This is a genomic window from Bacillus sp. m3-13 (assembly GCF_000175075.1).
Lineage (GTDB): Bacteria > Bacillota > Bacilli > Bacillales > Bacillaceae_I > Sutcliffiella_A > Sutcliffiella_A horikoshii_C.
The window spans coordinates 1-115,343 of sequence record NZ_ACPC01000048.1; the positions used below are offsets into that span (position 1 = coordinate 1).

At 39.6% G+C, this 115,343-nt stretch carries 108 protein-coding genes, 2 pseudogenes and 1 riboswitch (1 of these 111 running past the window's edge); of the genes and pseudogenes, 84 read left to right on the forward strand and 26 right to left on the reverse strand.

The features are described 5' to 3' along the window. The 16 genes from M313_RS0119685 to M313_RS0119760 form a co-directional block, all read left to right on the forward strand. Positions 1–209: hypothetical protein (locus tag M313_RS0119685; protein ID WP_010199343.1), on the forward strand; the 209-nt coding region annotated here is incomplete at its 5' end. A gap of 88 nt (positions 210–297) precedes the next feature. Continuing rightward, entirely contained in the window at positions 298–450 is a 153-nt protein-coding gene (locus M313_RS25980; RefSeq protein WP_010199345.1) for a hypothetical protein, read from the forward strand. A gap of 146 nt (positions 451–596) precedes the next feature. Then, positions 597–1,139: a SurA N-terminal domain-containing protein gene (locus tag M313_RS0119695; RefSeq protein ID WP_010199346.1), complete on the forward strand. Its 543-nt coding sequence runs from the start codon at positions 597–599 to the stop codon at positions 1,137–1,139. A 281-nt stretch (positions 1,140–1,420) separates the two neighbouring features. After that, a riboswitch (cobalamin riboswitch) is annotated at positions 1,421–1,608 on the forward strand. A gap of 176 nt (positions 1,609–1,784) precedes the next feature. Continuing rightward, complete coding sequence (locus tag M313_RS0119700) at positions 1,785–2,333, forward strand: cob(I)yrinic acid a,c-diamide adenosyltransferase (RefSeq protein ID WP_010199347.1); 549 nt, start codon at positions 1,785–1,787, stop codon at positions 2,331–2,333. Between the two features lie 18 nt (positions 2,334–2,351). Then, a complete protein-coding gene (locus tag M313_RS0119705) occupies positions 2,352–3,734 on the forward strand; it encodes a cobyrinic acid a,c-diamide synthase CobB (protein ID WP_010199348.1) in 1,383 nt (460 codons plus the stop codon). After that, on the forward strand, positions 3,727–5,331 hold the full coding sequence (locus M313_RS0119710) for a cobyric acid synthase (RefSeq protein ID WP_010199350.1): 1,605 nt from the start codon (positions 3,727–3,729) through the stop codon (positions 5,329–5,331). Before M313_RS0119705 ends, M313_RS0119710 begins: the two co-directional genes overlap by 8 nt. Then, positions 5,252–6,292, forward strand: a complete 1,041-nt coding sequence (gene cobT / locus M313_RS0119715; RefSeq protein WP_010199352.1) for a nicotinate-nucleotide--dimethylbenzimidazole phosphoribosyltransferase — start codon at positions 5,252–5,254, stop codon at positions 6,290–6,292. The genes M313_RS0119710 and cobT overlap by 80 nt, the downstream gene beginning before the upstream one ends. Before the next feature lie 37 nt (positions 6,293–6,329). After that, positions 6,330–7,328 carry an ABC transporter substrate-binding protein gene (locus M313_RS0119720; protein WP_010199354.1) on the forward strand — a complete coding sequence of 333 codons (999 nt, stop codon included), beginning with the start codon at positions 6,330–6,332 and terminating at the stop codon, positions 7,326–7,328. Further along, entirely contained in the window at positions 7,294–8,367 is a 1,074-nt protein-coding gene (locus tag M313_RS0119725) for a FecCD family ABC transporter permease (RefSeq protein WP_010199356.1), read from the forward strand. The genes M313_RS0119720 and M313_RS0119725 overlap by 35 nt, the downstream gene beginning before the upstream one ends. Next, positions 8,360–9,835, forward strand: coding sequence for an adenosylcobinamide amidohydrolase (locus M313_RS0119730; RefSeq protein ID WP_010199358.1), 1,476 nt, complete (start codon positions 8,360–8,362; stop codon positions 9,833–9,835). Before M313_RS0119725 ends, M313_RS0119730 begins: the two co-directional genes overlap by 8 nt. Further along, entirely contained in the window at positions 9,832–10,800 is a 969-nt protein-coding gene (gene cbiB, locus M313_RS0119735; RefSeq protein ID WP_010199360.1) for an adenosylcobinamide-phosphate synthase CbiB, read from the forward strand. The genes M313_RS0119730 and cbiB overlap by 4 nt, the downstream gene beginning before the upstream one ends. Before the next feature lie 9 nt (positions 10,801–10,809). Further along, the gene (gene cobD, locus M313_RS0119740; RefSeq protein ID WP_010199362.1) at positions 10,810–11,886 is read left to right on the forward strand and encodes a threonine-phosphate decarboxylase CobD; all 1,077 of its coding nucleotides are present in this window, start codon (positions 10,810–10,812) and stop codon (positions 11,884–11,886) included. After that, the gene (locus tag M313_RS0119745) at positions 11,883–12,431 is read left to right on the forward strand and encodes a bifunctional adenosylcobinamide kinase/adenosylcobinamide-phosphate guanylyltransferase (RefSeq protein ID WP_010199364.1); all 549 of its coding nucleotides are present in this window, start codon (positions 11,883–11,885) and stop codon (positions 12,429–12,431) included. The genes cobD and M313_RS0119745 overlap by 4 nt, the downstream gene beginning before the upstream one ends. Then, positions 12,428–13,189: an adenosylcobinamide-GDP ribazoletransferase gene (gene cobS / locus M313_RS0119750; RefSeq protein WP_010199367.1), complete on the forward strand. Its 762-nt coding sequence runs from the start codon at positions 12,428–12,430 to the stop codon at positions 13,187–13,189. Before M313_RS0119745 ends, cobS begins: the two co-directional genes overlap by 4 nt. Further along, entirely contained in the window at positions 13,141–13,776 is a 636-nt protein-coding gene (locus tag M313_RS0119755; protein WP_029326610.1) for a histidine phosphatase family protein, read from the forward strand. The genes cobS and M313_RS0119755 overlap by 49 nt, the downstream gene beginning before the upstream one ends. Further along, a complete protein-coding gene (locus M313_RS0119760) occupies positions 13,728–14,159 on the forward strand; it encodes a bifunctional adenosylcobinamide kinase/adenosylcobinamide-phosphate guanylyltransferase (RefSeq protein WP_010199372.1) in 432 nt (143 codons plus the stop codon). Before M313_RS0119755 ends, M313_RS0119760 begins: the two co-directional genes overlap by 49 nt. A gap of 85 nt (positions 14,160–14,244) precedes the next feature. Here the strand turns inward: M313_RS0119760 and M313_RS0119765 are convergent, their stop codons facing one another. After that, complete coding sequence (locus M313_RS0119765) at positions 14,245–14,781, reverse strand: YhcN/YlaJ family sporulation lipoprotein (RefSeq protein ID WP_010199374.1); 537 nt, start codon at positions 14,779–14,781, stop codon at positions 14,245–14,247. Between the two features lie 131 nt (positions 14,782–14,912). On the opposite strand from M313_RS0119765, the gene M313_RS0119770 reads away from it, so the two are divergent. Together M313_RS0119770 and M313_RS0119775 are read left to right on the forward strand one after the other, a co-directional pair. Beyond that, positions 14,913–15,806, forward strand: a complete 894-nt coding sequence (locus M313_RS0119770) for an alpha/beta hydrolase (RefSeq protein WP_010199376.1) — start codon at positions 14,913–14,915, stop codon at positions 15,804–15,806. A 26-nt stretch (positions 15,807–15,832) separates the two neighbouring features. Next, complete coding sequence (locus M313_RS0119775; RefSeq protein ID WP_010199378.1) at positions 15,833–16,024, forward strand: DUF2187 family protein; 192 nt, start codon at positions 15,833–15,835, stop codon at positions 16,022–16,024. A 47-nt stretch (positions 16,025–16,071) separates the two neighbouring features. Here M313_RS0119775 and M313_RS0119780 read toward each other — a convergent pair whose 3' ends face one another. Continuing rightward, on the reverse strand, positions 16,072–16,659 hold the full coding sequence (locus M313_RS0119780) for a cell wall hydrolase (protein ID WP_010199380.1): 588 nt from the start codon (positions 16,657–16,659) through the stop codon (positions 16,072–16,074). Between the two features lie 229 nt (positions 16,660–16,888). Here M313_RS0119780 and M313_RS0119785 point away from each other — a divergent pair, with 229 nt between their 5' ends. Further along, positions 16,889–17,341: a hypothetical protein gene (locus M313_RS0119785; RefSeq protein WP_010199382.1), complete on the forward strand. Its 453-nt coding sequence runs from the start codon at positions 16,889–16,891 to the stop codon at positions 17,339–17,341. Positions 17,342–17,366: 25 nt separating this feature from the next. Here M313_RS0119785 and M313_RS24175 read toward each other — a convergent pair whose 3' ends face one another. Further along, positions 17,367–18,068, reverse strand: a complete 702-nt coding sequence (locus M313_RS24175; protein WP_010199384.1) for a class I SAM-dependent methyltransferase — start codon at positions 18,066–18,068, stop codon at positions 17,367–17,369. A gap of 102 nt (positions 18,069–18,170) precedes the next feature. Here M313_RS24175 and M313_RS0119795 point away from each other — a divergent pair, with 102 nt between their 5' ends. The 3 genes from M313_RS0119795 to M313_RS0119805 all read left to right on the forward strand — a co-directional run bounded on the left by M313_RS0119795 (position 18,171) and on the right by M313_RS0119805 (position 21,073). After that, on the forward strand, positions 18,171–18,374 hold the full coding sequence (locus tag M313_RS0119795) for a DUF6501 family protein (protein ID WP_010199386.1): 204 nt from the start codon (positions 18,171–18,173) through the stop codon (positions 18,372–18,374). 105 nt (positions 18,375–18,479) lie between these two features. After that, on the forward strand, positions 18,480–19,583 hold the full coding sequence (locus M313_RS0119800) for a PQQ-dependent sugar dehydrogenase (protein ID WP_010199393.1): 1,104 nt from the start codon (positions 18,480–18,482) through the stop codon (positions 19,581–19,583). A 62-nt stretch (positions 19,584–19,645) separates the two neighbouring features. After that, positions 19,646–21,073 (forward strand): phospholipase D family protein, encoded by a 1,428-nt coding sequence (locus M313_RS0119805; protein WP_010199395.1) that lies wholly within the window; start codon positions 19,646–19,648, stop codon positions 21,071–21,073. Between the two features lie 37 nt (positions 21,074–21,110). On the opposite strand, the gene trhA is transcribed toward M313_RS0119805, so the two are convergent. The 4 genes from trhA to M313_RS0119825 all read right to left on the reverse strand — a co-directional run bounded on the left by trhA (position 21,111) and on the right by M313_RS0119825 (position 25,347). Beyond that, positions 21,111–21,758 carry a PAQR family membrane homeostasis protein TrhA gene (trhA, locus tag M313_RS0119810; RefSeq protein ID WP_010199396.1) on the reverse strand — a complete coding sequence of 216 codons (648 nt, stop codon included), beginning with the start codon at positions 21,756–21,758 and terminating at the stop codon, positions 21,111–21,113. Positions 21,759–21,898: 140 nt separating this feature from the next. Next, complete coding sequence (locus M313_RS0119815) at positions 21,899–22,999, reverse strand: AI-2E family transporter (RefSeq protein WP_010199398.1); 1,101 nt, start codon at positions 22,997–22,999, stop codon at positions 21,899–21,901. 137 nt (positions 23,000–23,136) lie between these two features. Then, positions 23,137–24,756, reverse strand: coding sequence for an ABC-F family ATP-binding cassette domain-containing protein (locus M313_RS0119820; RefSeq protein ID WP_010199399.1), 1,620 nt, complete (start codon positions 24,754–24,756; stop codon positions 23,137–23,139). A 138-nt stretch (positions 24,757–24,894) separates the two neighbouring features. Further along, positions 24,895–25,347 (reverse strand): cupredoxin domain-containing protein, encoded by a 453-nt coding sequence (locus M313_RS0119825; protein WP_010199400.1) that lies wholly within the window; start codon positions 25,345–25,347, stop codon positions 24,895–24,897. A 150-nt stretch (positions 25,348–25,497) separates the two neighbouring features. Between M313_RS0119825 and M313_RS0119830 the strand changes: the two genes are divergently transcribed. Next, entirely contained in the window at positions 25,498–26,484 is a 987-nt protein-coding gene (locus M313_RS0119830; RefSeq protein WP_010199401.1) for a DUF3231 family protein, read from the forward strand. A gap of 386 nt (positions 26,485–26,870) precedes the next feature. Here M313_RS0119830 and M313_RS0119835 read toward each other — a convergent pair whose 3' ends face one another. After that, positions 26,871–27,200: a DUF779 domain-containing protein gene (locus tag M313_RS0119835; protein ID WP_010199403.1), complete on the reverse strand. Its 330-nt coding sequence runs from the start codon at positions 27,198–27,200 to the stop codon at positions 26,871–26,873. A gap of 1 nt (position 27,201) precedes the next feature. Beyond that, the gene (gene adh / locus M313_RS0119840) at positions 27,202–28,722 is read right to left on the reverse strand and encodes an aldehyde dehydrogenase (protein WP_010199405.1); all 1,521 of its coding nucleotides are present in this window, start codon (positions 28,720–28,722) and stop codon (positions 27,202–27,204) included. 304 nt (positions 28,723–29,026) lie between these two features. Here adh and recQ point away from each other — a divergent pair, with 304 nt between their 5' ends. Further along, positions 29,027–31,174 carry a DNA helicase RecQ gene (recQ, locus tag M313_RS0119845; protein WP_010199406.1) on the forward strand — a complete coding sequence of 716 codons (2,148 nt, stop codon included), beginning with the start codon at positions 29,027–29,029 and terminating at the stop codon, positions 31,172–31,174. A gap of 90 nt (positions 31,175–31,264) precedes the next feature. Next, positions 31,265–31,537, forward strand: coding sequence for a YbyB family protein (locus M313_RS0119850; RefSeq protein WP_148966218.1), 273 nt, complete (start codon positions 31,265–31,267; stop codon positions 31,535–31,537). A gap of 42 nt (positions 31,538–31,579) precedes the next feature. On the opposite strand, the gene M313_RS0119855 is transcribed toward M313_RS0119850, so the two are convergent. Further along, positions 31,580–33,109: a hypothetical protein gene (locus M313_RS0119855; protein ID WP_010199411.1), complete on the reverse strand. Its 1,530-nt coding sequence runs from the start codon at positions 33,107–33,109 to the stop codon at positions 31,580–31,582. 243 nt (positions 33,110–33,352) lie between these two features. On the opposite strand from M313_RS0119855, the gene msrA reads away from it, so the two are divergent. From msrA to M313_RS0119870, 3 genes are read left to right on the forward strand one after another with little or no spacing between them, the layout of a single operon-like run. After that, entirely contained in the window at positions 33,353–33,898 is a 546-nt protein-coding gene (gene msrA, locus M313_RS0119860) for a peptide-methionine (S)-S-oxide reductase MsrA (protein ID WP_010199413.1), read from the forward strand. A gap of 48 nt (positions 33,899–33,946) precedes the next feature. Further along, the gene (locus tag M313_RS0119865; RefSeq protein ID WP_029326612.1) at positions 33,947–35,137 is read left to right on the forward strand and encodes a DHH family phosphoesterase; all 1,191 of its coding nucleotides are present in this window, start codon (positions 33,947–33,949) and stop codon (positions 35,135–35,137) included. Positions 35,138–35,163: 26 nt separating this feature from the next. After that, the gene (locus tag M313_RS0119870) at positions 35,164–35,556 is read left to right on the forward strand and encodes a VOC family protein (RefSeq protein WP_010199420.1); all 393 of its coding nucleotides are present in this window, start codon (positions 35,164–35,166) and stop codon (positions 35,554–35,556) included. A gap of 651 nt (positions 35,557–36,207) precedes the next feature. On the opposite strand, the pseudogene M313_RS25985 reads toward M313_RS0119870, so the two are convergent. Beyond that, positions 36,208–37,276: pseudogene (locus M313_RS25985) on the reverse strand (DUF3900 domain-containing protein). A 90-nt stretch (positions 37,277–37,366) separates the two neighbouring features. Further along, on the reverse strand, positions 37,367–38,608 hold the full coding sequence (locus M313_RS0119890) for an MFS transporter (protein WP_010199425.1): 1,242 nt from the start codon (positions 38,606–38,608) through the stop codon (positions 37,367–37,369). A gap of 163 nt (positions 38,609–38,771) precedes the next feature. On the opposite strand from M313_RS0119890, the gene ltaE reads away from it, so the two are divergent. Next, positions 38,772–39,803, forward strand: coding sequence for a low-specificity L-threonine aldolase (ltaE, locus tag M313_RS0119895; protein ID WP_029326613.1), 1,032 nt, complete (start codon positions 38,772–38,774; stop codon positions 39,801–39,803). Between the two features lie 35 nt (positions 39,804–39,838). On the opposite strand, the gene M313_RS0119900 is transcribed toward ltaE, so the two are convergent. From M313_RS0119900 to M313_RS0119925, 6 genes are all read right to left on the reverse strand, one after another. Beyond that, positions 39,839–41,494, reverse strand: coding sequence for an AMP-binding protein (locus M313_RS0119900; RefSeq protein ID WP_083800986.1), 1,656 nt, complete (start codon positions 41,492–41,494; stop codon positions 39,839–39,841). Between the two features lie 78 nt (positions 41,495–41,572). Continuing rightward, complete coding sequence (locus tag M313_RS0119905; RefSeq protein WP_010199432.1) at positions 41,573–42,511, reverse strand: transcriptional regulator; 939 nt, start codon at positions 42,509–42,511, stop codon at positions 41,573–41,575. A 318-nt stretch (positions 42,512–42,829) separates the two neighbouring features. Then, positions 42,830–43,312, reverse strand: a complete 483-nt coding sequence (locus M313_RS0119910) for a spore coat protein (RefSeq protein ID WP_010199434.1) — start codon at positions 43,310–43,312, stop codon at positions 42,830–42,832. Between the two features lie 29 nt (positions 43,313–43,341). Beyond that, positions 43,342–43,554, reverse strand: coding sequence for a hypothetical protein (locus M313_RS0119915; RefSeq protein ID WP_010199436.1), 213 nt, complete (start codon positions 43,552–43,554; stop codon positions 43,342–43,344). A 491-nt stretch (positions 43,555–44,045) separates the two neighbouring features. Further along, positions 44,046–44,963, reverse strand: a complete 918-nt coding sequence (locus M313_RS0119920) for a nuclease-related domain-containing protein (RefSeq protein WP_010199438.1) — start codon at positions 44,961–44,963, stop codon at positions 44,046–44,048. 494 nt (positions 44,964–45,457) lie between these two features. Further along, on the reverse strand, positions 45,458–46,444 hold the full coding sequence (locus M313_RS0119925) for a Gfo/Idh/MocA family protein (protein WP_010199440.1): 987 nt from the start codon (positions 46,442–46,444) through the stop codon (positions 45,458–45,460). 394 nt (positions 46,445–46,838) lie between these two features. Here M313_RS0119925 and M313_RS0119930 point away from each other — a divergent pair, with 394 nt between their 5' ends. The 15 genes and pseudogenes from M313_RS0119930 (at position 46,839) to M313_RS0120000 (ending at position 65,429) form a co-directional block, all read left to right on the forward strand. Then, complete coding sequence (locus M313_RS0119930) at positions 46,839–47,972, forward strand: M20 family metallopeptidase (RefSeq protein WP_010199442.1); 1,134 nt, start codon at positions 46,839–46,841, stop codon at positions 47,970–47,972. A gap of 131 nt (positions 47,973–48,103) precedes the next feature. Beyond that, positions 48,104–49,141: an N-acetyl-gamma-glutamyl-phosphate reductase gene (argC, locus tag M313_RS0119935; RefSeq protein ID WP_029326614.1), complete on the forward strand. Its 1,038-nt coding sequence runs from the start codon at positions 48,104–48,106 to the stop codon at positions 49,139–49,141. A gap of 15 nt (positions 49,142–49,156) precedes the next feature. Beyond that, on the forward strand, positions 49,157–50,395 hold the full coding sequence (gene argJ, locus M313_RS0119940) for a bifunctional ornithine acetyltransferase/N-acetylglutamate synthase (RefSeq protein WP_010199445.1): 1,239 nt from the start codon (positions 49,157–49,159) through the stop codon (positions 50,393–50,395). Between the two features lie 14 nt (positions 50,396–50,409). Continuing rightward, positions 50,410–51,207 carry an acetylglutamate kinase gene (argB, locus tag M313_RS0119945; RefSeq protein ID WP_010199447.1) on the forward strand — a complete coding sequence of 266 codons (798 nt, stop codon included), beginning with the start codon at positions 50,410–50,412 and terminating at the stop codon, positions 51,205–51,207. Continuing rightward, positions 51,200–52,396: an aspartate aminotransferase family protein gene (locus tag M313_RS24185; RefSeq protein ID WP_010199449.1), complete on the forward strand. Its 1,197-nt coding sequence runs from the start codon at positions 51,200–51,202 to the stop codon at positions 52,394–52,396. Before argB ends, M313_RS24185 begins: the two co-directional genes overlap by 8 nt. Next, positions 52,389–53,462 (forward strand): carbamoyl phosphate synthase small subunit, encoded by a 1,074-nt coding sequence (locus tag M313_RS0119955; protein WP_010199453.1) that lies wholly within the window; start codon positions 52,389–52,391, stop codon positions 53,460–53,462. The genes M313_RS24185 and M313_RS0119955 overlap by 8 nt, the downstream gene beginning before the upstream one ends. Then, positions 53,452–56,676 (forward strand): carbamoyl-phosphate synthase (glutamine-hydrolyzing) large subunit, encoded by a 3,225-nt coding sequence (gene carB, locus M313_RS0119960; RefSeq protein WP_010199456.1) that lies wholly within the window; start codon positions 53,452–53,454, stop codon positions 56,674–56,676. The genes M313_RS0119955 and carB overlap by 11 nt, the downstream gene beginning before the upstream one ends. Beyond that, the gene (argF, locus tag M313_RS0119965) at positions 56,661–57,635 is read left to right on the forward strand and encodes an ornithine carbamoyltransferase (RefSeq protein ID WP_010199458.1); all 975 of its coding nucleotides are present in this window, start codon (positions 56,661–56,663) and stop codon (positions 57,633–57,635) included. The genes carB and argF overlap by 16 nt, the downstream gene beginning before the upstream one ends. 67 nt (positions 57,636–57,702) lie before the next feature. Then, positions 57,703–58,915, forward strand: a pseudogene (locus tag M313_RS24190) (argininosuccinate synthase). A 397-nt stretch (positions 58,916–59,312) separates the two neighbouring features. Next, positions 59,313–60,704: an argininosuccinate lyase gene (gene argH, locus M313_RS0119975; protein WP_010199461.1), complete on the forward strand. Its 1,392-nt coding sequence runs from the start codon at positions 59,313–59,315 to the stop codon at positions 60,702–60,704. Positions 60,705–60,766: 62 nt separating this feature from the next. Next, positions 60,767–61,288 (forward strand): type 1 glutamine amidotransferase domain-containing protein, encoded by a 522-nt coding sequence (locus tag M313_RS0119980; RefSeq protein WP_010199464.1) that lies wholly within the window; start codon positions 60,767–60,769, stop codon positions 61,286–61,288. A 97-nt stretch (positions 61,289–61,385) separates the two neighbouring features. Further along, entirely contained in the window at positions 61,386–62,342 is a 957-nt protein-coding gene (locus M313_RS0119985) for a Gfo/Idh/MocA family protein (RefSeq protein WP_010199467.1), read from the forward strand. A 103-nt stretch (positions 62,343–62,445) separates the two neighbouring features. Then, positions 62,446–63,297 carry a CAP domain-containing protein gene (locus tag M313_RS0119990; RefSeq protein WP_010199470.1) on the forward strand — a complete coding sequence of 284 codons (852 nt, stop codon included), beginning with the start codon at positions 62,446–62,448 and terminating at the stop codon, positions 63,295–63,297. Positions 63,298–63,682: 385 nt separating this feature from the next. Further along, positions 63,683–64,552, forward strand: a complete 870-nt coding sequence (locus tag M313_RS0119995; protein ID WP_010199476.1) for a dimethylarginine dimethylaminohydrolase family protein — start codon at positions 63,683–63,685, stop codon at positions 64,550–64,552. Positions 64,553–64,568: 16 nt separating this feature from the next. Then, entirely contained in the window at positions 64,569–65,429 is an 861-nt protein-coding gene (locus M313_RS0120000) for a YihY/virulence factor BrkB family protein (RefSeq protein WP_010199479.1), read from the forward strand. A 56-nt stretch (positions 65,430–65,485) separates the two neighbouring features. Here the strand turns inward: M313_RS0120000 and M313_RS0120005 are convergent, their stop codons facing one another. Further along, complete coding sequence (locus M313_RS0120005; protein ID WP_010199483.1) at positions 65,486–65,800, reverse strand: hypothetical protein; 315 nt, start codon at positions 65,798–65,800, stop codon at positions 65,486–65,488. 134 nt (positions 65,801–65,934) lie between these two features. After that, positions 65,935–66,105 (reverse strand): hypothetical protein, encoded by a 171-nt coding sequence (locus M313_RS26195; protein ID WP_010199486.1) that lies wholly within the window; start codon positions 66,103–66,105, stop codon positions 65,935–65,937. A 237-nt stretch (positions 66,106–66,342) separates the two neighbouring features. Between M313_RS26195 and M313_RS0120015 the strand changes: the two genes are divergently transcribed. The 3 genes from M313_RS0120015 to M313_RS0120025 all read left to right on the forward strand — a co-directional run bounded on the left by M313_RS0120015 (position 66,343) and on the right by M313_RS0120025 (position 69,823). Next, on the forward strand, positions 66,343–66,708 hold the full coding sequence (locus M313_RS0120015) for a hypothetical protein (RefSeq protein ID WP_010199489.1): 366 nt from the start codon (positions 66,343–66,345) through the stop codon (positions 66,706–66,708). 119 nt (positions 66,709–66,827) lie between these two features. Then, entirely contained in the window at positions 66,828–69,017 is a 2,190-nt protein-coding gene (locus M313_RS0120020; protein WP_010199492.1) for a DEAD/DEAH box helicase, read from the forward strand. 92 nt (positions 69,018–69,109) lie between these two features. Further along, entirely contained in the window at positions 69,110–69,823 is a 714-nt protein-coding gene (locus tag M313_RS0120025) for a DsbA family oxidoreductase (RefSeq protein WP_010199495.1), read from the forward strand. An 803-nt stretch (positions 69,824–70,626) separates the two neighbouring features. Here the strand turns inward: M313_RS0120025 and M313_RS0120030 are convergent. After that, positions 70,627–71,709 (reverse strand): citrate synthase/methylcitrate synthase, encoded by a 1,083-nt coding sequence (locus M313_RS0120030; RefSeq protein ID WP_010199498.1) that lies wholly within the window; start codon positions 71,707–71,709, stop codon positions 70,627–70,629. Positions 71,710–71,819: 110 nt separating this feature from the next. On the opposite strand from M313_RS0120030, the gene M313_RS0120035 reads away from it, so the two are divergent. From M313_RS0120035 to M313_RS0120055, 5 genes are all read left to right on the forward strand, one after another. Beyond that, positions 71,820–72,698: a LysR family transcriptional regulator gene (locus M313_RS0120035; protein ID WP_010199500.1), complete on the forward strand. Its 879-nt coding sequence runs from the start codon at positions 71,820–71,822 to the stop codon at positions 72,696–72,698. A 194-nt stretch (positions 72,699–72,892) separates the two neighbouring features. Next, on the forward strand, positions 72,893–73,723 hold the full coding sequence (locus M313_RS0120040; protein ID WP_010199501.1) for an electron transfer flavoprotein subunit beta/FixA family protein: 831 nt from the start codon (positions 72,893–72,895) through the stop codon (positions 73,721–73,723). Continuing rightward, the gene (locus tag M313_RS0120045) at positions 73,720–74,742 is read left to right on the forward strand and encodes an electron transfer flavoprotein subunit alpha/FixB family protein (protein WP_010199502.1); all 1,023 of its coding nucleotides are present in this window, start codon (positions 73,720–73,722) and stop codon (positions 74,740–74,742) included. The genes M313_RS0120040 and M313_RS0120045 overlap by 4 nt, the downstream gene beginning before the upstream one ends. Continuing rightward, positions 74,742–76,037 (forward strand): FAD-dependent oxidoreductase, encoded by a 1,296-nt coding sequence (locus M313_RS0120050; protein WP_010199503.1) that lies wholly within the window; start codon positions 74,742–74,744, stop codon positions 76,035–76,037. Before M313_RS0120045 ends, M313_RS0120050 begins: the two co-directional genes overlap by 1 nt. Next, complete coding sequence (locus M313_RS0120055) at positions 76,019–76,333, forward strand: ferredoxin family protein (protein WP_029326618.1); 315 nt, start codon at positions 76,019–76,021, stop codon at positions 76,331–76,333. Before M313_RS0120050 ends, M313_RS0120055 begins: the two co-directional genes overlap by 19 nt. Positions 76,334–76,944: 611 nt before the next feature. Here M313_RS0120055 and M313_RS0120075 read toward each other — a convergent pair. Further along, complete coding sequence (locus M313_RS0120075; RefSeq protein ID WP_010199510.1) at positions 76,945–77,283, reverse strand: hypothetical protein; 339 nt, start codon at positions 77,281–77,283, stop codon at positions 76,945–76,947. A 317-nt stretch (positions 77,284–77,600) separates the two neighbouring features. Next, complete coding sequence (locus tag M313_RS0120085) at positions 77,601–77,888, reverse strand: hypothetical protein (protein WP_010199514.1); 288 nt, start codon at positions 77,886–77,888, stop codon at positions 77,601–77,603. Between the two features lie 102 nt (positions 77,889–77,990). Here M313_RS0120085 and M313_RS0120090 point away from each other — a divergent pair, with 102 nt between their 5' ends. The 3 genes from M313_RS0120090 (at position 77,991) to dat (ending at position 80,649) form a co-directional block, all read left to right on the forward strand. Next, positions 77,991–78,905 carry a DUF899 family protein gene (locus M313_RS0120090; RefSeq protein WP_442778105.1) on the forward strand — a complete coding sequence of 305 codons (915 nt, stop codon included), beginning with the start codon at positions 77,991–77,993 and terminating at the stop codon, positions 78,903–78,905. A gap of 97 nt (positions 78,906–79,002) precedes the next feature. Next, positions 79,003–79,767 carry an exodeoxyribonuclease III gene (gene xth, locus M313_RS0120095; RefSeq protein WP_010199518.1) on the forward strand — a complete coding sequence of 255 codons (765 nt, stop codon included), beginning with the start codon at positions 79,003–79,005 and terminating at the stop codon, positions 79,765–79,767. 21 nt (positions 79,768–79,788) lie between these two features. After that, on the forward strand, positions 79,789–80,649 hold the full coding sequence (gene dat / locus M313_RS0120100) for a D-amino-acid transaminase (protein ID WP_010199521.1): 861 nt from the start codon (positions 79,789–79,791) through the stop codon (positions 80,647–80,649). A 165-nt stretch (positions 80,650–80,814) separates the two neighbouring features. Here the strand turns inward: dat and M313_RS0120110 are convergent, their stop codons facing one another. Further along, a complete protein-coding gene (locus M313_RS0120110; protein WP_083800987.1) occupies positions 80,815–81,573 on the reverse strand; it encodes an AraC family transcriptional regulator in 759 nt (252 codons plus the stop codon). A 184-nt stretch (positions 81,574–81,757) separates the two neighbouring features. On the opposite strand from M313_RS0120110, the gene M313_RS0120115 reads away from it, so the two are divergent. From M313_RS0120115 to M313_RS24200, 9 genes are all read left to right on the forward strand, one after another. Continuing rightward, a complete protein-coding gene (locus M313_RS0120115) occupies positions 81,758–83,035 on the forward strand; it encodes a hypothetical protein (RefSeq protein WP_010199528.1) in 1,278 nt (425 codons plus the stop codon). Positions 83,036–83,283: 248 nt separating this feature from the next. Beyond that, complete coding sequence (locus tag M313_RS25990; protein ID WP_157182526.1) at positions 83,284–83,427, forward strand: hypothetical protein; 144 nt, start codon at positions 83,284–83,286, stop codon at positions 83,425–83,427. A 106-nt stretch (positions 83,428–83,533) separates the two neighbouring features. Further along, positions 83,534–84,763 carry an aminopeptidase gene (locus M313_RS0120120; RefSeq protein ID WP_010199530.1) on the forward strand — a complete coding sequence of 410 codons (1,230 nt, stop codon included), beginning with the start codon at positions 83,534–83,536 and terminating at the stop codon, positions 84,761–84,763. 104 nt (positions 84,764–84,867) lie between these two features. Continuing rightward, on the forward strand, positions 84,868–84,960 hold the full coding sequence (locus M313_RS25470; protein ID WP_010199532.1) for a YjcZ family sporulation protein: 93 nt from the start codon (positions 84,868–84,870) through the stop codon (positions 84,958–84,960). A 76-nt stretch (positions 84,961–85,036) separates the two neighbouring features. Then, positions 85,037–86,260 carry an NADH:flavin oxidoreductase/NADH oxidase family protein gene (locus M313_RS0120130; protein WP_010199535.1) on the forward strand — a complete coding sequence of 408 codons (1,224 nt, stop codon included), beginning with the start codon at positions 85,037–85,039 and terminating at the stop codon, positions 86,258–86,260. A gap of 127 nt (positions 86,261–86,387) precedes the next feature. Further along, entirely contained in the window at positions 86,388–87,557 is a 1,170-nt protein-coding gene (locus tag M313_RS0120135) for a M20 family metallopeptidase (protein ID WP_010199542.1), read from the forward strand. 16 nt (positions 87,558–87,573) lie between these two features. Beyond that, the gene (locus M313_RS0120140) at positions 87,574–88,578 is read left to right on the forward strand and encodes an LLM class flavin-dependent oxidoreductase (RefSeq protein ID WP_010199545.1); all 1,005 of its coding nucleotides are present in this window, start codon (positions 87,574–87,576) and stop codon (positions 88,576–88,578) included. Between the two features lie 349 nt (positions 88,579–88,927). Then, positions 88,928–90,907 (forward strand): penicillin-binding transpeptidase domain-containing protein, encoded by a 1,980-nt coding sequence (locus tag M313_RS24195; RefSeq protein ID WP_010199547.1) that lies wholly within the window; start codon positions 88,928–88,930, stop codon positions 90,905–90,907. A gap of 18 nt (positions 90,908–90,925) precedes the next feature. Continuing rightward, the gene (locus M313_RS24200) at positions 90,926–91,204 is read left to right on the forward strand and encodes a DUF1871 family protein (RefSeq protein ID WP_010199550.1); all 279 of its coding nucleotides are present in this window, start codon (positions 90,926–90,928) and stop codon (positions 91,202–91,204) included. Positions 91,205–91,247: 43 nt separating this feature from the next. On the opposite strand, the gene M313_RS0120155 is transcribed toward M313_RS24200, so the two are convergent. Beyond that, complete coding sequence (locus M313_RS0120155) at positions 91,248–91,778, reverse strand: YceI family protein (RefSeq protein WP_010199551.1); 531 nt, start codon at positions 91,776–91,778, stop codon at positions 91,248–91,250. 312 nt (positions 91,779–92,090) lie between these two features. On the opposite strand from M313_RS0120155, the gene M313_RS0120160 reads away from it, so the two are divergent. From M313_RS0120160 to M313_RS27135, 3 genes are all read left to right on the forward strand, one after another. Continuing rightward, the gene (locus M313_RS0120160) at positions 92,091–94,679 is read left to right on the forward strand and encodes a DEAD/DEAH box helicase (protein ID WP_010199553.1); all 2,589 of its coding nucleotides are present in this window, start codon (positions 92,091–92,093) and stop codon (positions 94,677–94,679) included. 116 nt (positions 94,680–94,795) lie between these two features. Beyond that, positions 94,796–95,644, forward strand: coding sequence for a hypothetical protein (locus M313_RS0120165; protein ID WP_010199555.1), 849 nt, complete (start codon positions 94,796–94,798; stop codon positions 95,642–95,644). 237 nt (positions 95,645–95,881) lie between these two features. Next, complete coding sequence (locus tag M313_RS27135; RefSeq protein ID WP_010199559.1) at positions 95,882–96,280, forward strand: DUF8426 domain-containing protein; 399 nt, start codon at positions 95,882–95,884, stop codon at positions 96,278–96,280. Between the two features lie 37 nt (positions 96,281–96,317). On the opposite strand, the gene M313_RS0120180 is transcribed toward M313_RS27135, so the two are convergent. Further along, on the reverse strand, positions 96,318–97,925 hold the full coding sequence (locus tag M313_RS0120180) for a GDSL-type esterase/lipase family protein (RefSeq protein WP_010199563.1): 1,608 nt from the start codon (positions 97,923–97,925) through the stop codon (positions 96,318–96,320). A 266-nt stretch (positions 97,926–98,191) separates the two neighbouring features. Here M313_RS0120180 and M313_RS0120185 point away from each other — a divergent pair, with 266 nt between their 5' ends. The 17 genes from M313_RS0120185 to M313_RS0120265 form a co-directional block, all read left to right on the forward strand. After that, complete coding sequence (locus M313_RS0120185; RefSeq protein ID WP_010199566.1) at positions 98,192–99,934, forward strand: carbon starvation CstA family protein; 1,743 nt, start codon at positions 98,192–98,194, stop codon at positions 99,932–99,934. Between the two features lie 68 nt (positions 99,935–100,002). After that, complete coding sequence (locus M313_RS0120190) at positions 100,003–100,266, forward strand: cory-CC-star protein (RefSeq protein WP_010199567.1); 264 nt, start codon at positions 100,003–100,005, stop codon at positions 100,264–100,266. 11 nt (positions 100,267–100,277) lie between these two features. Next, positions 100,278–101,222, forward strand: coding sequence for an ArsA family ATPase (locus M313_RS0120195; protein WP_010199568.1), 945 nt, complete (start codon positions 100,278–100,280; stop codon positions 101,220–101,222). A gap of 96 nt (positions 101,223–101,318) precedes the next feature. Next, the gene (locus M313_RS0120200; RefSeq protein WP_010199569.1) at positions 101,319–102,230 is read left to right on the forward strand and encodes a CBASS cGAMP-activated phospholipase; all 912 of its coding nucleotides are present in this window, start codon (positions 101,319–101,321) and stop codon (positions 102,228–102,230) included. A 66-nt stretch (positions 102,231–102,296) separates the two neighbouring features. Further along, positions 102,297–103,115 carry an adenosylmethionine decarboxylase gene (gene speD / locus M313_RS0120205; protein ID WP_010199570.1) on the forward strand — a complete coding sequence of 273 codons (819 nt, stop codon included), beginning with the start codon at positions 102,297–102,299 and terminating at the stop codon, positions 103,113–103,115. Positions 103,116–103,233: 118 nt separating this feature from the next. Next, positions 103,234–103,668, forward strand: a complete 435-nt coding sequence (locus tag M313_RS0120210) for a YrvL family regulatory protein (RefSeq protein WP_010199571.1) — start codon at positions 103,234–103,236, stop codon at positions 103,666–103,668. Positions 103,669–103,777: 109 nt separating this feature from the next. After that, a complete protein-coding gene (locus M313_RS24205; RefSeq protein WP_010199573.1) occupies positions 103,778–105,280 on the forward strand; it encodes an AraC family transcriptional regulator in 1,503 nt (500 codons plus the stop codon). Between the two features lie 163 nt (positions 105,281–105,443). Next, complete coding sequence (locus tag M313_RS0120220) at positions 105,444–107,258, forward strand: IucA/IucC family protein (RefSeq protein ID WP_010199575.1); 1,815 nt, start codon at positions 105,444–105,446, stop codon at positions 107,256–107,258. Further along, complete coding sequence (locus M313_RS0120225) at positions 107,236–108,951, forward strand: IucA/IucC family protein (RefSeq protein ID WP_010199577.1); 1,716 nt, start codon at positions 107,236–107,238, stop codon at positions 108,949–108,951. Before M313_RS0120220 ends, M313_RS0120225 begins: the two co-directional genes overlap by 23 nt. Then, on the forward strand, positions 108,951–110,192 hold the full coding sequence (locus M313_RS0120230; protein ID WP_010199579.1) for an AMP-binding protein: 1,242 nt from the start codon (positions 108,951–108,953) through the stop codon (positions 110,190–110,192). The genes M313_RS0120225 and M313_RS0120230 overlap by 1 nt, the downstream gene beginning before the upstream one ends. Continuing rightward, positions 110,186–110,467 carry a petrobactin biosynthesis protein AsbD gene (asbD, locus tag M313_RS0120235; protein WP_010199581.1) on the forward strand — a complete coding sequence of 94 codons (282 nt, stop codon included), beginning with the start codon at positions 110,186–110,188 and terminating at the stop codon, positions 110,465–110,467. Before M313_RS0120230 ends, asbD begins: the two co-directional genes overlap by 7 nt. Continuing rightward, complete coding sequence (locus tag M313_RS0120240) at positions 110,464–111,435, forward strand: DUF6005 family protein (RefSeq protein WP_010199583.1); 972 nt, start codon at positions 110,464–110,466, stop codon at positions 111,433–111,435. Before asbD ends, M313_RS0120240 begins: the two co-directional genes overlap by 4 nt. A 14-nt stretch (positions 111,436–111,449) precedes the next feature. Beyond that, positions 111,450–112,286 carry a sugar phosphate isomerase/epimerase family protein gene (locus M313_RS0120245; RefSeq protein ID WP_010199584.1) on the forward strand — a complete coding sequence of 279 codons (837 nt, stop codon included), beginning with the start codon at positions 111,450–111,452 and terminating at the stop codon, positions 112,284–112,286. A gap of 112 nt (positions 112,287–112,398) precedes the next feature. Continuing rightward, positions 112,399–113,523 carry an NAD(P)/FAD-dependent oxidoreductase gene (locus M313_RS0120250; RefSeq protein WP_010199586.1) on the forward strand — a complete coding sequence of 375 codons (1,125 nt, stop codon included), beginning with the start codon at positions 112,399–112,401 and terminating at the stop codon, positions 113,521–113,523. A 71-nt stretch (positions 113,524–113,594) separates the two neighbouring features. After that, a complete protein-coding gene (locus M313_RS0120255; protein ID WP_010199589.1) occupies positions 113,595–113,969 on the forward strand; it encodes a nucleotide excision repair endonuclease in 375 nt (124 codons plus the stop codon). Positions 113,970–114,126: 157 nt separating this feature from the next. Continuing rightward, positions 114,127–115,041: a VIT1/CCC1 transporter family protein gene (locus M313_RS0120260; protein ID WP_010199591.1), complete on the forward strand. Its 915-nt coding sequence runs from the start codon at positions 114,127–114,129 to the stop codon at positions 115,039–115,041. Between the two features lie 34 nt (positions 115,042–115,075). Beyond that, positions 115,076–115,343, forward strand: partial view of a DUF4129 domain-containing protein gene (locus tag M313_RS0120265; RefSeq protein ID WP_010199593.1) — the 5' end (the start) only. 368 nt of this gene lie beyond the right edge of the window; only the first 268 of its 636 coding nucleotides appear in the window; its start codon is at positions 115,076–115,078; its stop codon lies beyond the right edge, outside the window.

Genomic DNA, 115,343 nt, shown 5'->3' on the forward strand with positions numbered 1-115,343 from the left:
CTAACTTTTTATCAGTACAACAGCATGATCAAGAGTTCTATATAGATAAAGAAATTCACCACGAGTTTTTCTATGTAAGCAATCATCCATTAAGTGATGTATTAGTAGGTCGTATATCAGTCACCGTTATGATGAGCGATGGAGAGGTTATAGGAGCGTTTTCCGTAAAAAATGGTAACGTGTATTCTTTACTCGGAGAAGAGAAATAAATGATTGTTCAACAATCTATGGCGATTGTTCAATAGCAAGAGTAACTGCACGATGATATAAAGTAAATTTGAAGAAGGAGGAGTTATATTGGTTGCCAGCATGATTATATTTGGAATAATAATATTGATTTTAGGGGTTTTAACACCTATTGGTTCGGGAACAACAATTCTCATTTCTGTAATTTTATTTGTTATGGCACTTGTATTATCGTTTAAAAAAAGAAAAGTTTTAAATACCTGATTGCTAAGCTATATAAGAGCGATTGCAGCACAATGGGTTGCTCCTTACATAGGAATTGGGCAGGATAAAGGAGGAACGAAACTTTGTTTAAGATTATTCGTAACTAATATTACTAAGTTGTGGTTTTGAAGAGAGGTGTAAAAATTATGTATAAAATCTTTTGTTCTATTATAGTTATATATTTAATTTTCTTATCAGGGTGCTCGAATTCACCCAAATATAATGATGAAGACGTTGCTGCGATAGTTAAAGGAGAAGATATAACAATTGGTGAATTACGGTTTTTGTATCCTGATGAAGAAATATTTAATATGTTGGACGGGACAATAAAAGCAAAATTAGTAATAGAAGAAGCGAAGAAAATGAATATCGATGTGTCAAAAGAAATAAATGAAACGATAAAGGCATTGGAGGATTATCCACCTGAAGATATAGATACAGAGGCTGCAAATTCAATTCGTAAGTTTGTTGAACCACAAGCTGCAAAACTTGGACTAGCACCAGAAGCGTATTACAAAAAGTACATGGAGATAACAACTGAAACGGTTGCTTATGTTAATGCCTATATACAAAAAGTATTAGGTGAACCAAGTGATGATTATGAAAAGTATGATGAACAAGCAAATAAGCACCTCAATGATTTAGTTGAAGAAAATAAAGATGAGATTAAAATACTAATTAGTAACTGATGGAATTGTTTCTTCAACAATCTAGGGGCAATTGGTGAAAAATACTTTCCCCTAAAAACATAAGCTGAGCCAGATGTAATAAGTTTTATCAAATGTAGAGGACACTGCATAATTGTTTATGCACCAGGTCGCAGTTGGTCTTATTTTATGGAGTTATTATACTTTTTCAAAAAGCCCAAAAATTTATTAAAGACATTTGAAAGAAAATAGGCTACAATAAATTCGTTGTTAATTTAAGCTCTTTTTATTAAAACAATAAATTACAATTTCATATTTTATTTGATACGATACAACATTTAGGTGCCTTTGTGAAGAAAGGTTAAAAGGGAAGCTGGTGAAAATCCAGCACGGACCCCGCCACTGTAAGCGTTGAATATTGCCGAAGATATCCACTGTGCAAAAGCATGGGAAGGGTCGGCAATGTGCTTGAAACGCAAGTCAGGAGACCTGCCTATTTGTTTTTAAGGATTCTGCGAGGAAAGAATGCTTAAAGTGACATTCATTTATTTTTATTCAGTTTTCACATTTATAAGCGATTCTTTGTAAGAGCTTTTAAGTGGCTGAATTGGATGGCCCTTTAAACGTCTTTTTGCTATTAGCAGAAAGGCGTTTTTTTATTGGAAAAAAAAACAGGAGGCATGTTCTATGAGTGGGAAAGCAAAACAAAAAGGATTGACACTGGTGTACACCGGAGATGGAAAAGGCAAAACAACTTCAGCGATTGGTCTGGCGGTTCGCGCGGTAGGCAGGGGGATGAAGGTGAAGATCTATCAGTTTATCAAATCACCTAATCGTACATACGGTGAACAGATTTCCCTGAGTAAATTAGGAGTCGAGATGGAGCAACTGGGGATTGGCTTCACGTGGACAAAGACTCCTGAAGAGCATCGTGAAGCACTTCGCATCGGTTGGCCAAAAGCGAAAGAAGCTGTCATGAGTGGGGATTATGACATAGTAGTGTTGGATGAACTGAATAACGCTTTATCGATTCAAGGTTTTCCGGTGGATGATGTTCTACCATTAACAGAGGTCTTGGAACTTATCAAGAACAAGCCTGATCACGTTCATCTTGTTATAACTGGAAGAAATGCATCCGAACAAGTTCAAGTTGCAGCAGATTTGGTCTCAGTCGTCCACGCGGAAAAGCATTATTACGATAAGGGGATCCCGGCAGTAAAAGGGGTGGAATTTTAAGAGGAAGGTGGGAAGGAAATGGGTAGAAGAAGAATTCTCATAGCAGGAACAGGGAGTGGGGTAGGTAAAACAACCATCACCATCGGCTTGATGGCTGCTATGAGGGAAAAAGGTCTTCATGTACAAGGATTTAAATGTGGTCCGGATTATATCGATACCTCTTACCACACGGCGGTGACAGGCAGGAAATCGAGGAATCTGGACAGTTGGATGCTTTCATCTGATTGTGTGAAAGAAGTATTGGTGCGGGGAAGTGAGGGTGCTGATATTTCCATCATAGAAGGGGTGATGGGCTTTTATGATGGGAAGGATCCCCTTTCAAATGAGGGAAGCAGTGCAGAAATTAGCATCCTCACCGGAAGTCCTGTCGTGCTTGTGGTGGATTGCTCCGGAATGGCTAGGAGTGCGGCTGCAATGGTCAAAGGGTATCAGATACTATCTGACCAAGTGAACATTGTTGGTGTAATCGCGAATAAAGTAGGAACCGAAGGACACTTTCACTTAGTAAAGGCTGCAGTTGAATCTGAGTGTCAGATTCCCGTACTCGGATATCTAACAAGAGAATCAGAAATTGAGATGCCTGAGAGACATTTAGGCCTTGTTCCATCTATTGAACGAGGAGAACTTGAAGGTTTTTTTCATGCTTTGGGTGAGCGTGTGGCAAACACGGTGGGTTTAGATCACTTATATGAGCTGGCGGAAGTAGCTTCAGAGCTTCCAATCATAAACAAACTATCCATTTTTTCTTCAAATCCAAATAAAAAAGTTCGAATAGCTGTGGCCTATGATGCTGCTTTCCATTTTTATTACGAAGAGAACTTGGAGCTTTTGCAAAACAGAGGGGCGGAGTTAGTCTATTTCTCTCCCTTGGAAAATGAAGTGGTCCCGAGTGATGTGGATGGTGTCTATCTTGGCGGAGGCTTCCCGGAGGAATTTGCACCAAGACTTTCAACTAATACCAAAAGCATGAATAGCATCTATCAGGCAGTTGTGAAAAGGGAAATTCCAACCTTTGCGGAATGTGGAGGCTATATGTATTTATGCAAGGAAATTGTGACTGCAGGAAGAGAGACTTATCCAATGGTAGGGATCATTCCTGGTATTGTGCATATGCAAACCAGGCTCGCTGCCCTTGGTTACAGGGAGATCAAAGGGCTAAACGGAAATTTTCTCTTGAAGGAGGGAGAGGTGGCAAGGGGGCATGAGTTTCACTATTCCACCTTTCATCAGGAATCAGAGCTACCCGCTGCCTTCGAAACAAAAGGAATGAGAGGAATAGGGACAGACGGCTATGTTACTAAAAACTTAATCGCTGGTTATACGCATATTCATTTTGGCTCCAATCCAAGGGTCGTGGAAAACTGGATTCAAAGATGTCTGGAGGTAAAACTGCATGTTTAAAGGGACGCCACTGATGATCCAAGGAACGCATTCCGATGCGGGAAAAAGCGCTGTCGTAACTGCATTGTGCCGGATATTTTCAAGAGAAGGTTATAAAACCGCACCGTTCAAATCGCAGAACATGGCGCTAAATTCCTATATTACGATGGATGGAAAGGAAATAGGCAGGGCACAGGGCGTTCAGGCGGAAGCAGCTGGTGTGGTGGCGACCACTGACATGAATCCTATTTTGATTAAGCCTACCGGCGACTATCAATCGCAAATTGTGGTGCATGGCAAACTATTTCAAAATATGAAGGCAGGTGAATATCGGCAAGAATTTTACGGAAAAGGTTTGCAACTCATAACAGAGAGCTATCTTCGCCTTCAAAGGGAATACGAGATTCTTGTGATAGAAGGTGCAGGGAGTCCTGCCGAAGTCAACCTCAATGATCGAGAGCTTGTGAATATGCGGATTGCCAGGTTGACCAATGCTCCAGTTATTCTGGTAGGTGATATAGAAAAGGGTGGCGTATTTGCAAGCCTTGTCGGTACTTTGCAACTCTTAGAAGAGGAGGACCGCAAAAGAGTCATAGGCGTTGTCATCAATAAATTCAGGGGAGATATAACCCTCCTCGAACCTGGGTTGGAATGGTTTGAAGCATACACCGGCATACCCGTATTAGGTGTGATTCCTTACGTAACTGGCTTACATATTGAAGCAGAGGACTCCGTAGTCCTTGATAGCTTTTCCAAAGATAAAGATGATACGAAAGACTTGGATATTGCAGTGATCCGCTTCCCGTATATCTCGAACTTTACTGATATGGACCCACTCTTTTCTGAGGAGGATTGCCATGTGAGGTATGTGCAAAAGGCGGAAGAACTCGGAAAACCGGACTTGGTCATTCTCCCAGGTAGCAAAAATACGTTAGGAGATCTGCAATTCTTACATGAAAGTGGTCTAGGGAACCTGATTCAGTCGCTGGCAGATCAAAGGACACAATTAATCGGGATTTGTGGGGGTTATCAAATGCTTGGTGAGGAAGTTGTGGATGAATATGAGGTGGAATCTTCGCTAAAAGTGATTTCCGGTCTTCATCTCATCCCCATGAAAACGCACCTGACAAAGGAGAAGAAAACGGTTCTTTCAGAGGGGATGGTGGAGGTTGAGGGAAAGCACTTGTCACTAAAAGGTTATGAAATCCACATGGGAGTAACTACCGTCCATGAAAGAGAAGATATCATGCATTTTGTTGTGTTAGCAGACCGAACAGATGGAGTTCAAATGGAAAATATAATCGGTACATACTTCCATGGTCTCTTTCATAATGACAGATTCAGAGAGGGACTGTTGAACACATTACGGCGGAAGAAAGGGCTGTCTCCGATTACAAACAGATCCTCTTTTGAGAGAAAAAGAGAAGAGTCTTTTGATAGATTGGCAGATGTTGTGAGCAGGCATCTTGCTATGGAAAAGATTAAGGAAAAGATGGTTGAATTTCAGAGGTTAAACAAAAAGAAAGTAGGGGAAGCGATTGGAGAAAGTGTTTGCAATAAATCCCATCAACCTGATGCAAGGTGCGAAGATGCAGGAATATGTAAACTCCTTGACTAAGCCTCAAGGAAGTTTAGGGGCTGTGGAGGAAATAGCCATCCAGCTTGCGCAGATTACAGGGAAGGATTTTCCAGAGGTGACACCTCCAGGAATCATTGTATTTGCTGCTGATCATGGAGTCGCTTCGGAGGGAGTGTCGGCATACCCTCAGGAAGTGACTGTGCAGATGGTTCACAATTTCCTTGATGGTGGAGCAGCCATAAATGTATTGGGGAAGCAAATCAAGGCAAAAGTTGAAATTGTCGACATAGGGGTGGCGGCAGATGTGGACAGGGTAGGACTTCATATGAAAAAAATCCGTCATGGGACCGCAAACTTCCTGAAGGGGGACGCCATGACTAGGGAGGAGACATGGCAGGCGATTGAAGTGGGAAGCGACATGGCAACAAGTGTCATCGAGAACGGGGCGAAATGTCTGATCATTGGGGAAATGGGAATTGGGAACACCACGAGCAGCAGTGCTATCCTTTCAGCCTTAAGCGGTTTGGGTGTAGAGGAGGTCATTGGGACTGGAACTGGAATAAGTGTTGACCAATTGAAAAGGAAACAACAAGTCATTCGTCAATCGCTCCAGGAACGGAATCCTGACCCAACCGATCCAATCGATACTCTATCAAAGGTAGGGGGACTTGAGATTGCCGGAATGGTTGGGGCCATTTTATCGGCAGCGGAACATAAAATCCCTGTACTTGTGGATGGTTTCATCAGCACCGTTGCTGCACTGATTGCGAAGAAACTATACCCTGAAGTAAATGGATACCTTTTCATCGGTCATCATTCCATGGAAGCAGGTCATAAGCATGCTATCATGCTACTAGATAAAAAGCCCATTTTGAATCTCGGTCTCCGGCTTGGGGAAGGATCTGGAGCGGCTCTTGCCTTTCCAATTCTAGAGGCAGCTACAAATATTGTTAAAGAGATGGCGACTTTTGAGTCGGCAGGGGTAGCAGAAAAAATCTAAAAATATCAACTAGAAAAAAGTAGAGGAAGAAAAAAAGATGGAACAAATAAAACAAAAATGGGGGATTATCGGTCTTGTTTTTATTTTAATCGTGGGAATTTTAACAGGATGTGGGTCAATCTCTAAGGAAACAAACGGAAATGTAAATGATGCAGCAATCGATGAAAATAAAAGCAGTGAGGAGCAATCACAGAACTCTGCCTTTCCTATCACCATAACGGACGATTCAGGTCAGGAAATCACCATTGAAAAAGAGCCTGAAAGCATCATCTCCATGCAACCTAGCAATACGGAAATTGCTTATGCGCTTGGTCTTGGAGACAAAATGATCGGTGTGTCCGATTATTGTAACTATCCAGCGGAAACCGCAGATGTGGAAAAGGTTGGCGGCCAGGACATGAATGCGGAAATGATTTTGACACTAATGCCTGATGTGATTTTTGTAACGGATTATCATCATCAGAACCATGATGCCATCCTCAAACAATATGAGGAAGCGGGAATAAGTGTCATAGTCATTGGCAGCGAGTCCTCGTTTGCGGATGTTTATGAAACGATCGAAATGATTGGAAAAGCAACGGGTACAACAGTAAAGGCGGAAGAATTGGTTGCCAATATGAAGGAACGACTACTCGCAGTGCAAGAAAAAGCCAAGCAAGTAACTGAAAAGAAAAAAGTCTGGGTGGAGGTTTCTCCTGCTCCGGATATTTTCACGACAGGTCAAGGGACATTCATGCATGAAATGCTGGAATCCATTCAAGCTGAAAATGCTGCCGGCAATCAGGAAGGCTGGGTAAAACTGACGGAAGAGGAAATTGTTCAGTTAAATCCAGATGTGATCATCACTACCTATGGCTATTATGTGGACAACCCAAAAGAGGGAGTCATGGCCCGGTCTGGGTGGGGGGAAGTTCCTGCGATCAAAGATGGAAATGTCCATGATGTGGACAGTGATACGGTAACAAGACCAGGACCTCGCTTGATTGAAGGGGTGGAGCACCTTGCGAAACTTATCTATCCGGAGATTTTTGAGTAATAGGCTATTTTGGTTATATCTTAGTAGCGGAGGGTTTGTAGTTGGTGCAGCCCTCCTTGGTTTATTGAACAGCAGTGTCTCCATCCCGATTCCAACCATCTTGCATATCTTGACGGAAAATACACTTGGGATGGGCTGGCTACCTGACATACCGAAGAATGAAGAAATGATCATTTGGAATATCCGCTTTCCTCGTGTGTTGCTTGCCATGTTTGTCGGCGCATCCCTTGCGCTTGCCGGCGCAGCTTTTCAGGGATTGTTAAGGAATCCCCTTGCTGATCCCTACACCATCGGGGTTTCCTCCGGAGCTGCATTGGGGGCAGTTGCCGTGCTTTTTTTCAATATTACCATCATCGGGCTGGGTAATTACACCCTTCCTGTTGTAGCTATTGTCAGTGGACTGCTATGCTTGCTCCTTGTGTTCGGACTAGTCAGGTTGAGCAGCCGGGGGCTGGCGATCGAAACCATCATCCTGGCGGGAATCATCATCAGCGCTTTTATCAGCTCCATCATTTCATTGATCATTGCCCTTGGTGATAAAGAAGCAATGACCCAAATCATTTATTGGCTATACGGAAGTGTGGGGATGAGAAGTTGGGGGCATGTACAACTTATTTTCCCGTTTATGTTGGCTGGTTCCATCCTTTTGTTTCTACATTATCGTGAATTGAATGCAATGGCGCTGGGGGAAGAAGCGGCAGACCATATCGGAGTAAATGTGAAACGAGGAAAAATACTCATCTTATTTGGTGCTTCTCTTCTGACAGGTTCCGCTGTTGCCGTGTCTGGGTCCATCGGGTTTGTGGGGCTTGTGATTCCTCATTTGGTGAGGCTATTGACTGGGCCGAATCATCGTCATGTGCTTCCTTTTTCTATGCTTATAGGCGGGGGGTTTCTGGTATTGGCAGATTTACTGGCAAGAACCATCATTGCACCAAAAGAACTGCCGATAGGTGTTATTACCGCTTTGATTGGTGCGCCAGTATTTGCTGGTCTTCTTATCAGAGAAAGGATTGGGAAGGGGAAAGGAAATGATTGAACTAAAGCTGCTTGTTGGTGGCTATCGACCGGAAAAGCCGATTATAAGAGGAGTGAATCTGACAATTAATAAAGGGGAATTCTTCGCGTTGCTTGGGCCGAACGGGAGTGGGAAGACCACCCTATTCAAACTTGTGACAGGACAGCTTCCGGTGGTAGATGGGGAACTGTTACTTTCAGGGAGGCAGCTCTCCTCCTTTACAAAGTTGGAAAAGGCTAAAAAAATCGCGGTGCTTACACAGGAACTACAGGTTTCATTTGATTATACTGTCGAAGAAATCATTAGTCTTGGACGGTACCCACACCAAAAAGGATTTCTTAAGAGCCTTACAAAAGAAGATAAGGAAATCATGCAGCAGGTGATGGATATTACCGGGGTGACCGTGCACAAAAATAAGCAGTTCCGCAAATTGAGCGGAGGAGAGAAGCAGCGGGTACTTCTTGCAAAATCCCTTGCTCAGGAACCGGAAATCCTCCTGTTGGATGAGCCGACCAACCATCTTGATATTAAGCACACCTTCCAGATGTTGGACCTTATCAAAGAATGGCAGCATACGAAAGGCTTAACTGTCTTTGCCATCCTGCATGATTTGAATGTGGCATCCTTGTATGCAGATCGTTTGGCACTTTTACATAATGGAAGGTTTCTGGAGGTGGGGGACTCCGACACACTCCGAAAAGAGGAACAACTTGAAAGAGTATATGATGTGCTAATCAAAGCAGGACCACATCCAGTTGTCCCTAAACCTCAACTTTTAATGACCCCAAACTTGGAAGTGAAGAATGAAGTTCATGGCTTGGCTAATCTCGTAGTTGACATGGATGAAAGATGCGTTCATGTCCAATCAAACAAGCCGTTACGAACCATCTCCAATGGAGTGATTGGCGAAGGGATCCAATGGCAGAAACATTTCTGCAACTTTCATGTAGATAAGGATTATTACTGTGATCATCCTCAAAAAGATATCCAAAAATGGTTGCGTCAAATGGAAATCCCGACTGAACAGTCAGTCGGGATGATGACGGCGGTCAATCTTTCGGATGTTGTGATAAGCAAGAAGGAAATCGAGGCAATGGAGTTCATGGCAGTGGTTACAGCAGGGGTTGGCAATGCGGTTGATATCACAAGTACGGAGCTGTGTCAGACGCCAGTGACTATTGGGACCATTAACATCATGCTTTTTGTTGAAGCACATTTAACGGATGGTGGGCTGGTCAATGCAATGATGTCAGCCACCGAGGCAAAAGTAAAGGCGCTCCATGATTTAAAGGTGCAAGATCCGAAGACCGGCACCATTGCAACAGGGACTTCCACCGATGCCATGGTTCTGGCTGTCACCCAACAAGGGGAAAAGACACCTTATGCTGGATCCGGAACCATTATAGGTAAAGGAATTGGACATCTTGTCTATGAAGGGGTAACAAAAGCCATACAGAAATACCAAAAAAGAATAGGTAAGAAAATATGATAGCTGATGTTTTCTATATAAGTATTTTTATTTTGGTTGCAGCCATAGTGTTGGATGTGCTCCTGGGCGATCCGCGCTGGTTGCCACATCCTGTGGTACAGATGGGGAAACTTATCTCCTTCTTGGAGAGGTCCTTGAACAAAGGGCGGAAGCGAAGATGGAAGGGCGTACTTCTAGCTTTAAGCGTGGTCCTCATTGTTTATTGCTTTGTATTCTTTATCGTAGCACTATCCTATAAGATGCATTTTTATGCAGGTGTGCTGATGGAGGTCTACTTTATATGGACAACCATCGCCATCAAGGGATTATCAGATGCAGGGAAAAGTGTCTTGATCCCGCTTCTATGTGGAAAGCTGAAAGAGGCTAGGATGGCCCTTAGCATGATTGTGGGGAGAGATACAGAGGACTTGTCAGAGAGTGAAGTTGTCAGGGGTACAGTGGAAACCATAGCAGAGAATACAGTAGACGGCATTACCGCCCCTTTGTTCTGGGCAATGCTTGGTGGAGCCCCTCTTGCCATGGCATACCGAGCCATCAATACCTTGGATTCAATGGTAGGGTATAAGAATGAAAGATTTCTGGATTTCGGGTGGGCCTCTGCCAGGCTGGATGATGTTGCTAACTTTATCCCGGCCAGATTGACAGCTTTGTCCATCTGGATATCTTCTATTTTTATCAAAGGATCTAATGGAAAAGCCGGTTGGACCATTACCATGCGGGATGCAAGGAAACACCCCAGCCCCAATAGCGGATGGCCGGAAGCGATGACGGCAGGGTTAATGGGGATCCAGCTAGGTGGTGTGAATTATTATAAAGGGATTAAATCTAACAGGAAAACGATGGGGGATTTTCATAGAAAGCTAGTGGCAGATGATATCCCAAAATCCATTTTATACATGCATGGTGGTTGGGGCGTATTTCTAGGACTAGAAATTCTATTACTATTTTTACTGGGACAGAAATGAGGGTTAAGGATGAATTGGCCAGAACACGGCGGTCAGCCAGATTTGATGAAGAAGCTTTTGCAAGCAGAAGAGCAAGAAGTCTTAGACTTTAGTGCGAATCTTAATCCATTGGGACCACCTGAATGGTTGCAGGGTGAGTTGGAAGAGCAGTGGAAGAAGTTGTTGTGTTATCCTGATCCGAACTATACGTTTAGCACTAGTGCATTGGCATGTATGGAAAGGATTCATAAGGAGGAAATGCTTCTTACCAATGGGGGGGCGGAAGCTATTTTTCTTGCGGCTAAATATTTTGAAAGGAAAAGGGCTGGGATCGTGCATCCTGCTTTTTCGGAATATGAACGGGCATGTAGGCATTATCATCTACAGGTGACAGACTTTTTAACATCGCCTATGGAGGATTTTCGGCTGCCGATGAATCAGCTGCTTGAAGCACTTCCAGAGTTGGATGTCTTCTTCCTATGTCGTCCTAACAATCCAACTGGAGTGGTTATTCCGAAAGCAGAGATAAAAATGTTACTGGAACAGGGGCTTCATAATCATACCTTCCTAGTTATAGATGAAGCGTTCGCTGATTTTGTTCCATCCGAGTCGTTGACTCCGTTGCTAAAAGAATATCCTAATCTGATTTTACTCCGGTCACTGACAAAAATGTACACGATACCAGGCCTTCGGTTAGGTTATATGATGGCTAGCGAAGCAGTTATAAATGAAATGAAAAGCTTCCAGGTACCTTGGAGTGTGAATGCTTTGGCAAGTGCTATTGCTCCGCTTTTATTAAGGGATCAAGACTTTGTGGAGCAGACTTTCAGTTGGCTTGACGGACAGACAAGGAAGTTGCGAACCTTTGCAGAAAGGTATGACTTCTATCTATCTAACACATCAGTCAATTTCTATCTACTTCAGGATAATAGGAGTCCGGAAAAAACGGAGACGCTTTTCACGTTCTTGTTCCAACACGGCATTTTGGCAAGGCATACACATAATTTTAAAGGGTTGGAAGGAAGCCACTTAAGGCTAGCCATACGTTCGGATGAAGAGAATGATAAATTGCTTTCGATTCTAAAAAAGTGGAGGGAGTTAGATTGATCATTTTTGTCTCCGGAGGGGCTCGATCAGGGAAGAGTAGCTTTGCGGAAAAGCTGGCTCTATCTCTTCATAATAAAAATCCCTCCACTCGTCTCGTTTATTTGGCTACCTCCCAAAAGAGTGATAAAGAAATGGAGTGGCGAATAGCGATGCATCAGGCACAGCGTGGTGAAGAGTGGATGGTGGAAGAGGTACCGGTTGAGGTGGGCAGAAGTATAACGCAAGCACGTAAAGGCGATGTGATCCTCTTGGATTGCCTGACAATCTGGCTTAGTAACATGCTATTTGATGGAATCGCCCGGAAAAAAGAAGAAGTAATTACAGCAGTGGAAGAGTGGGTGACTCTTGCAAGGAAGAAAGGGTTGACTCTAATAATTGTTTCCAATGATTTGAACGAAGAACCTTCATCCCGTAATAAAACGGTCCGCTCCTATGTATGTATGTTGGAGTTACTTCATCAACATATCGTTGAACAAGCTGAAGTGGCGGTACAGGTAAGGGCTGGTATTCCAAAGTATTGGAAAGGAAGAGGGGTGTCATTGTGAAAAATAGCTTGTTTGGTTTATGCTTATCTCTCCAATTCTTAACCAGGATTCCTGTGCCTGTGGAGTGCCCTTGGAACAAGGAAACTAGTAGGTGGGCACTTAGATGTTATCCGCTGACAGGTATGTTATTGGGGGGGATTTTAGTTTTAACTGTATCCCTTTTGCATGGTATTTTGCCAACTTGGATGCTGGCACTGCTTATTTTGACCATATGGATTTGGATCACAGGAGGCCTGCATCTGGATGGCTGGATGGATGTGGCGGATGCAATTGGTTCCAATGCAACACTTGAGAAAAAGTGGGAGATTATGAAAGACCCGATGGTTGGTAGCTTTGGAATCTTAAGTTTATTATTTCTGATAGTATGGAAAGCAGTCTTCATTTATTTGCTATTGAATGAATCCTTTCAATATATTATTTGTTTCTTGGTCATCCTTGCCTGTTCAAGAGGCATTGCGGTATGTCTAATGTATCTTTTACCAACTGCACAGCAACAAGGGCTGGCTTTTGAATGGAAAAAGAACCTGACTAGAGGAGATGTGGTCGTGGCATTTTTACCCATAGCCGCATTGTTTCTATTACTTCCGGAGTATCTTGTACTATTGCTTGGTTATTTCTTCTTCACATGGTTGTATGGCCATTGGATGATGAAACATTTTAAAGGAAGTAATGGTGATCTGTTGGGGACGGCCATTGAAGGAGGAGAACTATGCGGGTTGATCGTTATGTGGATCTATATCTCATTCGTCATTGGATAACCGATTGGAACAGGGACAAACGTTATCTTGGTCACACGGATCAGAATATTCTACTGGATGGAATAAATGAGTTGGGTTTACTAAAAAAAGAGCTTGAAAGTCTATCATTCGATGCCATCTATTCAAGCGACCTGATAAGATGTCAAAGGACGTTGGAGTACTTGCACCTGCGACATTCTCCAAACCTTGAGCCGAGAATAAGAGAAATGAATTTTGGTGATTGGGAAGGGAAAAAATACGAAGATTTGAAGGAAGATCCTTGTTACCAGAAATGGCTTGATAATTGGGAATTACATAGCACACCATCTGGTGAGAGCGGGCAAATGTTCCAAGAAAGGGTGGATGCGTTTATTTGGGATATGCTGGATAGAGACAGGCTCTCAAAGGAAAAAGCAACCATACTGATAATGACCCACGGTGGAGTGATTCGGTACATCCTTAGTAAATTCAAAGCTACAAACTCTTTTTGGGAATCACCTGCTGTTACACATGGAAGAGGACTTTTATTAAGATTGGTAGACAGGGAGGGGGAGTGGAAGTGCAACTCATTATCGGTGGTGCCTTCAGCGGGAAAAGATCTACAGTAAGAGCCCTTCATTCTGAGGACCTAAGCTGGGTTTCTGCGTACGATGAACATAGCTTGACCGACTGGAGATTAAATTGGGAGGGAGATACTCCTCTTGTTTTAGAAGGCTGGGAACAGTGGATAATGAATGCTCTTTCATTGGAACAAGATGATGATTCCATTCGGCAATTTTTTTATTCGTTTCTTTTGGAGTTGAAAGAGGAGGAACGTAAGAGGAGCAAAGGAATAGTTCTAATCATACTGGAAATGGGCCGGGGGATTGTTCCTGTGGAGAAACAGCAAAGAAGACTTCGTGATCTTGCGGGATGGTTCTCGCAAGATGCCGCAAAACTAGCTGATGACGTGTACTATGTTTGGCATGGGATGAATGAACAATTGAAGTAATGGAATATATTCATAAAAAATAAAAACCCAGACCGTTAAATCTGGGTTTTTACTGTCTATATACAATGCTACTTTTACTCCTGCATTACCTAGAAGTCGGGAATAAACGTTGCACTACTTCTGTAAACTCATCAAAGATTCCAGCAACAGGTCTGCCTTCTCTAATATCATTCGTATAACCTTCCATACGATCGACAAACTCTGGATTTACTGACACATACACATTGCGGATACTACCGTCTGATTTACGCACTTGATCTGCTATTTTCTTTTCTACGTCTTTTGTTAAATCCTTTTTGCCTTTCCCTTCCAAAACAGCTGCCACATAAGCATTTCGATTAGTAACGAGAACACTGCAGGATTCTACCTCTTTTAAATTCGTAATATTTTTTGTTGCTTCATCCGCCACTTCAAGTCTTGGTTCATTTGTGTCATTCACTCTTCGTGGATTGATGTCGCCATTTCTTACATTCCTATTGTAACGCCCCATGTTATCGTAATTTACATTTAGTGCGTCATCAGGATTGTCATTTCTTGCAGTACCATAATCATCTACATTTCCACAACCTGTCATCACCATCGTCATGACTAGGCCAGTTACTAAAAATCCTTTAATTTTCAATTCTCTACACCTCTTTCATCATATTTACCTATATGTTTCATCAAGAGGGGGGGAATTATTCGGTTTTTTGTTCGAAAATAAGGTAAGATAAGAATAAGTAATCTTGGTTTAGGGACGAAGAGAGGTCAGCTATGGTAACGTATAACAAGCAGGAGTATTTAAGCTTTTATGGTTTAGAAAGATGGGGTTTCATACATAATAGTGAAATAATTACTTGCCATCAACATGATATATTTATCCAAACTTTCTTGCCTGAAAAGAATAAGGGACTAGTTACCATTGTTCACGGTTATCTAGATCATTCAGGAGCACTTACTAATATTATTCATACGTTAGTTTCCGATGGATACGGTGTCATTACGTTTGACTTGCCGGGCCATGGTCACTCAAAAGGAGACCGGGGAGATATTAATGATTTCTCTGAATATGTCCAAGTCCTCCATGCCGTCCATTCTCACATCACACAAAAAGGAATAACCCATAAAAGATGGTCGATAATGGGACATAGTACAGGTGCTGCTATCATTCTAACTTACATGAACGAGTATACATGCACATTTGAAAAGGTAATTCTGGTTGCCCCCTTGATTCAGCCATATTTGTGGTCATTTTCAAAATTTGGTGTTAAACTCATTGGGGAGAAAAAATTTCATTTAAACCGGACATTTAGAAAAAACTCTTCAGACCAAGAGTATTTAGCACTTGTGAAGAAGGATCCTCTTCAATTCACGAAGTTACCTATTAGATGGCTTCAATCTCTAGAGCGGTGGAACAACAGTTTGTCGGAACAACTTTCAGGGAGTGAGAAAGCCCTTTTTATTATTCAGGGAAATAAAGACACGACAGTTAATTGGAGGTATAACTTAAAGTTTATTTTTAATAAGTACCCAAATTCTACGTGTGTTCTTATAGATGGAGGTAACCATCAACTTTTCAATGAAACGGCAATAATTAGGGATATAACTTTTACACATATTAAAAGATATTTATCAGCCATTGGGGATAATAAGGATAGAAGAGAATAAAGAATTAATAAAGGTGGAGTTAGAACATGGAAGAAACAAAAGCAACAAACGTTCAAGTTGGAGATACGATTCAAATTAATAAAGGGTCAAAAAAAGGTAGTAAAGGCACCGTTATCGTTGTCAGAGATAGCTCAGTAATCGTTGAACTCGGTAAAAATCCTAATACTGGCGAACCTATCCGTACCGTTATCAACCATAAGAATTATAAGTCTTTATAATAAAGAGAGGCACCGGACATAAATCCGGTGCCTCTTTTTACGTAAAATTATTGTGCAAATACGTGATTACCAATGGTTTTCGTTACTTTTCTTGTACGAATCCACTGATCACTTGTTTTGTCAGGGTTAAAGAAATAAAGAGAGTAGTTGCCATCACCGCGGAATGCAATCGCTTCTTCCACAGCTTTTAATGCTTCTTCATCTGCCGCTTTATCAATTTGACCATTTCCAACTGGTGAGAACTGATAAATTCCGCCAGCAGAGGTTTCATATACGACATCCTTGATAGAGTCAGGGAATTGCTCACTATCAACACGATTTAAGACTACTGTTGCCACAGCAACTTTACCTTCATACGGCTCCCCTTTAGATTCCGCATGTACAAGACGTGCCAACAATTCTTTTTCTTGATCAGATACCTTTTCTGGGAGTTGTAAAGCTTCCCCAGGGAAAATTAGATGATTGTTTTTATTGTTTAATTTTTGCATTTCCTTAACAGAAACACCGTACGTTTTACCTATATTCCAAAGCGAATCGCCTGATTGAACTTTATGTGAACCAGCTGCTAGTGCATCAAATCCTGTGCCGGCAAATAATGCTACAGCTGCAGTAGAGATTGCAATAAGTTTTTTCATTAAAAGAATTCCTCCTTGTGTTGTGTATAATCATCAACTCTCGGACGCTCTAGAAAATATCGTAACAAGGATATACAATTATTTCACTGTATAAATGTTGGCATGGGATGATATATATTGTAGATATTACCTACTTTTCACAATTAAGAGGATAATTATGGGATAAAGGTGGGAAAATAAGTTCATTACACCAAGTATAACCTAATCCAAATTGATGGGAGATGTTGTATTGCACTATATAGCAAAGTATCCGACCGCAGTTCACAGCTTTATTTTATCCTTGATGTTGATTCAAGGAACCTATCAAATGTTTCAAGCTCATTACGGAAGGGGAGTAGTACAGCTTTCCATTGGCATAATCATCTTGTTTTCCTACTTCATTCGATATGAAGTTAAGTTGGATGAAAAAATAGTGCAGTACGAAATACTGTTTTTAGGTCATACGTTTTACTCTAGAAAAATAACTGCTAGTGACATAAGAAAAATGGTTTTTAAACGAGTAGGATGGTCAGCAAGAGGGGCATTCATTTATACAGACAAACTTTTACCCATCCGTTTAATAAATTTTAAACCTGATAATATGTATGACCAATTGCACCTGTTTGGAAAGAAAAATGGAATTTCCATAGTATGTAGGGAAGACTTTATAGAACACAATCAAAATGTCACAAAAGAAAGCTGAAGCATACAAATGTAGCTCCAGCTTTTTAACGTTGTGCTCGTATTACACTTAATTCAATATGTTTCTGTGATTCATACGTCAGCTTTTCATGTTGGTGCATCACTTCAAAATACTTCTCTTCTATTATTTCAGTAGGGTTGATATCTGGTTCAGATGGTTCTAATTCTCCTATCGCTAGTGGAGTGATTTCCACTTTCTTAAATCCACCTTGTTCAAGAGCTTCTTTCCATTCCATTTTACTGAAAATATTAGGCATATTATAAAATTGCTTCATTCTGTCTTCCAACTCATGTTGCATGGAATCTTTCTTCGTCATTTCAAACGCTAGCAGAACACCGTCCTCTTTAAGCAATCGATGCAATTCCGGTAGCGTTTTGACTGTATCAGTAAAGGATAAAACAGATTCAGATAGAATAAAATCAAAAGTACTCTCAACAAACTCTGTCTTTTCAATATCCATTTGTAAGGCCTTTATATCCGCTTGTTGTTCTGTAAATCGATGGTTGGCTTTAGTAATCATTAAAGGATGATTGTCGATGGGTGTAATATCTACGTTCATACCATGCAGGAACAAAGACGTTTGTCCCGTGCCACAACCAATTTCGAGTAGTTTCTTATCATCAAGACTTTCTTTTAGAAGGATGGTTTTTGTAAGCTCCAACCCTCCAGGATGAGCACCACCAACCCCCAGTAAAGCCAGTAGATCCGTATACACTTTATTGCTCATACATTTTCACCTCACCTAATCATATGAGAAAACAGTTGTGTTTGTTCATTGATAAAAGATGAGGTAAAATAGTTGAGAGATAACAGTGGAGGTGCAAAACAAATGATACATAATTCTTGGGATAAAAAAGAAACGGTACAGCATGTAAAGTGTGTACATACAGACGCAAAAAAATATCTAGTGAGCAATATGCTGACTGTCGGACAAACGTACGAAGTGAAAAATGAAACGGAAGAATTTATTTTCGTAAAAGACAACAGCGGCCATATTGGCGGATATTATAAAACCTATTTTGAAAAAGCATAACATTTAATGAAACAAGGCGCACACACGTCTTGTTTTTTTGTATTTTCATTCGTTATTTGGATTAGACTTGAAAGATGAGGGGAAAAGAGTAAAGAGGTGACTTTTTTGAAAAATTTCATGTTAACTATTACCATGTTGTGTGTTTTTATCACAGGTTGTAATCCTATGGTGGAACCGGAAAATAGCAATGAAGTACAGGAAACGAACGCAACCCCTGACAAGGATGAGAAAACTCAGCAATTTAGCGTTGATAACAAAGAAGTAATAGCGACCAAATTAAACGTGCCTTGGTCCATAACGAAATCAGGAGATACTTTTTTCATAACAGAAAGAACTGGGAAGATTGTAAAAATAGATAAGGGCATGACGAGGGAAGATGTTCAGCTTGATAAGCCGTTATTGGTATATGGGGAGGGTGGATTGCTTGGCATGGAACTTCACCCTGACTTTCAGGAGAACGGACTCGCGTTTGCTTATTATACATATGGGACGGAAGAGGCAGTGAAGAATAGAATTGTAATGTTGAACTACGACGGGTCAGCCTGGAAGGAAACAGGAGTCCTCTTGGAAGACATCGATGGCGCAATTTTTCATAACGGCGGCCGGGTAAAAATCGGGCCTGATGACAAGTTATATGTAACAGTTGGAGATGCCAATGAACCTGATTCTGCACAAAATCAAGAGTTGCTAACAGGCAGCATTCTCCGCATGAATCTGGATGGTACGGTACCTGAGGATAATCCATTCCCAGGATCTTATGTGTACAGTTACGGGCATCGAAATCCTCAAGGGATATCATGGGACAGCGAGACCGGTGAGATGTACGCATCAGAGCATGGGCCTTCTGCATTCGATGAGATCAACCTTATTAAAAAAGGGAAGAACTATGGATGGCCAATTTATACAGGAGAGGACCATACGGAAGAAGTAGAAGCGCCATTGTTTCACTCTGGTACGGATACTTGGGCTCCATCTGGCATTTTCGCCGAGAACGGAATTCTGTATGCAGCAAGCTTAAGAGGCGAAATGGTGAGAGCTTTTGACATTAACTCCAAGCAACAATCTGTATTATGGAAAGAAAACGGACGAATTAGAGATGTGTGGAAGGAGGGGGATTCCGTTTATTTTATAACCAATAACACAGATGGAAGGGGAAACCCTGGCCCAGAAGATGACCAACTGATTAGACTAGATTTATCGTTTGATTAATTAAAGAAATAAGAAGGATTTTAGTTGGTCATTTGCCACTATTGTAGGGGGAAGAAAACAAGATGAAAAACTATATAAAGAAAAATAAAATGCTGACTTTTATTCTAGTACTCATTTTTATTGTCATACTCACAAGTGTCTATCACAGTTATAAGCCTTTGCCGGAAGGGGTTTCGTTTGAAGGAGACATTCACTACGTTTCAGAAGTTGATTTCCTCTATGATATTACATACGGTAAAAAGGATGACTTTCAGAAGGAACATGCGATATTTGACCGTATATATGAAGTGATAGATGAAGCAGAAGAATTTATCGTAATAGACATGTTTTTATTCAACGGATATCATGATGGAGAAATGGATTACCCTCCGTTAAGTTCCAATTTAATGGAAAGTATTATTTCCAAGAAGAATGAAAATCCAGATATGGACATTGTATTTATAACAGATGAAATTAATACGACTTACGGGTCACATGAAGCGGAAGAGCTCTCAACCCTTAAGGATAATGGAATTAGAGTAATTGAGACAAATGTAAAGGTTCTACGTGATTCAAATCCGCTTTACTCGGGTGTCTGGCGAGTGTTGTTTCAATGGTTCGGTCAAGGTGGTTCAGGTTGGATCAAAAACCCGATGGCCAAAGATGCACCTGAGACAACCATGCGCTCTTATTTAAAACTCTTAAATATTAAAGCTAACCACAGAAAGGTAGTTGCAACAGATAAAACCGCCATCATCTCATCAGCAAATCCACATGATGCCAGCGGATTGCATTCTAATACAGCATTTGAAGTTTCTGGAAACATTATTAATGATATTTTAAAAACAGAACAGGCAATCCTTGATTTTTCTGGGGGAGGCACTTTACCAAAGTACACTGGACAGGCGGAGAAAGGTGACATTGCAGTTCAGCTGTTAACGGAAAGAAAAATATTAGATCATGTTCTAGAAGAAATAAAAAAATCCAAAGATAAGGAAGAAATCTGGGTAGGGATGTTCTATCTTGCGGAAAGAAAGATCATCGAGGAACTAATTGCTGCTGCAAATCGGGGAGTAACGGTGAATTTAATTCTTGACCCTAATGAACATGCATTTGGCCAACAGAAAATTGGTCTTCCAAATCGTCCAGTTGCAGCAGAAATGGTAGAAGAAGGACAAGGGAATATTGAATTAAGGTGGTACAATACCCAGGGTGAGCAATACCACCCTAAAATGATTTATTTTAATCGGGCTGAAGAATCTACTATTATCGGTGGTTCTGCAAACTTCACAAGAAGAAATCTTTATGATCTTAATTTAGAAACTGATATAAAGATAACTGCCAATAACAACGAACAGGTAATGAAGGATATGGACGATTACTTTTTAAGGCTATGGAGCAATGAAGACGAGATGTACACTCTCCCATATGAAACCTATAAAGATGACATGCCTATTGTAAAAAAAGCCATGTACCGTCTTCAGAAAATATTTAGATTTACAACTTATTAAGATAATCTAAAAAAAGCTGTCCAGGTTCCTGGACAGCTTATTGTATAGGTAACACATATAACAAAACAAAAAAGAAATGCAGTATAGTTCCGCCTAACACAAAAACATGCCAAACCGCATGATGATACGGAAAAGCCCGCCACACATAAAAAACAGCTCCTAAACTATAAACAACCCCACCAGCAACAAGAAAGGCAATACCTCCAGTCCCGACAGTAGAAGTAATATCATTCCAACCAAATACAGCAAGCCAGCCCATCAATACATACAGAAGGGTAGAAGCCAAAATAAACCTTTTTACAAAAAACACTTTAAAGACCGTTCCCGCTATTGCCAGTCCCCATACTATTCCAAAAAGTGTCCAACCTAGGGTACCATCCATAATTATAAGAGTAATGGGAGTGTAGCTTCCCGCAATAAAAAAGTAAATGGAGGAATGATCAAGTATTTCAAAAACGTTCTTGGCCTTTCCCTTAGGCAATGCATGTAATAATGTAGAGGCTGTATAAAGCATAATCATGGTTATACCATAAACAATGAAAGTAGCCAGGTGAAGGGGAGTACCGTTAATTGCAGAGAACACAATCAACAAAACAAGTGCTGCAATACTCGTTAAAATTCCAATCCCGTGTGTGACTGTATTTGCAATTTCTTCTCCTTTTGAAAAGGTATGTGTTTGCGCCATTTTTATCATCTCACTTTTGTTGTTTAATGAACTAAACTAAATCGTTCTACATTCATCATAACAACTATAAGGCTATTTTTCCAATAAAAAAGCATGACATGAAAGTGAAATCCACTTTGCATGACATGCTTTTACCTTATTTATAGAAGCGAATCTTCCGTAACTTTTACTTTTCTTAGTTTAATAAACCGAATGGTATGGAGGACAATTACTTTTGAAACTGCGTAGGTTGGTACAGCAAGCAGTAGGCCGAGCAAGCCAGCAAATTTACTTGCAACTAGTAGCAACAAAATGATTGTCAATGGATGTACATCCAATTTTTTACCCATTACTTGAGGAGAGATAAAATTACTTTCTATTTGCTGAACAATTACTACGACTAACAGTACCCATAAAGCCATTATTGGTCTGTCGAAAAATGCTACGATAACACTTGGAATGGTACCAATAAATGGACCGATAAATGGAATGACATTAGTAAACATAGCGATTAAAGCCAGTACCAATGAATACTCAAGTCCGATTATCAAAAACCCGATATAGATTAACACCCCAACAAACACACTAACAATGATTTGTCCTTGAATATAGGAACTCAAAGCAATATCCATGTCTTTCAGTACATTTCTACCTTCACGTTCATGTTGACGAGGTATGAATTTTAATACTTGATCAGGTAATCGTTCCCCATCTTTTAACATGTAGAATAAAACAAAAGGAATAACTACCAGCAGAATAAGGAATCCAGTAATGGCGCTGATGACATTTACTACATTTGAGCCGAACGCAGTAACATATGCATTCAGGTTATCAGCAATCTTCCCTGAAATTTCCTCCAAGGAGAAACGTTCATCCTGCTGAAACCTTGCAATATATTCATTTTCTTGTAATTCAATTGTGTAATCTCTAATATCATTAATTATTTCCGGTGTATTCTTTACAAGACTATTAACCTGTTGTTGTAGAGTAGGACCAATAAGGAACAAAAGTAAAGTTATAAGTCCAATAAACATAAGGTAAATACTTAAGATTGCCAACGCTCTTGGTATATAGCGATCCGCAAGATTAACAAGTGGTCTTAGTAAATAATACATGACACCTGCAAGAATAATTGGTGCAAATAACGTGCTTATCATCACGGTGAGAGGGGTGAAGATAAAATCTACTAGTGATGCTAAGAAAATAATTAACAGTATGACAATAATTCCATAGCCAACTTTAAACCACTTCGTTTGCGGCATTCCTACACCTCATTCATTCTAAATGTAATCGACCTATTAATTATATAAGTAAATGGTGAATAATACTAATACGAAACAATGTTAAGAAGGTTTCACAATTTGAAAAAAGCCCTTTAGAAAAAGGGCCTTTAACAACTTTAGGAATGAAGATCAGCTAATTGCTGTTGTACACTTGCATCCTCTAAATATTCATCGTACGTCATTTGTTTATCAACCATTCCTTTTGGTGTGATTTCAATGATTCTATTTGCAATCGTTTCGATGAACTGATGATCATGAGACGTGAAAATAATGGAGCCCTTGAAATTGATTAATCCATTATTTAGAGCAGTAATAGATTCTAAATCCAAGTGGTTTGTAGGGTCATCAAGCAATAGTACGTTTGACCCTGAAAGCATCATTTTAGAAAGCATACAACGTACTTTTTCCCCTCCGGATAGCACACTTGCTTTTTTCATTACTTCTTCACCAGAGAATAGCATTCTGCCAAGGAAGCCGCGTAAGAAGCTCTCGGTTTGGTCATTAGGCGAATACTGACGTAACCAATCCACAAGGTTCATGTCCACACCTTCAAAAAACTTTGAGTTGTCTCTTGGGAAGTAAGCTTGGGTAGTAGTGATTCCCCATTTAAATGTTCCACTATCTGCTTCCATCTCACCAGAGATAATTTTCAAAAGAGTAGTATTTGCAATTTCATTTCCACCAACAAGGGCAATTTTATCATCTTTGTTCATGATAAAACTTACATTATCCAATACTTTTACGCCATCAATCGTTTTATTTAAACCTTCGACACGTAAAAGGTCATTTCCAATTTCACGTTCCGGCGTGAAATTTACGTAAGGATAACGACGGGATGAAGGCCTGATATCATCTAGAGAAATTTTATCTAAAAGTTTCTTACGGGATGTTGCCTGTTTGGATTTAGAAGCATTAGCACTAAATCGGGCAATAAAGGCTTGAAGCTCTTTAATTTTTTCTTCTTTTTTACGGTTCACATCAGATGCCATTCTGGATGCAAGCTGACTGGACTCATACCAGAAGTCATAGTTACCGACATAGATTTGAATCTTTCCATAATCCAAGTCAGCAATATGTGTACAAACTTTGTTTAAGAAGTGACGGTCATGGGATACAACAATGACTGTATTCTCAAAGTTGATAAGGAACTCTTCTAACCATTGAATTGCTTTAATGTCCAAGTGGTTGGTAGGCTCATCTAGTAATAATACATCAGGTTTACCAAATAGAGCTTGCGCCAATAGTACTTTTACCTTTTCGCCACCAGTGATGTCGGCCATTTTCTTTGTATGAAGATCTTCAGAAATTCCTAAACCTTTTAGAAGGATTGCTGCTTCTGATTCTGCTTCCCAACCATTCAATTCAGCAAATTCACCTTCAAGCTCTGCAGCTCTCATACCATCTTCATCTGAAAAGTCTTCTTTCATATAGATAGCATCTTTTTCCTGCATCACTTCATAAAGACGGCTATGTCCCATGATTACCACTTTAAGAACTTCATGTTCCTCATATTCAAAGTGGTTCTGCTTAAGGATAGCCATACGCTCATCCTTATTCATGGAAACATCCCCGGTTTGAGCTTCCACTTCACCGGAAAGAATCTTTAAGAACGTTGATTTACCTGCACCATTTGCGCCAATTAACCCGTAGCAGTTGCCAGGGGTGAATTTTATATTAACATCTTCAAATAACTTTCGATCGCCATAGCGTAATCCTATATTCGTAACTGTAAGCATGTAATTAGTTTCCTCCAAAATTAATGTCGTTGAAATTATACCATTAATTGAGGGCGTTGCAAAAGATTCATTTACTATAGAAGCATTAAATATAAAAATAAAAATGACCAGTCTACATCTTGACTGGTCATTTTGGATCTAATAAACGTAAATATAAGCCACCATTGGAGGACTATGATGTCCGTTATGGTGAGAATGAGTGGAACAGATGAGTTTATATACTCCAGCTTTGTCAAAACTTACATTGATAAGAGTTTCCTCGCCTTTTTTTATAACCCCGTTAATATCTGTTCCTTCAATGGAATATGGATGTTCACTGCCATTTACTCCAAAAATACTTAATGTAATTTCTTTGCCTTTTGGTACGGTAATCGTACCAGGGTCAAAACGGTATGCTTCTATTTCCGTACCGTCATCCAATTTCGTCTTAAATTCAGAAGTAATCATATTAAATACCAGATTTTCTTCTTCAGAGGGTTTACCTGTTGTTGGTACTACCCCATTGTTAACAACATACCATCCGCCTAATCCAGCGATTATACAGAGTACAACCGTAATGAGGAAACTTTTTTTAATCACAAAAAATTTCATGTGAAACTCACCCTTTCCTTTGCTTGTCTTCTACTTAGATGTGTATGCATGGGAGGGGAGAGGGTTGTCTACTTTTTTAAAAAGAGACGATTTTTTAATACTTTTGTGGGACATACTAAAAAAAATTAATCTTGGGAGGGGCAAGTCTAAATGGATAAGCAATTGTCATCGTCTGAAATAGGTAATTTGTGGATGACGTATCAACATAAAACGATGCTTGCGAGGCTTTTAGAGCATTTTCTTGCGAACAAACAAAATGAAGAAGTACACAATTTGGTTCAAACCTACTACAATCAAGAAATAAATTTTATCAATGAATTAACGGCACTTTTTAAGCAAGAAAAGATTGTGGTGCCTGTTGGATATGTCGAAAGCGATGTAAAACCGTCCACGAAGCCATTGTATGACCAGTATTTCGATGCACTTTTCCTAAGAGTGATGATGAAAATAACCATCGGTCTCAATGCTTTGCATATTAGTATGTCATACCGACAAGACGTAACTGATTTATACAAACGATTTTTTGACGTAGCTCAAAATACATATAACGAAACGACTCAGTTCTTATTGAAAGATGGGGTACTCACTCGTCCGCCAATGATTCCTATGCCTGAAAAGGTGGAGTTTGTAAAGGGAGAAGGCTATATGGCAGGCTTTAATATTTTCAGTGAAAAGAGGCCGTTGAATGCTATTGAAGTTTCCCTTTTGTATCAAGGTATTGAAACTAATGTACTTGGCTTTCAGTTGTTAAGAGGGTTTGAGCAGGTAAGCAAGGACAAAGAAGTGAAAAAGTATTTAGAAAAAGGGAAAGACCTGGCTAAACAAATAATTGATACTTTCAGTGATACACTCCTAAAAAGTGATATTCAGCCACCGATAGTTGCTTGGGGAAATCCTACCCTGTCAACTGAATCCCCATACTCAGAGAAGCTCATGATGTACCTTACAAACTTGCTCAGCAGTTTTGGTCTAACAAGTAATGCTCTTGGCACATCGTTTAGCCTTCGATCGGATCTACCAATGAAGATGACTTTAATTGCAAAAGATATATTTGATTATGCCAAAGATGGCGGAAAGTTGATGGTTAAGAACGGCTGGATGGAAGAGCCACCACAGTCACTGAAAAGCACGAAATAAATAAAGCCGGGCAAATTGTTAATCTGCCCGGTTTTATTTATTCTTGGTAAATCGTAGCTGTTCCTTTCCGCAAATGGCGTCGCTTTCCGCGGGACAGTGCTTGAGCCTCCTCACTTCGTTGCGGGGTCTCAACCTACCGTTACCCCCCGCAGGAGTCTTTGCCATTTGCTCCAATCCACAGCTGGAAATTACGTTAAATTAGAGTTTTTTCAGTTCCCTCGGTAAAATAGCTTTTTGGCCTTAAGGTGAATGAAGGCGCACCTTGTTGATTGGAGTGGAAGGCGCGTAGACGCCCGCAGGCAAGCGAAGCGCCTGGAACGGAAATCAACTGTGTATATATACTTCCATAACTTTGGAAAAAGGCGTCCATAAGCGGACGCCTTTCGTTATTTTGGGAAAACTTTTGATCTGGTTAGGAAACGCACACCTTCTGGACCTTCTAGGGAGAACATGCCACCTCTTCCAGGTACAACATCAATAATTAGCTGTGTATGTTTCCAATACTCATACTGCTTTTTATTCATGTAGAAGGGAGCACAGCCTATTTCGCCAAGAAGAACATCAGAATCTCCAATCATAAAGTCTTCTTTTGGATAGCACATAGGAGAGCTGCCATCGCAACAGCCCCCAGATTGATGGAATAGTACAGGTCCATGTTTGCCTACTAGCTTTTCAATCAGTTCAAGGGCAGCTTCGGTAGCCAGTACTTTTTCCATTTTAAAAGAATCCTAATTTTTTTGGACTGTAGCTTACTAAAAGATTCTTCGTTTGCTGGTAGTGGGAAAGCATCATCTTATGGTTTTCACGGCCGATTCCACTCATTTTGTATCCACCAAATGCCGCGTTGGCAGGGTAGGCATGATAGCAGTTTGTCCACACGCGACCTGCTTCAATTTGGCGACCAAAACGATAGGCAGTATTAACGTCTCTAGTCCAAACTCCTGCTCCAAGACCGTAAAGACTATTATTCGCAATTTCCAAAGCTTCTTCCGGCGTTTTGAACGTGGTCACAGACACTACTGGTCCAAAAATCTCTTCCTGGAAAATTCTCATCTTATTATTGCCTTTAAAAACGGTAGGTTTCACATAATAACCATTCGCAAGGTCGCCTTCAAGCATATTTCGTTCCCCACCAGCAAGAAGCTCTGCACCTTCTTCTTTCCCAATTTCGAGATAGGAGAGGATTTTCTCTAACTGTTCAGACGAGGCCTGAGCACCTATCATCGTTTCCGTATCAAGAGGGTTACCTTGTTTGATCTGAGATACTCGCTCAAGTGCACGCTCCATAAACTTATCATAAATAGATTCATGAATCAGGGCACGGGAAGGGCATGTACATACTTCTCCTTGGTTGAGTGCAAACATAACAAAGCCTTCGACTGCTTTATCAAAGAAATCATCATCGGCAGCCAATACGTCTTCAAAGAAGATGTTTGGAGACTTTCCTCCAAGCTCAAGCGTTACTGGAATAATGTTTTGAGAAGCATATTGCATAATAAGTCGTCCTGTTGTCGTCTCTCCAGTAAAGGCAATCTTTGCAATACGGTCACTGGAGGCCAAAGGTTTTCCAGCTTCAACACCGAATCCATTTACAATATTCAACACGCCTGGAGGGAGAAGATCTGAAATCAGTTCTGTTAGTACCATGATGGAAGCAGGTGTCTGCTCAGCAGGCTTTAACACGACACAGTTACCAGCAGCAAGAGCTGGAGCTAGCTTCCAAGTGGCCATTAATAATGGGAAGTTCCATGGGATAATTTGACCAACTACTCCAAGCGGTTCATGGAAGTGGTAAGCAATCGTGTCATTATCAATTTCTCCAAGAGAGCCTTCTTGAGCTCTAATACAACCTGCAAAATATCTAAAGTGATCAACCGCAAGAGGGAGGTCTGCTGCCATCGTTTCACGAACTGGTTTTCCGTTCTCCCACGTTTCCGCAACTGCCAGCATCTCCAAGTTTTCTTCCATACGGTCAGCAATTTTATTAAGAATGTTAGCTCTTTCAGCTACGGAAGTTTGTCCCCAAGCTGACTTTGCTTTATGTGCTGCATCTAATGCCAATTCAATATCTTCTGCAGTAGAACGGGCAACTTCACAAAATACTTGACCTGTAACAGGAGTGACGTTTTCAAAGTATTCACCTTTGACTGGAGCAACCCATTCGCCACCAATATAGTTGTCATATCGATTTTTATAAGTAACTTTTGAATCTTTTTCACCTGGGTTAGCATAAATCATTTGAAAATTCCTCCTCGAAATAGATTAATAGATTATCATTCAAAACCTCAATATGTAAGCGCATACAATTTAAAACGAAAAAAAGAGGTTAGACAACCTATTGTATAATGAATTTTAAACATTCTGATAATAAAATGCAAGGGAAAAGAATTTTCATCATCCATAACGGTTATTTGAGTCAACCTCACTTTGGTTGCAGGTCACCCTTTGTTCAGTTAAAATGAAATGGAAACTAAGAATACTCCTTCATCTATCTAACTCCAATAACCTTCAAAAACATTTTCCATATTAAACGAGGTGTACTATGTACGAACAAGGAAAAATTATATTGAAAGAATACTTTGGCTATGAAGATTTTAGACCTGGCCAGAAAAAAATTATTGGAAGTATTTTAAATGAATCCAATACACTAGGAGTAATGCCTACAGGCGGAGGGAAGTCTATTTGCTATCAAGTGCCAGCTCTCCTAGCAAGTGGCCTGACGATTGTCATCTCCCCCTTAATCTCTTTAATGAAAGACCAAGTGGATTCCTTACTTAATGCCGGAGTACAGGCGACATATATTAATAGTTCATTGAACGCAGGAGAAATTAGAGAAAGAGTTCAACAGGTAGAACACGGCGAAATTAAATTGTTATACCTTGCACCAGAAAGACTCGAAAGCTATGAATTTCAATCGATTTTATCAGCTATTGAGGTTTCGATTGTTGCAATTGATGAAGCGCATTGTATGTCCCAATGGGGGCACGATTTTAGGCCAAGCTATCGTGAAGTGGGTTCCTTTATCAAACGGATACCAGGAAACCCAATCATAACCGCTTTTACAGCGACAGCAACGGAACAGGTTATAGAAGACATCCAATTAATGCTTGGTATAACCCCAGAACATACATATGTAACCGGCTTTTCAAGGGATAACCTGACATTTTCTGTCTTACGCGGGCAAAATAAGGACAATTATTTAGAAAAATTCCTGAAAGCGAACAAGGAAGAATCGGGGATAATCTATGCAACGACCAGAAAAGAAGTCGATCAGATATTCTCCTCCTTGACTAAGAAAGGTTACAAGATTGGTAAGTATCATGCAGGTCTTTCAGAAGAGGAACGGAAAGAATATCAGGAAGATTTTCTTCATGACCGCCTCAAACTGATGGTAGCCACAAATGCGTTTGGCATGGGGATAGATAAGTCTAATGTAAGGTTTGTTATTCATTACAATATGCCGAAAAATGTAGAGTCTTATTATCAAGAAGCCGGAAGAGCAGGGAGGGATGGAGAAGAAAGTGAGTGCATTCTCCTATTCAATGCCAGGGATATCCAGATTCAGAAGTTTTTAATCGAAGAGAGCATCCGCTCACCAGAACGCAAGATGCAGGAATATAAAAAGCTTCAAGCGATGATGGATTATAGCTATACGCAACGTTGCCTGCAAGCATATATAGTAAACTATTTTGGTCAAGAGACAAATCTCATTTGCGGCAAGTGCAGTAACTGTTCCTCAGACTTCGTTGAGCAGGATATTACACTTGAAGCACAGAAGATATTTAGCTGTATTCATCGAATGAATGAAAGATTTGGGGCGATCTTGGTTGCTAAAGTGTTAAAAGGTTCAAAAGATAAGCGTATCCAACAATTCCGTTTTGATAGCTTGCCAACCTACGGATTAATGAATAGCTATACAGAAAAGGAATTGGTAGACCTTATTAATATTTTGATTGCAGAGGGATATTTAATCCTTACTGAAGGGCAATATCCTATCGTAAAATTAGGTGCACGTGCTGTTCCTGTTTTAAAAGGAAAAGAAAAAGTCCTTTTTAAAGTGAAAGAGCAAGTTAAATCTGTCGTGGAAGATAATGAATTGTTTGAGATGTTACGTGAGTTACGAAGAAACTTATCAAAAGAAGAGGGTGTACCTCCCTATGTTATTTTCTCTGACAGCACGTTAAGAGAAATGAGCGAGGTTCTCCCGAAAGACGAATCTGCCATGATGGATATTAAAGGGGTAGGATCTTTAAAGTTCGAGAAGTATGGAGAGTTGTTTTTGCGTGAGATAGGCAGATTTATGGGAGAAGATGTGTCTAACACAAATCCGGTTAAAAAAGAAGCTACAACCAAAAAGGTCAAAAAGCCGGTCATTCCCATGAATCCAGGAGAAACAAGTCATATGTTTACTTATAGACTGTTACAAGAAGAAGGCATGACTTTTAAAGAAATAGCAAAGGAACGTGATATGAGTCTTATCACTATCCAGAACCACCTCTTTAAATGTGCAAGTGATGAAGGTGTAGAGGTAGATTGGGATTCTTTTATACCAAAAGATTATGAGGAAGAAATTATTAAAGTAATCGAGGAAGTGGGCACTGAAAAGCTGAAGCCCATAAAAGAAAATTTGCCTGACGAGGTTGATTATATAGCCATAAAAGCTGTAATGGCAAAGCATGAAATAAAATAAATATATTCAATTAAGCGTGTTTACATGTTTAGTATTTATCTTGTCGGGAATATCAAGTTTATAGATAAAATTATTAAACAGGAGGCGTTTATGATGAATGCTCGTCAACTAAAGAAACCTTTAATCGTGGCAGGAGCCGCTAGCCTCACCGGAGCAGGATTATTAGCATACAAGCCATACAGAGAAAAGATTGTTCAATACTCTAAAAAAGTTAAAAATAAACTAGTGCCATTAAAATTTAGAAAAACGGATTTGCCAATTGAAAAAGCAGGGAACCCAGATCCAGAAGATATCCAAGATAACAATATGGTCAGTGAAGGCGCCCAGTATTCGGTAGACTATTATAATAAGAAAATGCAATAAACAAAAAGGCGCTCGGTCAAAACCGATCGCCTTTTTAATGCTTTATACAAAGAATATAGCGTAAGCTACACCGACAACACCTAGTAAAGCCAAAGTATAAACAGGTTTTATTGGCATCTCACCATTGTTCTCCATTGCTTTTCCAAACATGAAGAATACAAGCGGGTGAACCAAGAATGGCATCGAGAAAATGAAAGGGATTAAAGCGGCAGCATCAGCACCAAACATCTCTCCTTGAATAGCGGCAAATAAGCCAAAATGAGAAATAGCAGAAGATTGAGCCATAGCAGCGTAGTCAATAGACATCGTGCTTAGACTCAGTAAAGCCAATCCACCGAATACCGCACACATTTGCCAGCCGAAAGAGAACTGCATCAATGCTTTTACTTCTTTTTTATCCTCTCCATTAGCTTTTCTTAAGTTGACCAATGCTAGTATCGTTAAACCAACACCGACCGCAACAATTAACATAGAAGGAAGTATCCAAAGACTGCCTCTTTCTGCACTTATAGCAAGTACAGAAAAAACAAATATATGACCGAAAAACGGGATGTTAATCATGATTGGAGCACGTTTTGCAGCAGTTTTTCCAAAATCACCTGCTGTACAAGCACCTGTTAAACCAGAATGCGATAGAGAACCTGCCATACCAGGAGCAAGGTTTCTTGTATTGGCGTTTTTAGCAAAGAACATAATCAATGCAATTCCACCAAACATCCAGAACAATTGGCCGAAGAATCCATAGGCCAATACTGCATTCATCCCATCAATGGCAAAAGCGTCGCCTATACGCGAACCACCAACCATAAAGTTGGCCGCCAATACAACCGGGATACCTGCAATCAATAATGCACGGATGGTTGGTCCAAAACTCCAATTATAGAAAACTGCGCCTAAAGCAGCCGCAATCATCATAGCAAAGAAGATTTGTGGCAAAGCAATTATTGGCTTTATCCACATAGCAATATGATATGAAATTACAAGTAACAGGATAATCGCTACCATTTCTACGATCCCTTTATTCATGTACTGCTTCTTATTCTGAAGTTTAGCTTTGTTATCAATAAATAGGACGGAACCGATAATTCCAATATAAGCAATCAATGGATAAACACTATCAAAACTTTGAGTACCATCTGAAAGAATCATCCTCGTGATTCCTTCTAGGCCAAATAATAGGAAGAAGGCACGGACGATAAAGAAAAATTGTGTTCTTGAAGTACCTAAGAAAGTCTCTTCATCTGATACGACAACCGTATCTTCCACATCCAAGTCTTTATTACCTAATATTTTTCGTAGTTCTTGACCGCCTACGAAAAAAGATACGGTCAAGGCGATAATGGTAGTTCTCGCCATAAGGTCAATAAAAGGGTATTCAACTAAACCAGGTGTCGCAACCCCTGTGTTTACAAGTAAATAGCCCAATCCTAACCCAAGTATTACAATAATAAGAATGGGGGAAAACCTAGTTCCTGCCACAACCATCCTTGATACCAATACTATAGGGACAAGGAAGAAAAGTATCAGCCAAAACTGATTGATCAATTCAATATTTGAAAATTGTTCTATCATTTTATTAATCAGACTCCTATCGATCATTTTTCACATAAAGAATTATCGTACAATAATCTTAGCGAAGTGTAAATCATTGTAAACGCCATCATTAAAATGTTTGACTATTTAATTTATATAAGGTGTTATATAACATTATTATGTAAACTAATAACGGTGTATTTGAGCGTAGTTATTGTAACTACTAGGTAGTTAGTGTAAAATTCCAACAAACACACATTAAAGATGGAGGAATACGACATTATGACAACTAACAAAACAAAACTCGCTACCTTTGCTGGAGGATGTTTTTGGTGTATGGTCAAACCCTTTGACGAGATGCCTGGCATTGAAAAAGTAATTTCCGGTTACACGGGCGGTAACGTCTCCAATCCTACATACGAAGATATAAAAAAAGGGACAACAGGTCATTATGAAGCAGTCCAGATTGAATTCAACCCTGAACTTTTCCCTTATGAAAAATTATTGGAGTTATACTGGCCACAAATTGATCCGACAGATGATGAAGGGCAATTTTTTGATAGAGGCAGTCAGTACCGAACGGCTATTTTCTATCATAATGAGGAACAGCGAAAGCTTGCAGAGAAAACTAAACAGGAATTAGAAGCAAGCGGAAGATATAAAAAGCCAATTGTTACTGAAATTAAACCGGCAACCCCTTTTTATGAAGCAGAAGAATATCATCAAAAGTTTTATAAGAAAAATCCTGAAAAATATAAACAAGAACGTCAAGAATCAGGAAGAGATGCTCATATAAAAGAGTACTGGGGAGAAGAATATACAAAGTAAGTGAGGGTGGTGTAAATGCTTACCCATTATGAACAAGGGGGACTACAATTGATTCATCTTTTTACACACAATGACTTGGATGGGGTAGGCTGCGGGATATTGGCCAAGCTTGCGTTTAACGAGAAAGTTAAGGTTCATTATAATTCAGTAGGGAGTTTAAATTATCAGGTTGCGGAGTTTATGGAAGAAGCAACACCGCGGCATCAAATATACATAACAGATTTATCAGTAAATGAGGAGAACGCCAAAAAACTCGAGCATTTTGCAAAACAGCAAGATGGATTTGTTCAATTTATCGATCATCATAAAACTGCCATGCATCTAAATGAATATAGTTGGGCTTCTGTTACTGTTGAATATGAGGATGGCAGACTGACAAGTGCCACTTCTTTATTCTATGAATATTTATTAGAGCAGGATTTAATAGCCCGAACTGAACCACTAGATGAAGTAGTTGAATTGATACGTCAGTATGATACGTGGGAATGGGATCGAAATAATAATACAAAGGCAAAAAGGTTGAACGACCTCTTGTACATGATTTCTATTGATGACTTTGAAGCGAGAATGCTTCAGAAGTTAACAGGTGCCGGCAAATTCGATTTTGATGATTTTGAAACACAAATCCTTGATATGGAAGAGCAAAAACTGGAAAGGTATTTGCGAAAAAAACGCAGAGAGATTATTCAAAAGCCAGTCGGTGATTATTGGGTCGGAATTGTGCACGCAGAATCATTTCTTTCGGAACTTGGAAACGTTTTAGGGAAGGAAAACCCCCATCTGGACTATATAGCTATGATTAATATGGGAAGTAAACGTATTAGCTTGCGAACCATACATGATAATGTCGACGTTTCACAAGTGGCCGGTAAATTTGATGGGGGAGGCCATGCTAAGGCATCTGGTTGTAGTTTAAATGAGCAGGCGTACAAGCTTTTTGTAGCGGAAGCATTCCCGTTAAATCCTCTCAAACAAGACGCGCCTCACAATGTTTTCAATGTAAAAGAATCACCTAATGGTGTGTTGTATGATTCAAAAGAAAAAGGAACATTGTTTCTTTTACCGAAAGAAGACGGGACATGGAAGGTAGAAAACAAGGAAAAGTATTTGGATACAACTTTTTCTTCTTTTCAGGAAGCAGAAACATTTATTAAAAGAAAATATGCAGCATGGTTAGTTAATGACGAGGAGTATGTCAATTTCCTTGTAGAAAACATTAGAAGATTAAAAACAAACTAACATATAGATGGTGGGAGAGATGAAATATGGCTATTAAACGGTTAGAACATGTTGGGATTATGGTGAAAGATATTCAGACATCCATTGAATTCTATACGAAGATAGTTGGGTTCTCCTTAAAGGGGCAGTTAGATCATCCAAATGGGGAGATTAAGCTTGCATTTCTTGGATTTAATGAAAGTGATGAAACGGAATTAGAGCTTATTCAAGGCTATAATGACGATTTGCCTGTAGAAGGAAAAGTGCATCATATAGCATTAACAGTGGATGATGTAGATGCAGAGCATGAGAGGTTGAAAGGCTTGGATGTTACGTTTATCGAACAGGAGATCACGACGCTTCCAAATGGAGCGAGATATATCTTTTTTGCAGGGCCAGATGGTGAATGGATTGAATTATTCGAGACTCCGGTAAAATAAGAAGAAGGCAGGGAGATATTCCCCGCCTTTTTTTAATGATAATCATAAGTCCAGTTGATTTCCGTTCCAGGCGCTTCGCTTGCCTGCGGGCGGTCCGTGAGCCTCCTCAGGCTTCGCCTTCCGGGGTCTCACCAGTCCCTTCCTCCCGCGGGAGTCTGCGCGCCTTCCACTTCAATCAACAAGGTTACTTCGTTGAACTTAAGTTTCAAAAACCTTCTAATTGAGTTAACTGTAAAGGCATTAACAAACCTTTACGTAATTTCTAGCTGTGAATTGGAGCAAATGGCGGAGACTCCAGCGGGGGAGTAACGGTAGCTTGAGACCCCACAGCGCAGCGAGGAGGCTCAAGCACCGTCCCGCGGAAAGCGAAGCCATTTGCGGAAAGGAACAGCGGCGATAAACCAATAAACTAGGGATTTTAATTTCAACAAGAACATATGGTTCTTAATTAACTTTCCTTATTTCCTATCCATAGATTTCCCTTTTTCGCGTGAGCTTTTTAACATATGTTTATACGTGAAGCCAAGACAAATGATTCCGGTGATAGAACAAGCATACCGAATGATGGACATCCAATCCATGATGGTCACCCCTAAAAGGTATTTGTCCTTATTCTCTCAGAACTTGTTTAAATTATTCCTAGAAGTAAGGTTAGGAACTGTATTTTTTATTTAACCGCTCTAAAATCATCGTCAATTCACTCGGTTTCAACATCTCAACTGGTGAAACATTCTTTTCGAATTGCAGATAATCGCCTTCAAGAAGAACCACATACCGGTTATTGATTTTCGCTATATGAACATTTTCACCAAAGTCTGCCAGCAAGCCTTTCACAGAAATATGATCTAGCTTGAATCTTAGTTCTATGTCAGGTGTCTGTTCAATGATAGAGGAAGAAGCTTCTATCACTTGCTCGTCGGACCAACGTTCTTGAAGTTCGCGTTTCGGTGATGTAGCCCAGGCTTCCATTGCTTGCTCCACTTTTTCTTTTTCTTCGCTTTCATCATGATAGGTTTCGGAAATTTCTTGGTGGACCATCCCCATCACTTGGTTTTTAATGATTTCTGGCATCGACTCTCCATATTCTACATACTTCAGGAAATCTTCAAAGTAACGGGAGTGAGATGACTGATGAATCTTTAATTCTCCTTCTTCTATCATTCCATCCTCTACCATAAACGGATACTGGATGGACTTCATGTTTTTTGTAGTGATGGCCATTTGGACATTATGAATCAGCGTCTGTTCATTTGTGATGGAAGCGACTTTTTGTTTCAAAGTCACATTTTAAAATAAATACAAAATGCTCATCAAAATATTTGTTTAATTTAGCCCTGGTGACAATTAGTACGCCACCTCTTACCGCCGTTGTATCTGTATAGGTGGATGCTATTTCATCTGCCGCAGAAGAAAATGCTTCTAAGCTTTCGGCCTGTTTAATCCGATTAAATTGGTTAAAGTTGGGGTTTGAGCCAAGGTCATACCCAGGTTCCACCATGAATCTCCCAATCTTCGTTGGTACTTGTTCATTTTTAGGATGTCGATCTACCTTCCTTTTGGTGATTTTCATCAATTCCCCGTCTAGGAAAGGTTTTAATGCACTTTCTTCATATGTAGTTTCATCTAATACTGCCATTGGTTTATATTGTTTCTTGGCGTTATCTCCACTGCCTTCTACTTCAATCAGGTAAAAGGCTAATGACTTGATATCGAAATCCATTTTTATCACCATTTTCGCTAGGTATCTTTAAGCACTTAAACAAGTATAGGCAAAAGAAAAGAAAGGGTCAACAGGGACCCTTTCTTTCCTTTAGTTATGCATTTCTCTGACTTTCTGATCACTAGGAAGTAAGAACGTTAACAACCCAATAAAAGGTAGACAAACAGTAAATATAATGGTGTTTGTTAACCCGACCCAATCTGCTAGAACTCCAAGCGCAACAGACCCCACGGCCCCCATACCAAAAGCAAGACCTACAATTAGCCCGGAAACCAAGCCTATTCGGCCAGGAACCAGCTCTTGAGCGTACACTACCGTTACCGAAAAGCTAGAAAGGATGATGAATCCAATTATGGCAACAAGTACATAGGCAAGTGTGGGACCTACAAAAGGCAGTAACAATGCAAGTGGAGCGGACCCCAGCATAGAAAGGGAAATCACCAGCCTTTTCCCGAAACGATCTGCCAATGGTCCTCCGAAAAATGTACCCACAGCACCGGCACCTAAGAACACAAAAATATATATTTGTGAGTCAGCAATAGGTATGCCGTAGTTCTCTATGGCATAAAAAGCATAGAAGTTGGTGATACCTGCATGGAACCATGAGCGAGCAAATACTAGAAAAATTAGCAAACAGATGGAAAAGGTGATAATCCGTCTATTACCAATGGATTTATCAGTTGATTTAACTGTGATAGTTTTCTTTTGCTTTGACGGTCTGTTTGTATTTGGTATTTGTTGTTTGTACCATGCAGCGATGTATAAAAGTAATATCACAGCTGCAGCGGCAACAATTGTAAACCATAATACGCCTTTTTGTCCGAGTGGCAACAGGATATAAGCTGCCATCAACGGCGCTAAAGCCTGACCTGAATTGCCTCCTACCTGGTAAATGGACTGTGCCAGCCCTCTGCGGTTTCCTGCCGCCATATAGGCAACGCGGGAACCTTCAGGGTGGAAGGCGGCAGAGCCTAATCCTATGAACAATACTGAAATAATAATCACCCAAAAGCTTGGTGCCAATGCCAAACCGATAATTCCGAATAAGGAAAAAGTAAGTCCAATTGGCAGGGCATATGGAGAAGGTCTCTTATCTGTAATAATTCCCACAACGGGTTGAATAAGCGAAGATGTAGCATTTAAGGCAAATGCAATCAGTCCCAGTTGTGTAAAGGACAGCCCCATGGAATTTTGCAAAACGGGGAATAAGGCCGGTACCACAGATTGTAATGCATCATTTAACAGGTGGACAAGACCTATAATAAAAAGAATCGGATAGACCGTGGAACTTTCGGGATTTGAAGTCGCAAATTTGACTTTTTGTGCCTGCATAATAAAATGAACTCCTTTGATGAATGTGGTTAGGAAAAGCCAACATATGTATATTAAATAATCATAGCACGTGAAGGAAGGTTGATGGTAGATTATTTTACGGAATGCGAAATAATTAAGATTCTGGTAAACTGTAAGAAAAATAGAGAAGGGGATTAACATGATGATTGATTTAAGAAGTGATACTGTAACAAAACCCACTAAAGAAATGAGAAAGGCATCGTATGAAGCAGAAGTTGGAGATGATGTATACGGAGAAGATCCGACGGTTACACTTTTAGAAGAAAAAGCGGCAGAAATTCTGGGAAAAGAAGCCGCACTGTTTGTTACGAGCGGAACACAAGGAAATCAAATCGCGGTATTGACGCATTGCCGTCCAGGAAATGAGATATTACTAGAAGCAGAGTCTCATATTTTTTATTACGAATCTGGTGCTGTTGCCGCATTGGCAGGAGTTCAAACCAGAACCATTCCAGGTGTAAACGGGATAATGAATCCACAAGATATAGAATCTGCTATACGTGGAGAAGATCAACACTTTCCTGAAACAGGTCTAATTTGTATAGAAAACACACATAATCGTGCTGGCGGGGCAGTGGTGCCTGTATCAAACATGGCAGAAATCTTTAAAGTAGCACAAAGACATGCTATACCTGTTCATGTGGATGGAGCCCGATTATTTAATGCCGCTGCAAGTACTGGCTTATCTATTCGAGAGTTCACCAAGCATTGCGATACGGTACAAATATGTTTGTCCAAAGGTTTGGGTGCACCGGTTGGTTCGATCATTGCCGGATCTAACGGTTTCATTAAACGAGCGAGAAAATGGAGAAAGCGCCTAGGTGGGGGATTGAGGCAAGTTGGAATTATTGCGGCACCTGGGTTAATAGCTTTAACTCAAATGACAGAAAGACTTTCAGAGGATCATGAAAATGCCAAGTTTCTTGCTGATGGTTTAAGGGGGATGAACCCTTTGACAATAGTAAATGCGGTTGATACGAATATTGTGGTGGTGGATGTAGCCGGTTTGGCCATGAAGGCAGATCAGTTTGTACATGCATTAAAAGAGAAGGGTGTTTTGGCTGTTACGTTTGGACCTACGTTGGTTCGACTTACCACTCATTTTGATGTGAGCAGAAGGGATATGGAGACAGTTATTAGTACCATTGATGAAATAGTGAATTCAAGAAAATAAAACAGTAAGGGGTACATATAATACCCCTTACCGATTTATATTTTCACAAGTGTATTTACGGCATGTTCTCTTAGTTTGAATTTTTGGATCTTTCCAGATGCTGTCATTGGGTACTCGTCTACAATCTCTACATAGTAAGGTATTTTATATTTAGATATTTTCCCAGTGCAGTAGTCTTTCACTTCTTGGCTGTTTAAACTTTCGCCTGGCTTAACTTTAATGAAAGCAGCAACCTGCTCGCCAAACTTTTCATCTGGAACTCCTACAATTTGCACATCAAAAATTTTCGGATGGGAGTATAAAAATTCCTCAATCTCACGGGGATAAATATTTTCTCCGCCACGGATAATCATATCCTTTAGTCTGCCTGTAATGACGACATACCCATCATCGTCCATAGTCGCGAGGTCCCCAGTATGAAGCCAGCCTTCGCTATCAATGGCATCTTTCGTTTGGTCCTTCATATTATAGTAGCCTTTCATGACAAGGTAACCTCTGGTACAAAGCTCGCCTTGGACTCCATTTGGCACATGTTCACCTGTTGCAGGATCAATAATTTTTACGTCCACATTATCTAAAGCGCTTCCAACAGTCGAAACTCTTCTCTCAATGCTGTCGTATGGGCGTGTTTGTGTAATGACAGGGGAGGCCTCGGTTTGCCCATATGCGATAGTAATTTCCTTTGCTCCCATATCATGAACCACTCGTTTCATAATTTCCGTTGGACAAGGAGACCCTGCCATGATACCGGTTCGTAGACTGGATAAATCGTATTTTTCAAAGTCAGGGTGATTTAGTTCCGCGATAAACATAGTTGGAACTCCGTAAAGCGCCGTACATTTTTCTTGTTCCACCGCTTTCAAAACTAATAGTGGATCAAACATAACCAGAGGAACCATCGTCGCTCCTTTAGCCACAGCAGCCAAGGTGCCCATTACACATCCAAAGCAGTGGAAAAAAGGTACCGGAATGCATATTTTATCTTCAGAGGTAAGCTTTTGGCATTCCGCCACATTAATGGCATTGTTGATGATATTGGAGTGGGTGAGCATGACTCCTTTTGGGAAGCCTGTTGTCCCAGATGTATATTGCATGTTAATGACATCTTCATAATTTGTACTGTTTTGCCTGGCCATTAATTCGTCATCGGCTATAGTGAATGAATTATTCAACAAGTCATCCCATGTGAACATACCAGGGTGACTTTCGCTGCCCATATAAATGACATTCTTTAATTTAGGTAAACGAGTAGATGCTAGTTCTCCGGGAACACTGCTTGCAAGCTCTGGACATAATTCTTGAAGCATATCCAAATAGCTTACTCCTTTAAAGTTGTCCATTAGAAGTAGGGTGGTGGATTCTGATTGACGTAAAAGATATTCGAGTTCCTTTGATTGATAGCTAGTATTTACTGTAACTAAAACAGCCCCAATTTTAGCACTCGCGTATTGGATGATTAACCATTCAGGTTTATTCGTTGCCCAAACGGCAATATGATCTCCTTTTTTAATTCCTAGATTCATTAAACCTTTCGCCACTTGATTACAGATTTGCTGAAATTCCTGATAACTATAACGTAATCCTGTCTCCACATATACTACAGCTTCTTTATCAGGGTAACGTGATACGGTTTCATCCAATAGTTGACCTATTGTTTTATGTACTAACTCTGCCATCGTCCAAACCTCCATAATAGAAAAGTAAGTGCTAGTTAAATATTAGTATGAATCTTCAGAAAAATCAAACGAAAAAAGAGAGCAGCCCGAAGACTACTCTTGCTTCACTTCTACTTTTTTGATTTCATTATTTTCGTTTTCAACAGGAGGCTTTTGAATAATTCTTTCTTTTAACCCGATCATACTTCCACTTAAATAGTGGAGTGTTTGCTTATATTTACTGTCAATGGAAGAAATGGCGGTTTCCAATTTATCCACTAGTGTTTGTCTCAAGGCGTTAAGCTGTTCGGCAATTTTTTGGGAGGCAATATCTTGGCTATCCATTCGCTCGAGTACCGACTTGTGAAACATTTCTTGAACCTGTAATTTATTATTTATTTCTTGGTAAAAATGTTCCTGATCATGTAACTTTGATTGAATGTCTTCATACAATTCTTCATATTTCTCTAACTTGGTGTGGATGCCGCGGGTCAGATTTTCTTGGAATGCCAACTGATCTATCGTAGCCTGACTCAATAGTTTTTCTTCTTCCAATGACACTTCCAATTTATCCAGTCTTTGATCTACCTTCTTACTGCTTTCTTCATGTGATGCGATATTCTCTTGAAGTTCTTCACTTAATAATGACTGAACTTTTAATAGTTCTAGGAGTTGTGCATAATTTTTATCCTGATCATTTAGTTTTAGTGTAAGATCCTCATGATTTTTTTCGTGCACAAGTACTTTGTCAAATACCTGCCGGACATTTAAATCTTGAGTGGCTATCATTTCAGATAAATCTTGTTGATTTTTTTCCTGAGAGTATAACTTATCCAGTAGAAGTTGATGATTCTTATCCTGGGTAGACATACTATGTTGTAAATTTTCATTAATCTTGTTAACTGTTCTAGAAACAGTCAAATTCGTTTCTTCCTGTTGCTTTAATATATCTGTTAAATAGTTTTTTCGATATTCCTGCTGGTTGGACGCGATTGATTTCGTCTGATTGTATAATTTAGGGGTGGGTAGCAGGTTGTTATTTTTCTCTGTCATAACTTAACTCCTTTGTAAAATAGGTTATTTAACTACACTATCTTATGAGAGAGACATGGATTTGCGCGTGTTTTTAAGAAAACTAGGCAAAAGACTAGATTTGTCATTCCAGCAAACAATAAAAAGAAGACCAACTTTCTGGTCTTCACTTTTCCGAACTATTTGTAGGTGTGGTGTAAGATGGGTATAGCAAGGAGGCTATGATATGCTTTGGCAGGAATTGCAGGTGTTTTTCCGGCATTTTAGATAAGAAGGAGTGTTACATGGCAGGTGTTTTTTTTGAAAACTTTGGCTGAAGCGGGCAAGTCTTCAGCAAGATTATAAGATGTCTACAGCTACAACAAGTGCAATCAATAGTTGAAGAAGTAGCTGGATGTTTAGTACCAGGTCAGTGTCTGTAGTTGTTACTCTTACACCACGAGAGTTTTGAATATACGTTTGTTGTTGATTTACTTGTACGGATTTGGAGCTTTGAAGCAATTCTTGGATTACTTGCTCTGCTTTGTTGCTGTCTGCGATACTTACACTGATTACTAGAGCGATTGCAGCTTGTATTGCAGCTTGAAGAGAAACAGCAATTTTTGTGTCAGTAGTTGTTACTTCAATATCGCAAGAATCCTTAATAACAATTTGCTCATAAGATTTTTGAATCATTTTGTTTACTTGGTCAGCCTCTTGAGCTACACCATCATTGTCAAGTGGATGTCTGCTTCCTGCTGCTAAAGCATTCCATTCACCATTATTTCCACAGCCATGATCATAGCCACAGCTTCTTCCACCGAATAACCAATCTTTACTCATTATTTAAATCCCCCATTTTGATAAATTTTTTATTTTTTTTCTTCTTTTTGAAGTTTTTCCATTTTCCCGAAAGAATCCTGGATGTCTGCAACCAATTTCTTCAGCTGCGCTTTTTGCTCTTTGGAGAAGTTATCTCCACTTAGTTTCACATTGTGTTTCTTTAAAACATTTTGAAGCATCATGTTTGTTGTTGCCTGGGTGAGTTTTGAAATCTCTCGTTGCATATCTTTGCTATCTGCCATTCTTACACCCCCTTTTTCTTATCTACCACATACTATGTATTTACGAGAGAAGAGAGTGGACGCATGTCCTCTAGCAAACGTCCATTTTTACTAGATTTAGCAAAATAGGCGTAAAACTATTAATAATATGCTATAAACACTAGTTTTTGATGGGCCCCTGCTGGAGGAGAAGACTTTCATTCGTGCGATGAGGACCTTTCGTGGTGGGATGTCTTCATTCGTGCTATGAGGACATGTCTAGCAGGGAAAAGGAACGCGGGATGTCTTCATTCGTGGTATGAGAACCTGTCTTGGGTGAAAAAGGGACATGGGGTGTCTTCATTCGTGGTATGAGGACCTGTCTAGCAGGAAAATGGAACGAGAGATGTCTTCTGTTTCACTGATGTCTTCATCTTTTATTAAAGTGGTGTTTTAGCAATTAAAAAAGCGAAGATGGACTACTCTCCCTCCTCGCTTACTATTCTAAAAACCTATATTATTACGATACATTATCAAAACTCATAATAACTCCACTGGTGGACACCTTTAGTGTTCAAATGTTTTTGTAGCACTCGCCTGATAGCCCGCTTTGAAATTTTCCTATTACCCCAGTCAAAAATCGCATTTGTAGTAATTTTCATCTCAGGAAACAGCATAGTAAAATGATGAACAATTTGTAGAATACGTTTTTCCATCGTTTCTTTTTTCGAGCACACCAAACAATAACAGTAAGCTCCCTTAGTAGTAAATTCTAGCGAGTCACAATACGAGCAAGGGACACCTTTTTGTAGCTCATCATATTGATATGAAGGTGGAAAATAAAATGGAGCATTAGGGTTATGAAGAGACTTAAGTTTGTCTGCAAGAACGTAGTGGTTATTATCTAGTTTTAAAGACGAAGTATGAATGCTTTTTAGGAATCTATTAATCTGACCTGGGTACACGATTTGCTTGTTGATGGGTGCTTGATATAGCGTGAATTCGGGGTTTACGAACACTACGAATGATTGAATAGTCATATCACTACCGAGCTGTTGTAGCAGTTGTCGACACAAAGACTCACTTCTATTAAGTTGAATAAGCGGGTTGGTTACTTCAGAATGTGGTGGAACCCTTGTATAAAGGCGGTCTTGTTCATAAAAATAATCCCCTTCGAAATTTTTCACTTCAATTATGTAAATGGTCTCTGGGGCAATGATCAGTGAGTCAATTTGAAAAGTGTTTTTGTTGTGGGGAAGAAGTAAGTCGTTGAGAATGAGACATTCAGCTGTAATAACTGAAGAAGTTAAGTTATCAAATAGCAATTCTCCCTCGTACCCTTTTTGAAGGGCATAAAGGTGCTTCCTCTCATTATCAAGTAGATTTTTGCGAGAATTAAGTAAATGATACACTTCTAACTCGCGAGGTTTAGTCCGAGGTTTATATATCATGGCACACTCCTTTATTCTTTGTACTTCATACTATACCAATACTAGAGTGGAAAAGGTAGGATTTTTGTTTGAAAATTCTAATTTTACCCCTTGATTATGGTTGTGGTAATTATGAAGACCTTTCTAGCATGAAAATGGAAGGGGAGATGTCTTCATCCGTGCGATGAGGACCTGTCTACGCACAAAAAAGAACGAGAGATGTCTTCATCCGTGCGATGAGGACCTGTTTACGCACAAATAGGAACGAGAGATGTCTTCATCCATACGATGAGGACCTGTTTACGCACAATTTGGAACGAGAGATGTCTTCATCCATGCGATGAGGACCTGTCTACGCACAATTAGGAACGAGAGATGTCTTCATCCATGCAATGAGGACTTCTCTAACCAGAAAAAGGAACGAAAGATGTCATCATAGTTTTACCTTAAGTTAAATGAAAATAAATAAAAAAGAACCGCCCATATGCAACAGGCGATTCTTTCAGGAGTATAGGTTACCTTTGGTCTGCCGGGTAAACAAGACCTATTTGTGATCGGGCTTCTTCTATTAGCTCCATTGTTTGCAGGGAAGCACTAAGAGAGTTGATGGAAGATTCCTTCTCACCAGATTTAATAAGGCGAATAAATTCTTCAGCCTCATAATACATGGATTGACCCTTTTGAGGGACCGTTATATCTTCCTCTGTCCCGTCTTTATACCTAATCAGTACCTTTTCTGGTGTATGGATGGTATCTAAAATGATCGTTCCTTCTTCCCCTTGTATTTCAGAAGGAAGGTAGGAGTTTGCTATTTTAGAATAGGCAACCGAAGCATCCATTCCATCATACTGGAACAAGATACTTCCTTGACCATCGACGCCCGATTCAAGCATATGGGCCATGCCAAATAAAGTTTTTGGTTTCCCAAACAACACCACCATCGGATAGATGGTATAGATACCAATGTCCATTAAAGCTCCATTGGAAAACTCGGGCTTGAAAGCATTAAGGACCGTACCTTCCTTGTACTTATCATAGCGGGAAGAATACTGACAATAACTCGCGACATAACGTCTGATTTTCCCGATTTTATGCAGGTTTTCTTTAACTGCCAAGAAATTAGGAAGGAGGGTGCTTTTCATTGCTTCCATCAGAACAACGTTATTCCTTTTTGCCGCATCTATCATTTCAGTTAACTCTCTAGTATTTGATGCTATCGGTTTTTCGCATAGCACATGTTTACCTTGATCCATGCAGGCAATCGCTTGCTTTGCATGTAAAGAATTAGGACTGGCTATATAAACTGCATCAAATTCCTTGCTTTTTGTAAAATCATTCAAATCAGTATATGTAGTAGATACATTAAATTTATTCCCGAATTCCTTTGCTGTTTCTTCTTTTCGGGAATAGACAGCAGTTAAGCGGAAATCTTCCGACTCAAGAGCTGCATTAATAAATGATTCTGTTATCCAGTTGGTTCCGATCACACCAAAACGTATCAAATTAATACCTTCTTTCTCTAATAGATGTAGACAGTATAGCAGAAATGCCGAAAAAGTAGCAAAAAAAAGAAGGCACCTTTAAAGGTGCCTTCCTGCGTATTGAGGCGAAGGACAGCATGACCACATTCATGCCTTGCTCAAAGAGCGCGTCCGTCGACTTACACAATTCAGCTCATCGCTTCATTACTATAACATAGATTTACGATAATACATATTAGATTGTTTATTCAGAAAATATCACTCTTTTTGAAGAAAATAGGTTTGAACTCTTAGAATAGGTAGAATAAAGGAAATATAGGACTTAATAAGTAGAAAAGGTATAATGGTATAGGTAAATAAATATATGTATATAGAAGAACAGGTTTATGCGTCTATTATGTCAGGAGAGAGTAAGATGAAAGAGTATTTACAAAATAACCAAACTAACATGCTAGAGTTATTGGAGAAACTGGTCAATATAGATAGTGGATCGACCTCTAAAGAGGGAATAGACCAGATTGGATCTATTTTATCAAAGGAGTATCGGTCTATCGGATTTTCGGTACAAGTGTTAGAAGAAGAAAAGTATGGAAATCATTTAGTCATCCAGCATCCTTTAGCAAAAGAACCAAAGGTAATAATAGTGGCACATATGGATACGGTATTCCCTAACGGTACCGTACAAAGTAGACCATTTAAAGTAGAAGGTGGCAGAGCATACGGCCCTGGTGTCATTGATATGAAAGCCAGCCAAGTTTCCATACTTTATGCAATGAAGGCATTAATTCACTCCCATTCTAAAGCTTATCAGGATGTTGTACTTGTATTGAACAGTGATGAAGAGATCGGATCTCCGTCTTCTAAATCGCTTATTGAGAGCAAAGCAAAGGATAAAAAATATGCGCTTATCATGGAACCTGCCAGAAAAGACGGTTCACTTGTCACCGCAAGAAGAGGAAAAGGAAAATATACGATAAATGTACGTGGGCGGGCAGCGCATTCCGGAATTGAGCCGGAAAAAGGAAGAAGTGCGATTGAAGAGCTTGCTCATAAAGTGATACAGTTACACGCACTTAATGATCATTCTAAGGGAATCAGTGTCAATGTAGGCTTGATTGAGGGAGGATCATCTGTTAATACTGTTTCTGATAGTGCTGTCGCCCATGTAGACATCCGAATCACAGAACGAGAACAGGCCATCCCTATTGAACGGAAATTGGAAAAGATTTGTGCATCTACAGATGTCAAAGGTACAGAGGTCGAGTTGGTTGGCGAAATGAATAGGCTTCCTATGGAAAAGACTGAACGCACAGAATCATTGTTACATGTCATTGAGAAAGTTGGCAAACAGATAGGAGTAGAGGTAAAAGACACTGCTACAGGCGGTGGATCGGATGCTTCCTTTACTGCTGCGATGGGTATTGCCACCGTTGACGGGATGGGTCCGGTTGGAGGAAATGCCCATAGTGAAGAAGAGTACCTAGAAATTCCATCTCTAACAGAACGAACAGAATTATTGGCCAAAACGATTGCTGCTTTAGGTGAGTAAAATTTGAAGAAGATGACCTTGGAGAAAATCCTAGGTCATCTTTTTTGTTCTTTTCAAAAAAACATATTGTATTTTTATACATACGTAGTTATAATAATTCATATTATTAACGCATGGAGAGGATGAAAGTGTTGAAGGTTGGAATTATTGGAGCGAACGGATATAGCGGTGCAGAACTTATAAGAATTTTAAAGCAACATCCAGAAGTGGAGTTGAGTTTTCTAGCTTCCCATTCTACAAGTGGAACACTTATCACCGAACAATATCCCCATTTAGAAGGGGTTTCTGAGTGCAGATTAGAAGAAATAAATGTAGACGATATATTGGGAAGAGCCGATTTGTTCTTTTTTGCTACTCCATCTGGAGTCGCTAAAAATCATGTTCATAGATTTGTAGATGAGGAGATTCCTTGCATAGATCTCTCAGGGGATCATCGGTTAAAAGATTCTCGTTTATACGACAAATGGTATAAATATTCATCAGCGCCGACGAGTGTTTTACAAAAATCTACATATGGGCTGCCAGAACTTTTTAGAGAAGATATCAAAAATGCGACTTTAATTGCAAATCCAGGATGCTATCCCACAGCAACATTAATCGGTCTTGCACCCTTATTAAAGAACAACTTAGTTCACCTAAACAGCATTATCATAGATGGCAAATCTGGAGTAACCGGCGCTGGAAGAAAAGCTTCCATGGGCACACATTATTGCGAAGTTAATGAAAATGTAAAAGCTTATAAACTAGGAAACCATCAACACATCCCGGAAATGGAACAAGTCATTCAGACCTATACCAATTCGGATGCCACCATCACATTCACACCACATCTTGTTCCAATGTCGAGGGGGATAATGTGCACAATCTATTGTGACTTGGCACAATCTTTGTCAACGAAAGATGCATTAGAACTATATCATGAATTTTATCGAAAAGAGTATTTTGTTCGAATCAGACAGGAGAACCAATGGCCCGCCACTAAAGAAGTTTACAGTTCCAACTATTGTGACCTCGGAATAGCAGTGGACGAAAGAACCAACAGAATCACCATCGTATCTGTCATTGATAATGTAATGAAAGGTGCTTCCGGGCAGGCAGTTCAAAACATGAACATCATAAAAGGCTGGAATGAACAAACAGGACTGAAATTCACTCCAGTTTATCCATAAATATGAGGTGAGGATATGAAAGTGGATGTATTAGCGAAAAAAGAAAAATGGATTACCGTGGAACAAGGAAATATATGCACACCCAATGGCTTTTCAGCCGGTGGGCTACACTGCGGAATAAAACGGAAACGAAAAGACCTGGGATGGATTTATAGTCAAGTTCCTGCAACCGCTGCAGCAGTCTACACAACCAATCAATTTCAGGCACCACCGCTTAAAGTTTCACAAGAAAGCATCAACACCAACGGAACGCTTCAAGGCGTCATCGTTAACTCAGGTAATGCTAACTCTTGTACAGGAAAAGAAGGAATACAAAACGCTTATAAAATGAGAGAAGTATTTGCCGAGAAAGCCTGTCTTAATGAGAACGATGTTGCAGTTATTTCCACAGGAGTCATAGGGGAACAACTGCCAATGAACAAGATTGTATCAGGTGTTAAATCGATATCAGCATTTGTAAACGGGTATGATGCGCCTTCTTTTGAAGAAGCTATTCTGACGACAGACACCTTTACGAAACATATATGTCTTCAATTAGAGACTGAAAATAAAGTTTATACAATAGCAGGTGCGGCAAAAGGTTCGGGAATGGTACACCCCAACATGGCAACGATGCTTGGGTTTGTCACAACAGATATCCATATAGAACATGAAGCATTACAACAAGCTTTAAGAGAAGTAACTGCAGAGACATTTAATATGATTACCGTGGACGGAGATACAAGTACAAATGACATGGTGCTTGTATTGGCAAATGGGATGGCTGGAAATGAAAAATGGACGCAAGATGACGATGAATATGCTCTTTTTAAAGAAGGACTTCATATAGTTTGCCAATCACTCTCTCAACAGATAGCACGAGATGGTGAAGGTGCTACAAAGCTAATTGAAGTACAAGTAAATGGGGCAGTAACGGCGCATGATGCCCAAGTGATTGCTAAAACCATTGTTGGTTCGAGTTTGGTAAAAACGGCGGTTTTTGGCCAGGATCCAAACTGGGGTCGGATTGTGTCGGCTGTTGGGTATAGTGGGATCACCATTGATACGGAGAAAATCAAAGTAATGATCGGCCCCATCTTAATCGTGGAAGATGGGATGCCTGTTACATTCTGCGAAGAAGAAGCCAAATCTTATCTAAAGAATGAAAAAATAGACATAGTTGTAGACCTTGAAGCAGGTAGTGAACATGCTACAGCTTGGGGTTGTGATTTATCTTACGATTATGTACGAATTAATGCATCATATCGAACGTGAAAGGAGGCAAATAAATGAAGTCGCTCGTAATAAAGTGTGGGGGCAGTACAGTCGAGAAACTTTCTTCTTCTTTTTTTACTGAATTAGTGGAATTAAAAACCAAGCATCATATTCAACCAATCGTTGTTCATGGAGGAGGACCATCTATTTCCAGTATTTTATCCTCCCTAAATGTGGAAACAACTTTCGTAAACGGTTTAAGGAAAACCACCGAACCGGTATTGGAAGTGGTGGAAATGGTATTGTCAGGTTCAATGAACAAACACCTTGTCCGGCAGGTGATGAAAGCTGGGGGGAATGCGATCGGGTTAAGTGGGGTGGATGGAAAGCTACTGGTGGCAAAACCAATTTCCAATGCAGAAGAGCTAGGTTTAGTTGGAGAAATTGTGGAGGTAAACACAGAATTATTGATTCCTATCATGCAAAAAGGAATCATTCCAATCATTTCACCAGTGGCTGTTGATACAAACGGCCAGCACTACAATATCAATGCGGATATGGCTGCCGCGGCTATCTCAATTGCTTTCCGTTCTCCGTTATGCATGATCACAGATGTTGACGGGGTGCATGTAGGAGGCTCAATTGCTTCAAGTTTATCAGACTTAGAAGTTTATAGACTTATAGAAGAGAAGCAAATTACCGGCGGGATGATCCCAAAAGTGGAGGCAGCCGTTCAATGCTTAAGGCAAGGGGTAAGTATGGTAGGAATTATAAATGGCACCGAGAATGATGCCCTCACAAGCTTTGCTTTAAACGATCATCTCTTTGGTACTTCATTTTATCTTGAGGAGGTCATGGAGGAAAGTGTTTAAAACTACTAGTAACTACTCGCCCATCATGAATACATACAGCAGGCTGCCTTTATCCATCCAAAAAGGGAAGGGAACGCTTGTCTGGTCTGATGACAATAAAGAGTATCTTGATTTCACTTCAGGCATAGCAACATGCAATCTCGGACATTGTCCACCGGAAGTTGAGAAGGCTCTTACCGAACAACTTTCAAAGCTATGGCATACGTCCAATCTTTACCACGTTCCAAAACAGGAAGAGCTAGCCTGCCTTTTAACTGAAAAAACATGTTTTGATCAAGTTTTCTTTTGTAATAGCGGCGCAGAGGCAAACGAAGCTGCCATTAAGCTGGTAAGAGCTTTTGCAAACAAAAATGGCAATAAGCAAGCCAGCATGGTGACTTTTCAACAAAGCTTTCACGGCAGAACCTTGGCTACAGTGGCTGCTACAGGGCAAGAAAAAATAAAGTCCGGATTTGAACCAATGCCAGAGGGATTTAATCACTTGCCTTACAACGATTTTGGTTCCATTGAAACTATAAAAGATATGTCTCCAACTGCCGTTATGCTAGAACTTCTTCAAGGCGAGGGGGGAGTGATTCCGGCAAATCCTGATTGGGTTAAGAGATTGTCGGACATATGTAAGGAAAATGGGATTCTGCTTATCGTTGATGAAGTACAAACGGGAATGGGGCGTACAGGGAGTTTATTCTTATACGAACAATATCATATAGAGCCAGACATCATGACACTTGCGAAGGGACTGGGATCTGGTTTTCCAATTGGTGCAATGCTAGCTAAAGAGGAAGTCGCCATTGCTTTTTTACCTGGAATGCACGGAAGCACTTTTGGTGGAAACCCCTTGGCAAGCACTGCCGGAATGACAACATTAAATGTGATATGTGAACCCGAATTTCTTAACAAAACAGGGGAGCAGAGTCAGTTACTTCTAAAAGAGCTTAAAAGGTTTCAAGAGGAATTTTCTTTTATCAAGGAAATAAGGGGAATAGGCATGCTGCTTGGTCTCGAAATTAGCGGAAATGCGGTGGATTTGGTCAAATTAGCATTAGAAGAAAAACTGTTAATCTTGACTGCCGGTCCCAATGTGGTAAGACTACTTCCTCCACTTACTGTATCGGAAGAAGAAGTAAACTCTTTTGGTCAAAAATTCACTAAGGTACTACAGAAGTTTAGGGAGGTACATCATGGATAATGGATATTTAGTACTGGAAACAGGGGAGGTTTTCCCCGGAAAGTTAATAGGAAGTAAGGAGGATGCGATTGGGGAAGTGGTTTTTAACACAAGTATGACAGGTTATCAAGAAATCATGTCAGACCCCTCCTATGCAGGTCAAATTATCGTCTTTTGCTATCCGTTAATTGGAAACTATGGCATACACCCTCAAGATTATGAAGCAGAGAGCATTTACGCTAAAGGCGTCATTATGGGAGAGGCGTGTCATTTGCCTAACCACTACTCTTCTGAAGTAGCAGCACCTGAACTTTTGGAGAAATTAAACATCAGCGGCCTAAGTGATGTAGATACAAGAGAGCTCGTTAAAACCATACGTAGAAGTGGATCTGTAAAAGGATACATTACGGATTCTATTAAAGACTTCCCCACTGTGAAAGAAACAGAAAATTGGGTGGAATTCGTATCTACTTCTAAAGTGAAAAACTATCCAGGGAAAGGCCCTCATATTGTTCTGTTGGATTATGGATATAAAAAGTCTATCTTAGAAGCGCTGCTTTATGCAGACTGTCAGGTGACAGTGGTCCCATACAACACAAGGTTGAAAGAGTTGCAAGCACTTCAACCTGATGGTGTATTGCTAAGCAATGGACCCGGAAATCCAGAAGTCTTAAAAAATCACCTTCCAAAAATAAAAAACATTGCAGAACAATTTCCGACGCTAGGTATTTGTCTAGGGCATCAATTGTTAGCACTGGCATTTGGGGCAACGACAGAAAAGCTGCTTTTTGGACATCGAGGCGGTAATCACCCGGTTAAAGATATTGCAACAGGAAAAGTGTATATTACGTCGCAAAATCACAGCTATAACGTAAAAGAGGAATCTATTAATCATGAGATTTTTTCTATCACCTATAAAAATATTAACGATGGGACAGTGGAAGGCCTTCAACATAAACATCTTCCTGCTTTGAGTGTTCAATTTCACCCGGAAGCACACCCTGGTCCGCAGGATACTAATTTCATCTTTGAAAAGTTTTTAACTATCATCCATGAAAAAACAGGAGTAATGTCATATGCCATTTAATAAAACCATAAAAAAAGTGTTAGTAATTGGTTCAGGACCCATCGTCATCGGTCAAGCAGCAGAGTTTGACTATGCTGGAACACAAGCTTGCCTTGCCCTCAAAGAAGAGGGGATAGAAGTGGTCCTCGTAAACAACAATCCTGCGACCATCATGACTGATGTGGATATTGCAGATCATGTTTATATGGAACCTTTAACAGTGGAAAGTCTAGAGAAAATTATCGAGAAAGAGAAGCCGGACGGAATTATCGGGACGCTCGGCGGGCAGACAGCATTGAACCTGATAGTAGAGCTTTCGGGTAAAGATATCCTAAAAAAACATAATGTTTCTGTTCTTGGAACATCCGTTCACTCTATCCAACAGGGAGAAGACAGAGAACTTTTTCGAACACTTATGATGGAATTGAATGAACCAATACCCGAATCACAAATTGTCCACTCCATAAAAGAAGGAATGGATTTTGTGAAAAAAATTGGATACCCGATTATTGTTAGACCTGCTTACACTTTAGGCGGAGAAGGCGGGGGATTTGCCTATAACGATCAAGAGCTTCATATGTTACTGAAAAAAGGATTGCATCTAAGTCCTATAAATCAAGTGTTAGTGGAAAAAAGCATTAAAGGCTGGAAAGAAGTAGAGTATGAGGTAATGCGAGATGAGAATGACACATGCATTATCGTGTGCAATATGGAAAATTTCGATCCAGTCGGAGTTCATACGGGAGATTCCATTGTGGTGGCACCTTCCCAAACGCTATCAGATAGACAATATCAAATTTTAAGAAATGCGAGTTTAAAAATAATAAGAAACTTGAAAATTGTCGGTGGCTGCAATATTCAATTTGCTATGGATCCTAATTCGGATAATTACTATATTATTGAAGTGAATCCTCGGGTCAGCCGTTCATCTGCCCTTGCATCAAAGGCAACTGGTTATCCGATTGCAAGAATTGCAGCAAAATGTGCCATCGGTTATCACTTGGACGAAATTATAAATCCTATAACAGGATCCACCTTCGCTTCCTTTGAACCTGCTCTAGACTATATAGTAGTAAAATTACCGAGGTTTCCGTTTGATAAATTTCCAGAAGCCGACTCCACCCTTAGTACCCAGATGAAGGCAACTGGAGAAGTACTTGCTATTGACCGTACATTTGAAGGAGCGCTCAATAAAGGACTACGTTCCATGGAGATGAAGGTAAATGGAATTACCCATCCAGCTTTAGCCGTAATGAATGAAAATCAATGGATGGAATTACTTAAAGAACCGACTCATTTGAGGCTTTTTGCGATTACTCATGCTTTAGGACAGGGCTTGTCCATAGAATCCATCCAGGAAATGACCTTTATTGATAAGTGGTTTCTTCATAAGTTACAACAAATGATCATGCTTGAAAAGCATCTTTCCACTAAGTGTTTAGATACATTAGAGCTTGACTTCTTAAAGAAAGCCAAACGCCAAAATATAAGTAATGAGAGACTTTGCTCGTTGTTAGGGTGTGAGAATAATTCATTAATGGTGCACTTGAAAAAAAATCAACTCTTTCCATCTTATAAGTTGGTGGACACATGTGCCGCCGAATTTGAAGCCATCACACCATACTACTATTCCACCTATAATGGAGCGGATGAGGTAGATGTCAGTGAGAACAAAAAAGCACTTGTTATCGGTTCTGGTCCAATCCGTATCGGTCAAGGAATCGAGTTTGACTATTGCTCTGTTCATGCGGTAAAAGCCTTGAAGAAAGCAGGCTTTGAAACCATAGTCGTAAACAATAATCCCGAAACAGTCAGTACCGACTTTTCAGTAGCAGATAAACTTTACTTCGAACCTATTACAATAGAAGATATCGTACCTATTATCCAAAAAGAAAAAGTGGACCTTATATTCATTCAATTTGGCGGACAGACTGCCATCAATCTTGCTGAAGGACTAAAGGAAGAAGGTGCCATAATCGCAGGAACTAGTATCGAATCGATTGACAAGCTAGAGGACCGATCCCACTTCTATGCTCTGTTGGAATCAGAAGGCATTCCTCATATAGAAGGAAAAATAGTGGAACAAAGCAGTCAATTAAAAGCAGAAGCACAGGCTTTAGGATATCCGGTATTGGTACGTCCTTCTTACGTAATAGGAGGGCAGTCTATGTACACCATTTATGACGATGGAGAAATTAACTCATTCCTTGATATACACCAACATAATGAGTCACTATGGCCTTTACTAGTAGACCGTTACGTGCCGGGACTTGAATGCGAGTTGGATGTCATTTCAGACGGAGAGCAGATATATATCCCAGCCATTTTTGAACATATTGAGAAGGCTGGAGTTCATTCGGGTGACAGCCTTGCAGTGCTTCCTTCCATTTCCCTTTCAACCCAGATGAAAGAAAGACTAGTAGAGTATACGAAGAAAATATGTAATACAGCGCAAATAATTGGCATTGCCAATATTCAGTTTGTTATTAATAGGGATAATATCTATGTGTTAGAGGTAAATCCAAGAGCATCCAGAACAGTCCCGATTGTGAGTAAAGTGACGGATGTTCCAATGATTGAACTTGCGATTAAAGCACAATTAGGCGAGAAGCTTAGTCAAACTGGGATAAAAGAAAATCCGGGTTTCTGGACCGTCAAAGCACCTGTCTTTTCCAATACAAAATTAAAAGATGTGGATCATGTTTTAGGACCAGAAATGAAGTCTACTGGAGAAATAATCGGGTTGGGAGAAACATTAGAAGAGGCAATGACTAAAGCGTTGTTTCTGGGAAAAGCTAGTCCTTTCAACTCCAAGCAGGAGGAAAAAGTAGTCTTTTGTTCCATCTCAAACCGCGAGAAACAAAATGTACTTCCACTTTTAGATGAACTGGTAAAGAAAGGTTTTTCTTTTGTAGCAACGGAAGGAACTGCCGAATATTTGAAAGAAAATAACATTTCCGTGATATCAACTTCGCAGACTGAACTGCACAGTATTCTAAAAACAGAAAAATTTGCAGCAGCCATTATCATTCCTACCATAGGGAGAAACCCATCACGTAATGGGGCAATGTATCGTGCGTTATGCACAATGAACGGCATTAAAACTTTTACATGCTTAGAAACTGCTTATCAAGCGATCGTATTGGAAGAAAACATACAATTAAATTATCAAACTATAAAGAAATATTTACAAAACAAAAAGAGAGAGGTTGAATATTTATGCAAAGTGTACTAAAATGGGAAACGAACAAGGAGACCTATCATATTAGTCAATCTCATTTTTTGACACTTGGATCCTTTTCACAAGAAGACATTTATTTTTTATTAGAAGATGCTATTAAACTAAAAAAATATCAAAAAGAAGGAATACCTCACCCATTTTTACAAGGTAAAGTTCTTGCCATGCTATTTGAAAAGGCTTCTACAAGAACAAGAGTATCGTTTGAAGTCGGCATGTTGCAACTTGGTGGTCATGCCATTTTCCTAAGTTCCAATGATATTCAATTAGGGCGGGGCGAGTCACCGGCAGATACAGCAAAAGTTTTGTCACGTTATGTTGACGGATTGATGATACGGACTTTTGATCATGAGATATTAGAAGATTTTGCACGGCATTCGGACGTCCCAATCATTAATGGCCTTACCGATTCACATCACCCGGCTCAAGTATTGGCAGACCTTTTGACCATCAAAGAGCATAAGGGGAAATTAAAAGGCTTAAAGATTTGTTATTTGGGCGATGCCAACAATAATATGGCTCATTCTTTAATAGAAGGTGCAGTAAAAGTCGGCATGGACATTTCCATCGCTTGTCCTTCTGGTTTCGAACCGGATCTGTCCATACTCACTGCAATGAAGAAGGAAACTCTCTTAACAGGTTCTTCTATACATGTCGGAGAATCCCCTGTTGAAATGATCAAAGACGCAGATGTAGTCGTAACAGATGTGTGGACCAGTATGGGGCAAGAAGCAGAATCAAAAGAAAGACTTAAAGTTTTTGCGCCTTATCAAGTAAATAAAGAGCTTTGCAAACATGCTAAGGACGATTTCATCTTTTTACACTGCCTGCCAGCACACCGCGGTGAAGAGGTAGCTATTGAAATCATTGATGGACCCCATTCTGTTGTATTTGATGAAGCTGAAAACAGACTTCATGCACAAAAAGCCATTCTGAAGGCTTTGCTCGGCAACTAAATTTTTTTACACTAAAATGTATAAAAATACAACAACGTAGATTTTTATACCGGAGGAGGAAATTGATATGAAGAAAGAAAAAGTGGTTTTGGCCTATTCAGGAGGACTTGATACTTCCGTTTCCGTTAAATGGTTACAAGAGAAATATGGCTATGATGTGATTGCGCTGGGTCTTGATGTTGGAGAGGGCAAAGACTTGGAATCGATTAAACAAAAGGCTCTCGATGTCGGTGCAATTAAAGCTATTATGGTTGATGCAAAAGAGATGCTTGCCAAAGATTATATTGTACCTGCACTAAAATCAAATGCGATGTATGAGGGGAAATACCCTCTATCATCCGCATTGTCTCGTCCGCTTATTTCAAAGCTGCTTGTACAAGTAGCAGAGGAAGAGGGAGCGGTAGCAGTGGCACATGGTTGCACCGGGAAAGGGAACGATCAAGTTCGTTTTGAAGTTTCCATTCAAGCACTAAATCCTCATTTGAAAGTCATTGCGCCTGTTCGTGAGTGGGGGATGACAAGAGATGAGGAAATTGAATACGCAGTTAAGCATAACATCCCAATTCCGGTTAATTTGGAAAAACCCATTTTCCATCGATGCAAATATTTGGGGCAGAGCATGTGAAGCAGGGGTCCTGGAAAACCCATGGAACGAGGCACCAGAAGCTGCTTTTGATTGGACTAACCCGATTGAACTGACACCAGATCAACAGGAATACGTTGAAATAAGTTTTGAAAAGGGTGTACCGGTAGCACTAAATGATAAGCAAATGGGCCTAGTTGATTTAATCGAAGAACTAAATCTGCTTGGGGGAAAACATGGGGTTGGAAGAATCGATCATATCGAAAACCGCTTGGTCGGAATCAAATCAAGAGAAGTATACGAAAACCCGGCAGCTCTTATTCTTATTCAAGCACATAAGGAACTGGAGTTTTTGACTCTTCCAAGAGAAGTTAGCCAGTTTAAAGCTACCATTGATGAGCAAATGGCGAAAGTCATCTATGAAGGACTTTGGTACTCTCCATTAGTGAACGCACTAGGAGCATTTATTGAAGAGACACAGAAAAATGTAACAGGGAAAATTCGCGTGAAACTACAAAAAGGCAATCATACTGTAGTAGGACGCCAATCGCCATACAGCCTCTACAATGAAGAGCTTGCAACCTATTCCAAGGGGGATATGTTTGATCATAATGCTGCAGTAGGGTTCATCAAACTATGGGGACTTCCTACAAAAGTATACGCAGAAATCCACAACAAACAAAAAGTGACACTTTAATAGATGGAGTAACTTCCAGTAAACATGTTGATTGAAGTGGAAGGCGCGCAGACGCCCGCAGGAGGAAGGGAGACCCCGCGGAGGCCACTGAAAACGGAGATTTCATGTTAGTAGATATTTCTAGCTGTTGATTGGAGCAAAGGGCGAAGACTCCTGAGGGAGAAAGCGCTAGGTGGAGACCCCGCAGGCCAAGCCGAGGAGGCTCCAGCAGCGCCCCTAGGAATGCGTAGCCATTTGTGGAGATCAACAGCGGATGTCGAAACAACCTCTATAACATAAAAATTCCAGTGGCTTCCAAAGTGGCAAGGAGGCTCCCGGACCGCCCGCAGGCAAACGAAGCGCCTGGAACGAAAATCAACAGTTAATGCAGAAACTTACAGTAAGAGGAGGCAACAACATGACAAAGCTCTGGGGTGGAAGATTTACAAAAGAAACAAACAAACTAGTAGAAGAATTCACAGCATCCATCGAATTCGATAAAGAACTCGCACTAGAAGATATCCAAGGAAGCATGGCACATGTTCAAATGCTAAGCGACTGCAACATCATTCCAGTAGACGACGCAAAAACAATCCAACACGGACTCCAAGTGATCCAAAACAAAATAAATGCAGGCGAAGTAGAATTTTCCGTTGCACATGAAGACATTCATATGAACATTGAAAAACTGTTAATAGATGAAATCGGACCGGTAGGCGGAAAGCTTCACACAGGAAGAAGCCGTAATGACCAAGTGGCAACAGATATGCACTTATATCTAAAAAAACAAACAGAAATAATCATTTCATTGCTGACGGAAGTACAAAGTTCCATCTTAATAAAGTCTAAGGAAAATGTGCAAACCATTTTACCGGGTTACACACATTTACAACGTGCCCAGCCAGTTTCATTTGCACACCATTTAATGGCATATTTCTGGATGTTTGAGCGTGACAAGGAGCGTCTACAAGATAGCCTAAAGCGAATCAATTGGTCACCGCTTGGAGCGGGTGCATTGGCTGGGACCACTTTCCCGATAGATCGAGCACAGACTGCCTCTTTATTAGGATTCGATAAAATATACCCTAACAGCATGGATGCCGTCAGTGACCGTGATTTTATCGTCGAGTTTTTATCTCATGCATCCCTTATCATGACACACATTTCACGCCTTTCAGAAGAAATGGTCATTTGGTCCAGTCAGGAATTCCAATTCATTGAACTAGACGACTCTTTCTGTACAGGTTCAAGTATTATGCCTCAAAAGAAAAATCCAGATGTACCTGAATTGCTTCGAGCTAAAACTGGCAGAGTATATGGAAATCTCGTTGGACTTTTGACAGTCCTAAAAGGGTTGCCATTGGCATATAACAAAGACATGCAGGAAGACAAAGAAGGGATGTTCGATACAGTCAAGACACTGGTCGGTTCTTTGAAATTGTTGGCACCAATGATCCACACGATGACGGTAAATGAAACTAAAATGTATGAAGCAGTATCAAAAGATTTTTCAAATGCAACCGATATTGCCGATTACCTCGTTACAAAAGGTTTGCCATTTAGACAGGCTCACGAAATAATAGGGAAAATTGTGCTTTATGCCATTAAACAGGATAAATACCTCTTAGGCCTGACACTGGAAGAGTATAAGGAATTTTCCCCTTTATTTGTAGAGGATATCTTCAAGTTGCTTCAGCCAAAACACGTGGTTGGCGCAAGGAAGAGTGAAGGCGGCACATCCTTCGAACAAGTAGAAAGTCAGCTAGCATTAGCAGAGAAACTACTATATGATGCTGTACCTTCTTCATAATTTGCAAAACGCAAAGCCCTCGTTCACAATGGAATTATATTCATGTGAAGGAGGGTATTTTTATGAAATTACATAACAAAAAAGTAATTCAATTAGTAAGTGACGATTTTGAGGATTTAGAGCTTTGGTATCCGGTTTTACGTTTGCGAGAAGAAGGTGCAGAAGTAGTCATTGCAGGGGAAAAGGCAGGTACCACTTACATCGGAAAATACGGAGTGCCGATTCAATCCGATATTTCTTTTCACGATGCAAAACCAGCAGATTATGATGCCATCTTGGTTCCTGGAGGATGGTCGCCAGATAAGCTTCGAAGATATGAGGATATACTTACCATGATTCGTACGATGGACGAACAAAAGAAACCAATCGGTCAAATTTGTCATGCAGGCTGGGTACTTATTTCAGCAAAGATACTTCAAGGGAAAAAAGTCACCAGTACACCTGGAATTAAGGACGATATGATAAACGCCGGAGCAGAGTGGGTCAATGAAGCTGTAATAGTCGACGGAAATATCATCTCCAGCAGAAGACCACCAGACCTTCCAGACTACATGAGAGAGTTCATCCGAGTGCTAGCCGAATAAATAGATAGAGATTATGCTAAAACAAAGTTGATTGTAATGGAAGGCGAAGCGCCTGGAACGGAAATCAACTGTTAAAGCTATCATAGGGGGAGAAACATTGAAAAAAATATATAAAGTTGGGGTAGTTGGACTAGGGGTTGTGGGCCAGCGGCTAATCTCAGCATTCCATAAAAACGAAAATATTCAAATCGCCGCAGTGTGCGACTATAATGAAAACTTGGCAAAAGAAACAGCCCTTGAATGCGGGGATATTGCATACTTTTCAGATTACAAAGAACTCATGCAACAAAATGAAATCGATTTTGTCTATGTCGCGGTTCCACCTGCAGTTCACTATGATGTCGTCATGTCCGCTTTCCATCACCAAAAACATGTTCTATGTGAAAAGCCACTTGCCAATTCGGAGGAAGAAGCAGAAGCTATGGTACGTGTTGCAGAAGAATCTGGTTTGATACATGCGATGCATTTTCCTCTTGTATATGAAAAAGCATTTGCCACGATAGAAGATCTTATCAGCAAAAACTCATTTGGAAAAATAAAGCGCATTAGCTTAAAGATGCACTTCGATCAGTGGCCAAGACCTTGGCAACAAACAAATTGGATAAATTCCAGGAAACAAGGGGGATTCATCAGGGAAATCTCACCACACTATCTTCAAATGATTCTCCATTTTTTCGGCCCTGTGAAAGAAGTCAAAAGTTATGTGGATTACCCTTCCGATTCTGAGTTGAGCGAGCATGCTGTCATTGCCATGCTTACTCTTGAAAATGGAGCGCGTGTTCTAATCGATGGACTTGCAGGACAAGCGGAAAATGAAGAAATAGCTTTTACCATTCATGGAGAAAACCAGAGCCTTTCATTACTTAACTGGAGAAAGGTGAAAGTGGCAAACAAAGGAGAAGAGTGGACGGAGATTATAGATTCTGAATTAGCGAACTCAAAAGGGAGCTTAGTCGAACATTATGTTAAAAAGTTAAATAATGAACAGGCCTTTCTTGTCGGATTTAAAGAAGGTTTACAGGTTCAACGTGTGTTAGAGCAACTAATACGATAACACAGTTACCAAAATTATCTCTTTTTTATCATTATTACCAATAATACTTTCAGGTGAAATTGCAAAACTAAAAAAGTATTAATGATGAAAAGGAGATGTACAAATGACGAAACTTTTGAAAGTAACAGTTATTACTGCTTTTGCATTATCATTAGTGGTGGGTTGTAACAACAATGCTACCAACAATAATGATAATATGGATAACAACAATACAGCTTTTCTTGATAACGATGACGGCAATGGAATTACTCATGTAAGAAATGAAGCTCGCGGAATGGGCCAAAGTGCAGATGTCCAAGAAATCAACAATGGATACTTAACGATTGATCAAAACTCTTTCAGCACATCAATCCCAAGCGAAAAGTTCCCGCATTTTGAGAAATTCCAGCAAGAAGGACCGTTTGCGATTTACAAGTTCCAACAGGAAACACCTCAGGGCCAACAAGGGCAACCTGCACCGGCTCAGCCAGAACAAAAACAAGCTCCACAAGGCGGGCAAGCTGCACCACCTGAAAATCAACCTGCAGAAGAACCTGCTGACGATAATCAACAGCAAGCTGAAGAATCAACAGAAGGTATTTCAGAAACAGAAATGAAAGTAATAGAACTTACAAATGCGGAGCGCCGCAAAAATGGATTATCAGACCTTAAAGCTGATGCTTCATTAAGCAACGTTGCTCGTGATAAGTCCAAAGATATGCAAACAAATAATTACTTTTCTCACACAAGTCCAACTCATGGATCACCATTCGATATGATGAGAGACTACGGTATTTCCTATAATACTGCCGGAGAAAATATTGCAATGGGTCAACGTTCTCCAGAAGAAGTGGTTCAAGCATGGATGGACAGTGAAGGGCACCGTAAAAATATTCTAACTCCAGATTTCACGCACATCGGTGTTGGTTATGTAGAAGAAGGCAACTATTGGACACAAATGTTTATCGGTAAATAAAATAAAAAGCAAATCTAGTCAGATGATTAGATTTGCTTTTTATTATTTTAAATAATTGTATTGAGGAATTATCGTTAGGGTATTTCTTGATCTGATCCTTGTAATGAAGACATCAGTGACGAGAAAAAAGGAGCAGAGAAGTCTTCATAGAGGTAATGAAGACATCGGTGAGGAGAAAATAGAAGTAGAGAGGTCCTCATATCAGAAGGATGAAGCGTAAAGGCAAGCTCCGGCCAATATTTCAAAGCATCTGAGACCTTGCTTCCTTTTCGGCAGTTATCAGTGGAAATGTATTTTTATTATTCTAAAATGTTTAAGTAATTCTCCGTTTAGGGAATAGAGTTCATAGAAACAACCTACATATAACTGATCGGAGGATTACAAAATGACAATTAATTTGGAATATACGGATAAGGTGACAAGACATACATGTGAAAATGAGTTTGGAGAATTAAAAAAGGTCATTGTGTGTCCGCCAACTCATATGAGCATCACAGAAGTGATTAATGAAACACAAAAACATTTCTTGGAAGACAATATCGACGAGACGTTGGCAACAAAACAACATCGTAATTTTGTTCAAGCCATGATGGCAAACGGAGTCGATGTATATAGTCTACCTCCAAGTGAAGAATATCCAGAACAGGTTTTCACAAGAGATATCGGCTTTACCCTTGGGGATACCGTGTTTGTTTCGAATATGGACAGTGATATTAGGTCAGGTGAAGAAACAATCCTAAAGTCGTGGCTAGATGAACAACACCTATCGTATACACCTTTCTCAGGTTACAGTGTGGAAGGCGGAGATATCATCATTGACCGTGATATCGTGTACATTGGAATAAGTGGAAGAACGAGCAAGAAGGCCTTGGAACATATTAGCCAATCCCTTTCAGAGTATACTGTTCAACCTATCCCGATAGACAAATCATATCTCCATTTAGATTGTGTTTTTAATGTCATTTCGCCGACAGAAGCACTTGTTTTCTCTCCTGCACTAAGAGAAGAAGAATTAAACTTTCTATCAAAAAGATATGAATTGATTGAAGTATCTAAAGAAGAACAATTCACCATGGGAACAAATGTGTTGTCTATTGGCAATAAAAAGATTTTCAGTCTGCCGTGCAATAAACAAGTGAATGAGCAACTCCGCAACAGGGGCTATGATGTAGTGGAAGTAGATATTTCTGAGATCATCAAGTCAGGTGGATCTTTCAGGTGTTGCACATTGCCATTACTCAGAGGCGGAATATGAGAGGTGGGTGTGAAAGTTGTCGCGACTCGTTAAATTTTTGAAAAGATTAGGCCTAGAAATGAAAAAAGACCGTGCAACAGGGTTGGCAGCTGAACAAGCTTATTATTATATGCTTTCACTATTTCCTTTGTTAGTGCTTGCTTTATCCATTATCCCTTATTTGAATATTGATCCGCAAAAAGTGATAGAGTTCTTACAAACCATGATGCCTCCCGAAACTATTGCAGTATTCGAGGAAAACATCAATGAATTCGTAAATAAACCGAACGGTGGCCTATTGACCTTTGGAATACTCGGAACAATCTGGTCAGCCTCAAATGGAATGAACGCCTTTATTAGTGCGATGAATGAAGCGTTTAATGTTGAAGAAAGCAGGCCATTCTATCTGGTAAGGCTTCTCTCTATCGGGCTTACTATCGGATTGATTTTTGCTTTCCTTATTGCATTTTTCCTTCCTGTTTTTGGTGGAATCATCATTAAACAGCTTGAATCGGTTATCTACATTCCAGGAAGTACAGCCATCATATTAAATATCTTAAGATTCATCATTGCGTTTTTTGTTATTTTTACGATTATTGCAGTCCTTTATCGCATCGCTCCTGATATCAGCAAGTCATTTAAACAGTTGTTACCAGGTGCAATAGTTGCAACAGTAATCTGGCAACTTGTCTCCTTGGGCTTTTCGTTCTACGTTAGTAACTTTGGTAATTATTCAGCAACCTACGGGAGTTTGGGTGGGGTAATCATCTTGATGTTATGGTTATTTTTAACAGGACTTGCCCTTGTCATCGGAGGCGAGATCAATGCCATCTTTCATAAGAATCGGATTACTACCAGCTCGAATAAATATCACGATGAAAAATTCACAGCATTATAATAACAAAAGCACCGTTTCCCTTAATGGATAACGGTGCTTTTGCTTGATAACGTTACTTACATGCCTCGTTCATACTCATGAAGTTTTTGTTTTGAACTACTCTTAAATACATTTGGAAGTTTCTTCATTTCTGCAACTGTAAAGGTAAAGACTGATTTCTTCCAATCCATATCATTCTTAAGGGCTTCTTGTTTACTTTTTAATTGATCCACCTGTTCTTGTATGGCATTGTTCTCTTCCTCAAGTCGCTTACTCACCGAATTTATATAGGATAGAGTGGGGTTCGTTTTTTTGCGAAAAGAGATAAAGGCAATACTAAGCAAAATAATGGATACTACCAGAATTCCGATACTCAAATATACTAATAACATTTCTTCCTCCTCCTTTGGCAACATATAGAATAAATACCCCACAGCTTATGAAAAAAACATTGTATGTATCTTAGGACATAAAAAAGAAACCCAGGCAAGGAGCCGTGGGTTTCTCTAGTTTGGGTATTGTTTTATTAGCTTTGTTTAATTTCTTCTTCGAAATAAAAGGTTTTAGGGTTTTCTTTTATGGTGTAGGAGTATCTTTTTAAATTGGGGACGTAGTTGAATTTTAAGATGGTAACTTCCTCGCCAGTGCTTTTCAAAATGACTTTTTCATTGTCTTGGAACTTGTTTTTTTGTTTCATTAAGGTTCCTTCTTTCCATTTGGAATTCTAATCATTCTTTCATTATCTCATAAATTAAGGAGTAATCCCACTTAAACCTCAAATATATTTTCTCCAAACGTCTTATAATTATAGAAAATGGTGGTAGAAACTGGCTTGAGAGGTTACACTATAAAGAGAGGTAAGTTCCTTTGGTATTCTGGTGTTAAGATTCGCCGTCTAAAGGTGTGAAGCCGACACACAGAGAGGATGACCTATATGTCATGTCTATATTACCAAGCAAAGGCTGGAGACGGGTTAAAAAAAAGAGGTTTGAAAAGATCTGAAACTTTTCTTGAAACCGCAGAGGATGCTGTTTCAGAAGCCCTTGGTTTAAAAGAACGGATGGATAAAGTTTACAAAAACAATATAACATGGGACTATGAAGAACGGATGAAAGGCTCTACTAATAAAGTGAAAATCCTTAAAGGATATTTAGATGGAGACAAAAATTCCAATCCTTTTTACCTTGAAATTTCAACATTAGAAAGTGCAGATAAGATCGCCGTTGCTCCCATCAAACCAAAGACGATCTCCAAGCAAGATAAAAAAGTACTGAAAAATGTTATAAGTTTTTACAAATAAATCAAAATAAATGGCCAAGATTCCAACAAAAATTGTTGAAGGAATCTTGGCTTTTTTATTTTAATAATGTTTGTGATATAGTTTGGGAATGTAAAAATTGATGAGCTGAGGAAAGATAAATGAAGACAATTCAATATATCAACGAATGGAAAAAAGCATTACAGGCTGAAATACAACATTTAAAAAAATTTGGGAGCACCAAATACCTTATTAATAACGGTCATCTTATCTCAAACGATAAAGGATTTACTTACTTTTTTGAAACCTATAGTTCCGTAAGGATTCCTATAGGTTCACTAGTGAAAGTCGAATGGGGAGGAATTAAAACGGAAGGAAAAATTCTGTCATCTGAAGGAAAGAGTGTTATCGTTTCTTTTGAACAATCGCTTGGAGATGTTATTTCAGAAGCGTATCTGTTTCATGATCCGTGGGAGCTGTTGGATCAACTTTTCCAAAGGCTAGATGAATTAAAAGAAAGTAAGAAGAAGAGAAGCCGCATTAAAAGATTGATGAATCCGGAAATGAAGCCAAAGCATCCCACCGATATCATTAAAAGCAGTGTTCATGAATTGATTCTCCGTTCCAAATACAATCCCGTAACCTTTGTTTGGGGACCGCCTGGAACAGGAAAAACCTATACGTTGGCAAGGGTTGCTGCTAATAAATATTTTAAAAAGAAGAAAGTTTTGCTGTTATCTCACAGTAACCAGTCTGTGGACGTATTGATGCGAGAGATTTCAGCTTTTCTTTCCAAGCAAGAACGCAATATAGAAGGTGATGTTCTGAGGTATGGGTCACATAACAGTGAAATATTGGAAAATCTTCCAGTCATCACAACCTCACAACTACTTCAAAACCGTGATCCATTACTTGCTAATGACAGAGACCAACTGATGGAAGAACGGAAACATTTAAAAATGGATTTATCCAAGTCTTTCAGTAAGAGGGATTCGGAAACATTGCTGAAGCTCGAAACAAAGGTAGCAAGAATATTGGAGAAAATACGGCAGAAAGAAGTGGACTTCTTAGATGAAGCGTTCATTATTGGCACGACGCTCGCTAAAGCTGCAATGGATCCTGCCATTTATGAAAAAGAATACGACGTGGTCATTGTGGATGAGGCGAGTATGGCATATGTACCTCAATCTGCTTTTGCAGCCTCACTGGCAAAACATATCATCATATGCGGAGATTTCAAGCAACTGCCGCCTATTGCCTCAGCAAGACATGAGTTAGTAGAAAAATGGTTAAAAGAAGATGTGTTCCATCGTACAGGAGTAGCGGGCAATGTTCACTGCTCTCGCTTGCATCCACATTTATTTTTATTAAAAGAACAACGGAGAATGCACCCTGATATTTCCGCTTTTACTAACAAATATATCTATCATTCCCTTGTAGGAGACCATCCAAGTGTTCAGAAAAACAGACAGAACATTGCTAGGCAGCGGCCATTCCCTGATCAAGCTTCTATTTTACTTAATACGAGCTATACCGGCGAGCATGCTTTTATTGAAAAAAGCAGCAGGTCCCGCATCAACCTGTGGCATCTTCTTTTATCCTTTCAATTAATACATGAAGCATATGTAGAAGGTGGAAGGTCCATCGGTTATATTTCCCCATACCGGGCTCAGGCTCAATGGATGGATGTTTTGCTTCAGGATATTTATGGAGTTGAGCTTGAAACAGCAGAGATTGTATCTGCAACGGTCCACCGTTTTCAAGGAAGTGAGCAGGATACTATCATATTCGATTCTGTCGACAGCTATCCTTTGGAAAGACCGGGGATGCTGTTAGTCGGAAAAGAAAGTGAACGCCTGTTAAATGTTGCAATCACAAGATCGAAAGGTAAGTTCATTCACGTCTGTGACAGTCAATTTTTGAAGAAGAAAGTTTCCTACAATAAGATTATTAGAAAATTGGTGGAATATCAGGAAGCCTCCCAATTTCACGTCCACCCATTTCAAATAGGTTCTTGGATCAAGCATCAGCATCCCAATGTTCAATGGATGCATGCGAGAAAATTGGATAGAGTGATGGAAGACATGGAGTTTTCAAATATAACCATCACTATAGGCTTAAAAGACAGTAATGCTCTACCAGAAGAATGGGGAAGAAAATTGACTCTGTGGAAGAAAAGGGTATCCATCATCACAGAAGGAGTAACGTTTCCATTTATCATTATTGACCATCGCATCCTTTGGCTTGGAGTGCCAGTAGAAGCAGCAGCAAATACGAAACCACCTTTTGTAAGTGTTAGGGTGGATTCCGCGGTATTATGCAGGGAACTGCTTAATCAGTTTGGTATATAAGGGCTTGCTTTTCAGTCCAAGGCGAAATAAAAGAGGTTTTTAATACATTATGGTATGATAATACATACTAGATTAGGAAATGAGGTGCAACAATGAAAATAGAAATCTGGTCAGATTATGTTTGTCCTTTCTGCTATATCGGTAAACGAAGATTGGAAAAAGCATTGGAAGATTTCCCGCACAAAGATAAGATTGATATCGAATTCAAAAGCTTTGAATTGGATCCAAATGCAAAGCGTGATACTGATTTGACTATATATGAAATACTAGCGAAGAAATATGGAATGCCTGTAGAAGAGGCGAAAAGAATGAGCGCCGGGGTTGCAAAACAAGCGGCGGAAGTAGGGTTGCAGTTTAACTTTGATACATCCATTCCAACCAATACGTTTGATGCTCACCGTTTAGCAAAATATGCTGAATCAAAAGGCAAAGCAAAAGAAATGTCTGAACGTTTACTAAGATCATACTTTACTGAGTCGAAACATATTGGTGACAAGGGCTATTTAAAAGAATTAGCGGTAAGCATAGGGTTGGACTCTGCGGAAGTGGAAGAAGTATTAACCGGAGATGCTTATGAAAAAGATGTCCGTTTCGATCAAAAAGAAGCAAGAGAAATTGGTGTACAAGGCGTGCCTTTCTTTGTATTAAACAGCAAATATGCCATATCCGGAGCACAGCCCCCTGAAGTCTTTGCAGAAGCTTTATCTAAAGTCTGGGAAGAAGAAAATGAAAAACCGAAGTTGCGGAATTTTGAGTCTAAAAATAAAAGCGAGACATCCTATTGTTCTGATGACTGCTGTGAGTGATTGGGTTTAGGGGACAGGTTTCACGACCCACTTTTCACGTATTTAAACCAGTATTAATATTTATGCTTGGAGTAGCCAGAACCCTATTTAATGGGGTTCTGGTTTTTTGTGGGGAAGAGACGGGCAATCTACTAATTTGACAGGATGAAGACACTTCAATAATGGTTTTTGGGTGGATAGTGTCTTCATATGGGGGATGAAGACACTTTAGAGCTAGATTTTTTCTCGATAGTGTCTTCATAGGGCCAATGAAGACATTTTAAAGCTGAATTTACGGCAGGTGACGTCTTCATTGTTGTTTTTAGAGGATTATAATATTATTATGTAAACAAATGCTTTGACTGAAAAAGTGTTAGATGTTTTAGATAACCATTCATATATAGGAGAAGTTGAAATGTCCGAAGATTTCACTAATTTGTCCGAAGAATTCGCGTAATTGACCGAAGAATTTGGGTTTTTGACCAAAGTTTGCCGAAAGTTGACCGAACCAATTTTTCAAATGACCAAACATCTCAAATTTTTGTCCGGACGTCCACCCCCAATTGTCCGAAACCTCCTCCCAAACAGCATGAATCTGTCCGAACTTAAGTTAAATCTGTCCGAACATTTTTAACCACCCCAAAAATGCACTAATTTCTTTAGTTTTTTGCAAATTCACTGCTAAAGGTGCACTAAAATTATGCAGCTTCCGGATTATGTCCAAAGTTTTAGGAGAGCTGACCGATGCCTTTCCCATATATGACCGAACAAAATTCACCACTAAAAAGCACCTTATTTAAAAGGCGCCTTCCAACATAAACCCACTATTTCCCCACATACCTCGACAACGGCCGATAAATCACATTATCCTCAGCCTGCTCCAATACATGCGCAGACCAACCGACCATTCGGCTAGCTGTAAAAGTCGGCGTAAAAAGGGAAGAATCCATATTAATTGCTTTCATAATGGCAGCAGCATAAAACTCGACATTCGTATACAATCCTCTACCGGGTTTAAGTTCTTCCAACACATCTATAGCTGCACTCTCTACCTCTAATGCCAAGTCCAACCATCTATCTTTTCCTACTAGCCCTGACAACGTTTCTTTCAGCGCTAACGAACGGGGATCATGCGTTTTATATACTCGATGACCAAAGCCCATCAGCTTTTCTCCTGCAATAATTTTATCTCTTAAATAGCTTTTCTTGTCCTCCACTTCACTTAACTCATTCAACAATACGATTACCGCAGAAGGAGCTCCACCATGAAGAGGTCCTTTCATCGTACCGATAGCGGAAGTTACCGCAGATACTATATCCGATTCGGTCGAAGCGGTTACTCTTGCAGAGAAGGTAGATGCATTCATACCGTGTTCCATCGTCATTATCATGTAGGTTTCCAAAGCGCGGATGTGCTCAGGGCTTGCCGGCCTTCCATTTAGCATATATAAATAATTTTCCACATGACTATACCCCATGCAAGGAGTAATTAGGTCTTTCCCCTCAAGTATTCTCTTTCGATAAGCAATAATGGTAGGTACAACCGCTGTCAATTTCATCGCTTCCTCAATAGTAGGTTTCCAAGACATAGATTGGTTCCCGGCACTAGAAATCACGGTTCTCACCACACTCATCATATCCATATCCTCAGGAAGAACAGATAATACTTTTTCCAACGTTGGGGAGAGGTTCCTATATGAAGCAAAGGTAGATTTGAATTTTTCAAACTGTTCGCCAGAAGGCAGCTCACCAAACCATAATAGATGAGCAATTTCTTCGAAGGATTTTCCAGTTGCAATATCCCTTATTTCATATCCCCGATAAATCAAACGACCATTGGAACCATCCACTTCTGCAATACTTGTTTCAGCTGCAATGACACCTTTTAACCCTCTTTGTACATTCACTCTTCATCACCCTTTCTTTTATTACTTATATTTTATAAAATTATAGTGATTAAGAATATTAAATATTATTAAAGTAATTGATTAATATTAATAATAAGAGGTGTGAATAGGTGGAACTTAATTGGCTCAAAACATTTGTAATCGCTGCAGAACATGGGAATTTCAGAAAAGCATCTGAACTATTGTATATCTCACAACCCACGGTGACTGTACATATCAAGCAATTAGAAAAGGAAGTAGGGGCGGATTTGTTTGTTCGAGAGGGAAGAAAAGTGATGTTGACCGAGGCGGGGAGAAGTTACTTAAAACATGTAAAAACGTTACTAGATTTTCATGAAGAGGGAATCTCGGAGTTGCAGTCTATTCAACAGGGGTTCACATCACAACTCACCATCGGAATCTCTCCATTGATCGCGGATACCATTTTGCCTTTTGTGCTAAAACAGTTCATCCAATCCCATTCGAACATAGGAATTTCCGTAAAAATTATTGAATCTATCAAAATTGAACAGGCAGTGGAACACGAAGAAGTGGATATCGGTTTATCATGTCTGCCTAACAGAAAAACGGATTTGAAATGCCATTCCTTATATGAAGATCCCTTGGTTTTGGTTGTTCCTCACGATGGCTTTGATTTGGAGACTGGATCACCACTCGACGAAGAGGATATCTTTCGCCAACATACATTATTGACGCACAATCACCCTGGGTATTGGGACGATTTATGTCAGAAGATAAAGTCAAAGTATCCATATACAAAAATGATGAAGGTGTCCCAGACGCATATTACTAAGAGATTTATTATTGAAGGACTTGGGGCATCTATTTTACCTGAATCGACGGTGAGGCGTGAAATTTTAGAAGGAAGGCTACTCGAAGTTGATTGCCGATCGATAATTTTACCCGATGCAAAGACGTACGCACTGATGAAATATGAGCATTCGTTGCAAAAGGAGTTTCTGAAGTTTTTATCTCAATATAGAATTTAACCTTGAAAATAACTAAAACATTACTCCCCAAACATTAGGAGTAATGTTTTTTCTTTTTCCCAGCTTGTCAACAAATCTATAAAAATCGGTATTTTCTCTTAATTAACTTTATATAGTAATAGTAGTGGGACGAATATTCATTACTAATCATCATGTCAAATAGACAAATAGATAATGGGCAGGAGGGAAAAGATTTGCTTCACATTGTTGCCTGTATAAAGCAAGTACCGGATACAAAAGTAATTAAGATGAATCCGAAAACGAATACGATGGACCGAGCCAGTGCACCGGCGATATTGAATCCTTATGATGCCCATGCGGTAGAAGAGGCTGTACGCCTGAAAAATAAATATGGAGGAACCGTATCAGTTGTCACGATGGGGCCACCACCAGCGGTTAAAGCCATTCGGAAATGCATCGAGATTGGGGCCGACGAGGGATATATGATTTCCGACAGGGCTTTTGCCGGAGCGGACACCTTAGCAACCAGTTATGCATTGACAAAGGCAATCAATAAGATCAGCGAAATCAAGCAGGTCGATTTGATTATTTGTGGGAAAATGACCATTGACGGAGATACAGGACAAGTAGGGCCCGGCATTGCCCGGCGTCTTGATATACCACCATTGACTTCTGTCAATAAAGTCGTCGAGATTCAAAAAGAGGATGGCTATATGGTGGTTCACAGGAAACTTGAAGATGGGTATGAAATCGTGCAGACCACATTGCCTTGTCTGCTTTCGGTAGAAAAAGAGATTAACGAGGTTCCTTATTCTTCTTTTCCTAACATGCTAAAGGCTGCCCGATATCAACCTGTTATTTGGTCGGTCAATGACCTGGAGGATATTGACCGAAAACAGCTAGGGTTAAAGGGCTCACCAACCATTGTTGCAAAAGTTTGGGCGCCTCCTAAACCAGAAGGTGGAAAGCTACTTGAGGGCAACCCGGATGAACAGGTACAAAAGCTACTTTCTGTGGTGTTGGAAAAGAAAGAGTTGTTTGCAGAAATGAGGGGATCGAAGTGAGTTTTGAGGATTATAGCGGGGTCTGGGTTTTCATTGAAGAAAATGAAGGGAAGATCGCACCGGTTTCCTTGGAACTGCTTGGGGCCGGTCGAACGCTTGCAGACAAACGTGGAGTGGAGCTTGCTGGAATTATCATTGGTGAAAATGTCACAGGGCTTTCAGATACAGTTTTTGAATATGGAGCAGATAAGGTTTATGTATATGACCAACCGATTTTCCAATTGTATCGTACGGAATCTTTTATGAAAGCACTACTCCATTGCAGTGAAAAGTACAAGCCGGAAATCATTTTGTACGGGGCCACTTCCACTGGTAAAGACCTTGCTAGTGCGGTAGCGACGGATCTTCCAACTGGCTTAACTGCAGACACAACCGAACTGGATGTAGAAGAGGATACAGGATTACTTTTGGCAAGTCGCCCGGCATTCGGGGGGAATATAATGGCGACCATCCTTTGTAAAAAGTACCGTCCGCAAATGGCTACGGTCCGTCCAAAAGTGATGAAAGCGCTCCAACCTGAGAAGGGTCGTACAGGTCAGTTAATTGCAGAGCAAATTGATATCAAAGAAGACGATATGCGTACAAAAGTATTAAAGATTGTCAGGGAAACCACCAAAAAGATAAGAATCGATGAAGCGGATATTGTCGTCGCTGGCGGAAAAGGTCTTGGAAGTGAACAAGGATTTGAACTTGTCCATCAACTTGCAAAAACGCTAGGAGGAGTGGTTGGGGCAAGCCGGGATGTAGTCGAAGCAGGCTGGATCGAGCACCATCATCAGGTCGGCCAGACTGGGGTCACGGTAACACCAAAGATTTATTTTGCCATCGGTATCTCCGGAGCGATCCAGCATATTGTGGGAATGAAGAACTCAGGATTGATTATCGCCATTAATAAAGACCCTGATGCGGCCATTTTTAATTCCTGCCATTATGGGATCGTCGGGGATGCATTTGAAATCGTCCCGTTGCTTGTAAAGGAATTCCATAAAGCTTTACATGGAGAGGAGGTAGAGGTTTAATGCCTGAAAAGTTCGATTGTATTGTGGTTGGTGCAGGCCCTGCGGGTATCTCTTGTGCATATGAACTTGCTAAAGGCGGTGCGAATGTTCTTCTTTTGGAAAGAGGGGAATACCCAGGATCTAAAAATGTAATGGGCGGAGTGCTATACAGAAAGATGATGGAGGATATTATTCCTGATTTTCATAAAGAAGCCCCGCTAGAAAGGCCCATTGTCGAGCAGCGTTTTATGATGATGGACAAGGAATCCGCCGTTACATTTGGTTACAAAGGCCTGGAGTGGGCACAGGAACCTTATAATAATTTCACCGTCTTAAGGGCGAAGTTTGATCAATGGTTTGCCGGAAAAGCAGTGGAACAGGGGGCATTACTTGTCAATGAAACGGTAGTCTTGGAGTGTATTGTGGAAAACGGAAAAGTCGTGGGGGTAAGGACAGATCGTCCTGACGGGGAAGTCTTTGCAGATGTAGTGGTCCTTGCAGATGGTGTGAATTCCTTGCTAGGTAAATCGCTTGGTTTCCACAAGGAATATCGCCCTGATGAAGTGGCTCTTGCCACAATGGAAATTATCAAGCTAGACAGTAAGGTGATTGAGGATCGTTTCAACCTCGAAAAGAACCAGGGCTGTACTATTGAGCTTTTGGGAGATGCCACGAAAGGGATACTAGGAACAGGATTCCTGTATACAAATAAAGATACTTTAAGTATCGGGGTCGGAACACTTCTATCCGGATTAATCGAGCATAAAATAAGACCATATGAACTGTTGGAGTATGTGAAGACACATCCTATGGTACGACCGTATCTTGCTGGGGGGGAGCCAGTTGAATACCTGGCTCATCTAATTCCTGAGGGTGGCTTGAAATCAATGGGGCGTATCGTGGCAGACGGGGTATTAGTGGTAGGGGACGCGGCACAGCTCGTGAATGCCATCCACCGCGAAGGATCGAACCTTGCCATGACTTCAGGTAGATTGGCGGCATCCACTATTCTTGAAGCCATGTCTGTAGGGGATTTCTCCGAACGGACACTGGATCAGTATCGCGTTAATTTAATGAAGAGCTTTGTTGGTCAGGATATGAAAAAGTACAAGGATTCCACTCATCACTTTAATAAGTTTCCACAATACTTTGATCAGTACATCCCAATGGTAAACAGAGCAGCCAGCCAGATGTTTACAGTTGATGGTAAGTCCAAGTGGGAAAAGCAGAAAAAGATCTGGAAGGACCTTGGCTCACCAAAAGAGAAACTCAAACTAGCCCGTGATGCATACCGGGCATGGAAGGTGATGAAGTAATGAGTGAACAGAAAAAGGGTCAGACTATCGAAGAAAAACAATACCTGGTTCGCTTTAATGCTGATACCAAATCACATTTGACCGTCATGGATGAAGATATCTGTTTAACAAAATGCCCCGATAAAATCTGTACAATCTTTTGTCCAGCAGAGATTTACAAATGGGAAAATATTCGGATGCATGTCGGGTACGAGGGTTGCCATGAATGTGGAAGCTGCAGAATTGGTTGTCCCCATCAAAATATCAAATGGGAGTACCCAAAAGGCGGTCATGGAATTGTGTTCCGTTTAGCATAAGAGTCTATCGCATTAGCGGTGGGCTTTTTTTGTTCTTTAGGAGATTAAAAATAATTAAATTGATGATAGTCTTCAGAGTAATTCTTGACGGCGGAATGAACACCTCGGTGGTGTCAAGGAAATGGGAAAAGAGCAGTCCTCATGGGGGTATGAAGACATCAGTAACGAGAAAACAGGAGGAGACAAGTCCTCATCGGGGTTATGAAGACATCAATAACGAAAAATCAGGAGGAGAGAAGTCCTCATTGGGGTTATGAAGACATCAGTGACGAAAAAACAGGAGGAGACAAGTCCTCATCGGTGTTATGAAGACATCAGTGACGAGAAATTAGGAGGAGTGAGGTCCTCATCGGCAATATGAAGCCCTTGCTGACAAGGGGTTTTATTGAAATAGTCAAATGTGAGCGCAAAGGGAAGAACGGTCAAGGTCAATTTTTCAAAGCTATGAGAAAATTATGATATTGTGGGGAGTTTTACCCCGCGTAAGCGATTTTGTTCATACTAAAGTGGGTTTTTAAAGAGGGAACCTAGTGACAGAGCATATGTATATTCTTTCACAAACGTTTGCAAAAAGAAAAACATGGCGTTTTTCTTTTTTTACACTTTTTTCTTTACCCGGCTATTGTATATAGCTGCCCATCGCTTGCAATCCGTTCTACTTCTGAAGTGTAATCAATTGCCTCATCAATGGATAAGAAGAAAGAGGAAACATACAGGGGATGCTTATAGTCAAAACCTCCACCGATTTCTGCCGGGAATACAACTACTTGCCAGTGGTAATAATCTTCTCCTGTGCCCATTGCTCTGCCTTCAAGGGCAATCAACCAATGGCTATAATTGTCACAGCACTCAAAGTCCGTTACTTTTTCCAGAAAAATTACAAGATCATCCTTATTAATCGGAACCAAAGACTTTGGATAAAATTCTCCATAATTAGGAGCTTCTCTCATAAACATCTCTCCTTTACATGAAATTTGGGTAAGTAGTAGTTGTATTATTATATGAAGGTACACCTTAAATATTTTGTGTTTTAAGAAAATTTAATTTATTTTACACAAAAAACCGAGTCCCACTGGAACCCGGCCATTTCTATTCATTATCTGTGGTGAAAAAAGTCGCTAAATGCCTTTACAAATTCAATCCCTTGAAATAGTAAGAGACTTAAAGAAGTAAACGAAAAAAAGCTGATAGCTATGATGCGAACCCATAACATGATCACATTCCTCCTTCATTATTTTTTAATAAGAATGAGGCAGATCATGATGCATTAAATATAACTCCCCTGGTAGAAAACTGTCACAAGGTGAAATTTTATTTTGGTACCTGGTTGTTCAGCAATGTGGGAGATGAAGATGTTTGTAAAAAAATTACCGTTAGATACTATTCCAGTAATGCCCTCGTCATCGGGATTTTCAACCAAAGAGGCATTCTCCAGCTCGAAATAAAAGGATTTCTCATAAATAGCTAGAATACTATTGGGAGTGGAATGATTAAGATTAAAAAGGGCAGTCACTATAAAAATAGTAAACATCGATACTATTCTTAGTATATACATTCCATCCCTCCCGACCAAACATAATGTTATTAACATCTTATATGATTCACAAGGTAAAGAACAGTGTATGTTATTGACAAATTTCTTCTATTTTAAAAAGGAGTGGCCGTATTGAACCAAACGGAAATATTAACAGAAATTCAACAGCTCGAGAAGGAAATTCTTGATAAGAAAAAGCAGTTGGCAGAAATGAAACGCAACATTGAAAAAGAAAAAGTCGATAATTATATCTTCTCGTCTTTTCAAAACGAAAAGGTAAGCTTGTCAGAGTTGTTTGAAGATAAAGATGAGTTATTCGTGGTGCACAATATGGGGAAAAATTGTTCCTATTGCACGATGTGGGCAGATGGATTTAATAGTGTGTTCCACCATATTCGCAGAAAGACAGCATTTGTCGTGTCGACTCCAGATGAACCTGAAGTGCAAGAAAACTATGTAGCTGAAAGAAGATGGAATTTCCCAGTTGTCTCCACCAAAGGAACATCATTCAAAGAAGATATGGGGTTTGTTGTAAATGAAGGGTTTTACCCGGGGGTGACGGTCTTTTCAAAAGATGATAATGGTGTTATATACCGTCATGCAAGTTCCTTTTTCGGACCAGGAGATGATTTTTGTTCGGTATGGCCATTATTCGATCTACTTCCTTCTGGCTATGAAGATTATAAACCAAGTAAGAAAATCAATGACCGTTCACCTTATCAGTTGACCAATAACATAGCTATACAAGTGAAAAACTATGAGAATGCTATTGAGTTTTATCACCAAATCCTAGGGATGAAACCTGAAAAAAGCACAGCTTCTGAAACTCTATTTACTATGAATGGCACGAATTTATATTTAGAGAATCATAATCAGGGTAATAATCCATCCGTATTTTTCGAATTCGCTGTTGATAATATTGAAGATGTTAAGAAAGTCTTAATCGCAAATAACTGCATCATTACTAAGGAGTTTAGTGAGAAGAGTGTGATGGTTAGTGACCCATACGGATTAAAATTTCATCTTTTTCAAGTGTAGGGACCATGCTTGGAATCGCTTTTCTTTTTGAAAAGCGGTTCTTTTTGTTATACTGGGCTAAATATAGTAATAGTTTAGAAGGGAATTATATGCAACTATGAAACTTGTATCGTGGAATGTGAATGGAATAAGAGCTTGTGTTAAAAAAGGATTTATGGATTATTTTAACGACATGGATGCGGACATTTTCTGCATTCAAGAAACAAAGCTTCAAGAGGGACAAATCGATTTAGATACTCCAGGATATTATCAATATTGGAACTATGCAATCAAAAAAGGATATTCAGGTACGGCTGTTTTCACTAAAATGAAACCACTGCAAGTGCGCTATGGGCTGGATGAGAAAAAGGCAGAAGAGTGTGAACCTGAAGGAAGGATTCTCACACTCGAGTATGAGGATTTTTTCTTAGTAAATGTGTACACTCCAAATTCTCAGCGAGATTTGGCCAGACTCCCGTTCAGACTGGATTGGGAGGACCGTTTCTTAGCTTACATAAAAATGCTGGATCAGCAGAAGTCCGTTATTGTTTGCGGCGATCTCAACGTTGCACACGCGGAAATCGACTTGAAAAACCCTAAATCTAACCGCAATAATTCTGGCTTTACAGAAGAAGAAAGAGGCAAGATGACCAGATTACTAGGTGAAGGTTTTTCAGATACATTCCGCCACTTTTATCCTGAACTGACAGACAAATACACATGGTGGTCGTATATGAATAAGGTCCGTGAGAGGAATATCGGTTGGCGTATTGATTATTTCATCGTTTCCGATAACTTAAAGGGTTCATTGAAGGACGCTGAAATACACTCTGATATTATGGGAAGCGACCATTGCCCTGTTGTACTTATTTTGAATAAATAACACAGTCGGAGGTGCTGAAAAATGAAAGTATTGCTGAATGATGAGATTATGGAAAGAAATAAAGCAAAAGTGGATATTGAAGACAGAGGGTATCAATTTGGCGATGGGGTGTATGAGGTTGTCAACATCTATGACGGAGTTCCTTTTACACTTAAAGAGCATATCGCAAGGTTATATAGAAGTGCGAAGGAAATAGGCATTCACCTAAATGAACAACCTGAACAACTTTGTAACAGATTGCTTGACCTTATTAAAGCTAATAACATGAAAAAGGGAGGACTTTACCTTCAAATTTCAAGAGGAGTCTCTAACCGGTCACACCAATATGATCAAACACTAACTCCCCAACTTGTTGCCTATCCTCTTCCTTATAAAAGTGTACAAGTTGCGCAAACAAATGGAGTGGAAGCCATAACGGCAGAAGACTTGCGATGGCTTCGATGTGATATTAAAAGCCTCAACCTACTCTACAATATTATGGTCAAGCAAAAAGCAAGCGAGGCGGGTGCATTTGAGTCAATTCTTATTAGAGACGGGATTGTAACAGAAGGTTCATCTTCTAATATTTTCATTGTTAAAGACGGAATTCTCCGGACCCATCCAGCCAATAACTTGATCTTGAACGGGATTACGAGAACGAAACTGTTAGAAATCATGGATGCGAATAGTTGGGACTATAAAATTCAACCCTTCAATAAAGAGGAACTGATGGAGGCAGATGAAGTATTCCTCACATCGACAACCAGCGAAGTCATGCCTATCATCAAAATCGACGGTGTCACGTTTTCACAAGCAAAGCCAGGCTTATATACAAGCAAGTTTCAAGCAGCCTTCCGTGAAGCAGTCAAATCAGAAACGAAAACGACCACCGAAAAAGCATAGATTATAATAAATGTAGAACCCTTATTGATTGTAGTGAAAGGAGCGAAGACTAATGCGGGAGGAAGGGACATGGGAGACCCCGGAAGGCGAAGCCAGAGGAGGCTCCCGGACCGCCCGCGGAAAGCGAAGCAACTGGAACGGAGATCAACAGTCAATGTTGTTTATTTAAGTCTTCTTAACTTGTGAAGGCGGGATCCCCATCCACTTTTTAAACATCCTGTTAAAATACGACTGATCGCAATAACCTAAATGCTCCGCAATCTCCTTAATCGTCATCTTCGTTGTACTAATTAAATTCCAAGCATTATTGATGCGAGTTTGATGAAGATACTGAATAGGGGTGATCCCTAATACCTCTTTAAACAACACGGTAACATAATTCGGTGTCACCCCAATTAAAACTGCCAATTCCTCTATTGTAATATTTCGGCGATAATGCTGTAGAATATATTCCTGCATGTCACGGACAGATGTTTCTTTTACAGGAGAAGTATGCCATTCTGCTTTCTCCTGAGCAATCATGATCAGAAGCTCCAATAAGATATTCTGAGACAATTCCTCATGAAAAACCCTCTTACTAAGCCACTGCTCATTTAAAAAAGTCAGCCGTTGTTCATAATAAGCAGACTTACGTGGTTTAAATGAAACAATCTCATTTTCCACAAAATGTTGATAGGTTCTCTCGTTGTTCTCAAAAACGACGGTATATTTACGATGTCCCACGACGATATCGTTTTTCCAAGACCTCGTGTACGTTGAAGGGATAAACAAAAGATCCCCTTTCGTCAATTCCATAAGCTGACCTTCTACCTGGTAATGAACTTTTCCTTCTGTAACATAAACAAGCGTGTCTAGACCCTTTGCTTTTTCCACGTCCCAATGTGGCGAAATATCGTAGAAAACCCCATGAATAGTGGGCATCATACTCCCTCCATTCTAATAAAATCGATGAATTATCCAATTAGTATAGTTTTGTCTATTTTCACATAAGGATATATTTTGTATGATTATTATATCATTTTCAGCAAAGAATTTGATTGAATAAAAAATACAAAAGCATGAAATATACAATGTCATTCCAATTTATTGGATGAAAGGGGCAAAAGAAATGCCAACCAACGAATATAAAAATCTACCAACTAAAGTGAAAAAGTTTTTTGATCGTCAATTTCATGATTCCTACGGACTTTTTGAAGCTTCACGAAATCCACGAACAGGTTTATATGCAGATGGTTATATGACCCTTGGAGCAAATCCTGATTTTCGCTCCTCCATAGCTGCCACTGGTGTCGGTTTGATCAGTCTTGCTATCGCTGATCTAGAAGGGTGGGATGATAATGCGGCTACTAAAGCATTAATTACCTTGCAAGGGGTGTCTGGGGAAATAGAGGGATGCCAGGTTGCCAGAGATGATAAATCTGGTTTCTTTGCACACTTTGTAGATATGGAAACAGGAGAAAACCTGAATTCCGAGTATTCTACAATCGATACGACCCTTCTCCTAACGGGTGCACTTTTTGCAGGAAACCATTTCACAAAAAAAGAGCCAAGGATATTGGAGATGGCTGAAAAACTTCTTTACTCTATTGATTGGAGTATCGTGGTTGCAGATAAAGATAAAGGTGTCATTAATATGATAGCTAAAGACGGGGAAGGGATTGCTCCTCTACCGGCCTATAATGAATATGTAATGGTCTCTTACCTTGCTCTATTAGGGAAACCTAATAATGAAAACATCCAGGCACTTTGGTTGAACAATTTTGCAGAAGATAATATCAAGGAACTTCCCCAAGAAGAGTTCCGTGGGCTAGCCATTCTAAACGATCATCCCGGTGCATTTTTATCATCCTTCGTTCAACAGTTTCCTTATTATCTAGTACCGGAATATGCAGAAAGTAAAACTTATCTGGAATACTATAAGAATGCTTGTCTTGCTGACAGAATGAAATGGAAAGAGCTCGAGGATGTACCATCTTATATATGGGGCTATGGTGCAGGCCCAAATGACGGGCTATTCGATGGCTATCATGCGGACAGAATTAAAGATGCTCCACACAATATTGCCTCATCCTACATTATTGGGGGCTATCTGCCTGTGTATCCTGCAGGAATCTATGACCTGTACGCACAATATTCTCTGCACATCCCGTATGATGTGTATTCTAATCCAGAGGATAAAGAGGACGAAGAAAAATACAAAGCGGCTTACAAATTTGGACTACACCGCATTTCCTGGTGGCATCTTGAGCAACCAAACCGCTGGTACCCAACAAAAGTAACCCTAATCGACTGGAGCAGCATGCTCTATGGTCTAGCCGCATTCAAACACGGCATGAAACTATTCAGCTCAAACCTCCCGAGAGTAAATGAGGTTTTAAATAAGTAAAAGTATGGTAACCAAATACCATGTTGTTCGTAGTGCAAGGTGCAAAGACGCCCTCGGGAGGAAGGGACAGGGGAGACTCCGCAACGAAGGTGGCCACTGAAAAAGTCTTTGATGTTAGATTTTTTTAAGACACCGCTGTTGATTTCCGCAAACGGCTTCGCTTTCCACGGGGCGACCTTGAGCCTCCTCGGGCTACGCCCTGCGGGGTCTCAACATTGTCGCTACTCCCCCGTAGGAGTCTTCGCCTATTGCTTCAATCATCAGCTATAAATTATCCAAAAGATAGGTTACTAGGTTTTGCAGTGGCCTCCAACGAAGTGAGGAGGCTCCCGGACCGCCCGCAGGCAAGCGAAGCACCTGGAACGGAGATCAACAGTAAATGCAACCTTTAGGCAGGACCAACTATGGTTCCTGCCTTTTTGCGTTAGAAAACTAGACAAATCCTAGGGAACATGATATTTTTTGGGAACAAAGGAAAAATCTTAGGGGGTATACATAATGAGCAATCTTCAAACAACCATGGAAAAATACGCTGAACTTGCAGTAAAAGTCGGAGTAAATATACAAAAAGGCCAAACACTAATTGTAAACGCTGACATTGCTACAGCACCTTTCGTTAGGCTTGTTACAAAAAAAGCATATGAAGCAGGAGCAAAACTTGTTCAGATTGAATGGTCCGATGAACAAGTAACAAGAATCCGTTACGATAAAGCTCCAGACGAGTCCTTTGAATATTTCCCTGGCTGGAGAGCGGAAATGCTAGAGAAGGCATTCGGAGAAGGAGCAGCAATGCTTGCTATTACATCCGTAAACCCAGATCTGCTAAAAGGTGTAGATGCTTCAAAAATCGCAAACTTACAAAAAGCAGCAGGGGAAGCAACCAAAGCCTATCGTAATATGGTTATGGCTGATAAAATCAGCTGGTCTATTGTGGCTGTGCCATCTAAAGGCTGGTCAGCAAAAGTATTCCCTGAACTATCAGAACAAGAGCAGGAAGAAAAGTTATGGGAAGCTATTTTCCATGCAACAAGAGCAAATCTTGAGGATCCAGTTCAAGCTTGGATGGACCACAAGGAGAAACTTAGTGAGAAAGTGGATTTCTTAAACAATAAAAAGTTTAAATCCCTTCATTATAAAGCTGAAGGTACAGACCTAACGATTGAGTTAGCTGAAAAGCATGTTTGGATTGGACCGGAAAGCATTAACGAAAATGGCGTTGCCTTTATTGCCAACATGCCAACAGAGGAAGTTTTCACCACACCACTTAAAACAGGAGTTAATGGAACGGTGAGAAGCTCCAAGCCATTGAACTACGGCGGAAATATGATTGATAATTTTTCTATTACGTTTGAAAACGGAAAAATTGTTTCATTTGAAGCAGAGGAAGGAAATGAAACGCTACAGAAATTAATTGAAACAGATGAGGGTTCACAATATTTGGGAGAAGTAGCACTTGTCCCACATGACTCACCAATTTCAAATACCAATCTTATTTTCTATAACACGTTATTTGATGAAAATGCATCACACCATTTAGCGATAGGAAATGCCTATTCCTTTGCCCTTGAAGGCGGCAAACAGATGTCAGAAGAAGACCTTGAAGCAGCAGGGGCAAATTCAAGTATTACCCATGTTGATTTCATGATCGGATCAAGCGACATGGATATTGACGGGATCACACACGATGGGGAACGAGTACCGTTGTTCCGCCAAGGCAATTGGGCATAAATCTCTAACAACACATTTCCTGCCTAAAAAATACTCCTTAGCCTATACGTAGGACTAGTATCATGCATAAATTGTATTGTAGTCTACGTGAAGGAGGGAATTGTATGTCAGGTGGAAATTATGGTGGAGGATTTGCGCTGATTGTAGTGCTTTTCATTATTTTGATTATCGCAGGTGCAGGTGCGTTAAGATACTAATAAACGAATGGTTGGAGTGTTCTTCCAACCATTTTTTCATATCCTTGTAAGGACAAGCGTAGGGGGAGGTTAGATTATGGCTGAATTACACGACATACTGTTGCTCCCAAATGGGGTTAATATAAAAAACAGATTTTTTAAAGCAGCGATGAGCGAAGGGATGGCTGACGAACACAATAAACCGACAAAAAAACTGGTTCGTCTTTATGAGACTTGGGCAGAGAGTGAAGCAGGTATCGTTGTGACAGGCAATGTCATGGTCGATAAACGTGCGCTTGGGGAACCTCGAAATGTCGTCGTGGAAAATGAAAAAGATTTAGATTTATTGAAGAGTTGGGCGAATGCAGGAACAAAGAACGGCACTCACCTTTGGATGCAAATCAATCATCCAGGCAAACAAGTTTTTAAAGGAATCGTAAAAGAAGCGGTTGCTCCGTCCAAAGTGGAGTTTGACCCGAAACTCCAGCGTTACTTTCCCATAGCAAGAGAGCTGCAAGAAGAAGAAATCTTTGACATCATCCAACGATTTGCCAACTCTGCTAAAATTGCCAAGAAAGCTGGATTTACCGGTGTTCAGCTTCATGGTGCACATGGTTATCTCATCAGTCAGTTTTTATCACCACGACATAATAAAAGAACAGACCAGTGGGGAGGTTCACTTGAAAACCGAATGAGATTTCTGTTGGAAATCTATAAAACGGTTCGAAAAGAAGTTGGTGACTCTTTCCCGATTGGAGTGAAACTTAATTCTGCAGACTTTATGAAGGCAGGATTTACAGAGGATGAAGCATTACAGGTTATCCAGACATTAGATCAACTGGGAATAGACTTGATTGAAGTTTCAGGTGGTTCCTATGAAAGCCCGCAAATGACAGGTGTAAATGTAAAAGAAAGTACCAAGAAAAGGGAAGCGTACTTTCTTGAATTCGCCTCAGAAGCTAAGAAGGTTTCAAAAGCACCGCTTGTTGTCACCGGAGGATTCAGGACATTAAGTGGAATGAAGGAAGCAATTCTTGAAGGGGCAACATCGATGGTGGGATTAGCTCGCCCGATGGCCGTCTATCCTTATCTTCCTAAAGAACTTCTGCTAGGAAAAAGGGAATCAATTGAATTAGCGCCTAGAAAGACAGGAATAAAACTAGTGGATCAAACCGCCATGCTAGAATTGACATGGTACAGCAATCAGTTAGAGCGAATAGGAAAAGGAAAGCCAACAAATCCGGAACTGTCTCCAAAAGTGGCACTACTACAGACACTATGGAAAAATGGAATAGATGTCTTCCAAATGAGAAGAGTATAATGCTGAGGGAGCTTCCAATAAGTTGGGAGCTCCCTTATTTATCATGAGGCAAAATATTATTATTTGAATAAACTTCGTGTTACTATATTTCCATTCACTAAATAAATTGGGCAAAGGGGATTAATAGATGAAGCAAATCCTAATAGATTTCCTTGATTCACATGAAAATGATTTCTTTGAGATTAGTACATATATAGGGGAAAACCCTGAACTTGGACATGAGGAATTCAAATCAGCAAAAGTCCTCTCAGATAAACTTTCTGAACACGGCTTTGACGTTGAATTAGGTACTTGTGGGCTAGCAACGGCTTTTGAAGCTGTATTTGACAGTGGGAGACCAGGTCCAACCATCGGGTTTATGTGTGAATATGACGCCCTACCTGAGATTGGACATGCTTGCGGTCATAATTTAATAGGCACAATGGGTATCGCAGCCGGTATTGCCACAAGTAAAGTAATAAAAGAGACTGGCGGCAAAGTGATTGTCTATGGGACTCCTGCAGAAGAGACCAAAGGCGGCAAGGTGACAATGGCTGAGCAAGGTGTCTTTGATAAATTGGATGTAGCTATGATGGTTCATCCACTTCATTCCTATGTGAAGAGCGGGTCTTCGCTTGCGATGGATGCAATCCAATTCGAATTCTTCGGGAAACCTGCCCATGCAGCCGCGAACCCTGAAAAAGGGATTAATGCTTTAGATGCTGTGATTCAGACTTTTAACGGTATAAATGCACTAAGACAACACGTTACCAGCGATACACGTATTCATGGAATCATTCCTGAAGGTGGAAAAGCAGCAAACGTGGTGCCTGATTATGCCGTTGCTCAATTTTACGTGCGTGCTAAAACACGCAGTTATGTGAATGAATTGGTAGAAAAAGTGAAATCTATAGCAGAAGGCGCAGCGATGATGACGGGGGCCACCATGAAAATGTCCAATTATGAACTATCCTACGATAACATGGTGACCAATGAAACACTTTCAGATATCTTTACAGAACAACTGGTTTCTCTTGGAGTGGACTCCGGAGAGATTGTTGAGAACAGAGACGGATCTGGATCATTGGATATGGGAAATGTAAGTTTAGTAGTCCCTTCCATTCACCCTTATATAAAAATCTGCAATGAGATGTATAGCTGCCATACCACTGAATTCCGTGATGCAGCATTGAGCGAGCAAGGAAAAGAGGCAATGATCCTTGGAGCAAAAGCAATGGCAACAACCGCATATGAACTTTTAACCAATCAAGAGCTTCTAGTGAAAATAAAAGAAGAGTTCGAGAAGGCTCCAAAGTAAGAAAGGAGAATAAATGATGACCGTACGAAATAACCAGATACCATTATCCGTCTTGGATCTAGCCCCAATTGTAGAAGGAAGTAATGCTCAGACATCTTTTAAAAATAGTGTAGAACTTGCAAGACATGTGGAAAGTTTAGGTTTTACCCGCTATTGGCTTGCTGAACACCATAATATGAGAGGAATCGCAAGTTCTGCAACATCTGTCGTGATCGGGCATATAGCAGGGGCAACAAAGTCCATAAGAGTTGGGTCCGGCGGCATTATGCTACCTAATCATGCCCCGCTTGTCATTGCAGAACAGTTTGGAACGTTGGAATCCTTATATCCAGGTAGAATCGACCTTGGGCTCGGCCGGGCACCAGGAAGTGACCAACTGACTGCGGCGGCACTTAGACGCGAACGCAGAACAGGGGGAGAGGATTTCCCTAATCAGTTAGCGGAATTACGCTCCTATTTTCATCCAGATGGGACTACTAGAGTAAAAGCGGTACCTGGAGAAGGATTGGATGTTCCGATTTGGTTGCTCGGTTCAAGTGGGTTCAGCGCAAAACTTTCTGCTGAACAAGGACTGCCTTTTGCATTTGCCAGTCATTTTTCACCAGATTATACCCTGCCAGCACTTCAAATCTATCGCAGTTCTTTTAAGCCATCAGAACATTTGGAGAAACCATATGCCATGATTGGTGTAAACGTAATAGCTGCTGATAGTGATGAGGAAGCTGAATACCTAGCGACATCCATTCAGCAACAATTCCTTAATTTAATCCGCGGTAACCCAGGCCAATTGAAGCCACCTGTGGAAGACATGGACTCCCTGTGGAGTGAGTATGAGAAACATGTGGTTGCACAACAGTTGAAATACACCGTTACGGGTAAAGCAGAAACAGTTAAGAAGAAACTTGAAGCAATAGTGGAAGAAACACAAGCAGACGAACTAATTGTGAATACTCATGTGTATGATCAGCAGGCAAGGTTAAAATCATATCAGATTTTGGCAGATGCTTGGTTTGGACAATAGTCATATTTTGACCTCTACTTTTTGGGTAGGGGTTTTGTTTTGTTTTGTTATTGGGAACCATGATTAGTATTAGCGGTAACTTTAAAGTTTGGAATGAAGACCTCTTTTTACTAGAATCATTGAAGCAGAGGGCTTCATACCGCTTATGAGGACTTCTCTTAGCCAAAAATTGCATCACTGGTGTCTTCATACCGCTTATGAGGGCCCCTCTCTACCAGAAACTGTTTCCCTGAGGTCTTCATGAAAGCTTAGCTGGATATTCCAAGAAACGATTGAATCATTTTCCTTTAATCAATTTGGAAATTCATGTATCCTTAAAACTAAGAGACAAGAGAGGATGGGGGCTTCAATGAAAAAGATATTATTTATGATAATCATGTTGTTTATACTAGCCGGGTGTACAAAAGAACCCGTCAATCCCTATGAAGTATTAAACGACTACATAACCACGTGGGAGGAACAAGATTTCTCAAGTATGTATGAGGAATATCTCCAGTCGGAATCAAAAGAAAACGTTCCACAGCAACTTTTTGAAGAAAAATACAAAGAGGTTTATGACCTTTTTGAAATGGAAAATTTAAAAATAGAAGTGTTAGATCAAGAAGTTGAGTGGGAAGAACATGAAACCGTCACCATTCCAGGGAAAATCACCTATGACACTTTTGCAAGAAAAATAGATTACGAAGTGAATTTTGTCATGAATAAAGTGTTAGATGAAGAAGAAAATGAACAATGGTATATACAGTGGGAGCCAAGTTTTATTTTTCCAGAATATGATTTGACAGATGAGTTTGTGATAGATTACACCGAAGCTACTCGAGGTGAAATCTTAGACAGCAAGGGGAACAAGCTTGCTGCTAATGAGGAAGTGATGAATCTGCAAATTGTTCCTGGTAAGTTTAATGAAGAAAGAGATTTGGCAAAGCTTGCTGATATGATCGATATGTCAGAAGAAGAAATTACAAGCCTTTATACATTAAGCTGGGCACAGCCTGATTATGCCATGCCTATTAAAGACTTCCGAGAAAACGACAGAGATTTGGTTTTAGAACTAATAGAAATTGAAGGAGTTACAAATGGAAGATCAATTGAACGCGTTTATCCATTCGCAGAAGCAACAGCTCATTTAGTAGGCTATATAGATGAGGTTACCGCACAGGATTTAGAAGACTTTCAAGGGTATGAACAAGGTGATAGATTAGGTGTCACCGGAATTGAAGGGTTGTATGAAAAAGAACTAAAAGGAAAGAAAGGCTTAGAAGTAACACAAGTAAAAGAAGACGGCACGGAAAAAACAATAGCTAGAACAGAGCCAGAACGTGGCAAAGACATTACATTGACAATTGATGCGAACATACAACAGAAATTGTATGATGTCATGAAAGATGATGCCGGGCAAGCAGCTACGATTGACCCAAGTACCGGAAAGGTATTAAGTCTTGTGAGTACGCCAGCATATGACCCGAATACTGTAACTATGGGAACATCAATGAGCAAGAAAAAGAGGCTGGATGAATTAAAGGAAGCAGGGATAAACGCAAGTGAAAATCGCTTTCGTAGTACGTATTCCCCAGGTTCCACCATGAAACTCCTAACTTCCATTATCGGTCTCGAAAGCGGAAAACTTGACCCGAACCACCAATATGATATTCCTGACAAGCAATGGGATATCGGGGGCAGTAAAGTAACAAGGGTCTATGAAGACGATAAAAAAGTAGATTTAGTGAGTGGATTGAACAATTCAGACAATATTTATTTTGCTAAAGCTGCGATTGACATTGGAATAGAGGAATTTGAGGAAGGTTTAGCGAAATTAGGTATTGGAGAAGAACTTCCTTTCTCTTATCCACCAGTAAGTGATTCTCAAATTTCCAACTCCGGATCCCTCGACAATGAGGTCCTATTGGCCCACACCGCTTATGGACAAGGTGAAATCTTATTGAACATCGTACACCTAGCAAGCATTTATGGTGGAGTAGTAAATGACGGATCAATGATGAAGCCATTACTGCTGGAAGAAGAAACTTCTGAAGTATGGAAGGATATTGTGTCACTTGAGAATGCAAAACTCCTTCAGAACAATCTAAGAAAGACTGTTACAGAAGGGAAATCCAGTGTGGCAAATGTTCCAGGCCGTGAGATTGCAGGAAAGACCGGTACAGCTGAGATTAAGAAAGAGGAACGATTAGAAAATGGATTATGGGTCTCTTACGATCAGAAGGACCCGACATTATTGACTGCCATGTTGATTGAGGATGTAATTGACAGAGGTGGAAGCAGATACACAATAGAATTGACGAACAAATTTTATGAGGCTCTTTCAAACTAACTAGGGCAGGTGTTATAGATGGAAAGTTTTATTGGTGTATCTAGGAAGAAAAAACAAGAAATCGTCACCAAAAATATCAATGAGTGGGATCCGATGGACCTCCTTGCAATGGGAGCAGGGGAAGATAGGTACCGGTTAGAAATTGATAAAATTGTAGATGCGCTTGTTGAAATTGACTCGGTCGATAAATTAGGGGTGTATATTAAACAGACTATGGACGCTTCTTTTTCCACCGATTTACCTTCTATAACTTGCTTGCAAGTAGCGGTTTTAATCTGGGAAGAAATACAAGAATAAACAAAAAGGGAATTGCCATTATGAAGCAATTCCCTTTTTATATTTATCCCTTAGCTGCTTGTAATTGTAATGCTATCTTGATTTGATCCCCAACAAGTACACCACCGGCTTCTAGTGGAGCATTCCACGTTAAACCATAGTCACTGCGCTTAAGTTTTCCCTCGACTGCAAAGCCTGCTTTTTCATTTCCCCAAGGATCTTGACCAGTTCCTTCGAATACTACAGAGAAAGTTTCAGGTTTTGTCGTACCACGAAGAGTAAGGTCTCCTGTTACGTTGTATTCATTATCGTCTGTTTTTTCAATGGAAGTTGCTTTAAAAGTCATTTTCGGATGGTTATCCACATCAAAGAAATCTGCAGAGCGAAGGTGAGCATCGCGATCACTGCTACGTGTATCAATACTTGCCACATCTACTGTAAACTCGATATCAGCCGTTGTTAAATCTGTAGGATCCGCAACAATTGTTGCATCATATTCTTGAAATCCGCCTTTAACTGTCGCAAACATCATGTGCTTCACCGAAAAGTCCACTGTACTGTGTGATTTGTCAACATTCCATACTGTTTTAGCCATAATAAAATTCCTCCTAAATTCCCTTTTAATAAAGTATCTTTAATTCAAGATTTATAACTTCAAGATAAATTATATGCTCGTGGTATAAAATTGTCAACAACTATTTTTTCCTATAATTTACTCTGTTTTAAAAATATGAGATGTAACTGGTGACAAGGGAATATTCTTATGATATGTTGCAGGAAACATTAGATTTTTGTTTAAAACCAATGAATTATCAAAAGATATATAAAACCATAAGACTAGAGCTTTTAGACATGGATTAAGCCAAACATCTAAAGTCTCTAAACATACACTAAAGGAGACTTCATCATGGATAAATTAAACATCATACATTCTACATCGTTAGATCGAACAAAATATAAGATTGAAGAAGATATTCAACAATATTTTGAAACGAAAGAAGATCTGCCAACGTTCGCGGAATATATAGAAGATCGTAGGCACTACGTTGAACAGATTTGGTACAATATATGGCTAAATCAAGTAACAAATGACATCGCCAGAAAAGAGAAAAAACAGATTCTTAGTGCACGCGGGTTCGAAGTAGAAGGGGTAGACAAGAAAATTATTAACCAACTGTTCAAAAATGAAATGAGGGAATATCAATCCTTTAATGCATTAGAGTGGTTGCAAAATTCTCCTTTTACGGACCAATCCGTTTGGGAAGAACACTACCTTCAAGCCCGCCAAAATCTTCAAAAAAGAATGGAAGAAAAACGTATACAACTTCGCATAGATGATGTTACAGCTACGGTTGATCAGGCTGCTCATAAGATAGTAGAAGAAAATCAAGCGAATTACTTCTTATATGTCAGACACTTTGTTGCCAAGAAGGTAAGAGAGGATTTACAGAATAACCCGAAGTTTGAGGAAACAGAATCCAACAGAAGAGGAGATGTGTTAAAAGAGTCTGGCCCTATGGATGCATCTGACTATCACACTTTGAAAGATTTTTTCGGTGAGCTGACAGGAGCTGTTCATCAGAGCTTTGATTATTATGAGGAATACTTAGAATATGAGACATATTATTTTTTCTATGAAAAAAGGATTACGGATTATCTGTTCGGTTTTCTCCCCGGACTAATAATAAATGAGCTTCCGAATGAAATTTTAACAGACTACGAAACCGTGACTACGGAAGAATTTACAGTATCTAAACTTAGAAAGTTACTTGCTAACTCTTTTTACTTACTGGTCAATGATTTTATCGAACAACTACAAGATGAGTTTGTTACGGATTTGCTTGATCTTGCAGAACAACCTTTCAACTTAGAAATTCATGAGCAGTATTTGCAAAGAGATATCAAAGATCGGAATCAAAAAGAAGAGGAGATTTTGGCAGAGATCCGCCGAAAGCAAGAAGAAGAGGAGAGGATGTTAGAAGATATTTTCGGAAGGGAGTATATCCCTTCGAACGGTAGAAGCACAAGGTATGTCATACATATTGGGGAAACAAACACAGGAAAGACATTCCAGGCTTTGCAAAGAATGAAAGAAGCAAAAAGCGGATTATATCTTGCTCCACTGCGACTATTGGCGTTGGAGGTCTACGACACATTAAATTCTGATGGAGTACCATGCTCACTAAAAACAGGAGAAGAAGAGAAACTGTCTCCAGGTGCAAGCCATTTCTCTAGTACGGTCGAAATGTTTTATGAAAAAGATCATTATGAAGTTATCGTGATTGATGAGGCACAAATGATAGCAGATAAAGACCGCGGTTTCTCATGGTATAAAGCCATTACAAAGGCTAACGCGGATGAAGTACACATTGTCGGAAGCTTTAGTATGAGAGAAATGGTATTGCAACTTTTAGGAAATGCGGCAATTGAAATTAACGAGTATACAAGGGATACACCTCTTCAAGTTGAAGATCGGCCATTCACACTTAGGGATACAAAAAGAGGGGATGCCCTTGTCTGTTTTTCTCGTAAGCGGGTTTTAGAAACGGCATCGATTCTCCAGAACAACGGGCATCAAGTCAGCATGATATATGGAAGTATGCCTCCTGAAACAAGAAAAAAGCAGATGCAGCGTTTTATAGATGGAGAAACAACGGTAATTGTTGCAACAGATGCTATCGGAATGGGCTTAAATTTGCCAATTAGAAGGGTAGTCTTCTTACAAAATGAAAAATTTGATGGTACGCGCCGCAGACGTCTGACCTCGCAAGAAGTAAAGCAAATTGCTGGTCGAGCAGGCCGTAAAGGAATGTATGATGTGGGTAAGGTTGCTTTTACAGGAGACATTAAAGCAATGGAAAAGCTTTTAGGTGGGAAAGATCGTCAAGTTCACACTTTTGCAATTGCTCCAACCAGTTCTATATTGGAGAGATTTCAAAAGTATTCCAACAAGCTGGGTCATTTCTTTGAGCTTTGGGAAAAGTTTGAAAGTCCTGCAGGTACAGAGAAAGCCTCCCTTAGCGAGGAACAAATTTTGTACGAAACAATTGAAGACACGATGATTGAAGCTAGGCTGACAGTTAATGATTTGTATGGCTTTTTACATCTCCCGTTTTCTACAAAAGAGCAGACCCTTATAAATCAATGGAAAAAAACGATGGAAGCGATTGTAACAAGGGAAGAATTGCCGGAACCGTTCATGAATAAAGATAGCCTGGAGTATGTGGAGTTATCCTATAAATCCATTGGTCTTCACTTGCTGTTTTTATACAGATTGGACAGAAGGACGGAAGCAACATATTGGGAAAGAGTAAGAGAGTCATTTAGTGATGAAGTGCATGAGCGATTGCAAACAGATGTAAAAATGCGAACGAAGCAGTGCAGCAAATGCGGAAAGAGATTGGACCCAGATTTCAAGTATGCAGTATGTGATGCTTGTCACTTTTCCAAACTGCGGAAAAAACACAAAAACTTTACAATAAAGCGTCCATTTTAGGCGTGCAAGCTACATTTTTTAAGAGGTGCGAACGGCAGCGCCTCTTTTCTTTGAATGTTTTAGAAAAAAAATAATACAGTATACAAAAGAGTTTTTGCGGGAGAGAGGTGTTTATCGTGTCCACTTGGATTCTACGTGGTGAATCAAAAAACATCCAAACAAACACCATTTCTTATCAATTAGATATGTATGAACTATTTTATATAAATGAAATGCAGCCAGGAGACAAAGTTTATTATTGTGATTATACTGATATAATTTGCATTTGCAAGGTAAATACGATTACCATGTACAATCAAATTGTTATTACATTAGATGTAATAGAGCAGGGAGAGCCCTTGCCATTAAAGTTTGTAAGAAAGCTTTGGGGTTTAAAAAATCTGGATATTTTTAAAATAGAGGATATTAAGGTACTAGCACTTGAAAAAGATGAGGATGACATTTTACATTCTTATTGGAAAGTGCCTGGATCAGTGGAAGGTTTGGTGAAATACGATTACTTGGATATACATTTGTTTTTGTACAGTCGCGTTGCAGAGGTTTGGATAGGCGACACTGAAAAACAACTTACGAAATATCAGTTCTTCCAAGCATTTAGAAAAGAAGAAAATTTATCGATTATGAACTGGGAGGATTTCCAAAAACTTAGAGAGCAGTCGTCTTTTTTACAAACAACTCTGCCAGTGGAAAGTTTCTTTACTGAGCAAAAAGCACCGATTGAACGCTACAGACAATTTTTTATAGATCTTCTTTTTGGTGACGATAGTATTGATAAACGTTTAGACAGCTTCTACAAAGACCCTATACGTAGGTTAATCGGTTTTGGTCAGAAAGAAATCGGTGAATTGGTTCATTACCTTTTCCCAAACTTCTTTTGTCGATTTACCAATAAAGAAATTATGGCTGCTGAAAGATTGTTTAAAGAAGCATCCAACTTTAAAAAATACATATACTATTGGCTCTAAAATCTACCATTATCAAAAACTAATTCACGAAAGTTATTTATTAAATAAGTATTTAAATATTGTAGGTAGAAAGACAGAGCTGCCAATATATTATGAGATCAACTGTTTCTTGCAATATATTTACGATACACACTCTGAAAATGAAAATGATGGAAAAGAAGTAGCTTTCGAAGAGAAAGAAAAAAAGAATTATTGGATTTACACTACTCAAACTGGAATTGATGCCAATTCTTTTTTTTGAAGAAGGGATGCTTACTTTTTAATCATGGGAAGCTTGGAAATATCAGGAACTATTCATCTCGAAAAGAAATATGGAATAATTACCGGCAGATTTATAGTGCAAAAAAAGTACCTTATGTAGAGACCTCTTCTTTATATCAATTTTGTCATGAGATGGAAGAGGGCGATTATGTTTTTGTAAAAAATGATAAAGAGCAAATCATTGGATTGGGCAAAGTGTGCTCACCTTACATGTTCCCAAAATTCCCTAATTCTCCATCATTCAGAAAAATAGAGTGGATTCGAACTGGAATCTGGAATGTTAAGGGGATGCTATTTTCTAAAAAGCCCCTTGTTAACATTACAGCTAACCAAAACTCATTATCATACCTACTGGATATAATCCTTGAAAAATAATAAAGCACCCCACTAATTTCCAGTGAGGTGCTTCTTGCTATTGAACTCTAGTTTTTCTTTTGTAAATCTTTACAGTCGCCATGTAACCAAGTCCCAAAAACAACAATCCCGCTCCCCAAACCAAATAGTTATAAGCACTTGTAGCCGTATTCGGAAGTTTGTTTCCACTCTTAGCTACTTGCTTCTTTTCTACCGGTTGTTTTGTTTCATCTTTCTTTACTGGTGGAGGAGGAGTATTATCTTCCTCTTCTGTAGGTGGTTCTTCTTCTGCAGGCGGTTCTTCTACCGGAGGTTCAACAGGCTGAAAAACATTTGTGACTTCAATAGTTTTCAGAACTCTCGCCATTCCATCTTGACTAAATACTGCAAGAACAGTATATTTTCCATTTTCAGTCACTTCAAAACTTGTACCTTGTAAAAAATTCACGTTTTCTACGTCCAAGAAGTCTAAGTCGATTTTTTCACCTTTCATCCACATCAAGCTGATAGGCGTTTGGTCTTTTGTATCAATTGAGATGGTAACAGGTCCATCCGTATCTTCGCTTGGAGAGATTGATAAATCTAGTTCATATGTGGGGTTCTCCATTGGTGGAACAATATTGGAAACTTCAATCGTTTGAATAGCTCTATCCATTCCATCTTCGCTAAAAACAGCTAGCACTGTGTATTTACCATTTTCATTTACTTCAAAGCTATTACCTTCCAAGAAGTTTACATTTTCCAAACTTATAAAATCTAACTCTGTTTTTTCTCCTGCCATCCACATAATTTTAAGAGGGGTATGACCCTTTGTATTAACATGAACTGTGACAGGTCCTTCTGTCTCAACATTCGGTGTTATGGTCAAATCAAGCTCATATTCAGGCTCTGGTTCCACTGGTGGATACATTTCTAACAGCAAGCTATTAGCCAACATTGCCAATGATTGATGCCCAATAATAGTTGGATGAACATCAGGAAAACCATAGACAAGTTCTACCTGATTACCGTCGAAGGCTGAATAGGCATCAAGAACAAATGTATTCGAATAAGATGATGCAACTAAAGGAAATCCCTTGTTGACATCTTCTAAAATCATTTCACCGACTTGGTGCAGAGTTTTTACGGGTTCTGCCTCAAGACTTGGGAAAGGATTATAAATGTTATATAGCAATATAGGGGCATCCGGGTTTATCTCCCGAATGGTATGCAATATAACCGCCAAGTTTTCTCCAGCCTTTAAAGCAGCAACGGCAACTTCTTTTTCTAATGTTTCATAATCGATTTCTTTTCCTGCTTGAATCGCAGCAGCAATCTCAGCGATTTTCGCTGCCTGCAGTAGATCATTGTTTCCGGTGTTTATTGTAATAACATCAGCATTTTGTAGTGCTTGTACTGTTTCGGGATCTGTTGTGACTTGTGCCAGTAATTGAGTAGAAGTTTGTCCAGGTGTACTTTTATTAATAACAGTTGTATCTCCATCTAGAATTAGATTAGGAAATGCTTGACTACGGTCTGGAAGATTTGTACCATATGGAATCGAATCTCCCAATGCTACAAGTGTTGGTTCTGTTTCTTTAATTTCTTCTGCAAAAACATAGTTGGAGGCAAAAAGGTTAAAAACGAGCAACACAGCAAACAACAATGACAGGTGCTTACACTTCAACAAAAAATCCCCCTTGAATGGTTATGTATTCACATAATTTTACATGAATCTTCCACATTATAAGTCTATGTGTCGGAATTTTCAATAAAAATTAGTGCTTACGACATACTTAGTTAATATCCGACAAGCTCCTACTTTCCACCTATTTTATGACCTGATAATAAAAGTAGCATGTATTTAGTATGAATTTTCTGAATTCTATATTGACAACGATTTCACTCATTAGTAATCTTTTCTTGTATACATAGAAAGAGGGAGGAATTAGGGTGAATTCTGTTTGGTTGGCAATCATCGGTTTTATCGTATTTGCACTGGGATATCGATATTATTCTAAATTCATCGCAGAAAAGATTTACCGCCTGGATCCTGATTATGTAACACCTGCCCATAAGTATAATGACGGGGTAGATTTTGTACCAACGAAAAAGGTAGTTTTATGGGGACATCATTTCTCCTCTGTTGCTGGAGCTTCACCAATTTTAGGTCCTGCAATCGCGTTGTATTGGGGCTGGGGACCCGCATTTCTTTGGGTCATACTTGGGACTGTCTTTGCAGCCGGAGTTCATGATTTTGGTACATTGGTTCTTTCAGTCCGAAATAAAGGTCAATCTATTGGTACGTTAACAGACCGCTTGATCGGTAAACGTGCGAAAATGCTATTTTTATTTATCATATTAATTTTAGTTCTCATGGTAAATGCCGTGTTTGCATGGGTTATCTCAAACCTGTTCATTCAATTTCCGGCAGCAGTTATACCAATCTTTATTGAAATTCCGATAGCTATTTGGATTGGATATGCAGTTTACAAAAGAAAGGCCAAAATGCTGGTTCCCTCTTTGATTGCACTTGCCGTCATGTACGGTTCGGCAGTTTTGACAAGCAAGCTTCCATTCCTACAGATTGATTTGGTCCGCTACTTTGGTGGAGCGGATAACACGGTACTGTTCGGATTGGATGGAGTCTCCATGTCATTCTTCGTCTGGATTGTAATCCTTTTAGTTTTTTGTTATTTTGCTTCCACGTTACCTGTCTGGAAGCTTTTGCAACCACGAGATTATATTAACTCGCATCAATTAGTCGTTGGTTTAATAATGCTCTATGCAGGATTATTAGTTCTTAGACCTGAACTTACAGCACCAATGACAAATGAAGTAAGTGATGTTTCTTGGTTTCCGTTGCTATTCATCACTATTGCTTGTGGTGCCATTTCTGGATTCCACGGGTTGGTTGCTTCCGGTACAACCTCTAAACAATTGGATAAAGAAACAGATGCGCGCTTTGTTGGTTACTTGGGCTCGGTAGGAGAAGGAATACTTGCATTGATTTCCATTATCGCTGTTGCGACATTGTTTGCCAATGCTGGTGACTTCAGGGCTGCGTATTCCGACTTTGGTACAGCAAGTCTCGGGGGAATGTCCAACTTCATTAACGGCGCGGCCCAACTTGCTACAGGTATTGCAATACCTGCAGACATTGCCAGAACCATTGTAACCGTTATTGTTGTAAGCTTTGCTGCAACTAGCTTGGACACATCCTTGCGTCTTATGCGATACATCATTTCGGAAATTGGCAGTGAATATAACTTTAAGCCGTTAACAAACATGCATGTCGCAACTTCTGTTGCAGTGGTTTCAAGTGCTGCATTGGTGTTGATTCCTAAAGGACCAAATGGGTTTGGCTCAGGAGGTTACTTGCTCTGGCCGCTGTTTGGTACAAGTAATCAGCTCTTGGCTGGGGTCAGTCTACTTCTGATATCTGTATGGTTAAAAAAGCAGGGAAGGAACTTCTTCTATACATTTGTACCAATGATTTTCATTTTCTCAATGACCCTATATGCAATGTTTGTTCAAGTCGTATTTCAATGGTCAGGTCTGGGTGAAACAGATGCAAACATGTTACTTTTCATTTTAGGTGGGATTATCTTTGTGTTCGCTTTTTGGATCATCTTAGAGGCGTTCAGAGTATTCTTTAAAACTGACAAGACTCCTCCAATAGATCCGTCCATGTAACATTTAGGGAGAGGATGAAACATGATGCTCATCCTCTTCTTTCATAAAGAGCAGAAGGGGGCTTACAAATGGATATTTTGGAAAAATTCAAGAAAATCATTACTGTTTATGATGAAATACTTCAGCAACCTCATAGAACGGAAATCGCAAGGGAGTTGAGGGAGGAAGAGGACCTGTTCACTTTATTATGTTTTTCTGAAATGCTCGGTCTTCCTAATCCTGCGTTTTACTATACTTTGGAGTTATATCCATTTGTCATTGAGAGATTTCATGATTGGCACCTGCGGATGGGGATGGAAAAATCACCACTAAACGGCATACGCTGCTGTTAGGAGGAAGAAGAATGAGTAGGCTTTTCAATCATAAAATTATGTTTATTGGTGGTAAAGGGGGAGTTGGAAAATCAACCACTGCTTCTGCGGTTGCACAACTTTTATCGGAAGAAAGTAAAAAGGTGTTATTGGTATCGACAGATCCAGCCCATAATATCGGAGACATCTTTCATGTAAAACCGAAAGATAAAGTATTGTCGATCAACACATACCTGCATCTTCTAGAAATTAACCCTCAATCAGAATCAAAAAGGTATATCGAGGAGGTTAAAAATAACCTCAAGGGGTTAGTAAAGGCAACCATGGTGGAAGAAGTACATAGGCAGATTGATCTTGCAAGCGCATCACCAGGAGCAGATGAGGCAGCCCTATTCGATAAAATCACTTCATTAGTACTGGAAGAATACGATTCTTTCGATCATATCATTTTTGACACAGCACCAACCGGCCACACCATTCGTCTGTTAACATTGCCTGAACTGATGAACGTCTGGATCAGTGGACTGTTGGAAAAGAGAAAAAAGGTTCGGCAAAACTATAGCCAGCTATTAAACGATGGAGAGCCAGTGGAAGACCCGATATTTGATAAATTACAGGCTAGAAAACAAAAATTCGTAAAGGTAAGGGATATTCTCCTTGATCAGAATAGGACAGGTTATTCATTTGTCCTTAATGCCGAGAGACTCCCTATACTTGAAACCAAAAAAGCGATAGAAATGCTGGAAAAGCAAAACATGAACGTTTCCACTGTTTTTGTAAATAAGGTTATCCCCGATTATGCAGATGGAGTCTTTATGGAAAATCGAAGACAAAATGAAAGAAGATATATACAGCAGGTTCATGAAATTTTCCACAAGCAAGAAATAATTAAAATTCCATTGTTTGAGCATGATATTTCTAATATGGAACATTTAAGGGAGTATGCGGGTACCTTAACAAAAATCACCTCTCACTGAAAAACTCTTAAGAAAGGGACAAATTCCTCCTTTTCTTAGGAGTTTTTTCTTGTTTGAAGGAAAGCATAATAGGAAATGAGTACGGGAGATATGTAAATGAAAATGTTGTGTCTTGATGGGGGAGGAATCCGGGGAGTATTTGCCGTTTCTATTCTTCAGGAAATCGAGAAAGAATACAACCGGCCAATAGCCGACTTGGTAGACCTAGTCGCAGGGACTAGTACAGGTTCTATCATCGCTTCTTCCGTTTCCATCAAAAAGCCAATGAAAGAAGTTTTATCAGGTTATCAGAAATATGGAAAACAGATATTTACTCGTCAGGCAAAAGTGGGACTTTTCAAAAGCATCTATAGTGACCGTCAGCTTAGACGTTTTATTATGCAAGCGTTTGGAAAACGCAAATTAAAGGATATCACAAGTCCACTGTTGATTCCTGCAGTTAACCTTACCCATGGCAGGCCATTTGTACATCGTTCCAATTATGGGAACAAGGCGGCAAAAGATATGACCATTCACTTATGGGATGCCGTGCTATCCTCATGTTCTGCACCTGTTTATTTCCCCCCCAACAATATCGGCAATGACTATCTATCCATTGACGGAGGACTTTGGGCAAACAATCCATCACTAGTTTGTATTACCGAAGGGTTGGAATATTTTAAATTGAAACTGGAAGATATTGAAATTCTGTCTATCGGAACTGGACTTCAAAAAATTGATTTTACCATCCAAAAGAATAAATATTGGGGGGTAAAACAGTGGTTACCGTTTCAATTCCCTTCTATGAAAGTTACACCAAAATTATTAGACCTTGCTTTGCAATTATCATCTGAATCTGTGTCCTATCAATGCAGTCATTTATTAGGAAGTAATTACATCCGTCTCAATAAGGAATTAGGCGAGGAAGTACCATTTGATGATGTAACCTATATGGACGAGCTGATCCAATTAGGTCAATCTGTTTATCGTGAACAGAAAAAAGTGATATGCGAATTCTTGAGTTCGTAAATAGTTTTTTTCTATAGCAGAAGGGGTACTATAACAATAGAAAATAAATAAAGGGGGAATTTTGATTTGACTTCAGAAAAAAGAATCACACTGCATGAATTTAATAATTTGACCAAATCTCTGAGTTTTAATATGTATGACATTTGTTATACAAAGACAAAAGAGGAAAGGGAATCTTATATTGATTATATAGATGAACAATATAATGCAGATCGTTTAACTAAAATCTTAAAAAACGTGGCTGACCTGATCGGTGCACATGTACTAAATGTGGCAAAACAGGACTATGTACCTCAAGGGGCTAGTGTAACAGTGCTTGTTTCTGAAGGACCAGTAGTAGAAGTACCGACCGAATCTTATGAAGAGTCTCCTGGACCACTACCAGATTCGGTAGTATGCCAGCTTGATAAAAGCCATATTACGGTACATACGTATCCGGAATATCACCCAGTAGAAGGCATCAGTACTTTTCGGGCCGATATTGATGTATCCACTTGCGGGGAGATTTCCCCATTGAAAGCATTAAACTATCTGATACACTCTTTTGAAACAGATATTATGACGATGGATTACCGTGTTCGAGGATTTACTAGAGATATTAATGGAAACAAGCTGTTCATTGATCATGACATAAACTCTATCCAAAATTACATACCAAATGACGTAAAAAGCCTTTATGATATGATTGATGTAAATATCTATCAAGAAAACATTTTTCACACAAAGTGTCGCCTAAAAGAGTTTGACTTAAACAATTATCTGTTCGGTTATTCTAAAGACAAACTGTCAGATGAGGAAAGATATGAAATTACAAACAAGCTGACAAATGAAATGGACGAAATATTTTATGGAAAAAACATCAATTTTGGACACCGGGAAGATTAATTGAAGAATTTCCATAAGAAAAGCGATGAGTCAAATGACTTATTGCTTTTTTTGTTGGAATGAATTCCCCCATAGTAGAATAACACCTATTAATAGGGTTAAAAAGGGGGAGAGCATTATGGGACATGATCATGATCCAAATTTAAGTGGTTCCGATAAATTGATTTTAGCGATTTCTATGACACTTCTTTTTGCACTTGCTCTGCTATTTGTGGGAGGAGCCTTTTTGTTTGGTTTTGCCGGTCTTTTTCAACTGTTCAGTGTTAAATATGACACAAAAAGTTCGTTGATTTACTATATCGTTTTACTGATTCCATTGACCTTGCTTTTTGAAATAGCCACCATGACATTCTTAATTAGAGTTCTGCCTAGACTAAGAAGAAGGTGGACCATTATTATTTCAAAAATAGGGATTACCTTCCTTTTTATATGGATTCCTTTATATCTGACTGATCAATGGATAAAGGGGATCACCGTTCCACTGAATACAGAATTGGTTGCAGCTAGTTTGTTGCTTGTTTTAGATAGTTTGGTCGAAAAAAAGCATCTTTAAGAGTGGACCTAGAACATAAGAACCAAAACCTCATTACTCTATTGCAACTGATAATCATTATCATGTATAATGATAGAATCCTAGAGAATAAAAGTAAGGGGAAATCGTAATGAACAGAATTACTCATCACCTACTAGAGGAAGGAGAAGAGCTATGCGCACCTCCTTCCATTATTTATGTGGCGGCAAATTCAGCTGCCGTTAAAAATAATGAATTGTCTAATGTAGAGACACTATCCGAGGGTAAAGCTTATTGGATGAAAAACGGTTCTATCTTGTCGCCTGCAAACCAATATTTAAAAATATATATGATAGAAATAGCTGATATGAAACCAGAAGAAATACGCTTCACCGCTACGGAACCTTGTAAAATAAGTCCTATTTTAGATGAGCTTATAATCCTTCAAAATAGCAAATCGTTTTTGGACCGTTGCAATTTTCAAGCAAAGCTTTGGAAATTGATTGGTAGCATGACAGAAGTGCAACCTTTAGACGATATAGATCAAACCATAAACTATATCAAAAATAATTCTCATAGACATTTTACTGTTCAAGACCTTGCTGCCAAAGCTAGAATGACACCGGTTTCTTTTGCGAGAGCTTTCAAAAAGAAAACAGGCATTCCACCAAAAGAATATGTACTTGATACAAAATTGAAAAAAGCTAAGGAACTTATAGTCCAAAATAAAGGTATTAATATAAAAGATGTTGCGCTTCAGATAGGTATTCAGGACGAATTTTACTTTAGTCGATTATTTAAAAAACGTGAAGGGTTATCACCAACTGTATACATAAAAAAGATTCAAAATAGAGTCGCGGTGGTCAGTCAATTATTTTTACAAGATCACTTGCTGTCATTAGGTATTCAACCAGTAGCAGCTCCCGTTTATCCAAGCATTTTCCCAAAGACAAACGGAGTTCCTTCCTATCTCGAAAAACCTTTAGAAGGTACATTCCTTTTGAATGCGGAAAAAACTTTTAATTCCAAAGATATTATGACAGTCGATCCTGATTGTATCATTAAGACCTCTCTTCACCATGGGGAGCAACAGACTCTTACATGGATGAAGAATAAGGAAGTTCATTCCATAGATTTTCAGAATACATGGGATGATTATTTAGATCAAATGGCTCATTTTTTTGGTAAAGAAGAAGCGGCAGCTACTATCAAGAAAGATATGGGTCAATTAGAGAAACGAGCAAAAGAGATATTAAAAGGGGTGGCCAGAAGCGGGGAGTGGGCAGTTGTTTGGGTAAGAAATGAGGAAATTAGACTTTACGGGGCCTCCAATCATGCATGCATGGAACTTTTGTTTCAGACACTAGAATTTAAACCACATCAAGATTTGCCTAAAAGTGGGTATATCTCTATTACAGTTAATGAATTATTGGAACTTAATCCAGATAAGATTCTATTTTTATGGAGCACTAAGGCTGCAGTGGACAGAGTGGCAAAGCATCCTGAATGGAATCAACTTAAAGCAGTTGAAAATAAAGACATCTATATACCAAGCAGTCAGGAATGGGATCCATGGGGACCATTGGGAAGAAAACATATGATAGATGGTTTAGTTAGGTATTTTAATTTGGACAAAACTCTGCTTTATATTTAAAATGTACATTTTGTCTATGCCGAAAGTTAAATTTGTGCATGGATACTTTAATTGATAATGGTTATCATTGAGAATGAATTTCATTGAGAGATTCATTCTTTTTTTATTCATCAATGATAATCATTATCACCAAACTAGCAGACCAAGTAGAAAGGGTGGCATTATGCAACAATCAGCTAAAAAAATTGCAGAAAACGCCTCCTACCAAGCCTTTATGAATTGTTATATTCGAGAGGTTGGAGAGGGGAATTGGCTAAAGAAGAATGATTTGCTTAAGCTGTTTAAACTACCCTACATATTTAATGGTGAGGAAGCATTAGAACTGATACTTCCTTTACAACATATTCGATTGATTATTGAAGTAAACTATCGATCTTTAGTAGGAAAACATAAACTGGGTAGAGTCTATAAATTTCATGATAAGGAATTAATGTGGATAGAAGAAGAGCCCTTAAACTGCATGATCACCTGCATTCAAGAGCTGAACCTTCAAGCAAAAAACAAAAATTGTACGGAGATGGCCTCTCACTATGATGAACTTATTCTACGGTTGATTGATAGCTATCATACGATTTGTACATATTTAGAAAAAACAATATTAAAAACAAGTGAAAAAAAAGTAGAAGAATACAGTTTTTTAGAATCGGAGCAGTCACTCATATTTGGGCATTGGTTGCATCCTACCCCGAAAAGTAGACAAGGAATGGCCACATGGCAGCATGATCTTTACGCTCCCGAACTGAAAGGTTCTTTTCAGCTACACTATTTTGAAGTAGATAAATCGATTCTGAAAAAAAGGTTCTTTACTGAGGAGGATTCCTTTTTAGTTGAGGATGAGATTCTCAACATTACCAAAGATGGTAGCTATCTGTTCCCTATGCATCCATTACAGTCCCAATGGCTTCTGCAACAGGAATATGTACAGAAAGCAATGGAGGATAACTTAATAAAATATATAGGGCCTATGGGGAAAGCTTTTAGTGCCACCTCTTCCATTAGAACGGTTTATAACAAAGAGGATAAATGGATGTACAAGTTCTCCATCCCTGTAAAAGTGACTAATTCTATGAGAGTAAACAAAGTGCATGAATTAGAAGCTGGAGTTGTGATGGCGGAACTGTTCAACAAAATTGACTTTTTGCAGAAGTATAAATCATTCAGCGTGTTGAACGATCCGGTTTCCTTGTCACTTAACCTTCCTGGGAAAATGGAAAATGGCTTTGAAGTCATTATGCGATCGAATCCTTTTCAAAAAGGTGAGGGGAGAGGTGTTCATTCGATTGCAGCATTGGTCCAAGATCCATTACCAGGAGAAAAATCATTACTTGAAAAATTAATACAAAATATTTCTAGTGAATATCTGTTAAGCCCCGAAGATGCAAGCTTTCAATGGTTTCAAAAATATTGGGACTGTTCGGTAGAGCCAATGCTTGCACTTTATGATGAATATGGATTGGCATTAGAAGCACACCAGCAAAACAGTTTGGTGGATGTATCAAACAGTTTTCCAACTCAATATTACTTTAGAGATAATCAGGGCTATTATCTATCAAATTCGAAGAGAGATGAGCTTGAAAAGTTGGTTGTCAACTTGAAGAACGCACCTGAATTATTTTATAACGAAGAAATAATCCAACATCGGTTTACTTATTATCTATTCATTAACCATATTTTCTCCATCATTTATAGAATGGGAGAGGACGGCTTGATTGCTGAGGATAAGTTAGTCCATTGGATGATCAGTGAGTTAAAAAAAATTGAAAAGAGATTATCTGGGGAAGGAAAACGATTTGTTGAATTTATTTTAAACAACAAGGTATTGCCTTGCAAAGCTAACCTTATGACTCGTTTTCATGATGTGGATGAACTACTGACTAATTTGGAACAGGCAGTCTATACTTCCATACCAAATCCATTTCACCTAATGCTATCCATGAATAAAAAGGAGAAACATTATGCAACAGCAAGTAGTGTCTAAAACGGAAAATAGAGTAATCAAACAGTTGCTAGAGGCAATTATGTTTGAAAAGTTGCTTCCTTTCGAGATAAATAACGAGAGGTCCAAAACCCATATCACCATATTTGCTAATAATCTTAGCATACACTCGGAAGCGAAACGCTCCTCTTTTGGAAGAATCCGCCTGAAAGAAAGCACGATGGAAATTACGGATACACAAGGCCGCCCAATATCTGAACCGTTAAGGGAAATCGTATTACAGCTAACAAATAACAAAAAAATGCAAGATAGCTTGATGGAGGAGTTACACCAAACCATTTTGCTTGGTGACTGGAATGAGAAAAATCTTGAGCATCCATATAGGAGAGGCCTTTCCTATGAAGAAATGGAATCAGCCATAATGGAAGGTCATCCGTACCACCCTTGCTTTAAGGCGCGAACTGGTTTTAGCCTATCCGATCATGAAATGTATGGACCAGAAGCGCGACAATCCTTCCAGTTGTGGTGGGTTGCCGTAAAAAGAGACTATGTAAAAGCCTCCTTTCCACATGCAGAAGAGACATTCCTACAAGATGAATTAGGCGTAAAAACCTATTCGTTACTCCTTGAGCGTCTAAATATGGCGGGAGGTACAACCAAGGATTACTCCCTGTTTCCTGTTCATCCTTGGCAATGGAAGAACAAGATTCAACACGAGCTAAAGTGTCTCAGTCCGGACAGTATGATCCCACTTGGATATGCCGGAGACTTTTTCCGGGCTACCCAATCTGTTAGAACACTGTGGAATGAAACCCATCCCAAAAAGGCACATATAAAATTACCCTTAAACATGGTGAACACTTCGTCTTTAAGACTGATAGAACCACACTCTGTATGTACCGCTCCCACTCTATCAAACTGGTTGGAGAAATTGATAAAGTCTGATAGCTACCTAACGGAGAGCCTTAACATTCTGCCAGAATATGCAGGAATAGTGGGAATGGAGGATAACCCGAATCTATCCGGTCACCTAGCAGCTATTTGGAGGAAAAGTCCAAGTAGTTTCGTCAAGGAGGAGGAAAGGGCCATTCCCATGAATGCCATGTCCTTAATAGAACAAGATGGTGAACCATTTATAAAACCTTGGCTTGAGCGTCATGGAATCAAAGAATGGGTAACACAGTTCATTAAAGTTACGGTTGTCCCTGTATGGCATTTGCTTGTATCAGAAGGAGTGGCTCTTGAAGCCCATGCGCAAAATATGATACTTGTTCACGAAGATGGTTGGCCTAAAAAAATAATTTTAAGAGATTTCCATGAAAGCTTGGAATATGTGGAAGATTTTCTGAAACAGCCCAGTTTAGCTCCAAATTTTAAAAAGTTACATCCATGCTACCTAAATGCAGGGGACGATGAATTCTATTGGATGTCCTCTATAGAGGGTTTAAGGGAATTGATCATGGATACTTTATTTGTGTTTCATTTGAGTGAAGTTTCTTTCTTGCTAAGTGAACACATGAACTTTCCAGAAGAAGCTTTCTGGGAAGTGGTTAGAGAAACCATTTATCGCCATTTAGTTCTTTATCCTTCATTACATGAAAGAAACAAACTTTTAAAAGCAGAAAAGGAATGTATTTTTACTGAGTCTCTTTTTACAAGAAAAGTAGGAATAGATAAAAGAGAGTATCGTCATTCCGTTATCAACAGCTTATTTAAGGAAGGAGAGTTATATTAATGTTTTTCATAAACGATCAGTTCTATTCTAAGGGTGATTTGCATCAGCAATTTGAACGTTTTGACCAAATGAACGTCCTTCGTGATTGCAGGAAGAAGAGAATTGCCGTTTGCACAAATAATGTATTTGATGCATTGGCTCTCACTCTATATATAAAAGAAAATGGCGGGTCAGTTGTACCTATCCATGCTGCAACCCCAAGAGATGCAGCAATTCGTGTTGCTCATAAAAGCTCCAGTCATATTTTATTATTCGAAAATTTTAATTCTCCCATTTTAATGATAAATGACAGAGTAGAAAAACAAGGGGTGCTGGTCCAAATGAGCTCAGGCACAACGGGTGAACCAAAATGTTTGGAACGCTCTTGGGATGCCATTCAAGAAGAGATAGATAGCTATAATAAAAGTTTGCCTGTTGATAAAGGAACCGTACCGATTATTGCATGTCCGATTTCCCATTCATATGGACTTATAAGCGGGGTGCTTACTGCTTTAGAACGAGAAACAAACCCTATCATTCTTCATAATCTCAATCCAAAATATGTGTTAAAAAAATTAATGGAGACACCAAACCATCTCTTGTATGCTTCGCCAGCTTTTATAGATACGTTAACAAAGCTTTCACCACAAGACTTCTCCTTTCACAATGTCATGACATCAGGGATGTTGATGTCTGCAAAATGTCTGGAGGATCTAAAAAGCAAAACGAATAGAGTTTTGCAGCAGTATGGGTGTTCAGAAGCTGGTTGTATTGCGATTAACCCAGATGTCCAAGAACCTCATGAAATGGGATTTCCACTAGGACATTTTACTCTCAAAGCAGGACAAGATAAGAATGACCCTAAAGAAGTGATAGTACACGGAAAACGAAAAGTTATCCATACAAATGACATAGGATATATCAACGATTCAGGCTCCCTATGCCTCCTTGGTAGAAGAGATGACATGATTAACGTAGCAGGTCTCAATGTGTATCCACACGAGGTGGAAGAGGTAATGCTGAAGGCACCGAACATCCAAGAGGTGGTTGCCTATAAAAAACCAGACGCATTTGCAGGGGAGAGAGTATGTGTTCAATTTGTTGCTTCGTCATTTATGGAAGAGTCTAAGTTAAGGGATTGGTGCATAAAGCAGCTTGCCCCCCATCAAGTTCCGGTTGAATATACACAGGTTGAGAAAATTCCGACTCTCCCAAATGGAAAGATTAGTAGAAAGCTAGTAGGAGAGATGATGGGATGCTAAATCGAGAAGAGCTTTATCAGGCTGTGTACGATATATTGAAACATAAATTAAAAATACCAACATGGAACTCTTTCGAAGAGAACGCAAGATTGAATGAAGATTTGTATATGGATTCCATTATGATTTTACAACTTATTTTACATTTAGAGTTGGATTTGGGTCTAAATATCCCGGATGACATGCTTGTGCCAAAGGACTTCCATACTGTTGAAACATTATTGAACTTTTTGGAGGAGTTGTCCAAGAACTCTTATGAAAAGGAGAGACAGTTATGATTAAAGTCCATTGCTTCGTAAGTTGTGTATGTGAAGTAATTAAAAAAACAGATGGCGTGGACCATCGCCCTTTTTATTTTGGTGTATGGGATGCGGATTTCGACGTTTCACCAGACGGCATATTAAGCTACCATTCCGAAAATATCAATCACGACTTTTTTAAAACATGGTATGAGATGCTATATGGTATCAAGATACATCGTTGGTATGACGATAAAAAGTCAAAACTTACAAATGTCATGACTTTGCTTGAATTGATGAAAAATAAACCAAGTTACCGTTCCATTATGGTAATGCTTGATTTATCCATGCTTCCTGAACGTGAAAATAAGTTTCATCAAAACCCATTCCCACACTATGTCATGTTAGTGGAAACAGATGATCCAGATGAATGGTTTATGTTTGATCCCGATTTCAGGTGGGAAGGGAGATTACCAAAACAAAAGATACTAGATGCGATTATGGTTCCAGATGTAAAAGGCGGGTATTACTTTGATGCAGAACAGATAAATCCAACTAATACGGAAACCATTGAAGCTTATTTCCGGACATGTATGAAACATGATGAAAATCCCATGTCAGAGGCCATTCGTAAAATAGTAGATTTATTTTCAAGAGGTACCGAAAAGCATAGGCGATCTGAACTTTCAAATGCTTTAAAGCAGATACCAGTGTTGGCAATCAGAAAATATGCCTATGAACACGCCTTCGCTTTCTTCTGGGAGGCTGATGGTTACTCAGAGGAATGGTTTGAAGCATGGTGCGATGAAATTGAAAAGCTTGTTAAAGGGTTTACTGCCATACAATATCGGGCGATGAAATATGCAATGACAGCAGATGATAACGTATTAAAAGAAATTCATGAAAAAATAAATGAACAAGAGAAACTTGAATATTTTATCAAAAAAGGTCTAAATGAATGCTTTGAAGCCTGGGTGTCAAATAAACACACGGAAGTACTAGCTTGAAGGAGGAAATGTATATGAATTTATCCTTATGTACCATCTCATTTCGACATCACCTCCATTCTATTAAAGAAATAGCAGAATGGGCACAAATGAATCATTTCCAAGGTATAGAATTATGGGGCATCCATGCGAAGCATTTGAAAGAGAATCCACAGTATAACAGTGATTGGTTGGCATCGTACAACCTATATACAAGTATGATAAGTGACTATCTGCCTCTTCATTTGTCACATAGTGAACTTCTCCACGCAACGATGGAACTAAGTGAGCTTGGCCATCGTTGGGGAACGAATAAATTAAGAACGTTTGCCGGGCAGCGTGCAAGTGCCTCATTGAATAATCAAGAGCGTAAATTGATGGTTGAGAAGCTCAAAATGATTTGTCAAGAGCTAGAAAGAGAGAATCAATTTCTACTATTAGAAACGCATCCGAATACCCTGACCGACACAGTGCCTTCCACTTTACAGTTGTTGGAGGAAGTGGATCATCCTGCTTTAAAAATTAACTTTGATGTATTACATATATGGGAATCAGGAGCGGACCCAATAGATGCTCTTGTAAAACTAAAACCATTTATCAAGCATTTTCATTTTAAGAATATTTCATCTAGAAACAAACTAGATGTATTTAGCCCACATAATGTATATGCCGCCGCAGGCTCAAGGGAAGGGATGACACCACTATTTAAAGGAATTCTTAATTATGAGGAATTTGTAAAATCTGCAGTCTCCTTGACAGAGGTGGAAGCTTCGCTTGAATGGTTTGGTGGCAATGTAAAAGAGGTACTAGAGAACGATGCAAAAAGAATCATGCATGTAACAAAAGAGGTTAATCGATTGTATGTGAGCTAAAACATACCCCCTTTCTGCAAAAGAAGGGGGTTTTTCTGTTGAGGAAATTGAGCATGGGTTAAATATACTGTACACTTATAAACAAACAAAAGAGAAAAGGTGCTAATTATTAATGAAAAACATCGTAATTATCGGCGCTGGGATCCTTGGGGCCTCTGCCGCTTATCATTTAGCTAAAGCTGGTAAGAATGTAACGGTTATCGACCGTTTTGATAAAGGACAGGCAACAGATGCGGCGGCTGGGATTATCTGTCCTTGGATATCGCAGCGCCGAAATAAAGCTTGGTATAACATGGTCAAAAACGGTGCAAAGTATTACCCAACTTTAATTGATCACTTAGAAGCAGATGGAGAAATGGATACTGGGTACAACCATGTTGGGGCCATAAGCTTACATAGAGATAAAGAGAAACTCGAGAAGATGGCGGAAAGAGCCATTAAAAGAAGAGAAGAAGCTCCTGAAATCGGCGAGGTGACGATCTTAAGCCCTGCAGAAACGAGAGAACTTTTTCCTGTGTTGTCAGAAGAGTTCGGTTCTGTACACGTTTCCGGAGGGGCAAAGGTGAATGGTGGTGCCCTTCGCAACGCTCTTAGAAATGCTGCCAAAAAACATGGGGCCCAGTTTCTTGAAGGCGATGCAGGCCTTGAAGTCAAAGATAACCAAGTGACAAGTGTAACACTAGGGGAAGAGAGAGTGGAAGCGGACTTGTTTATTGTGACGGGTGGAGCTTGGGCACAGGAAATCTTTCTAGGGTTGGGAATGAAATTTGAAGTTGTCCCCCAAAAGGCACAAATTGTTCACTTGGAAATCGATACGAAACAGACGAAAGATTGGCCTGTTGTTATGCCACCAAATAATCAGTATATCCTTAGCTTTGATGATGGTCGTATTGTGATAGGGGCAACACATGAAGACGATGCTGGTTTTGATACTAGGGTTACTGCAGGTGGCATGAATGAGATCTTAAGTAAGGCATTGGAAATTGCACCAGGTCTATCAGATGGCACCATATTGGAAACGCGGGTCGGATTCCGTCCATTTACACCAGGTTTCCTCCCGATCATCGGAAAGCTTCCAAATCATGATAATGTATTAATTGCGAATGGACTTGGCGCTTCAGGGTTAACAAGCGGACCTTTTTTAGGAGCTGAATTGGCTAGGCTCGCTATGGGAGAACAAACGGTTCTTGATATAAGTAACTATGATGTAGCAGGAGCCATTAGACCTCTTGGATAAAAACTGTTATAGCTATTATCAGGCCTTTGTGTTAACATGTAGCTCTACTGAAAAAGAGGACGTGACTTACTATGATAAAAATTACCATACCGAATCCTAGTGTCTCCATTACGGAACGCCAGCAGATTCGTACAAACGATGAACCAATTATTACACCGATAAATGGCTTTATTGATTTTCATAAAATTCCACGCGATCAAGGTGGAATCTATATGTTCTTTAATATAAATGAAGATTTATTATTTGTTGGAAAAGCGAGAAAGCTTCGCCAACGAATTAAAAAGCATTTTGAGGACAATGTATCCCCAATCAAAAACCACCGTGATGAAGTCTATCGTATTGACGTGTGTATCGTTGAGGATCCAATGGAAAGAGAAATATATGAAACATACATCGCTAACACACTTCAAGCTAAGTATAATGTTGAAAAGGTTTTTTATAAATAAAAATCCGAATTACGAAAAGCCGCTTTCTCAAAAGGAGAGCGGCTTTTCCTATTTCCTAAATCAACACATTTTCATAATTTATTTCTCGAATTTTGCTAGATTAATGGTAAAATAGTCGATATGACAACATTTGGAATAGTTTTAGGGAGGAATAGACATGAACAATAACCTTAATAAACCAAAAGGATTCGGAGAAATTCTTGATCAGACGTTTAAAATCAGTAAATACAAGTTTAAAGATTTCTTCATTATCTTATTACTATTAGTTGGACCAATCTATATTTTGCAAGCAATCATTGAATTGGCTACTGGAAAAAGTTTTTTTAGACAAGAAGGCGGCGGTGGAGCTTGGTATGAAGAGATGATGAGAAATATGGAATTAACGGAAGAAGCCTCTTTATCTAGTAACCTTGCAGCGGACATTGGAACACTTTTTGTTTCCCTATTGGTCTTGTTTACATATCCTGTCGCTCAAGCTGCGATTTTATTTGGTGTAAATCATATTAAACATAATCGAGAGTTTACCGCTAGTACAATAGTCAAACAGGCGTTTGGGCGCTTTTTCCCGTTGATTGGTTCCTCTCTGTTATACGTTATCATAGCTTTTAGTATCCTATTTGGGTTTATACTCTTAGGCGTACTTATTCCCATTATATTTTTCTCCATAGATGTAATAGCAGGGGTTATCGTCTCTATCGTGTTAACGATCAGTTTGTTCCTTATCGGTGCCTTTCTTCTTACAAGATGGAGTTTCTTCTTCGGTTCAGTAGTATTGGACAAAAACTCGCCCGGGTTAACAAGAAGTTGGAGACTATCCAAAGGTAGAACATTTAAATTGATAGGACTTTATATCATTTTCTTTTTAATTACAACGTCCATAGGTGTAGCCATAGAATTGTCTGTTTCTGCGTTTCTTGGAAACAGTGTTCTTCTTGGATTAATAGTCGGTTTTTCCACTCTTTTTACTACCCTCATTATGGCAGTCGGATACGCTGTTATGTATTTGGACTTGAAGGTTCGTCATGATGCTGATGATTTAAGAGATCTGATTGATGATTACCATATTAGTTAAACCCGATTCCTTAGACAAGGGCAGGTGATAAATCGTGCTTACAGAACCAGAAGCAAGAGAACAATTAGAGGAAATCCTGGACCAACAAGAATATCAAGTATACTATGCTGATACAAGAAACACCTTGCAAATTTGGTGGGATGAATTTAAAGCATGGCTGGCAGATTTACTTTCCCGACTCTTCCCATCCATGGAAAATACAAGCGGAACAGCTGGTAACATTATGATCCTCGTCATCATCCTTGTAATCGTAATATTAGGTGCTTTCGTAATCACATACCTTGCAAAAAATAACCCTTTTG

Bases quoted from the DNA above. Each gene is read 5' to 3' on its own strand.
- M313_RS24175 (WP_010199384.1), bottom strand. From the start codon at position 18,068: ATGAGCAATAAAGTGTATACGGATCTACTGGCTTTACTGGGGGTTGGT.
- cobD (WP_010199362.1), top strand. From the start codon at position 10,810: ATGAATTGGCCAGAACACGGCGGTCAGCCAGATTTGATGAAGAAGCTT.
- M313_RS0120085 (WP_010199514.1), bottom strand. From the start codon at position 77,888: ATGTATATACTAAGAATAGTATCGATGTTTACTATTTTTATAGTGACT.
- M313_RS0119795 (WP_010199386.1), top strand. From the start codon at position 18,171: ATGATACATAATTCTTGGGATAAAAAAGAAACGGTACAGCATGTAAAG.
- argH (WP_010199461.1), top strand. From the start codon at position 59,313: ATGACAAAGCTCTGGGGTGGAAGATTTACAAAAGAAACAAACAAACTA.
- M313_RS0119775 (WP_010199378.1), top strand. From the start codon at position 15,833: ATGGAAGAAACAAAAGCAACAAACGTTCAAGTTGGAGATACGATTCAA.
- M313_RS0119995 (WP_010199476.1), top strand. From the start codon at position 63,683: ATGACAATTAATTTGGAATATACGGATAAGGTGACAAGACATACATGT.
- M313_RS24205 (WP_010199573.1), top strand. From the start codon at position 103,778: ATGAACAGAATTACTCATCACCTACTAGAGGAAGGAGAAGAGCTATGC.
- M313_RS26195 (WP_010199486.1), bottom strand. From the start codon at position 66,105: ATGAAACAAAAAAACAAGTTCCAAGACAATGAAAAAGTCATTTTGAAA.
- M313_RS0119855 (WP_010199411.1), bottom strand. From the start codon at position 33,109: ATGATAGAACAATTTTCAAATATTGAATTGATCAATCAGTTTTGGCTG.
- M313_RS0120210 (WP_010199571.1), top strand. From the start codon at position 103,234: ATGGGACATGATCATGATCCAAATTTAAGTGGTTCCGATAAATTGATT.
- M313_RS0119955 (WP_010199453.1), top strand. From the start codon at position 52,389: ATGGATAATGGATATTTAGTACTGGAAACAGGGGAGGTTTTCCCCGGA.
- M313_RS0120130 (WP_010199535.1), top strand. From the start codon at position 85,037: ATGGCTGAATTACACGACATACTGTTGCTCCCAAATGGGGTTAATATA.
- M313_RS0119990 (WP_010199470.1), top strand. From the start codon at position 62,446: ATGACGAAACTTTTGAAAGTAACAGTTATTACTGCTTTTGCATTATCA.
- M313_RS0119705 (WP_010199348.1), top strand. From the start codon at position 2,352: ATGGGTAGAAGAAGAATTCTCATAGCAGGAACAGGGAGTGGGGTAGGT.
- M313_RS0120075 (WP_010199510.1), bottom strand. From the start codon at position 77,283: ATGAGAGAAGCTCCTAATTATGGAGAATTTTATCCAAAGTCTTTGGTT.
- M313_RS0120115 (WP_010199528.1), top strand. From the start codon at position 81,758: ATGCCAACCAACGAATATAAAAATCTACCAACTAAAGTGAAAAAGTTT.
- adh (WP_010199405.1), bottom strand. From the start codon at position 28,722: ATGATTTATGCTAACCCAGGTGAAAAAGATTCAAAAGTTACTTATAAA.
- M313_RS0119700 (WP_010199347.1), top strand. From the start codon at position 1,785: ATGAGTGGGAAAGCAAAACAAAAAGGATTGACACTGGTGTACACCGGA.
- M313_RS0119850 (WP_148966218.1), top strand. From the start codon at position 31,265: ATGATGAATGCTCGTCAACTAAAGAAACCTTTAATCGTGGCAGGAGCC.
- M313_RS0120160 (WP_010199553.1), top strand. From the start codon at position 92,091: ATGGATAAATTAAACATCATACATTCTACATCGTTAGATCGAACAAAA.
- M313_RS0120260 (WP_010199591.1), top strand. From the start codon at position 114,127: ATGAACAATAACCTTAATAAACCAAAAGGATTCGGAGAAATTCTTGAT.
- M313_RS0119820 (WP_010199399.1), bottom strand. From the start codon at position 24,756: ATGCTTACAGTTACGAATATAGGATTACGCTATGGCGATCGAAAGTTA.
- cbiB (WP_010199360.1), top strand. From the start codon at position 9,832: ATGATAGCTGATGTTTTCTATATAAGTATTTTTATTTTGGTTGCAGCC.
- M313_RS0119815 (WP_010199398.1), bottom strand. From the start codon at position 22,999: ATGCCGCAAACGAAGTGGTTTAAAGTTGGCTATGGAATTATTGTCATA.
- carB (WP_010199456.1), top strand. From the start codon at position 53,452: ATGCCATTTAATAAAACCATAAAAAAAGTGTTAGTAATTGGTTCAGGA.
- M313_RS25470 (WP_010199532.1), top strand. From the start codon at position 84,868: ATGTCAGGTGGAAATTATGGTGGAGGATTTGCGCTGATTGTAGTGCTT.
- M313_RS0119755 (WP_029326610.1), top strand. From the start codon at position 13,141: ATGCGGGTTGATCGTTATGTGGATCTATATCTCATTCGTCATTGGATA.
- M313_RS0120020 (WP_010199492.1), top strand. From the start codon at position 66,828: ATGAAGACAATTCAATATATCAACGAATGGAAAAAAGCATTACAGGCT.
- M313_RS24195 (WP_010199547.1), top strand. From the start codon at position 88,928: ATGAAAAAGATATTATTTATGATAATCATGTTGTTTATACTAGCCGGG.
- M313_RS0120135 (WP_010199542.1), top strand. From the start codon at position 86,388: ATGAAGCAAATCCTAATAGATTTCCTTGATTCACATGAAAATGATTTC.
- M313_RS0119910 (WP_010199434.1), bottom strand. From the start codon at position 43,312: ATGAGTAAAGATTGGTTATTCGGTGGAAGAAGCTGTGGCTATGATCAT.
- M313_RS0119905 (WP_010199432.1), bottom strand. From the start codon at position 42,511: ATGACAGAGAAAAATAACAACCTGCTACCCACCCCTAAATTATACAAT.
- M313_RS0120255 (WP_010199589.1), top strand. From the start codon at position 113,595: ATGATAAAAATTACCATACCGAATCCTAGTGTCTCCATTACGGAACGC.
- M313_RS0120005 (WP_010199483.1), bottom strand. From the start codon at position 65,800: ATGTTATTAGTATATTTGAGTATCGGAATTCTGGTAGTATCCATTATT.
- M313_RS0120195 (WP_010199568.1), top strand. From the start codon at position 100,278: ATGAGTAGGCTTTTCAATCATAAAATTATGTTTATTGGTGGTAAAGGG.
- M313_RS0120050 (WP_010199503.1), top strand. From the start codon at position 74,742: ATGCCTGAAAAGTTCGATTGTATTGTGGTTGGTGCAGGCCCTGCGGGT.
- M313_RS0120190 (WP_010199567.1), top strand. From the start codon at position 100,003: ATGGATATTTTGGAAAAATTCAAGAAAATCATTACTGTTTATGATGAA.
- M313_RS0120110 (WP_083800987.1), bottom strand. From the start codon at position 81,573: ATGATGCCCACTATTCATGGGGTTTTCTACGATATTTCGCCACATTGG.
- msrA (WP_010199413.1), top strand. From the start codon at position 33,353: ATGACAACTAACAAAACAAAACTCGCTACCTTTGCTGGAGGATGTTTT.
- M313_RS0120230 (WP_010199579.1), top strand. From the start codon at position 108,951: ATGTTTTTCATAAACGATCAGTTCTATTCTAAGGGTGATTTGCATCAG.
- M313_RS0119780 (WP_010199380.1), bottom strand. From the start codon at position 16,659: ATGAAAAAACTTATTGCAATCTCTACTGCAGCTGTAGCATTATTTGCC.
- M313_RS0120120 (WP_010199530.1), top strand. From the start codon at position 83,534: ATGAGCAATCTTCAAACAACCATGGAAAAATACGCTGAACTTGCAGTA.
- M313_RS0119890 (WP_010199425.1), bottom strand. From the start codon at position 38,608: ATGCAGGCACAAAAAGTCAAATTTGCGACTTCAAATCCCGAAAGTTCC.
- M313_RS0120155 (WP_010199551.1), bottom strand. From the start codon at position 91,778: ATGGCTAAAACAGTATGGAATGTTGACAAATCACACAGTACAGTGGAC.
- argJ (WP_010199445.1), top strand. From the start codon at position 49,157: ATGAAAGTGGATGTATTAGCGAAAAAAGAAAAATGGATTACCGTGGAA.
- M313_RS0119730 (WP_010199358.1), top strand. From the start codon at position 8,360: ATGATTGAACTAAAGCTGCTTGTTGGTGGCTATCGACCGGAAAAGCCG.
- ltaE (WP_029326613.1), top strand. From the start codon at position 38,772: ATGATTGATTTAAGAAGTGATACTGTAACAAAACCCACTAAAGAAATG.
- M313_RS0120140 (WP_010199545.1), top strand. From the start codon at position 87,574: ATGACCGTACGAAATAACCAGATACCATTATCCGTCTTGGATCTAGCC.
- M313_RS0119805 (WP_010199395.1), top strand. From the start codon at position 19,646: ATGAAAAACTATATAAAGAAAAATAAAATGCTGACTTTTATTCTAGTA.
- M313_RS0120250 (WP_010199586.1), top strand. From the start codon at position 112,399: ATGAAAAACATCGTAATTATCGGCGCTGGGATCCTTGGGGCCTCTGCC.
- M313_RS0120025 (WP_010199495.1), top strand. From the start codon at position 69,110: ATGAAAATAGAAATCTGGTCAGATTATGTTTGTCCTTTCTGCTATATC.
- M313_RS0120015 (WP_010199489.1), top strand. From the start codon at position 66,343: ATGTCATGTCTATATTACCAAGCAAAGGCTGGAGACGGGTTAAAAAAA.
- M313_RS0120225 (WP_010199577.1), top strand. From the start codon at position 107,236: ATGCAACAGCAAGTAGTGTCTAAAACGGAAAATAGAGTAATCAAACAG.
- M313_RS0119830 (WP_010199401.1), top strand. From the start codon at position 25,498: ATGGATAAGCAATTGTCATCGTCTGAAATAGGTAATTTGTGGATGACG.
- M313_RS0119900 (WP_083800986.1), bottom strand. From the start codon at position 41,494: ATGGAGGTTTGGACGATGGCAGAGTTAGTACATAAAACAATAGGTCAA.
- M313_RS0120240 (WP_010199583.1), top strand. From the start codon at position 110,464: ATGATTAAAGTCCATTGCTTCGTAAGTTGTGTATGTGAAGTAATTAAA.
- M313_RS0119870 (WP_010199420.1), top strand. From the start codon at position 35,164: ATGGCTATTAAACGGTTAGAACATGTTGGGATTATGGTGAAAGATATT.
- M313_RS0119695 (WP_010199346.1), top strand. From the start codon at position 597: ATGTATAAAATCTTTTGTTCTATTATAGTTATATATTTAATTTTCTTA.
- M313_RS0120055 (WP_029326618.1), top strand. From the start codon at position 76,019: ATGGAAGGTGATGAAGTAATGAGTGAACAGAAAAAGGGTCAGACTATC.
- M313_RS24200 (WP_010199550.1), top strand. From the start codon at position 90,926: ATGGAAAGTTTTATTGGTGTATCTAGGAAGAAAAAACAAGAAATCGTC.
- M313_RS0119915 (WP_010199436.1), bottom strand. From the start codon at position 43,554: ATGGCAGATAGCAAAGATATGCAACGAGAGATTTCAAAACTCACCCAG.
- M313_RS0119930 (WP_010199442.1), top strand. From the start codon at position 46,839: ATGAAAGAGTATTTACAAAATAACCAAACTAACATGCTAGAGTTATTG.
- M313_RS0120200 (WP_010199569.1), top strand. From the start codon at position 101,319: ATGAAAATGTTGTGTCTTGATGGGGGAGGAATCCGGGGAGTATTTGCC.
- asbD (WP_010199581.1), top strand. From the start codon at position 110,186: ATGCTAAATCGAGAAGAGCTTTATCAGGCTGTGTACGATATATTGAAA.
- M313_RS0120245 (WP_010199584.1), top strand. From the start codon at position 111,450: ATGAATTTATCCTTATGTACCATCTCATTTCGACATCACCTCCATTCT.
- M313_RS0119825 (WP_010199400.1), bottom strand. From the start codon at position 25,347: ATGAAATTTTTTGTGATTAAAAAAAGTTTCCTCATTACGGTTGTACTC.
- xth (WP_010199518.1), top strand. From the start codon at position 79,003: ATGAAACTTGTATCGTGGAATGTGAATGGAATAAGAGCTTGTGTTAAA.
- dat (WP_010199521.1), top strand. From the start codon at position 79,789: ATGAAAGTATTGCTGAATGATGAGATTATGGAAAGAAATAAAGCAAAA.
- M313_RS0119920 (WP_010199438.1), bottom strand. From the start codon at position 44,963: ATGATATATAAACCTCGGACTAAACCTCGCGAGTTAGAAGTGTATCAT.
- trhA (WP_010199396.1), bottom strand. From the start codon at position 21,758: ATGGCGCAAACACATACCTTTTCAAAAGGAGAAGAAATTGCAAATACA.
- M313_RS0119835 (WP_010199403.1), bottom strand. From the start codon at position 27,200: ATGGAAAAAGTACTGGCTACCGAAGCTGCCCTTGAACTGATTGAAAAG.
- M313_RS0119980 (WP_010199464.1), top strand. From the start codon at position 60,767: ATGAAATTACATAACAAAAAAGTAATTCAATTAGTAAGTGACGATTTT.
- M313_RS0119710 (WP_010199350.1), top strand. From the start codon at position 3,727: ATGTTTAAAGGGACGCCACTGATGATCCAAGGAACGCATTCCGATGCG.
- recQ (WP_010199406.1), top strand. From the start codon at position 29,027: ATGTACGAACAAGGAAAAATTATATTGAAAGAATACTTTGGCTATGAA.
- argB (WP_010199447.1), top strand. From the start codon at position 50,410: ATGAAGTCGCTCGTAATAAAGTGTGGGGGCAGTACAGTCGAGAAACTT.
- argF (WP_010199458.1), top strand. From the start codon at position 56,661: ATGCAAAGTGTACTAAAATGGGAAACGAACAAGGAGACCTATCATATT.
- M313_RS0119720 (WP_010199354.1), top strand. From the start codon at position 6,330: ATGGAACAAATAAAACAAAAATGGGGGATTATCGGTCTTGTTTTTATT.
- M313_RS0120220 (WP_010199575.1), top strand. From the start codon at position 105,444: ATGCAACAATCAGCTAAAAAAATTGCAGAAAACGCCTCCTACCAAGCC.
- M313_RS0119770 (WP_010199376.1), top strand. From the start codon at position 14,913: ATGGTAACGTATAACAAGCAGGAGTATTTAAGCTTTTATGGTTTAGAA.